At 71.7% G+C, this 115,343-nt stretch carries 102 protein-coding genes and 1 tRNA gene (1 of these 103 running past the window's edge); 67 read left to right on the top strand and 36 right to left on the bottom strand.

Going from position 1 to position 115,343, the window contains the following annotated elements; all coding sequences use genetic code 11:
- Positions 1-1,274 carry the 5' portion of a phytoene desaturase family protein gene (locus ABH931_RS22245; RefSeq protein WP_370115927.1) on the bottom strand. Its footprint begins 187 nt before the window's first position, so only the first 1,274 of its 1,461 coding nucleotides appear in the window; its start codon is at positions 1,272-1,274; its stop codon lies off the left edge, out of view.
- Positions 1,275-1,318: 44 nt separating this feature from the next.
- On the opposite strand from ABH931_RS22245, the gene ABH931_RS22240 reads away from it, so the two are divergent.
- On the top strand, positions 1,319-1,528 hold the full coding sequence (locus ABH931_RS22240; RefSeq protein ID WP_370115924.1) for a hypothetical protein: 210 nt from the start codon (positions 1,319-1,321) through the stop codon (positions 1,526-1,528).
- Here the strand turns inward: ABH931_RS22240 and ABH931_RS22235 are convergent.
- Positions 1,515-2,114 (bottom strand): TetR/AcrR family transcriptional regulator, encoded by a 600-nt coding sequence (locus ABH931_RS22235; protein WP_370115920.1) that lies wholly within the window; start codon positions 2,112-2,114, stop codon positions 1,515-1,517. The two genes, ABH931_RS22240 and ABH931_RS22235, sit on opposite strands and share 14 nt — an antisense overlap.
- A 123-nt stretch (positions 2,115-2,237) precedes the next feature.
- Here ABH931_RS22235 and ABH931_RS22230 point away from each other — a divergent pair, with 123 nt between their 5' ends.
- Positions 2,238-3,707, top strand: a complete 1,470-nt coding sequence (locus ABH931_RS22230; RefSeq protein WP_370115918.1) for an MFS transporter — start codon at positions 2,238-2,240, stop codon at positions 3,705-3,707.
- 18 nt (positions 3,708-3,725) lie between these two features.
- On the opposite strand, the gene ABH931_RS22225 is transcribed toward ABH931_RS22230, so the two are convergent.
- A complete protein-coding gene (locus tag ABH931_RS22225; RefSeq protein WP_370115916.1) occupies positions 3,726-4,331 on the bottom strand; it encodes a DUF4126 domain-containing protein in 606 nt (201 codons plus the stop codon).
- 458 nt (positions 4,332-4,789) lie between these two features.
- Positions 4,790-6,313: a PLP-dependent aminotransferase family protein gene (locus ABH931_RS22220; RefSeq protein ID WP_370115912.1), complete on the bottom strand. Its 1,524-nt coding sequence runs from the start codon at positions 6,311-6,313 to the stop codon at positions 4,790-4,792.
- A gap of 172 nt (positions 6,314-6,485) precedes the next feature.
- Here ABH931_RS22220 and ABH931_RS22215 point away from each other — a divergent pair, with 172 nt between their 5' ends.
- The 9 genes from ABH931_RS22215 to ABH931_RS22175 all read left to right on the top strand — a co-directional run bounded on the left by ABH931_RS22215 (position 6,486) and on the right by ABH931_RS22175 (position 16,947).
- Positions 6,486-7,100 (top strand): YitT family protein, encoded by a 615-nt coding sequence (locus tag ABH931_RS22215; RefSeq protein WP_370116047.1) that lies wholly within the window; start codon positions 6,486-6,488, stop codon positions 7,098-7,100.
- On the top strand, positions 7,012-7,698 hold the full coding sequence (locus tag ABH931_RS22210; protein WP_370116045.1) for a trans-aconitate 2-methyltransferase: 687 nt from the start codon (positions 7,012-7,014) through the stop codon (positions 7,696-7,698). Before ABH931_RS22215 ends, ABH931_RS22210 begins: the two co-directional genes overlap by 89 nt.
- A gap of 158 nt (positions 7,699-7,856) precedes the next feature.
- Positions 7,857-8,162, top strand: coding sequence for a DUF6504 family protein (locus ABH931_RS22205; protein WP_370115909.1), 306 nt, complete (start codon positions 7,857-7,859; stop codon positions 8,160-8,162).
- 126 nt (positions 8,163-8,288) lie between these two features.
- Positions 8,289-8,780: an SAV_6107 family HEPN domain-containing protein gene (locus tag ABH931_RS22200; RefSeq protein ID WP_370116043.1), complete on the top strand. Its 492-nt coding sequence runs from the start codon at positions 8,289-8,291 to the stop codon at positions 8,778-8,780.
- 66 nt (positions 8,781-8,846) lie between these two features.
- Complete coding sequence (locus tag ABH931_RS22195) at positions 8,847-12,272, top strand: DNA polymerase III subunit alpha (protein ID WP_370115906.1); 3,426 nt, start codon at positions 8,847-8,849, stop codon at positions 12,270-12,272.
- Between the two features lie 70 nt (positions 12,273-12,342).
- Positions 12,343-13,080 carry a methyltransferase domain-containing protein gene (locus ABH931_RS22190; RefSeq protein ID WP_370115902.1) on the top strand — a complete coding sequence of 246 codons (738 nt, stop codon included), beginning with the start codon at positions 12,343-12,345 and terminating at the stop codon, positions 13,078-13,080.
- 228 nt (positions 13,081-13,308) lie between these two features.
- Entirely contained in the window at positions 13,309-14,571 is a 1,263-nt protein-coding gene (gene dinB, locus ABH931_RS22185; protein WP_370115900.1) for a DNA polymerase IV, read from the top strand.
- 137 nt (positions 14,572-14,708) lie between these two features.
- Positions 14,709-15,119, top strand: coding sequence for a DUF3040 domain-containing protein (locus tag ABH931_RS22180; RefSeq protein ID WP_370115896.1), 411 nt, complete (start codon positions 14,709-14,711; stop codon positions 15,117-15,119).
- A 178-nt stretch (positions 15,120-15,297) separates the two neighbouring features.
- Positions 15,298-16,947: an RICIN domain-containing protein gene (locus ABH931_RS22175; protein ID WP_370115893.1), complete on the top strand. Its 1,650-nt coding sequence runs from the start codon at positions 15,298-15,300 to the stop codon at positions 16,945-16,947.
- A 23-nt stretch (positions 16,948-16,970) separates the two neighbouring features.
- On the opposite strand, the gene ABH931_RS22170 is transcribed toward ABH931_RS22175, so the two are convergent.
- The 4 genes from ABH931_RS22170 to ABH931_RS22155 form a co-directional block, all read right to left on the bottom strand.
- On the bottom strand, positions 16,971-19,340 hold the full coding sequence (locus tag ABH931_RS22170) for a DUF3488 and transglutaminase-like domain-containing protein (protein ID WP_370115889.1): 2,370 nt from the start codon (positions 19,338-19,340) through the stop codon (positions 16,971-16,973).
- Between the two features lie 63 nt (positions 19,341-19,403).
- The gene (locus ABH931_RS22165) at positions 19,404-20,882 is read right to left on the bottom strand and encodes a DUF58 domain-containing protein (protein ID WP_370115886.1); all 1,479 of its coding nucleotides are present in this window, start codon (positions 20,880-20,882) and stop codon (positions 19,404-19,406) included.
- A 3-nt stretch (positions 20,883-20,885) separates the two neighbouring features.
- On the bottom strand, positions 20,886-21,836 hold the full coding sequence (locus tag ABH931_RS22160; RefSeq protein WP_370116041.1) for an AAA family ATPase: 951 nt from the start codon (positions 21,834-21,836) through the stop codon (positions 20,886-20,888).
- A 297-nt stretch (positions 21,837-22,133) separates the two neighbouring features.
- Entirely contained in the window at positions 22,134-22,655 is a 522-nt protein-coding gene (locus tag ABH931_RS22155; protein WP_370115882.1) for a beta-class carbonic anhydrase, read from the bottom strand.
- Between the two features lie 426 nt (positions 22,656-23,081).
- Between ABH931_RS22155 and rsmH the strand changes: the two genes are divergently transcribed.
- The 16 genes from rsmH to ABH931_RS22075 all read left to right on the top strand — a co-directional run bounded on the left by rsmH (position 23,082) and on the right by ABH931_RS22075 (position 42,071).
- The gene (gene rsmH, locus ABH931_RS22150) at positions 23,082-24,053 is read left to right on the top strand and encodes a 16S rRNA (cytosine(1402)-N(4))-methyltransferase RsmH (protein WP_370115878.1); all 972 of its coding nucleotides are present in this window, start codon (positions 23,082-23,084) and stop codon (positions 24,051-24,053) included.
- Between the two features lie 31 nt (positions 24,054-24,084).
- Complete coding sequence (locus ABH931_RS22145; protein WP_370115874.1) at positions 24,085-24,654, top strand: hypothetical protein; 570 nt, start codon at positions 24,085-24,087, stop codon at positions 24,652-24,654.
- 801 nt (positions 24,655-25,455) lie between these two features.
- Positions 25,456-27,333: a peptidoglycan D,D-transpeptidase FtsI family protein gene (locus ABH931_RS22140; protein ID WP_370115870.1), complete on the top strand. Its 1,878-nt coding sequence runs from the start codon at positions 25,456-25,458 to the stop codon at positions 27,331-27,333.
- Positions 27,334-27,416: 83 nt separating this feature from the next.
- Entirely contained in the window at positions 27,417-29,072 is a 1,656-nt protein-coding gene (locus ABH931_RS22135) for a UDP-N-acetylmuramoyl-L-alanyl-D-glutamate--2,6-diaminopimelate ligase (protein WP_370116039.1), read from the top strand.
- Between the two features lie 6 nt (positions 29,073-29,078).
- Positions 29,079-30,527 (top strand): UDP-N-acetylmuramoyl-tripeptide--D-alanyl-D-alanine ligase, encoded by a 1,449-nt coding sequence (gene murF / locus ABH931_RS22130; protein WP_370115867.1) that lies wholly within the window; start codon positions 29,079-29,081, stop codon positions 30,525-30,527.
- Complete coding sequence (gene mraY, locus ABH931_RS22125) at positions 30,527-31,588, top strand: phospho-N-acetylmuramoyl-pentapeptide-transferase (protein ID WP_370115864.1); 1,062 nt, start codon at positions 30,527-30,529, stop codon at positions 31,586-31,588. Before murF ends, mraY begins: the two co-directional genes overlap by 1 nt.
- Positions 31,589-33,031 (top strand): UDP-N-acetylmuramoyl-L-alanine--D-glutamate ligase, encoded by a 1,443-nt coding sequence (gene murD, locus ABH931_RS22120; protein ID WP_370115860.1) that lies wholly within the window; start codon positions 31,589-31,591, stop codon positions 33,029-33,031. It begins immediately after the preceding gene.
- 449 nt (positions 33,032-33,480) lie between these two features.
- Positions 33,481-34,764 (top strand): putative lipid II flippase FtsW, encoded by a 1,284-nt coding sequence (ftsW, locus tag ABH931_RS22115; RefSeq protein ID WP_370115857.1) that lies wholly within the window; start codon positions 33,481-33,483, stop codon positions 34,762-34,764.
- A gap of 6 nt (positions 34,765-34,770) precedes the next feature.
- Positions 34,771-35,877, top strand: coding sequence for an undecaprenyldiphospho-muramoylpentapeptide beta-N-acetylglucosaminyltransferase (murG, locus tag ABH931_RS22110; RefSeq protein ID WP_370115854.1), 1,107 nt, complete (start codon positions 34,771-34,773; stop codon positions 35,875-35,877).
- A complete protein-coding gene (locus tag ABH931_RS22105) occupies positions 35,870-36,652 on the top strand; it encodes a cell division protein FtsQ/DivIB (RefSeq protein WP_370115851.1) in 783 nt (260 codons plus the stop codon). The genes murG and ABH931_RS22105 overlap by 8 nt, the downstream gene beginning before the upstream one ends.
- Before the next feature lie 227 nt (positions 36,653-36,879).
- On the top strand, positions 36,880-38,100 hold the full coding sequence (ftsZ, locus tag ABH931_RS22100; RefSeq protein ID WP_370115848.1) for a cell division protein FtsZ: 1,221 nt from the start codon (positions 36,880-36,882) through the stop codon (positions 38,098-38,100).
- A 141-nt stretch (positions 38,101-38,241) separates the two neighbouring features.
- The gene (locus tag ABH931_RS22095; RefSeq protein WP_370115844.1) at positions 38,242-38,973 is read left to right on the top strand and encodes a polyphenol oxidase family protein; all 732 of its coding nucleotides are present in this window, start codon (positions 38,242-38,244) and stop codon (positions 38,971-38,973) included.
- Positions 38,970-39,707 carry a YggS family pyridoxal phosphate-dependent enzyme gene (locus ABH931_RS22090; RefSeq protein ID WP_370115840.1) on the top strand — a complete coding sequence of 246 codons (738 nt, stop codon included), beginning with the start codon at positions 38,970-38,972 and terminating at the stop codon, positions 39,705-39,707. Before ABH931_RS22095 ends, ABH931_RS22090 begins: the two co-directional genes overlap by 4 nt.
- Positions 39,708-39,835: 128 nt before the next feature.
- Positions 39,836-40,432, top strand: coding sequence for a cell division protein SepF (locus tag ABH931_RS22085; protein WP_042453445.1), 597 nt, complete (start codon positions 39,836-39,838; stop codon positions 40,430-40,432).
- 27 nt (positions 40,433-40,459) lie between these two features.
- Positions 40,460-40,744, top strand: coding sequence for a YggT family protein (locus ABH931_RS22080; RefSeq protein ID WP_370115834.1), 285 nt, complete (start codon positions 40,460-40,462; stop codon positions 40,742-40,744).
- Between the two features lie 46 nt (positions 40,745-40,790).
- Entirely contained in the window at positions 40,791-42,071 is a 1,281-nt protein-coding gene (locus ABH931_RS22075) for a DivIVA domain-containing protein (RefSeq protein ID WP_370115830.1), read from the top strand.
- Positions 42,072-42,176: 105 nt separating this feature from the next.
- On the opposite strand, the gene ABH931_RS22070 is transcribed toward ABH931_RS22075, so the two are convergent.
- Positions 42,177-42,716 carry a HutD family protein gene (locus tag ABH931_RS22070; RefSeq protein WP_370115826.1) on the bottom strand — a complete coding sequence of 180 codons (540 nt, stop codon included), beginning with the start codon at positions 42,714-42,716 and terminating at the stop codon, positions 42,177-42,179.
- A 3-nt stretch (positions 42,717-42,719) separates the two neighbouring features.
- Positions 42,720-45,857: an isoleucine--tRNA ligase gene (gene ileS, locus ABH931_RS22065; RefSeq protein WP_370115824.1), complete on the bottom strand. Its 3,138-nt coding sequence runs from the start codon at positions 45,855-45,857 to the stop codon at positions 42,720-42,722.
- 648 nt (positions 45,858-46,505) lie between these two features.
- Between ileS and ABH931_RS22060 the strand changes: the two genes are divergently transcribed.
- Both ABH931_RS22060 and lspA read left to right on the top strand, forming a co-directional pair.
- Complete coding sequence (locus tag ABH931_RS22060) at positions 46,506-46,970, top strand: TraR/DksA family transcriptional regulator (RefSeq protein WP_370115822.1); 465 nt, start codon at positions 46,506-46,508, stop codon at positions 46,968-46,970.
- 46 nt (positions 46,971-47,016) lie between these two features.
- Positions 47,017-47,685 carry a signal peptidase II gene (gene lspA, locus ABH931_RS22055; protein WP_370115820.1) on the top strand — a complete coding sequence of 223 codons (669 nt, stop codon included), beginning with the start codon at positions 47,017-47,019 and terminating at the stop codon, positions 47,683-47,685.
- A 57-nt stretch (positions 47,686-47,742) separates the two neighbouring features.
- Here lspA and ABH931_RS22050 read toward each other — a convergent pair whose 3' ends face one another.
- From ABH931_RS22050 to ABH931_RS22040, 3 genes are read right to left on the bottom strand one after another with little or no spacing between them, the layout of a single operon-like run.
- On the bottom strand, positions 47,743-48,510 hold the full coding sequence (locus tag ABH931_RS22050) for an amino acid ABC transporter ATP-binding protein (RefSeq protein ID WP_370115819.1): 768 nt from the start codon (positions 48,508-48,510) through the stop codon (positions 47,743-47,745).
- Entirely contained in the window at positions 48,507-49,451 is a 945-nt protein-coding gene (locus tag ABH931_RS22045; RefSeq protein ID WP_370115818.1) for an amino acid ABC transporter permease, read from the bottom strand. Before ABH931_RS22045 ends, ABH931_RS22050 begins: the two co-directional genes overlap by 4 nt.
- Before the next feature lie 37 nt (positions 49,452-49,488).
- Positions 49,489-50,433: an ABC transporter substrate-binding protein gene (locus ABH931_RS22040; RefSeq protein WP_370115817.1), complete on the bottom strand. Its 945-nt coding sequence runs from the start codon at positions 50,431-50,433 to the stop codon at positions 49,489-49,491.
- Positions 50,434-50,655: 222 nt separating this feature from the next.
- Between ABH931_RS22040 and ABH931_RS22035 the strand changes: the two genes are divergently transcribed.
- From ABH931_RS22035 to ABH931_RS22020, 4 genes are read left to right on the top strand one after another with little or no spacing between them, the layout of a single operon-like run.
- Entirely contained in the window at positions 50,656-51,594 is a 939-nt protein-coding gene (locus ABH931_RS22035; protein ID WP_370115816.1) for an RluA family pseudouridine synthase, read from the top strand.
- A gap of 34 nt (positions 51,595-51,628) precedes the next feature.
- Positions 51,629-52,051, top strand: a complete 423-nt coding sequence (locus ABH931_RS22030) for a GNAT family N-acetyltransferase (protein WP_370116037.1) — start codon at positions 51,629-51,631, stop codon at positions 52,049-52,051.
- 7 nt (positions 52,052-52,058) lie between these two features.
- Positions 52,059-53,648, top strand: coding sequence for a Na+/H+ antiporter (locus ABH931_RS22025; RefSeq protein ID WP_370115815.1), 1,590 nt, complete (start codon positions 52,059-52,061; stop codon positions 53,646-53,648).
- A 36-nt stretch (positions 53,649-53,684) separates the two neighbouring features.
- Positions 53,685-55,112: an amino acid permease gene (locus ABH931_RS22020; protein WP_370115814.1), complete on the top strand. Its 1,428-nt coding sequence runs from the start codon at positions 53,685-53,687 to the stop codon at positions 55,110-55,112.
- Here the strand turns inward: ABH931_RS22020 and ABH931_RS22015 are convergent.
- Entirely contained in the window at positions 55,096-55,581 is a 486-nt protein-coding gene (locus tag ABH931_RS22015; protein ID WP_370115812.1) for an Lrp/AsnC family transcriptional regulator, read from the bottom strand. The genes ABH931_RS22020 and ABH931_RS22015 overlap by 17 nt on opposite strands.
- Before the next feature lie 151 nt (positions 55,582-55,732).
- Between ABH931_RS22015 and ABH931_RS22010 the strand changes: the two genes are divergently transcribed.
- The gene (locus ABH931_RS22010) at positions 55,733-56,731 is read left to right on the top strand and encodes a DMT family transporter (RefSeq protein ID WP_370115811.1); all 999 of its coding nucleotides are present in this window, start codon (positions 55,733-55,735) and stop codon (positions 56,729-56,731) included.
- Here ABH931_RS22010 and ABH931_RS22005 read toward each other — a convergent pair.
- Positions 56,703-56,936 carry a Uma2 family endonuclease gene (locus tag ABH931_RS22005; RefSeq protein WP_370115809.1) on the bottom strand — a complete coding sequence of 78 codons (234 nt, stop codon included), beginning with the start codon at positions 56,934-56,936 and terminating at the stop codon, positions 56,703-56,705. The two genes, ABH931_RS22010 and ABH931_RS22005, sit on opposite strands and share 29 nt — an antisense overlap.
- Before the next feature lie 226 nt (positions 56,937-57,162).
- Positions 57,163-58,188 (bottom strand): mechanosensitive ion channel family protein, encoded by a 1,026-nt coding sequence (locus ABH931_RS22000; RefSeq protein ID WP_370115808.1) that lies wholly within the window; start codon positions 58,186-58,188, stop codon positions 57,163-57,165.
- A 141-nt stretch (positions 58,189-58,329) separates the two neighbouring features.
- Here ABH931_RS22000 and dnaE point away from each other — a divergent pair, with 141 nt between their 5' ends.
- A complete protein-coding gene (gene dnaE, locus ABH931_RS21995; protein ID WP_370115806.1) occupies positions 58,330-61,887 on the top strand; it encodes a DNA polymerase III subunit alpha in 3,558 nt (1,185 codons plus the stop codon).
- Between the two features lie 156 nt (positions 61,888-62,043).
- On the opposite strand, the gene ABH931_RS21990 is transcribed toward dnaE, so the two are convergent.
- The 4 genes from ABH931_RS21990 to ABH931_RS21975 form a co-directional block, all read right to left on the bottom strand.
- Positions 62,044-62,877, bottom strand: coding sequence for an MBL fold metallo-hydrolase (locus ABH931_RS21990; protein WP_370115805.1), 834 nt, complete (start codon positions 62,875-62,877; stop codon positions 62,044-62,046).
- 29 nt (positions 62,878-62,906) lie between these two features.
- A complete protein-coding gene (locus ABH931_RS21985) occupies positions 62,907-63,554 on the bottom strand; it encodes a hypothetical protein (RefSeq protein WP_370115803.1) in 648 nt (215 codons plus the stop codon).
- A gap of 106 nt (positions 63,555-63,660) precedes the next feature.
- Positions 63,661-64,449 (bottom strand): ABC transporter permease, encoded by a 789-nt coding sequence (locus ABH931_RS21980; RefSeq protein ID WP_370115801.1) that lies wholly within the window; start codon positions 64,447-64,449, stop codon positions 63,661-63,663.
- A complete protein-coding gene (locus tag ABH931_RS21975; protein ID WP_370115799.1) occupies positions 64,446-65,450 on the bottom strand; it encodes an ABC transporter ATP-binding protein in 1,005 nt (334 codons plus the stop codon). Before ABH931_RS21975 ends, ABH931_RS21980 begins: the two co-directional genes overlap by 4 nt.
- A 168-nt stretch (positions 65,451-65,618) precedes the next feature.
- Between ABH931_RS21975 and ABH931_RS21970 the strand changes: the two genes are divergently transcribed.
- Positions 65,619-66,377 carry a hypothetical protein gene (locus ABH931_RS21970; RefSeq protein ID WP_370115798.1) on the top strand — a complete coding sequence of 253 codons (759 nt, stop codon included), beginning with the start codon at positions 65,619-65,621 and terminating at the stop codon, positions 66,375-66,377.
- Here ABH931_RS21970 and ybaK read toward each other — a convergent pair.
- Entirely contained in the window at positions 66,364-66,858 is a 495-nt protein-coding gene (gene ybaK / locus ABH931_RS21965; protein ID WP_370115796.1) for a Cys-tRNA(Pro) deacylase, read from the bottom strand. The genes ABH931_RS21970 and ybaK overlap by 14 nt on opposite strands.
- A 137-nt stretch (positions 66,859-66,995) precedes the next feature.
- Positions 66,996-67,706 carry an LON peptidase substrate-binding domain-containing protein gene (locus ABH931_RS21960; RefSeq protein WP_370115794.1) on the bottom strand — a complete coding sequence of 237 codons (711 nt, stop codon included), beginning with the start codon at positions 67,704-67,706 and terminating at the stop codon, positions 66,996-66,998.
- A 290-nt stretch (positions 67,707-67,996) separates the two neighbouring features.
- Here ABH931_RS21960 and hisD point away from each other — a divergent pair, with 290 nt between their 5' ends.
- From hisD to ABH931_RS21915, 9 genes are all read left to right on the top strand, one after another.
- The gene (gene hisD / locus ABH931_RS21955) at positions 67,997-69,304 is read left to right on the top strand and encodes a histidinol dehydrogenase (protein ID WP_370115792.1); all 1,308 of its coding nucleotides are present in this window, start codon (positions 67,997-67,999) and stop codon (positions 69,302-69,304) included.
- Positions 69,305-69,309: 5 nt separating this feature from the next.
- On the top strand, positions 69,310-70,461 hold the full coding sequence (locus ABH931_RS21950; RefSeq protein WP_370116035.1) for a histidinol-phosphate transaminase: 1,152 nt from the start codon (positions 69,310-69,312) through the stop codon (positions 70,459-70,461).
- 4 nt (positions 70,462-70,465) lie between these two features.
- Positions 70,466-71,062: an imidazoleglycerol-phosphate dehydratase HisB gene (gene hisB / locus ABH931_RS21945; protein ID WP_370115790.1), complete on the top strand. Its 597-nt coding sequence runs from the start codon at positions 70,466-70,468 to the stop codon at positions 71,060-71,062.
- Positions 71,059-71,211 carry a hypothetical protein gene (locus ABH931_RS21940; protein ID WP_370115788.1) on the top strand — a complete coding sequence of 51 codons (153 nt, stop codon included), beginning with the start codon at positions 71,059-71,061 and terminating at the stop codon, positions 71,209-71,211. The genes hisB and ABH931_RS21940 overlap by 4 nt, the downstream gene beginning before the upstream one ends.
- Before the next feature lie 28 nt (positions 71,212-71,239).
- A complete protein-coding gene (hisH, locus tag ABH931_RS21935) occupies positions 71,240-71,875 on the top strand; it encodes an imidazole glycerol phosphate synthase subunit HisH (RefSeq protein WP_370115786.1) in 636 nt (211 codons plus the stop codon).
- Positions 71,872-72,603, top strand: a complete 732-nt coding sequence (gene priA / locus ABH931_RS21930) for a bifunctional 1-(5-phosphoribosyl)-5-((5-phosphoribosylamino)methylideneamino)imidazole-4-carboxamide isomerase/phosphoribosylanthranilate isomerase PriA (protein WP_370115785.1) — start codon at positions 71,872-71,874, stop codon at positions 72,601-72,603. The genes hisH and priA overlap by 4 nt, the downstream gene beginning before the upstream one ends.
- A gap of 19 nt (positions 72,604-72,622) precedes the next feature.
- Positions 72,623-73,030, top strand: coding sequence for a RidA family protein (locus ABH931_RS21925; protein ID WP_370115783.1), 408 nt, complete (start codon positions 72,623-72,625; stop codon positions 73,028-73,030).
- Positions 73,027-73,800, top strand: coding sequence for an imidazole glycerol phosphate synthase subunit HisF (gene hisF / locus ABH931_RS21920; protein ID WP_370115781.1), 774 nt, complete (start codon positions 73,027-73,029; stop codon positions 73,798-73,800). Before ABH931_RS21925 ends, hisF begins: the two co-directional genes overlap by 4 nt.
- Before the next feature lie 65 nt (positions 73,801-73,865).
- Positions 73,866-76,109, top strand: a complete 2,244-nt coding sequence (locus ABH931_RS21915) for an MMPL family transporter (protein ID WP_370115780.1) — start codon at positions 73,866-73,868, stop codon at positions 76,107-76,109.
- A gap of 37 nt (positions 76,110-76,146) precedes the next feature.
- On the opposite strand, the gene ABH931_RS21910 is transcribed toward ABH931_RS21915, so the two are convergent.
- On the bottom strand, positions 76,147-77,079 hold the full coding sequence (locus ABH931_RS21910; RefSeq protein ID WP_370115778.1) for an esterase/lipase family protein: 933 nt from the start codon (positions 77,077-77,079) through the stop codon (positions 76,147-76,149).
- A gap of 251 nt (positions 77,080-77,330) precedes the next feature.
- On the opposite strand from ABH931_RS21910, the gene ABH931_RS21905 reads away from it, so the two are divergent.
- Positions 77,331-78,500 carry a helix-turn-helix domain-containing protein gene (locus ABH931_RS21905; protein WP_370115776.1) on the top strand — a complete coding sequence of 390 codons (1,170 nt, stop codon included), beginning with the start codon at positions 77,331-77,333 and terminating at the stop codon, positions 78,498-78,500.
- Here the strand turns inward: ABH931_RS21905 and ABH931_RS21900 are convergent.
- Positions 78,475-79,107, bottom strand: a complete 633-nt coding sequence (locus ABH931_RS21900) for a TIGR03085 family metal-binding protein (RefSeq protein ID WP_370115774.1) — start codon at positions 79,105-79,107, stop codon at positions 78,475-78,477. The genes ABH931_RS21905 and ABH931_RS21900 overlap by 26 nt on opposite strands.
- A 137-nt stretch (positions 79,108-79,244) precedes the next feature.
- Between ABH931_RS21900 and ABH931_RS21895 the strand changes: the two genes are divergently transcribed.
- Positions 79,245-80,090: a CAP domain-containing protein gene (locus tag ABH931_RS21895; protein WP_370115772.1), complete on the top strand. Its 846-nt coding sequence runs from the start codon at positions 79,245-79,247 to the stop codon at positions 80,088-80,090.
- Positions 80,091-80,185: 95 nt separating this feature from the next.
- Here ABH931_RS21895 and ABH931_RS21890 read toward each other — a convergent pair whose 3' ends face one another.
- Both ABH931_RS21890 and ABH931_RS21885 read right to left on the bottom strand, forming a co-directional pair.
- Positions 80,186-81,901 (bottom strand): carbohydrate binding domain-containing protein, encoded by a 1,716-nt coding sequence (locus ABH931_RS21890; protein ID WP_370115770.1) that lies wholly within the window; start codon positions 81,899-81,901, stop codon positions 80,186-80,188.
- 142 nt (positions 81,902-82,043) lie between these two features.
- A complete protein-coding gene (locus ABH931_RS21885) occupies positions 82,044-82,607 on the bottom strand; it encodes a hypothetical protein (RefSeq protein ID WP_370115768.1) in 564 nt (187 codons plus the stop codon).
- 81 nt (positions 82,608-82,688) lie between these two features.
- On the opposite strand from ABH931_RS21885, the gene hisI reads away from it, so the two are divergent.
- The 12 genes from hisI to ABH931_RS21825 all read left to right on the top strand — a co-directional run bounded on the left by hisI (position 82,689) and on the right by ABH931_RS21825 (position 92,154).
- On the top strand, positions 82,689-83,066 hold the full coding sequence (gene hisI / locus ABH931_RS21880; RefSeq protein WP_370115767.1) for a phosphoribosyl-AMP cyclohydrolase: 378 nt from the start codon (positions 82,689-82,691) through the stop codon (positions 83,064-83,066).
- Positions 83,067-83,109: 43 nt separating this feature from the next.
- The gene (locus ABH931_RS21875; protein WP_370115765.1) at positions 83,110-84,678 is read left to right on the top strand and encodes an anthranilate synthase component I; all 1,569 of its coding nucleotides are present in this window, start codon (positions 83,110-83,112) and stop codon (positions 84,676-84,678) included.
- Entirely contained in the window at positions 84,675-85,427 is a 753-nt protein-coding gene (locus ABH931_RS21870; RefSeq protein ID WP_370115762.1) for a TIGR02234 family membrane protein, read from the top strand. The genes ABH931_RS21875 and ABH931_RS21870 overlap by 4 nt, the downstream gene beginning before the upstream one ends.
- Positions 85,428-85,498: 71 nt before the next feature.
- The gene (locus ABH931_RS21865) at positions 85,499-85,750 is read left to right on the top strand and encodes an HGxxPAAW family protein (protein ID WP_370115760.1); all 252 of its coding nucleotides are present in this window, start codon (positions 85,499-85,501) and stop codon (positions 85,748-85,750) included.
- 88 nt (positions 85,751-85,838) lie between these two features.
- Positions 85,839-86,333 carry a DUF2752 domain-containing protein gene (locus tag ABH931_RS21860; RefSeq protein ID WP_370115758.1) on the top strand — a complete coding sequence of 165 codons (495 nt, stop codon included), beginning with the start codon at positions 85,839-85,841 and terminating at the stop codon, positions 86,331-86,333.
- Between the two features lie 159 nt (positions 86,334-86,492).
- Complete coding sequence (trpC, locus tag ABH931_RS21855) at positions 86,493-87,299, top strand: indole-3-glycerol phosphate synthase TrpC (protein ID WP_370115756.1); 807 nt, start codon at positions 86,493-86,495, stop codon at positions 87,297-87,299.
- 60 nt (positions 87,300-87,359) lie between these two features.
- A complete protein-coding gene (gene trpM, locus ABH931_RS21850; protein WP_370116032.1) occupies positions 87,360-87,551 on the top strand; it encodes a tryptophan biosynthesis modulator TrpM in 192 nt (63 codons plus the stop codon).
- Positions 87,552-87,626: 75 nt separating this feature from the next.
- On the top strand, positions 87,627-88,880 hold the full coding sequence (trpB, locus tag ABH931_RS21845) for a tryptophan synthase subunit beta (RefSeq protein WP_370115754.1): 1,254 nt from the start codon (positions 87,627-87,629) through the stop codon (positions 88,878-88,880).
- The gene (trpA, locus tag ABH931_RS21840; protein ID WP_370115752.1) at positions 88,877-89,686 is read left to right on the top strand and encodes a tryptophan synthase subunit alpha; all 810 of its coding nucleotides are present in this window, start codon (positions 88,877-88,879) and stop codon (positions 89,684-89,686) included. The genes trpB and trpA overlap by 4 nt, the downstream gene beginning before the upstream one ends.
- A gap of 168 nt (positions 89,687-89,854) precedes the next feature.
- Positions 89,855-90,700 (top strand): DsbA family protein, encoded by an 846-nt coding sequence (locus tag ABH931_RS21835; protein WP_370115750.1) that lies wholly within the window; start codon positions 89,855-89,857, stop codon positions 90,698-90,700.
- 96 nt (positions 90,701-90,796) lie between these two features.
- A complete protein-coding gene (locus ABH931_RS21830; protein ID WP_370115748.1) occupies positions 90,797-91,246 on the top strand; it encodes a MauE/DoxX family redox-associated membrane protein in 450 nt (149 codons plus the stop codon).
- 29 nt (positions 91,247-91,275) lie between these two features.
- The gene (locus ABH931_RS21825; protein WP_370115746.1) at positions 91,276-92,154 is read left to right on the top strand and encodes a DsbA family protein; all 879 of its coding nucleotides are present in this window, start codon (positions 91,276-91,278) and stop codon (positions 92,152-92,154) included.
- A gap of 60 nt (positions 92,155-92,214) precedes the next feature.
- Here ABH931_RS21825 and ABH931_RS21820 read toward each other — a convergent pair whose 3' ends face one another.
- Both ABH931_RS21820 and ABH931_RS21815 read right to left on the bottom strand, forming a co-directional pair.
- Positions 92,215-92,859 carry a response regulator gene (locus tag ABH931_RS21820; protein ID WP_370115744.1) on the bottom strand — a complete coding sequence of 215 codons (645 nt, stop codon included), beginning with the start codon at positions 92,857-92,859 and terminating at the stop codon, positions 92,215-92,217.
- On the bottom strand, positions 92,856-94,169 hold the full coding sequence (locus ABH931_RS21815) for a sensor histidine kinase (RefSeq protein ID WP_370115742.1): 1,314 nt from the start codon (positions 94,167-94,169) through the stop codon (positions 92,856-92,858). Before ABH931_RS21815 ends, ABH931_RS21820 begins: the two co-directional genes overlap by 4 nt.
- A 157-nt stretch (positions 94,170-94,326) precedes the next feature.
- Between ABH931_RS21815 and ABH931_RS21810 the strand changes: the two genes are divergently transcribed.
- Positions 94,327-95,400: an FtsX-like permease family protein gene (locus ABH931_RS21810; RefSeq protein ID WP_370115739.1), complete on the top strand. Its 1,074-nt coding sequence runs from the start codon at positions 94,327-94,329 to the stop codon at positions 95,398-95,400.
- Positions 95,397-96,071: an ABC transporter ATP-binding protein gene (locus tag ABH931_RS21805; RefSeq protein ID WP_370115737.1), complete on the top strand. Its 675-nt coding sequence runs from the start codon at positions 95,397-95,399 to the stop codon at positions 96,069-96,071. Before ABH931_RS21810 ends, ABH931_RS21805 begins: the two co-directional genes overlap by 4 nt.
- Before the next feature lie 44 nt (positions 96,072-96,115).
- Here the strand turns inward: ABH931_RS21805 and ABH931_RS21800 are convergent, their stop codons facing one another.
- Positions 96,116-96,451 carry a hypothetical protein gene (locus tag ABH931_RS21800; RefSeq protein WP_370115735.1) on the bottom strand — a complete coding sequence of 112 codons (336 nt, stop codon included), beginning with the start codon at positions 96,449-96,451 and terminating at the stop codon, positions 96,116-96,118.
- A gap of 159 nt (positions 96,452-96,610) precedes the next feature.
- Here ABH931_RS21800 and ABH931_RS21795 point away from each other — a divergent pair, with 159 nt between their 5' ends.
- The 3 genes from ABH931_RS21795 (at position 96,611) to ABH931_RS21785 (ending at position 103,739) form a co-directional block, all read left to right on the top strand.
- Complete coding sequence (locus ABH931_RS21795; protein ID WP_370116028.1) at positions 96,611-97,333, top strand: VIT1/CCC1 transporter family protein; 723 nt, start codon at positions 96,611-96,613, stop codon at positions 97,331-97,333.
- Positions 97,334-97,768: 435 nt separating this feature from the next.
- Positions 97,769-102,283, top strand: coding sequence for a glutamate synthase large subunit (gene gltB / locus ABH931_RS21790; RefSeq protein WP_370116025.1), 4,515 nt, complete (start codon positions 97,769-97,771; stop codon positions 102,281-102,283).
- Positions 102,276-103,739: a glutamate synthase subunit beta gene (locus tag ABH931_RS21785; RefSeq protein ID WP_370115732.1), complete on the top strand. Its 1,464-nt coding sequence runs from the start codon at positions 102,276-102,278 to the stop codon at positions 103,737-103,739. The genes gltB and ABH931_RS21785 overlap by 8 nt, the downstream gene beginning before the upstream one ends.
- A gap of 199 nt (positions 103,740-103,938) precedes the next feature.
- Here the strand turns inward: ABH931_RS21785 and ABH931_RS21780 are convergent, their stop codons facing one another.
- Positions 103,939-104,517, bottom strand: coding sequence for a TetR/AcrR family transcriptional regulator (locus tag ABH931_RS21780; protein ID WP_370115730.1), 579 nt, complete (start codon positions 104,515-104,517; stop codon positions 103,939-103,941).
- Positions 104,518-104,607: 90 nt separating this feature from the next.
- Between ABH931_RS21780 and ABH931_RS21775 the strand changes: the two genes are divergently transcribed.
- Positions 104,608-105,054 (top strand): anthrone oxygenase family protein, encoded by a 447-nt coding sequence (locus ABH931_RS21775; RefSeq protein WP_370115727.1) that lies wholly within the window; start codon positions 104,608-104,610, stop codon positions 105,052-105,054.
- A gap of 34 nt (positions 105,055-105,088) precedes the next feature.
- Here the strand turns inward: ABH931_RS21775 and ABH931_RS21770 are convergent, their stop codons facing one another.
- The 4 genes from ABH931_RS21770 to ABH931_RS21755 form a co-directional block, all read right to left on the bottom strand.
- Positions 105,089-105,979 (bottom strand): hypothetical protein, encoded by an 891-nt coding sequence (locus ABH931_RS21770; protein WP_370115725.1) that lies wholly within the window; start codon positions 105,977-105,979, stop codon positions 105,089-105,091.
- A 197-nt stretch (positions 105,980-106,176) separates the two neighbouring features.
- Positions 106,177-108,033 (bottom strand): phospholipase C, encoded by a 1,857-nt coding sequence (locus tag ABH931_RS21765; RefSeq protein ID WP_370115723.1) that lies wholly within the window; start codon positions 108,031-108,033, stop codon positions 106,177-106,179.
- Positions 108,034-108,165: 132 nt separating this feature from the next.
- Positions 108,166-109,368, bottom strand: a complete 1,203-nt coding sequence (efeB, locus tag ABH931_RS21760) for an iron uptake transporter deferrochelatase/peroxidase subunit (protein WP_370115722.1) — start codon at positions 109,366-109,368, stop codon at positions 108,166-108,168.
- Positions 109,365-110,594: an imelysin family protein gene (locus tag ABH931_RS21755; RefSeq protein WP_370115720.1), complete on the bottom strand. Its 1,230-nt coding sequence runs from the start codon at positions 110,592-110,594 to the stop codon at positions 109,365-109,367. The genes efeB and ABH931_RS21755 overlap by 4 nt, the downstream gene beginning before the upstream one ends.
- A gap of 194 nt (positions 110,595-110,788) precedes the next feature.
- Here ABH931_RS21755 and pyk point away from each other — a divergent pair, with 194 nt between their 5' ends.
- Positions 110,789-112,234: a pyruvate kinase gene (pyk, locus tag ABH931_RS21750; RefSeq protein WP_370115718.1), complete on the top strand. Its 1,446-nt coding sequence runs from the start codon at positions 110,789-110,791 to the stop codon at positions 112,232-112,234.
- Positions 112,235-112,360: 126 nt separating this feature from the next.
- On the opposite strand, the gene ABH931_RS21745 is transcribed toward pyk, so the two are convergent.
- Both ABH931_RS21745 and ABH931_RS21740 read right to left on the bottom strand, forming a co-directional pair.
- A complete protein-coding gene (locus ABH931_RS21745) occupies positions 112,361-114,004 on the bottom strand; it encodes an APC family permease (protein ID WP_370115715.1) in 1,644 nt (547 codons plus the stop codon).
- Positions 114,005-114,398: 394 nt separating this feature from the next.
- Positions 114,399-114,479 (bottom strand) — tRNA-Leu (locus ABH931_RS21740).
- Positions 114,480-114,571: 92 nt separating this feature from the next.
- Here ABH931_RS21740 and ABH931_RS21735 point away from each other — a divergent pair.
- Positions 114,572-115,189, top strand: coding sequence for an ANTAR domain-containing response regulator (locus tag ABH931_RS21735; protein WP_370115714.1), 618 nt, complete (start codon positions 114,572-114,574; stop codon positions 115,187-115,189).
- Positions 115,190-115,343 lie beyond the last annotated feature (154 nt).

Genomic DNA, 115,343 nt, shown 5'->3' with positions numbered 1-115,343 from the left:
GTCTCGGCCGCGGTGTCGGCCGGGGTGCGGGCGTGCGTCCACAGCACCCGCTCACGCAGCCCGGGCGCCGCTTGTGCGGCCCGGGCCAGGACCGCGTCGGCGAAGGCGGCGACGCGGGCGGTGTCGGTCCAGTCGACGGGCCCCTGCGGCGGCACCGTGACGGTGACGACCGCGGCCTCGTGGCCGGCCGGGGCGAGGGTGGCGTCGTCCGGGCGCAGCAGTTGCAGCGTGGGCCGCTCGGGCAAGCGTGGGGTCGGGCCGAAGAGCGCGTCGAGCTCCTCGGCGCGGTCGGCGGCGTGCACGACGGTGCGGTGCCCGGTGTCGCGCGGGCGGTCGCCGCGCAGCGCCAGCAGCAGCGTGAACCGGCCGGGAGCGCCGGTGCCGGCCGAGGTCGTGGGGGCGCGGTCGTCGATCACGACGTCGGCATCCAGGACGGTGCCGTCCGCCAGCCTGACGCCGGTCACCCGGTCCTCGCCGGCACCGTGCTCTGTGACACTGGGCTCCGTGACGACGTGTTCCACCCGCGTCCCGAAGCGCAGGTCGACGCGGCGGGCCTCGCAGCGCCGCAGCACCGCGTCGGCCAGCGCCCGCAGGCCGCCGGTGACGTACCAGACGCCGAAGCTCTGCTCCATGTAGGGCAGCCAGGTCAGCGAGGCGGGCGCCTGCTCGGGGTCGAGGCCGAAGCGGAGCGCGTACTCGTCCAGCAGGGCGGTGAGGCGCGCGTCGCGCAGTTCGCGGCGGGCGACGTCGGCGAGGGTGCGCGGGGCGCGCGTCAGCAGGCCGCGCCGGGCGGGGACGTAGGGGTCGCGGTGCAGTGGCGCCGGGTCGGCGGGGAGCGGCTCCTCCAGCAGCGGACGGCGGGTGGCCTCCCAGACGCCGCGACCGCGTTCCAGCATGGCTCCCCAGCGGGTGCCCGCGTCGCCGCCGAGGGCGGCGTTCAGGGCGCTCTCCACGCGGGCGAGTGAGGCGTTGGCGAGGAGGACGCGGCTGCCGTCCGGCAGCAGGTGCTCACTGCCCGGGTCGACGGGCCGCAACTCGACCTCGTCCTCCAGCCGGGTGCGGCCGGTCTTGAGCATCAGGTCGCGGTAGACGGCGGGGAGGGTGAGCAGGGTCGGGCCGGTGTCGAAGCGGAAGCCGTCGCGCTCGTAGCGCCCGAGCATTCCGCCGTGGGTCGGCGCGGCCTCGCACAGGGTGACCTTGTGGCCGACCGTCGCCAGCCGTGCCGCGGCGGCGAGCCCGCCCATTCCTGCGCCGATGACCACGATCCTTGCCATGGGCACCCATCGTAGGTGCTGATGGGGGCCCTTATGATCGCTGCATGGCGGACTTCGAGTACCACGAGCAGCTGGCGTTCCGGGCCCTAGCGGAGTCCCGTACGACGAGTGGTGACCGCCATTACCACGTGCAGGTGGCGCAGGTGGAGGCGACGCTCGCGCTGGCGGCCGCCGTGGCGGCGCTGTCCCGCAGGCCCGCGGAGCCCGCGTCGGCCCCGGCCCCCGTCCCGGAGGACCGCGTCAGCGGGTCGTGACGCCGTCCATGATCAGCCCGATCAGCCGCTCCGGTGAGCTGACGGTCTTTCCGGCCTGCTTGGAGTAGCCGCAGGCGTAGGTGACGCCGCTGGTGAGCGTCATCAGCTCGCTGGTGGTGACGTCCTGACGGATGCCGCCCGCCGCCTTGGCGCGCGCGACCAGCTCCTCGGAGGCGTGGTGCAGGATCCACGCGGTGTCGTGCTTGCGGTCGGCGTTGAGCAGCAGCGCGGAGGCCAGGCCCTTGAACGCGCCGACGTGGTCCACGAGGCGGACCAGCCAGTCGGCCAGCGCGCGTGTCGGGTCCTCGGCGGTGAGCAGCGGCGCCGCGTCGGCGGCCACGGCGTCCGCCCAGCGGGTGCAGACCGCGTCCAACAGGTCGTCACGCGTGGGGAAGTGACGGTAGAGGGTGCCGGGGCCGACGCCGGCCCGCTTGGCGATCTCGTCGAGTGAGGCGTCCGGGCCGTTGGCGAGAAAGGACTCGGTGGCGACGGCGACGAGCTTCTCGTAGTTGCGTCGCGCGTCGGCCCGCATGGGGCGGCGGGGCGGCCGCTCCTGGGCGTCCTTCGCCTCGGTTTCGGCCGTCATGACCCCGATCCCTTGCTAAGCGGAGACAGTCTCCGTATTGTTGTCCCTGGAACCGGAGGATACCTCCGTTTGCGTTCCCTGCCTATCTTCGCATCCATTCTCCATGCACTCCAGGGCGGAGCCATGTCCGAGAACACCCTTGTGTCCCCTTCCAGCAGAACCCGTGCCGAATCCCCGGTCGACTCACCGCCGCAGCGCCAGCGGCTCGCGCTCGCGGTGATCCTCGCCTGCCAGTTGATGGTGATCCTCGACGCCACCGTCGTCACCATCGCCCTGCCGGGCATCCAGCACGCCCTCGGCTTCTCCTCGGCGGGGCTGAGCTGGGTCATGAACATCTACTCGCTGACCTTCGGCGGCCTGCTGCTGCTCGGCGGCCGGGCCGGCGACATCTTCGGGCGGCGCCGCCTGCTGGCCTGGGGCATCGCGCTGTTCACGCTCGCCTCGCTGGTCGGCGGCCTGGCCACCAACCCGACCGAACTGCTGCTCTCGCGCATGGCGCAGGGCGTCGGCGCGGCCGTCGCGGCGCCCAGCACACTGGCGCTGATCGTCAGCACCTTCCGCGACCCGATCGAGCGGGCCCGGGCCATCGGTCTCTTCTCCGCGATGTCCGCCGGCGGCGCGACCGTCGGCCTGATCCTCGGCGGGCTGCTGACCTCCTGGCTCTCCTGGCGCTGGGTCATGTTCATCAACGTGCCCTTCGGCGTCCTGGTGACGGTGCTGGCGCCGCGCGTGATCCAGGAGCCCGAACGGCACGCCGGACGGCTCGACCTGGCCGGGGCCGCCACGGCGACCGGCGGCATGGTCGGCCTCGTCTACGGCTTCATCCGCGCCGCCACGGTCGGCTGGGGCGACACCCTGACGCTGGTCTGCTTTGCCGCGGCCGCCGTGCTGCTGACCGTCTTCGTGCTGGTCGAGCGGCGCGTCGCGCAGCCGCTGCTGCCGCTCTCGCTGCTGACGGACAAGGTCCGGGCGGGCGGCTATGCCGCCATGGCGCTGCTCGCGGCCGGGATGTTCGGCATGTTCTTCTTCGTCACCCAGTACCTGCAGACCGGGCTCGGCATGTCACCGATGCGGGCGGGCTTCGGCTTCCTGCCGCTGGCGGTGCCGATCTTCGCCGGGGCGCGTCTCGCTCCGCGACTGGTGCCCAGGTTCGGCGCGCGGCCCTTCCTGCTCGGCGCTCCGCTGCTGCTGATCGCGGGCATGGCGCTGCTCACCCAGGTCGACGCGCACACCTCCTACGCCACCGGGGTGCTGCCCTCGCTGCTGCTGTTCGGCCTCGGCGCCGGGTTCACCATGGTGCCGCTGAGCCTGACCATCCTTAGCAGCGTCAAGCCGCAGGAGGCCGGGGCGGCGTCCGGCACGCTGCAGACGATGCAGCAGGCGGGCGGTTCGCTCGGTACGGCCGTCGGCATCACCGCCTTCAGCCACGCCACCAGCCACCCCTCCGCCCTTCCCGGTGCGGCGGGCCTGCACGCGACGCTCGCCCACGGGGTCTCGCTCGCGATGACCTGCTCGCTGGGGCTGGCGGTCGGCTCGTTCCTGATCCTGGCGCTCTTCGTCCGGCCGCCGCGCCCGCAGCGTCAGGCCGTCTGAGCGCCGGACCACGCGCGCTCAGGCCTGGGCGGTCCGCAGGGCGCGGGCGGCGCGGCGCTCCTTGCGGCGCTGCCAGAAGCGCCGGATGCGGGAGAGGGTGAACAGCACCAGCGCGACGCCGCCCACCAGCAGGCAGCCCGCGATGATCGCGGCGGGCACCGGGTGGAACAGCGCCAGTGCCACCAGACCCGCGACGCCGAGGTCCTCAGCGAGGCTGAGGGCGATGTTGCTGAACGGTTCGGGGGAGGTGTTCACGCCCATCCGCACGCCTGCCTTGATCAGGTGGCTGACCAGCGCGGTGCCGCCGCCGATCGCGGCGGCGCCCAGCGTGGTCAGCGAGTCGTGGGCGTGGCCCGCGAGCAGTGCGGCGACCACGGCGCCGGCGATCGGGCGGATCACGGTGTGGACGAGGTCCCACAGCGAGTCGACGTAGGGGATCTTGTCGGCGATCGCCTCGATCAGGAAGAGCACCCCGGCGATGATCAGCACGTCGGTCCGCTCCAGGGCCGGCGGCACGGAGGTCACGCCGTCGTAGCGGCCGAGCAGGCCCATCAGCAGGACCACGGCGTAGGCGTTGATGCCGCTGGCCCAGCCGCTGGTGAAGACGAGCGGAAGCAGGCTCACGTTGGTTTCCCCCGGGTGTGTTGCGTCGACGTGCGGATCGGAAGGGGCACCAGCGTACGCGGGAGCGCGCAGTGGGCCGCGGGGCATTGTCCCAAGATCCCTAGGTACTCGTACTCAGTTGATCGTCCGAACGGGTTGAGTACCCCGGCGGATGGTTCCCGACCTGCGACGACGGCAAAGTAGTGGGCACCGGGAGGGGCTGGGGCGGCAAGGCGCCGGCCCACCCGGGGCCCGGCACTGCACCGCCGACACGGGGCGGCGGAGCAGGTGCCGGACCGGTGGGGGAGCACGTACGGGGTGGGAGTACGGGGCCCGGGGGAGCACGGGGGAAGCAGGGGGGAGGAGCGGCGTCCGCCGCGGGTGAGTGGGGGCTCGCCTGCGGTGGACGCCGCTTCGCTGTTCCGGCCGGAGTGGCCGGGCCGGTTGGGGCCGGAACGGCCGGCGCAGTGACCGGGGCGTCAGAGCAGGGTGACCTCGGCGGGCGGGGTCGTGGCCGGTTCCGCGCCGGAGAGCGACGCGGCGGCCGCCGCGAGCCGGCGGACCGCCTCGCGGGAGACCTCCGGCGGGAGCGAGAACGGCAGCCGGACGAAGCGCTCCAGCACGCCGTCCACGCCGAACCGCGGGCCGGAGCCGACCCAGACGCCGTGTCGCTCCGCCGTCGTCGCCAGCGCGCTGCCGGACAGGCCCGGCGCGGTGCGGACCCAGAGCGAGAGGCCGCCCTGCGGGAGCCGGAAGGTCCAGCCGGGCAGGAGCTCACGGACCGCCTCCGCCAGCGCGTCGCGCTGGGCGCGGACCCGGTCGCGCTGGTGGGTGAGGATCTGCGGCAGGGTCTGCGGGGCGAGCAGGTGCCGGACGGCCAGCTGCTCGACCACCGGCGAGGAGACGTCGAGGCTGGCCCGGTCCCCGGCGAGGCGCCGGATCAGCTCCGGGGTGGCCCGGATCCAGCCGATCCGCAGGCCGCCCCAGAAGGTCTTTCCGGCCGAGCCCAGCGTCACCACCGTGCCGCCGTGGTCGAACGCGGCGAGCGGGCGCGGCATGCGCGCGGCCAGCTCCTGGTCCAGACAGAGGTCCACCATGGTCTCGTCGCTGACCAGCAGGGTGCCGGTGGCGCGGGCCGCGTCGACCAGGGAGCGGCGCTCGGCCTCGGGCATCAGCAGGCCGGTGGGGTTGTGGAAGTCGGGGATCAGGTACGCCATGCGCGGCGCGGCGTCGCGCAGGGTGCGGGCCCAGGCCTCCAGGTCCCAGCCGTCGTGGAGCAGCGGTACCGGTACCGCGCGTCCGCCCGCGTAGCGCAGCGCCTGGAGCACGTTGGCGAAGCTGGGCGACTCGACGGCGACGCGCTCGCCGGGGGCGAGGACGTGACGCAGCAGCAGCGAGAAGGCTCCCGCCGCGCCCGTGGTGATCATGATCTGCTCGGGGCCGGTCGGCAGCCCACGCGCGGTGTAGCGGTCGGCCACGGCCTGCCGGGTGGCGGTGAGCCCGGCGGGGAAGTCGCCGTGGGTGGCGGTCCAGGCGGGCAGTTCGGCGACGGCGGCGGCCATCGCCCGGCTCAGCCACGGCTCGGGCGCCGACATGGCCGCGATGCCGAGGTCGATCACGTCGCCCCTACCCGGCAGACCGCCGCCCGGCACGCCGCCGCCCGGGCCGCCGCTCGCGGCGTGCGGGGAGATGCCGATCACGGGCATCGCCCGCCCGGCCGGCAGGCTCGTCCAACTGCCCGCGCCACGGCGGCTGGTGAGGAAGCCCTCGTCCCGCAGCAGTTCGTAGGCGGCGGCCACGGTGGTCCGGCTCACCCCGAGGGCGGTGGACAGTTCGCGCTCGGCGGGCAGCCGCGTCTCGACCGGCACCCGGCCGTCCAGCACCAGGGTGCGCAGGCCGCCCGCGAGCGCACGGTAGGCGGGGCCTGCGTCGGGGCGCTGCCAGTCGCCGAGGGCGCGGTCGAGTTGGGCGGCGCGGACGGCCGCACGGGCGGAGGGTGGCATCGTCGGTCAGTCCACTTCTCGCGGATTGGCTATGGAAGAGCAGTCCAATTCCCTTCAGAGTGATGCCAACAACCGCGGAAAGGCAAGCGGTGCTGAGGAGGGAGGGGCCACTGTGGTCCTCGCACGGCGTCTCGTCCAGCTCTATCTGGGGCTCTGGCTCTACGGCTTCAGCATGGCCATGATGCTGCGCGCCTCGCTCGGGCTGGCGCCCTGGGACGTGCTCAACCAGGGCGTCGACCACCACGTCCCGCTCTCCTACGGCACCGTCTCGATGATCATCGGTGCCGCGGTGCTGCTGCTCTGGATCCCGCTGCGGCAGAGGCCAGAACTCGGCACGATCAGCAACGTCTTCGTCATCGGCCTCTCGGTCGACGCGGGCCTGTCGATGCTGCCCACGCTGCACGGCCTGCCCGTGCGGGCGGCGATGCTGGCCGGCGGCATCGTCGCCAACGGTCTCGCGGGCGGCCTGTACATCGGCGCCCGCTTCGGCCCCGGCCCGCGTGACGGCCTGATGACCGGCTTCGCCCGCCGCACCGGCGGCTCGCTGCGGCTGATCCGCACGCTGATCGAGCTCACCGTGCTCGTGGTCGGCTGGCTGATGGGCGGCCAGCTCGGCATCGGGACCGTCGCCTACGCGCTGGCGATCGGCCCCCTGGTGCAGTTCTTCCTGCCGATGTTGACTGTTCCTCATGCGGACGATTCGAGTGGGGCACGGCGGGACGGGGCCGGGCGCGATCACTCCGGACGGGTGCGCGGTGGAGCTGTACACGAGACTGCTCGTGGGTGACGAGCCGGACCAGGTCGCCGGACAGGCGCCGCGTCCGGGCGCGAGCATCCTCGAACTGGGCTGCGGCACCGGCCGGGTGACCCACCCGCTGGTCGAGCGGGGTTTCGCGGTGACCGCCGTGGACGAGTCGGCGGAGATGCTGGCGCACGTGCGCGGCGCGACGACGGTGCTCTCCTCCATCGAGGAGCTGGACCTCGGGACCCGCTTCGACGTGGTGCTGCTCGGCTCCTTCCTGGTCAACACCGGCGACCTGGCGGTCCGCGCCGGCCTGCTGGCCACCTGCCTGCGGCACGTCGCCGAGGGCGGGGTGGTCCTGATCCAGCGCGAGGGGGAGGGCTTCTACGGCGAGATCCCGCGTGAGGCCGTCATGCGCGACGGCGTCGGCCGGATGCGGATCACCTCCTCCGAGGAGATCGAGCCGGGTCTGCGCGCGAACCAGGTCGACTACCTGTTTCCCGACGCGCGGTGGACGCAGTACTTCCGCACCCGCCACCTCCCCGACGCCGCGTTCGAACAGGCCCTCGCCGAGGCCGGTCTGGCCCTGGACGCCTACCTCACCCCGGACCACGTCTGGGCGCGGGCGCTGCCCGCCGCGTAGCCGCGCGAAACCTCCCCAGCCGGGCGGACGACCACGTCAGTGGCCGTCCGCCCGGCTTTGTCAGTGGTGCGGTGGAGCATGGCGAACGAGGGCCCGGTCGGGTTACCCTGGAGTCGTTCGAACGAAAGTTCGAACGTGGTCGCAAGGAGGAGGACGCGATGAGCAGGAGGCGTGCGGACCTGATCGAGGTGCGTGGCGGCACGGGCTTGCCCACCCACTTCCTCTGGCACGACAAGGTGTACGCGGTGCGCGAGGTACTCGGGCACTGGAAGGAGAGCGGCGCCTGGTGGGAGGAGGTCCGCTCGGCCCACGGGACGCGGATCGCCGGTCAGGCGCTGGACCGGACGGAGCGGGAGGTGTGGCGGGTCGAGGCCAGCCCCGGCCGCTGCTTCGCCCCCGGCGTCTACGACCTCACCTTCGACCGCGGCACCGACCGCTGGACCCTCACGAGCACGGCTGACTGACACGGCTACGGACTGACCGGGAGGGCGTACGTCATGAGGGAGAACGCCGAGAACACCGCGAACGCCGAGAACGCCAAGGCGCAGGTGCTGCAACTGCCGCTGCCGAGCGCCGTGGGCGGGTCGGGCATGCCCTACCGCCCGGCGTCGGACATCCATCCGGTGCTGCGGCGCGCCGGTGCCCCGCCCGCCGCGGTGGACCTGCTGGCGCAGGCGCAGCGCGGGCTCGCGGAGGCGCGGGAGCTGGAGGGCCCGCTGGAGCGGTACGCCGCCGCGCATCTCGCGGCGCTGCGCGCCTCCGCCGCCGTGCTCGCGCTGCGCGGACGCCCGGAGGAGAGCCCCCGCAAGCGCAAGCGGATCCGCAGTGCCTGGGAGGTGCTGCCGGAGGTCGCCCCGGAGCTCGCGGAGTGGGCGGTCTACTACGCGGCCGGGGCCCCCAAGCGGGCCGCGGCCGAGGCCGGGATCGCGTCGGCCGCCAGCGCCCGCGACGCGGACGACCTGATCCGCAACACCGCGCTGTTCCTGCGGATCGTGCAGCGGCTGATCGCCCGCGGCGCGGCCACCGGGGCCGCGGTGCCACGGGCGCGCAGCGGGGAGGAGGGGATGCCCCGCACGGGGTGAGCAGGACGGGTACGACACAGCCGGCGGGATCGGGAGGGCCCACAACGCCTTGAGGAGTCAGACGAGATGAGCCCCACGGACTCCTTCGTGCAGCTGCACACCGCCTCCGGCTACTCGCTGCGCTACGGCACCGCGACGCCCGCGGCGCTGGCCGAACACGCCGCCTCGCTCGGCATGCGGGCGCTCGCCCTGACCGACCGGGACGGCCTCTACGGCGCGGTCCGCTTCGTGCAGGCCTGCGTCAAGGCGGGCATCGCGCCCGTCCTCGGCGCCGATCTCGCCTGCGAGCGCGGGGCGGAGGGCCTGGACCGCGCCGCCGCCGACGCCGCACGGCCGCCGCGCGCGGTCGTGCTGGCCCGGGGCGGCCGGGCCGGCTATGCCGCGCTGTGCCGCCTGGTCAGCGGGGCCCACGGGGACGAGGTGGAACGCCGGGCCCGTCCGGTACTGGCCGCGCAGCAGGTCGCGGCCGCCGCCGACCGGCTCTACGTGCTGCTCGGGCCGGACTCCGCCGTCGGCCGCGCTGCCGCGGCCGGGCGGATGGCCGAGGCGCAGGCGGAGCTGCTGCGCTGGCGCACCCTGTGCGGGGAGGCCGTGGTGATCGAGGTGGTGCACCACCTCGCTCCGCCCGGCCACCCCGCCTCGCGCGGGGTCGCCCAGCGGCTGCTGCGGCTGGCGCGCGAGACGGGCGTCCCGGCCGTGCTGACCAACGCCGTGCGCTACCTCGCGCCCGAGGACGCGCCGGTCGCCGACGTGCTGGACGCCTCCCGCCGCCTGGTCCCGCTGGAGCTGCGCTCCCGCGACCGGGTCAACGCCGAGGGGTACCTGAAATCCGGCCCGGAGATGGCCGCACTCGCCCACGACCTGTGCGACACCGCCGCCGAGGCACGCGAGCTGCTCGCGTCGACCCGCCGGATCGCTGAGCGCTGCCTGCTCGACGAGCTCGGCCACGACATCGGCCTCGGCTCCATGCACATGCCCGAGCCCAGCGTGCTCGGCACCACCCGCGAGGGCGCCGTCCGCGAGCTGCGCGCCCGCTGCGAGGCGGGCGTCACCCGCCGTTACGGGGGGCCCAGCGCCGAGCTCACCGACCGGCTGGAGCAGGAGCTCGCGCTGATCAACACGCTCGGCTACGAGCCGTACTTCCTCACCGTCGCCGAGGTCGTCGACCTCACCCGCGCCGCCGGCATCCGCTGCGCGGCCCGCGGCTCCGGCGCCGGCAGCCTGGTCAACCACCTGCTCGGCATCTCCGGCGTCGAACCGCTCGAACACGGCCTGCTGATGGAGCGTTTCCTCTCCGCCAAGCGCCTCTCGCTGCCCGACATCGACGTCGACGTCGAGTCCGCCCGCCGCACCGAGGTCTACGACCTGATCCTGGACCGCTTCGGCTCCGACCGGACCCTGTGCGTGGCGATGCTGGAGACCTACCGGGTCCGCCACGCCGTCCGCGACGCGGGCGCCGCGCTCGGCCTGCCGCCGGCCGAGATCGACGCCGTGGCCAAGGCCTTCCCGCACATCCGCGCCCGCGACGCGCGGGCGGCGATGCGCGACCTGCCCGAACTGCGCCACTCCCGGCTGGAGGAGGGCGTCTTCACGGCCCTGTTCGACATCGTCGAGAAGCTCGACGGCCTGCCCCGCCACATCGCCCTGCACCCCAGCGGCGTGCTGCTCTCCGACCGCCGGCTGCGCGACCGCACCCCGGTCGAAACGAGCGCGCAGGGCTACCCGATGAGCCAGTACGACAAGGACGACGTCGAGGCCGTCGGCCTGCTCAAGCTCGACGTGCTGGGCGTGCGGATGCAGTCCGCGATGGCCCACGCCCTCGTCGAGACGGAGCGGGTGCGCGGCGAGCGGATCGACCTGGACGCGGTGCCGCTGGACGACGAGGAGACCTTCGAGCTGATCCGTTCCACCCGCACGCTGGGCTGCTTCCAGATCGAGTCGCCCGGCCAGCGCGAGCTGATCGGCAAGTTCGCGCCGCAGACCTTCGGCGACCTGATCATCGACATCTCGCTGTTCCGGCCCGGCCCGGTCAAGAGCGACATGGTCACCCCCTTTCTCAACGCCCGCCACGGCTGGGCCGACCCGGTCTTCGTCCACGAGGACCTGCGGAAGATCCTCGCCGAGACCGAGGGCGTCGTCGTCTTCCACGAACAGGTGATCCGGATCATCGCGGCGATGACCGGCTGCGGCTTCGACCAGGCCGACCAGGCGCGGCGCGTGCTGGGCACCATCAAGGGCCAGCAGGCGATCGGCGACTGGTTCTGCCTCGCAGCGGACAAGCGCGGCTATCCGCGGCCCGTGGTCGAGCGGGTCTGGGAGATCCTCAAGGCCTTCGCCTCCTTCGGCTTCTGCAAGGCCCACGCGGGCGCCTTCGCGCTGCCCACCTACCAGTCCGCCTGGCTGAAGACCCACCACCCGGCCGCCTTCTACGCCGGGCTGCTCACCCACGACCCCGGCATGTACCCCAAGCGGCTGATCCTCGACGACGCCCGTCAGTTCGGCGTCCCCGTGCTGCCGCCCAGCGTCAACGACTCCGTCGCCGACTACACCCTGGAGCGCACGCCGGACGGGCGTGACGCGCTGCGGATCGGGCTCGCGGACGTCAAGGGCATCAGCGACGCCGAGATCGCCCGGATCGTGCGCGAGCGCGAGGGCGCACCCTACGCGAGCCTGCCCGACTTCCGGCGCCGCGCCGAGCCGGACCAGCCGACGCTGGAGAACCTGGTCCTGGCCGGCGCGCTGGACGCGCTGCACCCGGGCCTCACCCGGCGGGACCTGCTGCTGCACGCGGCGACCGACCCGAAGCCCAGGGGGCCGAGGAGGCCGCTGCCGTCCCAGCTGGAACTGGCCGACGCGGCACGGGAGGAGGCCGGTCCCACCTCGCTGCCGGCTCCTTCCGCGACGGACCTGATCCGGGGGGAGATCGAGGCGCTGGGTCTGGACCACAGCGCCCACCTGCTCAGCCCTTACCTGCCGTTCCTCGCCGGGCTGGGGGTCGTCCGTTCCAACGAGCTGCTGCGGCAGCGCAACCGCAGCGAGATCCTGATCGCCGGGGTCAAGGTCGCCACGCAGACCCCGCCGGTGCGCACCGGCGTCCGCGTCGTCTTCGCGACCCTGGACGACGCGACCGGCCCGCTGGACTTCGCCATGTTCGAGGACGCGCAGGCGCACTACGCCGCCACCGTCTTCCACTCCTGGCTGCTGCTGGTGCGCGGCGTCGTCCGCCGCACCGGCCCGCGCGGCGTCTCGCTGACCGCGACGGCGGCGTGGGAGCTGACGGCGCTGCACGGGCTGTGGCGCGCGGAGGGGATCGACGCGGTGCGGGCCGTGCTGGCCGTCGTGCCGGAGGCGGAGGAGGCGCCGGCCCGTCGCGTCATGGTGCATCCCAGCGGGTTCCGGATGTCCCCGTACGCCGACCTCAAGCCGCCCGGCGTCCCGGCGGCGGACGCCCCGCGCAAGCTGTGGCACACCAGCCCGGGGAGCCCCGGATGAGGCCCGGGTACGGGTGTGAAGCAATAGGGTGGGCCTGTCGGCCAGGCCATACGACCCGAGGAGCTGCTCCGTGCACCCGACCCGTCCCCGTAGCGCGTTGCGGACCGCAGTCGTGTGGGAGGTCCTGCGCGCGGCGCTGGACCGGCAGGCCGAGGCCCTCGGGCGCCCCGTCCTCGACGTGCTCGACACGGGTGGCGGCACGGGCAACTTCGCCGTCCCCGTCGCGAGCCTCGGCCACCGGGTCACCGTCGTCGACCCCAGCCCCGACGCGCTGTTCGCCTTGGAGCGGCGGGCGGCGGAGGCCGGTGTCACCGGCCAGGTCCGCGCCATACAGGGTGACACCGACACCCTCGCCCAGCAGGTGCCTGCCGGCAGCATGGACGCGGTGCTGTGCCACGGCGTCCTGGAGTTCGTCGACGACCCGGCGCAGTCGCTGCGCGAGCTCACTGCGGTGCTGCGGCCCGGCGGCCTGGTCAGCCTGCTTGCTGCCAACCGCAACGGCGCGGTCCTCGCGCGCGCCCTCTCGGGCCACTTCGCGGAGGCCCGCGCGGCGCTCTCCGGCATCCAGAAGGCCGACGCGCCGCGCCGTTTCACCGGCGTCGAACTGCAGGACCTCGCCGACGGCGCGGGCCTTTCGGTCCTGTCCGTGCACGGCGTCCGCATCTTCGCGGACCTGGTCCCCGGTGTCCTCGTCGACACCGAGCCGGGCGCGTTCGAATCCCTCCTCGCCCTGGAGCAGGCCGCGTCCGCGGACCCGTCCTTCCACGCGGTGGCCACCCAGCTCCACGTCCTCGCCGAGCTCGCATGAGGCACACGAGGTAGTCGCACCCTCCAGGGGCGCGGGGCTCTGCCGGCATGCGGCTCCGCCGCAGGGCGCGGGCAACCACTGTGTGCGGATGGCCCTGCTCGTTCGGCGCGCTACCTGGGTGGGTGGCTTGTCGCGCGGTTCCTCGCGCCCCTGGGCGGTGCGACCGGCTCCTCGCGCAGAAGTCCCCGCGCCCCCGGGTCGTGCAAGCACGCGCGGGAGCGATCGCTCGTGATCGTGCACGCGGATCTGGATGCGTTCTACGCCGCCGTCGAGCAGCGCCGCAGGCCGGAGCTGAAAGGCAGGCCCGTTGCCGTCGGTGGGGCCGGGCCGCGGGGCGTGGTGATGTCGGCGTCGTACGAGGCGCGGCAGCAGGGCGTGGGTGGGGGCATGCCCACCGTCAGGGCCAGGCGGCTCTGTCCGGAACTCGTGATGGTGCCGCCGGACATGGACGAGTACGCCGTCGTCTCGGCCAACGTCATGGCCGTGCTGCACGCCTTCGCCCGGCGCGTCGAGCCGGTGTCGATGGACGAGGCGTACCTCGACTGCTCCGGTGTCGGCCTGCGCCCCCGTGCCCTCGCGGAGCTGCTGCGCAAGCGCGTCCGCGACGAGCAGGACCTCGCGCTGTCCGTCGGCGTCGGGCCGAACAAGCTCGTGGCCAAGCTCGCCTCCGTCGCGGCCAAGCCGGATGGCCTCCTGGTCGTCCCTCCCGCCGAGGTGGACGCGTTCCTGCGCCCGCTCCCGGTGGACCGCCTCCCCGGTGTCGGCCCGAAGACCGGGGAGGCGTTGACGCGCTTCGGGCTGCTCACCGTCGGCGACCTCGCCGGCACACCCCGCGACACCCTGCGCCGGATCGTCGGCGCGGCCGCGGGCGACCTGCTGACGCACTACGCGCGCGGCGAGGACGCGCGGCCGGTGGTGCCGCAGCGCGCGGAGCGCAGCCTCGGTGGGGAGCGGACGTTCCCGGCGGACGTCTCGGGTGACCACGAGGTGATCCGGACGACGCTGCTGGGCCTGGCCCAGCAGAACGCGGCCCGGCTGCGGGCCGGAGGGCTGGCCGCGCGGACCGTCACGGTCAAGGTGCGCTTCGCGGACCTGCGGACCGTCACCCGTTCGCGCACCCTGCCGGAGCCGGTGGACCTGGCCCACGACATCTTCGCGGCGGCGGTCCCGCTCTTCGGGGGGCTGGTGCCGGCGAGGGCGCGGATCCGGCTGGTGGGTCTGCGGGTCGAGGGGCTGGACGGGGGTGCCCGGCCGACCCAGCTGGCGCTGGGGGAGCGGGAGGTCGGGTGGTCGGAACTGGAGCGGACCATGGACCGGGTGCACGCGAAGTTCGGTGCCGCGGCGGTCCGCCCGGCCAGCTTGATCACCAAATCGCCGCAGGCGGGAAACTTCTCCGGGGCCGAGGTCGTTGACCGGTCGGAACGTCGGGATCACGGCCGCTCGGAGAGAGCTACCGCACATGCTCCTCGGCAGTCCAAAAACCCTGGGTAAACCGTATGATTCGGGTAAAGCCAGCAAGCATGACGGCCGGGCGCCCGGGGCATACCAGCAACATCAAATCAGCAGTGCGGCGGGGTGGGCGCCCCGAGGGCGGCTACGCCCCCAGGCGGCCAGAGGAGGAGGACGAGGTGCCGCTCTCGGACCACGAGCAGCGTCTGCTTGAGCAGATGGAGCGAGCGCTGTACGCCGAGGACCCGAAGTTCGCTTCGGCTCTCGAGGGCACGGGTCTGCGCACACGCACCCGCCGGGCCGTCTACGGGTCCGCGGCGGGTTTCGTGGTGGGCGTCGGTCTGCTGATGGGAGGCCTCTTCCTGCATCAGCAGTGGGTGAGCGTCGGCGGCTTCGTACTGATGCTGGCGGGCGCGGTCTTCGGTGTCACGGCCTGGCGGCGGATCCCGCGGCTGGCCCTGGTCGACCCGCGGACGGGCGCGCCGGTGGCGCGCAAGCGCAAGCGCGGTCGTGGCGGCAGCCTGGTGGACCGCATGGAGCAGCGCTGGCAGCACCGCCAGGAGCAGCAGGGCCGCGGCGGCGGTTACTAGCCGGTCAGGCCGGCCAACAGAAACGTATCCCCGAGCAGCGGGCCCCGGACGGAATCCGGGCCCGCTGCTTTGTTGTGCTCGCTGCAGAAAACATGAGCACGACTCTTGTTTACTTACTGGTCAGTACCTACCCTGAGGGGCGATCCGGGCACTCCCCGTCCACCCTCAGGAGCATTGTGTGACCAGATCAGCAAAAGCCAGGGCCACCTTCGCGGCCCTCGCCGTCTCCGCGCTCGTCGGCGCGCTCGGAACGGCGGCGGTCCAGCCGGCCGCCGCCGCGACGGCGAGCTCGCCCGACAGCCGGCCGGCGGCGATCGTCTCGCTCGGTGACAGCGCCATCTCCGGCGAAGGAGCGGGCACCGACACGAACGACGCCTACATGGCGGGCACCGACGGGCCCAAGAACTTCTGTCACCGCCACAACGAGTCGGTCATCTTCGACACCGGAGTCAGCGGGGTCACCCCCGTCGACCTCGCCTGTTCCGGTGCGCAGACCGGGGACCTGACCTCCGACCCGACCCTCGCCAAGATCACCGGTGGAGGCAGCGGCGACTACGGCGAGCCCAAGCAGGACGTCCAGCTGGCGCAGACCGCCGCCAACTACGACGTCAAGATGGTCGTGGTGACCATCGGCGCCAACGACGACTTCGACTTCACCGGGATCGTGGTCAGCTGCCTGACCGCCTACTTCCCGATCCCGCAGTCGAAGGGCTGCCGTGACACCATCGGCAGCGCGACCGTCTCGGCCCGCGCCAAGGCGGTGCTGCCCAAGGTCGAGGCGGCGCTCACCGACATCCGGCAGACCATGCGCAACGCCGGCTACGCCGACAGCGACTACCAGCTGGTGCTGAACTCGTACTTCACCCCGATCACCCCGGACATCCGCAGCAACCTCTACGCGGACAAGGTCGCCCAGGGCTGTCCCGGCTTCCCCGAGGACGCCGCCTGGGCGCACAACTGGGTGGTGCCGACCCTGGACGACACCGAGCGGGCGGCCGCCGAGGCCGTGCCGGGAGTGCGCTTCCTGGACCAGCGCCGGGTCTCCTACGGCCACGAGGTCTGCGCCGAGTGGACCAGCTCGCCGTACGAGTACATCAACGGCGACGTGATCGACCTCAGTGAGAACACCCGCAACGGCTGCGACCAGTCGATCGGCGTGCTCGGACTGTGCACGGACGAGGTGCGGCAGTCGTACCACCCGCGCGTGGCCGGCTACAAGGCGGAGGGCAACTGCCTCGGGGAGTTCTACGACAACCCGAACCAGCAGGAGGCCTACTGCACCCTGGACCAGCAGGACGGCACCACGATCATGCCGCTGACACCCGGGGTCGCCTCCTTCGGTGACGTGCCCGAGGACGGCGCCTGGTACCAGATCGCCAACAAGGCGAGCGGCCAGATGCTCGACTTCTCCGGCGGCGGCAGCTACGGCGACAGCACCAACGGCCGCCCGGCGATCACCTATCCCGTCACCGGAGGGCTGAACCAGTCCTTCGTCTTCGAGATCAAGTCCGGCGGCAGCTACGAGCTGGACTTCAGCGGCAACCGCAACATGTGCCTGGACGCCAACGGCGCCTCCACCGCCGCGGGCACACACCTGCAGCAGTGGGGCTGCAACGGCGGCGCCAACCAGCACTGGGTGCTGGAGGCGGCCGGCGGCGGCTACTACAAGATCGCCGATTCGGCGAACACCAACATGGTGATCACCCTCGGCACGAGTGCCGCCACCGACTCGTCCGGCAACCCGATCACCACCCTGCAGCCCGACACCGGCGCCGACGGCCAGCTGTGGCAGATCACCAAGCTCGGCATCGTCTACCTGCACGGATAAGCACGGCCGAACCGCAGGGCACTTCAGGACCGGGGCCGCAGTCCGCGTCGCAGCGCTGCGGCCCCGGCGCGTGCCCGGGCCGCCACGGTCGCCCGGATCCGGCGCGGCAGTGTGCGGAAGCGACGGGCCGCCGACGGCGGCAGCAGGACCGCGCGGATCCGGGTGCCCCGGTCCGCGGAGGCCGCCAGGCCCACCCGGACCTCCCGCACGTCCTGACGCAGCGACAGCGGCGTGGAGACGGCGGGCGCGTACAGGACCTGCTCGGTCGCCAGCGCCAGCCGGCCGGCCGCCGCGCTCGGCCCCGGGCCCAGCTCGCCCAGCTCGCTGATCCGGGCCGCGGTCCGGCGCGGGGTCTCCGCGTCGTCCGGCGGGATGCCGTGGTCCCAGGCGGTGTCGATCAGCTCCCGCCAGGCGGCCAGCACCTGCTGGTCGGTCAGACCCGAGGGCCCGCGCCGCAGCCGCGACCTCCGGGTGCGGCGCCGCCACAGCATCGGGGTGACCAGCAGGGCCAGCAGCAGCCCGGCAAGTGACCAGACGGCCAGCAGCAGCGGCGCGGTGGGGGAGAGCACCGACTGCGCCGGCGCGCCGCCCACGTCGGCCTGCTGACCGCAGTCACCGATCCGCTGGAACTGGGGCGGGCAGGTGGCGTGGCTGCGCGCGCCGCCCGTGGGCTGTGCGCCCGCGGTGGCGCCGTCGCTCGGGGCCGCCGAACTGCCGGGCGCGGTGTCCGCGGTGATGTACGTCGGGGTGACCGTGCCGGAGCGTGGGGTCGGCTCGAACCGCAGCCAGCCCACCCCGGAGAAGTACAGCTCCGGCCAGGCGTGGGCGTCGTGGGTGGTGACCGTCCAGGAGCCGTCGGGGTTCTGCTGGCCGGGGGTGAAGCCGACCACGACGCGGGCGGGGATGCCGAGCGAGCGGGCCATGGCCGCCATCGCCGAGGCGTAGTGGACGCAGAAGCCGGACTTGCGGGTGAGGAACTTGGCCAGCGCGTCCTGGCTGCTGTCGACGGGGACGTTGGTGTTGTAGGTGAACCCGCCGGACTGGGAGAACCAGTTCTGGAGCAGCACGGCCTTGTCGAAGGCGTCCGTGGCGCCCGCGGTCACCTTCCGGGCGTCGGTGGCGACGAGGGCGGGCAGGTCCTTGGGCAGGTAGGTGTAGGTGGTCTGGATGTCCTTGGGGGCCGGGGGCGCGCCGCGCAGCTGGTCCGGCGTCGGGCGCAGCGAGAGGCTGCGCACCTGGTAGTCCAGGCCGTGGGCGGTCTGCTCGTTGGCGCCGATGACGGTGCGGCCCTCGGGCTCCCAGCGCCAGTCGCCGGACACGGCCACGTCGGTGGCCGGGTAGGGCATCGGCAGCCACTGCTGGACATAGGAGTTCTGGGTGACGATGTGGGTGATCACGGCGGTCGACGGGACGTCGGGCTTCAGCTCGGGCGGCGCGCCGAGGGAGCTCGGCAGTCCGACCGCGCGGTGCGTGGTGGTGGTCCAGGAGACGCCGTTGAACTGGTCCAGGTCGACGATGCGCAGGTACTGGTCGCTGGGGTCGGTGGCGCTGGTGGTGTAGTCGAGGATGTCCACCGGGGTGGTCTGCTGCAGGCTCTGGGCCAGCGAGGCCAGCGGGTTGACCGCGGTGATCACCCCGCCGCCGTCGCCCGAGCCCCCGCCGTGGCCGAGACCGGTGATGATGCCCGCGCCGACGCCGGGCAGCACCAGGGGCAGCAGCAGCCCTCCGGCCACCGCGACACTCGCGATCCGCAGACCGGAGGAGGTGAGCGGGCTGGTGCCGTCGTCCGCACCGCTGCTGCCGTAGAAGATCCGGCCCCAGCGGGCGACCCGGTCCCGGCCCTCGGTCATCAGCAGGGTCAGGTAGCCCATCGTGGCGACGAGGAAGTAGAACCAGACCGCACCGGCGGGGTGGATGCCGGTGCCCACCGCGTACAGGGCCAGCAGCGGCAGGCCCGCGAGGGCGACCCGCTGGTAGGTGACCGCCACCGCGTCCACGATCAGGCCGACGCCGAGCAGGGCCAGCGTCAGCAGCAGCCGCAGGCCGACCGTCGCCGGCGCCGGTGTGGCGAAGTGGGACATGTCGTCCACGCCGGAGGCGAGGTCGTCGCCTAGCTGCCGGACCGCCTCGGGCCCCGGCAGGAACCGTCCCACGGCCTCGCCTGAGGCGAAGGCGAAGGTGACCAGCAGCACGCCGACCAGCAGCTGGAGCAGCACCACGACCGGTCGCGGCAGCGCGAGCCGGCGGGCGCCCACGCCTGCGGCCACGATCAGCGCCAGCAGGAAGGCCGCCTCGACGATCCAGCTGCTCGGCTCGACCAGCGGCCACAGGCACAGCGCGGTGAGCACGGTGGCCGTCGCGGCGGCCACGGCGATCCGGGTGCGCCCGTTCATCGCTCGATCCCCATGTCTCTCACGTCGTGAATGTCACGAGCCCGCCTGTCACGCGCACGCATGTCACACGCCCCCGTCGGTGGCGGCGGCCGGCGCGCCGGACGGCATGACCGGGCGCGCCGAGGCGGCGCCGCCGGCCCGGGCCAGCAACCGCCACAGCTCCGGCAGCGAGTCGCCGCTGCTCGCGGGCAGGACCCGCCAACCGGCCTGGCGCAGCAGCCGTTCGTGGCGCTCGCGGCGGGTGTCCAGGTCCTCCGCCGGGGCCGTCTCGGCCTCGGCGTCGCCGCCGGTGGCGGCGCCGTTCCCCTGCCCGTTGCCGTTGCCGTTGCCGTTGCCGTTGCCGTTTGCGCCGGAGCCGAGGCCGCGCAGCAGGGTCCAGCTGTCGGCGTCCAGCAGCAGCGCCACGGCGGACCCGGTGCGGCGGCGCAGCCGGGACAGTTCCGCGAGCTGCTCGTCCTCCAGGGTGCCGAGGATCGCGATGAGCAGGCCCTCGCCGCCCAGCCGCAGCACCTCCTCGGCCCGGGACAGGCCCTGGCCGTCGGAGAGCTCGACGACCGCGAGCCGGTCCAGCATCGCGCCGGCCGCCTCGGTCGTGCCGCCGCCCGCGAGCGCGGTGTTCGCGGACGCCGGGGAGCCGGACGCGGTGGACTGCTCGCCGGTGTCGGTCAGCAACCGCACCTCGTAGCCGCGCTCCAGAAGGTGCAGCGCGACGGACGCGGCGGCACTGACGGCCCACTCGAAGGAGGAGGCCGGGCCCGAGCCGCGGTGGCCGCGGTATCGGGTGTCCAGCAGCACGGTGGCGTGGTGGCGCAGCGGCTGCTCCTCGCGGCGCACCATCAGCTCGCCGTACTTGGCGGTGGAGCGCCAGTGCACCCGTCGCAGGTCGTCGCCGTGCCGGTACTCGCGCGGCACCACGTCGTCCTCGCCGGCCAGCGCGACCGCGCGGGCCTGACTGTCGCCGAAGCCGGACCACTCGCCGACCAGCTTGAGCGTCGGCAGTGTCTGCACCTGCGGCACCACCGTCAGCAGGTCCGCGGCGGTGAACGAGCGGGTCAGCTCGCACAGCCCGAACGGGTCGCCCAGGCGCAGCTGGAGCGGGCCCAGCGGGTAGCGTCCACGCAGGTCGGAGCGGACCCGGTAGGACACCTCGCGGTAGCCGCGCGGCTCGACCCGGTCCAGCACGAAGCGCGGACGCGGCCCGAGCACGTACGGCACCCGGTCCTCCAGCATCAGCAGTCCGGTGCGGACCCTGGAGACGTTGTCGACCCGCAGGCTGACCCGGGCCTCCTGCCCGGCCGGGGTGCGCGAGGGCGTCAGCGACCGTCCGCTGGCGACCCGGTAGCGGGTGCGCACCAGCATCGCGACGCTGCCCAGCGGCAGGGCCGACAGCAGCAGCCCCACCTGGAGCAGCGCGAACTGCCCGAGCAGGTAGGCGCAGAACACCGCCGTCAGTCCCGCCGCGAGGAAGCAGCGGCCCCGGGTGGTCAGTCCGTGCAGGGCCAGCCGGACGGCGCCCGGCTCACGAACAGCCCTCGGCGGCACGGCTCAGCGCCCCCCGGTCAGCTGGGGGATGGGGACGCTGCGGACGAGGTCGCGGACCACGTCCTCGGCGCTGCGCCGGCCCAGCTGGGTCTCGGCGGTGGGCAGCACCCGGTGCGCGAGCACCGGGACGGCGAGCCGCTGCAGGTCGTCCGGGATGACGTACTCCCGTCCGTCCAGCGCGGCGGTGGCGCGGGCGGCGCGCAGCAGGTGCAGCGTCGCGCGCGGCGAGGCGCCGAGGCGCAGCTCCGAGCTGGCGCGGGTGGCCGCGACCAGGGCGACGGCGTAGCGCCGCAGGTCCTCGGCGACGTGGACCCTGCGGACCACCTCGACCAGCTTCAGCACGTCGTCGGTGTGCGCGACCGGCTGCAGGTTGGCCAGCGGGTTGGCGCCGCCGTGCACGTCCAGCATCTGCACCTCGGCGTCGGCGCTCGGGTAGCCGATGGAGATCCGCGCCATGAAGCGGTCGCGCTGGGCCTCGGGGAGGGGGTAGGTGCCCTCCATCTCGATCGGGTTCTGCGTGGCCACCACCATGAACGGCGAGGGCAGCTGGTAGCTGACGCCGTCGACGGTGACCTGCTTCTCCTCCATCGACTCCAGCAGCGCGGACTGGGTCTTCGGAGAGGCGCGGTTGATCTCGTCGCCGACGACGATCTGCGCGAAGATCGCGCCCGGCTTGAACTCGAACTCGCGCCGGTTCTGGTCGAAGACGTTGGTGCCGGTGATGTCGGACGGCAGCAGGTCAGGGGTGAACTGGATGCGCCGCACGGTGCAGTCGATGGACCGGGCCAGCGCCTTGGCCAGCATGGTCTTGCCGACGCCGGGCACGTCCTCGATCAGCAGGTGCCCCTCGGCCAGCAGCACCGTCAGGGCCAGGTGGACCGCCTCGGGCTTGCCCTCCAGCACGCTCTCGACGGAGGCGCGGATGCGCCCGACGACTGCGTCGAGCTCGGCCAGGCCGGCCCCCGGCGCGACAGGCTGCGGCGGGTTGTGCCCGTCCGGCCCGTGGCGGTCGGCTCCGCGCAGATCGTCGAAGCGGTTGTCGAAGGTCGTCACCCGGCAGCTCCTCGGCCCGTCCCGTCCACCCGCGGGCCTGCGGCCCGGGGATCCCCGTCGAGCGACCCCGGCCCCAGGCCCGTCTCCAGCCTCTGGCGGGGGTGCTCGAAGGCATTGTTCCCTGTGGGCCGGGTTTGCGTCACTCGACTGACTGACAAGGGGCGATTTGCGGTAAAGATCATGACTCCGCCAGAGCCGTTACGGGAGGACCTCCCGCAGCAGGCCGGTGCCCACGTCGAAGACGAATCCGCGGATGTCGTCCTGGTGCGGCAGGAACGGGGAGGTGCGGACACGGGCCATGGACTGGCGGACGTCCTGGTCGAGGTCGGTGAACGACTCCAGTGCCCAGGAGGGGCGGATGCCCACCTCCTCCTCCAGTTCGACGCGGAAGTCCTCGGTGAGGTTCAGCAGGCCGCAGCCGGTGTGGTGGATCAGGGCGATCGAGCGGGTGCCGAGCGCGCGCTGGGAGACGGTCAGCGAGCGGATGGTGTCGTCGGTGACGACGCCGCCCGCGTTGCGGATGATGTGGCAGTCGCCGAGCTCCAGCCCGAGGGCCGCGTGCACGTCGAGCCGGGCGTCCATGCAGGCCACCACCGCGACACGCTGGACCGGGCGGGCGTCCATCCCGCCGTCCCGGTAGCGCTCGGCGTAGCTGCGGTTGCGGGCGACGAAGCTGTCGATGATCGACTCGCCGGGACCGGGCGTGGGCGTCGTGGTCATACATATGACCGTACGGGGATTCCCTGTGGCCGGAAGGGCGAGAATACCGGGGAGCCGCGCGCGGGGCCGCCGCGCCGGGGGCGCGCCCGGGTGGCTCGTGCGCCCCCAGGTGGGCCGGAATCCTCGCTGACCAGCGGTTTCCCGGTTCACCCGGGCGGAGCGAGGGCCGTGCCATTCGATTGACCGGGGGGTGCCGTGGAGTAGAGTGGCGCGACGTCGAGGGAGTGTCAGATGCGACTCTCCGTGCCGACGTGAACATCCGGACATGAACGAAAGAGCATGAGGGCCCGTACCTTCCGGCCTCCACCCGCTCGGCCCCGCGCGAGGCCACCCGCTGACGCCCCTTCCCCGGCGCCAGAGGGCCCACGGCCGCGCGGCGAGCGGGCGGGGACCAGTGGGTGCGGGCCCCGGTAGAGAGGCCCCCCGATGAGCTCCGCCGCGGACAACGCGAAGCACGTCCCGGTACTGCTCCGGCGCACCCTGGAGGTGCTGGCCCCGGCGCTTTCCGCCCCGGGCGCCGTCGTCGTCGACACCACGCTCGGCCTCGGCGGCCACAGTGAGGCGCTGTTGCGCGAGTTCCCCGAGGCCCGGCTGGTCGCCATCGACCGCGACCCCGAGGCGCTGCGGCTGGCCGGCGAGCGGCTCGCGCCCTTCGGCCACCGCGCCACGCTCGTGCACGCCGTCTACGACGAGCTGCCCGAGGTGCTGGAGCGGCTCGGCATCGACGAGATCCAGGGCATCCTCTTCGACCTCGGCGTCTCCAGCATGCAGCTGGACGAGGCCGACCGCGGCTTCGCCTACGCGCAGGACGCGCCGCTGGACATGCGGATGGACCAGACGGTCGGCATCAGCGCGGCCGAGGTGCTGAACACCTACTCGCACGGCGAGCTCGCCCGGATCCTCAAGGTCTACGGCGAGGAACGCTTCGCCGGGAAGATCGCCTCCGTCATCCTGCGCGAGCGCGAGAAGGAACCGTTCACCAACAGCGCGCGTCTGGTGGAGTTGGTGCGCAACGCGATCCCCGCGGCGACGCGCAGGACCGGGGGCAACCCCGCGAAGCGCACCTTCCAGGCGTTGCGGATCGAGGTCAACGGCGAGCTGTCGGTGCTGGAACGGGCGATTCCGGCGGCGCTTTCCGCGCTCGCGGTCGGCGGCCGGATCGTGGTGCTCTCCTACCACTCGCTGGAGGACAAGCTCGTCAAGGGCTTCCTGGCGGAGGGGGCCGCGACCACGGCGCCGCCCGGTCTTCCGGTCGTGCCGGAGGAGCACCAGCCGCGGTTCAAGCTGCTGACCCGCGGCGCGGAGCTGCCGACGGAGGAGGAGGTCGCGGAGAACCGCCGCGCCAAGCCCGTCCGGATGCGGGCGGCGGAGCGGATTCGCGGCCGCGCCGGCCGCTGAGGCGGGATCGGGCATCGAGGGGAGCGCGCAGGTGGCTGTCGGGAGGGGTGCGGGAACGCGACGACCGGGCAGGCGGGCCGGACGCGGACCGTTCGCGGCACTGGTCATGGTGCTGCTGGCCGGTGGGCTGGTGGCGCTGCTGATGCTGAACACGGCGCTGAGCCAGGACTCATTCACGGTGCAGAAGCTGCAACGGCAGACGACACAGCTGACCAACGAGCAGCAGGGTCTGCAGCAGCAGATCGACGGCTGGTCCGCGCCGGACGCGCTCGCGGCGCGGGCGCGCCAGATGGGCATGGTCCCGGCGGGCAACCCCGCGTTCGTCACCGACAGCGGCAAGGTCCTCGGCGACCCGAGCCAACTCCCGGCCGCGCCCTCGCCCCTGCCGACACCCCCGGCCTCGCCGTCGCCTTCACCCTCCGGGTCCGGTTCACCCTCGCCCTCCGCCTCCGGCCACGCGCCGACCCCGCACACGGCGGGCACGCCGACCTCCCACACGGCGGGGACGCCGACTTCCCACACGGCGGGGACGCCGGCCTCCCACACGGCGGGCACGCCCGCCGCCGCCCATGCGGCCCACCCGACCCCGTCCGGCCACTGACGGAGCGACCTCACCATGCCCCAACCTCCCCGCGACCCCGACCGCGACGGCGCCTCCCCGCGCCGCCCCCGCCCCGACGCCCGCGCTCCGCGCGGGAGCGAGGGCCCCCGCCCGCGCAACGCGGCCCCCGGCGGCGCTCCGCGCGAATCGGACCGCCAGCCCCGCGCCCCGCGCGGCGGCGAGGGCGGCGCCGCCTCGGGCGCTCCGCGTGAATCGGACCGCCAGCCCCGCGCTCCGCGCGGCGGCGAGGGCGGCGCCTCGCGCGGCTCCGCCTCGGGCGCTCCGCGCGCCGGAGCCGGTCGCGAGCCGGACCGCCGCCCCCGCGCCCCGCGCGACACCCCGGACCGACCCGCCTCCCCCCGCGCTCCGCGCGACGAGGCGCGCGGCTCCTCCTCCGCCCGCGCTCCGCGCCGTGAGAGCGGGCGCGAGGCCGACGGGGTCGGCTGGTCCGAGGTGGCCGGATTCACCCAGCGCTCGGCCTCCAGGGACTCGCGCGACGAGGCCCGCGCTCCGCGCGACGGCTCTCGCGGATCGGCCGCGTCCCGCGCTCCCCGCGCTTCGCGCGACGAGGGGCGTGGTTCCGCCTCCTCCCGCGCTTCGCGCGACGAGGGGCGTGGTTCCGCCTCCTCCCGCGCTTCGCGCGACAGCGCGCGTGGTTCCGCCTCCTCCCGCGCTTCGCGCGGGCAGTCGGGGCGTTCGGGTTCGGGTGGGGGGCGGGTGGCTGTCGCGTCGCGGTCCGAGGCGCCGGCGCGCGGTGGGGTGCGGCCGAGGCCGCCCGGTCCGCGCAGGCCGCTCGCGGGTGTGCCCGCGCTGAAGCTCGGGGAGCCGCGCAAGCGGCTGCGGGTGATGTGGGTGGCGCTCGGGACGGTCTTCGCGCTGTTCGCCGGGCGGCTCGTGCAGCTCCAGTTCCTGGACTCCACCGCGCTCGCCGAGGAGGCCAGCGCCAACCGGTACGTGTCGACGCCGCTCGCGGCGCAGCGCGGCACCATCACCGACGCAGCCGGCGACGTGCTGGCGACGACGGTGACCGCCTACGACATCACCGCCGACCCGACCATGCTCACCCCCGAGCAGCTCCACGTCCCCGACGGCCCGGCCCAGGCCGCCGCGCTGCTCGCGCCGATCCTCGGGCAGGACCAGCAGAAGCTCCAGCAGGCGCTGACCGCGAAGAACCCGAAGACGGACATGTACCGTCTGGTCGCCAAGCAGCAGACCCCGCAGACCTGGAACCAGATCAACGCCCTGAGCAACACCCTGGCGAACAAGGCGAGCTCGGGCCACTGCCTGACGGAGAACACCCTCGCGCTCAAGGCGGGCGCGGACGGCCGCGTCGACGACGCCTGCGCCAACCCGATCGCCGCGATCTTCCACGCCCGCCACGACAAGCGCGTCTACCCGGACGGCGGCCTCGCCGCCAACGTCCTCGGCTTCGTCAACGCCGACGGCATCGGCTCCGGCGGGCTCGAGCAGCAGTACGAGAAGCTGCTCAGGGGCGTCGACGGCAAGCAGGTGTACGCGCAGGCCAACGGCCGCGAGGTGCCGACCGCCGGAGGCCAGCACGAGACCGCGCCGGTGCCGGGGTCGAGCCTGCGGCTGACGCTGAACCGGGACATCCAGTGGGAGGCGCAGAAGGCGATCTCCGACCAGGTGACCAAGAGCCAGGCCGAGGGCGGCTACGTCATCGTCCAGGACGTACAGACCGGCCGGGTCCTGGCCATGGCCACCGCGCCCGGCTTCGACCCCAACGACCTGGCCCACGCCAACCCGGACGCGATCGGCAACACCGCCCTCAGCGACGCCTACGAGCCGGGCTCGGTCAGCAAGCTGATGACGATGGCGGCGGTGCTCCAGCAGAACGTGGCGACGCCCGAGACGCACGTGACCGTGCCGGGCGCGCTGCCGCGCGCGGACCGGGTCTTCCACGACGACGTCGCCCACGGCACCGAGCAGCTGACGCTCAACGGCGTGCTGGCCCAGTCCTCGAACATCGGCACGATCCTGGCCGCCGAGCACCTGGGCAGCACCCAGAGCCAGGCCAACCAGGTGCTCTACGACTACCTGACCAAGTTCGGCATCGGCCAGCCCTCGGGGCTGGGCTTCCCGGGCGAGACACAGGGCATCCTGCCGCCGCCGCAGAAGTGGAACGGCTCGCAGCAGTACACCATCCCCTTCGGCCAGGGCCTGGCCGTGAACGCGTTGCAGACCACCTCCGTCTACTCGACCATCGCCAACGGCGGCGTGCGGGTCGCGCCGACGCTGGTGGAGGGGATCACCGGCCCCGACGGCCGCTACACGCCGACCCCGACGCCGCAGAGCACCCGGGTGGTCAGCGTGGGCGTGGCCGAGCAACTGGCCGACATGCTGCAGTCGGTCGTCGGCAGCGAGCAGGGCACCGGCACGATGGCGCAGATCCCCGGCTATCTGGTGGCCGGCAAGACGGGCACCGCCAACAGGGCCACGGGCAACGGCTACAGCGGCTACACGGCCTCCTTCATCGGCTTCGCGCCGGCGGACAAGCCGCGGCTGACGGTCTCCTGCGTGATCCAGAAGCCGGTCGGCGCCCACTTCGGCGGCCAGCTGTGCGGGCCGGTCTTCAAGCAGGTGATGGAGTTCGCGCTGAAGACCCTCGACGTCCCGCCGACCGGCGCCGCGGCCGCCAACCTGCCGGTCAACTGGTGACGCGGCGTCCCGGGGGGTGACCGGCGGCTCAGAGACGACTCCAAGGATGGCGATACCCTCACATGACCAGCACGGACGGCGGCATGAACATGGCAATGAACTCCCCACTTGGCTCCGAGCGCACCGGTACGGGTAACCTCACCGCCGTGCCCCATCGTGATCAGCCCTCGCTCCGTCCCCGCGCCACCGACGGCCTCGCCCTCGCGCAGGTCGCCGCGCTGCTCGGAGTGGACGTGACCGAGGCCGCGGACGCGCGGGTCACCGGCATCACCCACGACTCGCGTGCCGTCCGTCCGGGGGACCTCTACGCCGCGCTGCCCGGCGCCAACGCCCACGGCGCGGACTTCGCCCCGCAGGCCGTCGCCGCCGGCGCCGTCGCGCTGCTGACCGACCCCGCGGGCGCCGAGCGCGCCGCCGACGCCGGAGTCCCGCTGCTCGTCGTCGAGCAGCCCCGGGCCCGTGTCGGCGAGCTGGCCGCCGCGGTCTACGGGCGCGCCGCCGAGCAGCTGCTGTCCATCGGCGTCACCGGGACCAGCGGCAAGACCACCACCGCCTACCTGATCGAGGGCGCACTGCGTGGCGCCGGCCGCACCCCCGGCCTGCTCGGCACCGTCGAGATGCGCGTCGGCGAGACGCGGATCAAGAGCGAGCGGACCACCCCCGAGGCCACCGACCTGCACGCGGTCCTCGCGATGATGCGCGAGGCGGGCGCGGACGCGGTCGCCATGGAGGTCTCCAGCCACGCCCTGGTCTTCGGCCGGGTCGACGGCGTGGTCTACGACGTCGCGGTCTTCAACAACCTGACGCCGGAGCATCTCGACTTCCACCCCGACATGGACGACTACTTCCGGGCCAAGGCGCAGCTGTTCACCCCGCGCCGGGCCCGCGTCGGCGTCGTCAACCTCGACGACCGCTACGGCCGCCGCCTGGTCACCGAGGCGACGATCCCCGTCGTCACCTACTCCGCCACCGGCGACCCGGACGCCGACTGGCGTGCCGAGCAGGTGCACCTGGGTCAGGCCGACTCGCACTTCCGCGTGGTGGGCCCGGACGGCCTCGTCGCCGACGCCTCCTCGCCGCTGCCGGGCCCCTTCAACGTCGCCAACGCGCTGGCCGCCATCGCCGCCGCCGTCACCGCCGGGCTGCCGCTGGAGGCGGCCGTCGCCGGGGTCGCCGCGGTGCCGGGCGTGCCGGGCCGGATGGAGCAGGTCGACGCCGGCCAGCCCTACCTCGCCGTGGTCGACTACGCGCACAAGCCCGACGCGCTGGAGGGCGCGCTGCGCTCGCTGCGCGAGGTGACCAAGGGCCAGGTCCTGGTCGTCATCGGCTGCGGTGGCGACCGCGACCCGTTCAAGCGCGGCCCGATGGGCGCCATCGCCGCCCGCTACGCCGACACCGCCATCCTGACCAGTGACAACCCCCGCAGCGAGGACCCGCTGGCGATCCTCGCCGCGATGCTCTCCGGCGCCGTCGAGGTGCCGGAGGCCGAGCGCGGCGCGGTGCTGGTCGAGCCCGACCGGGCCCGCGCCATCGCCGAGGCCGTCGCCCGCGCCCACGCCGGGGACTCGATCCTGGTGGCCGGCAAGGGCCACGAGGTCGGCCAGTACGCCAGGGGCGAGGTCCGCCCGTTCGACGACCGTGTCGTCCTGCACGACGCCATCACGCAGCTGAGCACGAGCAGCACGAGCAGCACGAGCAGTAACAGCGCACAGTCCACCCCCAGGGACGTCGAGGAGTAGAGCCACGTGATCCCCCTGACCCTCGCGGAGGTGGCCGAGGCCACCGGAGGGACGCTCGTTGACGTACCGGACGCGCAGGCGCGCGTCACCGGACCGGTGGTCCACGACTCGCGCCAGGTCACGCCCGGCGCGCTGTTCGTCGCCGTGGCCGGCGAGCGGGTCGACGGCCACGACTTCGCCGAGCGCGCCGTCACCGGTTCCGGTGCCGTCGCGGTGCTGGCGACCCGTCCGGTCGGCGTGCCCGCCGTCGTCGTCGACGACGTGCTGGCGGCCATGGCCTCACTGGCCCACGCCGTCACCGCGCGGCTGACCGACACCACCGTCGTCGCGTTGACCGGCTCCACCGGCAAGACCAGCACCAAGGACCTGATCGCCCAGGTGCTGATGTCCAGGAGCGGGCCGGCCAAGGGCAGCACCGTCTACACCGAGGGCTCGTTCAACAACGAGATCGGCTTCCCGCTGACCGCGCTCAAGGCGGAGCAGCACACCGAGTTCCTGGTGCTGGAGATGGGCGCCCGCGGCAAGGGCCACATCGCCGAGCTGTGCTCGATCACCCGGCCCAAGGTCGGCCTGGTCATCAACGTCGGCACCGCCCACCTGGGCGAGTTCGGCAGCCGCGAGGGCATCGCCGAGGCCAAGGGCGAGCTGGTCGAGTCGCTCCCCGCCGACGGGGTCGCCGTGCTGAACGGCGACGACCCGATGGTCCGCGCCATGGCCGCGCGCACCGCCGCCCGCGTCGTCTTCTACGGCCAGGCCTCGGACGCCACCGTGCGGGCCGAGGATGTCCGTTTCGACGGGCTCCAGCGGGCCTCGTTCACCTTGAGCACACCCTCCGGTTCCGCACCGGTGGCCCTGAAGCTCTACGGTGAGCACCACGTGACGAACGCCCTGGCCGCCGCCGCGGTCGCGACCGTGTGCGGGCTGGGCGTCGAGACGATCGCCGCCGCCCTGAGCGAGGCCGGGAGCCTGTCCAAGTGGCGGATGGAGCTCACGGAGCGCCCGGACGGCGTCACCGTGATCAACGACGCGTACAACGCCAACCCCGACTCGATGCGGGCCGCCCTGCGCGCGCTCGCCGCGATCGGTGGGAGGGGACCCGACGCCCGCCGCACCTGGGCGGTCCTCGGGGAGATGCGGGAACTCGGTGAGGACTCACTCACCGAACACGATGCCGTGGGCCGGCTCGCGGTCCGGCTGAACATCGCGACCCTGGTCGCGGTGGGCGGCCGGGAAGCGGCCTGCATGGAGCTGGGCGCGAGGAACGAAGGTTCGTGGGGTGAGGAATCGGTGCTGGTGCCCGACGCGGATAGCGCGATCGAGCTGCTCCGGGAGCAGGTCCGGCCGGGGGACGTGGTCCTGGTGAAGGCGTCCCGTTCGGTGGGGCTGGAGAAGGTCGCTGCCGCTCTGCTGGCGCACGACGCGCCGTCCGGCGCGGCGGGGGAGGCTGGTCGTTGATGAAGGCGATCCTCATCGCCTCGGCGATCGGACTGTTCCTGTCGCTGGTCGGCACCCCGATCCTGATCCGGATCCTGGCCCGCCACGGCTACGGGCAGATGATCCGCGACGACGGCCCCCAGGCGCACCACAGCAAGCGCGGCACGCCCACCATGGGTGGTATCGCCTTCATCCTGGCGACCCTGATCGCGTACCTGCTCACGCACGTGATCATGGGGAGCGAGTTCACGGCCTCCGGCCTGCTGGTGCTCTTCCTCTTCGCGGGAATGGGCCTGGTCGGCTTCCTCGACGACTACATCAAGATCGTCAAGCAGCGCTCGCTCGGCCTGCGGGCCAAGGCCAAGATGGCCGGCCAGCTGATCGTCGGCATCATCTTCGCGGTCGGCGCGCTGCGCTTCCCCGACCACGCCGGGACGACGCCCGCGTCGACCAAGCTCTCCTTCGTGACCGACTTCGGCTGGTCGCTCGGCCCCGTGCTGTTCGCCATCTGGGCGATCTTCATGATCCTGGCCATGTCCAACGGCGTGAACCTCACCGACGGTCTGGACGGCCTGGCCACCGGCGCCTCGGTGATGGTCTTCGGCGCCTACGTCTTCATCGGCATCTGGGAGTACGGCCAGAACTGCGCCTCCATGGCCACGGCCGGCGCGCAGTGCTACCAGGTCCGTGACCCGCTCGACCTCGCGGTGGTCGCCGCCGCGCTGATGGGCGCCTGCTTCGGCTTCCTGTGGTGGAACACCTCGCCCGCCAAGATCTTCATGGGTGACACCGGGTCGCTCGCCCTCGGTGGCGCGCTGGCCGGTCTGGCGATCTTCTCCCACACCGAGATGCTGCTCGCCATCCTCGGCGGCCTCTTCGTGCTGATCACCCTGTCCGTGATCATCCAGGTGGGCTCGTTCCGGATGACCGGCAAGCGCGTCTTCAAGATGGCACCACTCCAGCACCACTTCGAGTTGAAGGGCTGGTCGGAGGTGCTCATCGTGGTCCGCTTCTGGATCATTCAGGGACTGTGCGTCGCCGTCGGCCTCGGTCTCTTCTACGCTGGCTGGGTTACGTCGTAGATGAGCAGCGGTGAGGGCATGGACGGGATGAACTGGGAGAACCTGCACGTCACGGTGGCCGGGCTGGGCGTCTCCGGCGTCCCCGCGGCCAGGGTGCTGCACGGCCTCGGCGCGGTGGTCACCGTCGTCGACGGCGGCGACGGCCCGCGGCAGCAGGCCCAGGCCGAGGAACTGCGCGAGCTCGGCGTCACCGTCCGCCTCGGTGACGGCGACTCCCTGCCCGACGACACCGAGCTGATCGTCACCGCTCCCGGCTGGCCGCCGTACTCGCCGCTCTTCCAGGCGGCGGAGAAGCTGGACATCCCGATCTGGGGCGACGTCGAGCTCGCCTGGCGCCTGCGCCGCCCGCACCCGGCCACGGGCGAGCCGGCCCCCTGGCTCGCGATCACCGGCACGAACGGCAAGACCACGACGGTCCGGATGCTCGCCTCGATCCTGACGGCCGCCGGCAAGCGCACGGCCGCCGTCGGCAACGTCGGCGTCTCGGTGCTCGACGCGGTACTGGCGGAGGAGCCGTACGACGTCCTGGCGGTCGAGCTCTCCAGCTACCAGCTGCACTGGGCGCCGAGCGTGCACCCCTACTCGGCGGTCGTGCTCAACATCGCTCCCGACCACCTGGACTGGCACGGCTCCATGGAGGCCTACGCGGCCGACAAGGGCCGGATCTACGAGGGCAACGTCGTCGCCTGCGTGTACAACGTCGCCGACCCGGCGACCGAGCAGCTGGTGCGCGAGGCCGAGGTCGAGGAGGGCTGCCGCGCCGTCGGCTTCACCCTCGGCGCGCCGGCGCTCGCCCAGCTGGGCGTGGTCGACGGCCTGCTGGTCGACCGCGCGTTCATCCCGGACCGCCGCCACGCGGCGGCCGAGCTGGCCTCCGTCGAGGACGTCCAGCCCAGCGCCCCGCACAACATCGCCGACGCGCTGGCCGCGGCCGCCCTGGCGCGGGCGTACGGCGTCGAGCCGCGGGCGGTGCGGGACGGCCTGCGCGCGTTCCGTCCGGACGCCCACCGCATCGCCTTCGTGGCGGAGGTGGACGGCGTCGCCTACGTCGACGACTCCAAGGCGACGAACCCGCACGCGGCGGCGGCCTCGCTCGCGGCGTACGAGTCCGTGGTCTGGATCGCGGGCGGCCTCGCCAAGGGCGCGGAGATGGACGACCTCGTCGCCACCGCGGCCCCGCGCCTGCGCGCGGCCGTCCTCATGGGCGCGGACCGCGCGGTCATCCGCGCGGCGCTCGACACCCACGCGCCGCACGTCCCGGTCTTCGAGCTCCCCGACGGCGTCGTCGGCGCCGCGGCGATGGACGCGGTCGTCAACGCGGCGGCGGGCTTCGCCGAGTCGGGCGACACGGTCCTCCTCGCGCCCGCCTGCGCGTCGATGGACATGTTCACGAATTACGGCGAACGCGGCGACCTCTTCGCCGCCGCGGTGCACGCACTGTAGTTGCACCACCCAGGGGCGCGGGGAACTGCGCGAGACACCACTGATGAGCGGATGGCCCTGAACGTTCGGGGCCCTACCTGCGCGGGTGGCTTGTCACGCAGTTCCTCGCGCCCCTGGAGGTTGCAGCCGGCTGCGGTGGCTTCGCTGACCCGGTCGCGCTCACGCGGCGGAGCCGCGAATCGGTGGAGCCTCGCGCCCCTGGAGGTTGCAGCCGGCTGCGGTGGCTTCGCTGACCCGGTCGCGCCCACGCGGCGGAGCCGCGAATCGGTGGAGCCTCGCGCCCCTGGAGGTTGCAGCCGGCTGCAGTAGCTTCGCTGACCCGTCGCGTCCACGCGGCGCAGCCGCAGATCGACAGAGCCTCGCGCCCCTGGGTGTGGCAACTGGCTCCTGGTGCAGAACCCGATAGGGTCGGACGCCGGTAGGCGTTGTGCAGGGGAGAGGACCACCAAGTGCCGGAAGCGAACGTCGCGACCTTCCGGTCGTACAGCCGGTTCTCCGCCGTACGGGCCGCCTGGGGACGGTTCCGACAAGGCCTGGAGCGGCCGCTGACGCCGTATTACCTGATCCTCGGCTCCTCGGCCCTCATCCTGATCCTCGGTCTGATGATGGTGTTCTCCGCCTCCCAGATCCAGGCGCGCCTCGACGGACTCCCGTTCGACTACTACTTCAAGAAGCAGCTCATCTCGATCGTCCTCGGCGCGGGACTGATGTACCTCGCCGTGCGACTCCCCGTCAGGACCCACCGCGCGCTCGCGTACCCGTTGCTGCTGGGCGTCATCGTGCTGCTGCTCGCCGTCATGGTGCCCGGCATCGGCGTCGCCGTGAACGGCAACCGGAACTGGATCCGGCTCGGCGGCTTCTTCCAGATCCAGCCCTCCGAGTTCGCCAAGCTCGCGCTGGTCCTGTGGGCGGCCGACCTGCTCACCCGTAAACAACAGATGAAAACTCTCGGCGAGTGGAAGCACCTGCTCATCCCACTCGTCCCGATGGGACTCCTGCTGCTCGCCCTCGTCCTCGCCGGCGGCGACATGGGCACCGCCATGATCATCTGCGCGCTGCTCTTCGGGCTGCTGTGGATGGCCGGCGCGCCCGCGCGCCTGTTCAGCGTGACCGCGCTGCTCGCGGTGCTCGCCAGCGCGGTGCTCATCATCACGGTGCCGCACCGGCTTTCGCGTCTGGGCTGCATCGGGGCGACCCACGTCGGCGCGGACGGCTCCTGCTTCCAGGCCGTGCACGGCATCTGGGCGCTCGCCTCGGGCGGGATCTTCGGGACCGGCATCGGTGCGAGCGTGCAGAAATGGGGTCAGCTGCCCGAGCCGCACACCGACTTCATCTTCGCTGTGACCGGTGAAGAACTGGGTCTCGCGGGGACGGTGTCGGTCCTCGTTCTCTTCGCGGCACTAGGGTATGCGGGTATCCGCGTGGCCGTACGCACGAAGGAGCCGTTCATCAGGTACGCAGCGGGAGGCGCCACCACCTGGATCATGGCCCAGGCCATGATCAACATTGGTGCGGTGCTGGGACTCCTGCCCATCGCGGGCGTCCCGCTCCCGATGTTCTCCTATGGCGGTTCCGCCCTGCTGCCGACCATGTTCGCCGTCGGCCTGCTGCTCTGCTTCGCACGCAGCGAGCCGGGCGCGAAGGCGGCGCTCGCCGCGCGGAGCAAGCGCAAGGGCAAGGGAAGCAAGCAGGATCGGCGCCGGGTCCTCCGGTGGCCCCACAAGGAGCGGTGAATTTCGGTGCATGTGGTCCTCGCCGGCGGTGGCACCGCCGGTCATATCGAGCCCGCACTCGCGTTGGCGGACGCTCTGCGGCGCAACGACCCCACGGTCGGCATCACCGCACTCGGCACCGAGTCGGGGCTGGAGACGCGGCTGGTGCCCGAGCGCGGCTACGAGCTCGCGCTGATCCCCAAGGTCGCCCTGCCGCGCAAGCCCTCCGGCGACCTGATCACCCTCCCGGGCCGGCTGCGCAACACCGTCAAGGCCGTCCAGGACATCCTGGAGCGCACCAAGGCCGACGCCGTCGTCGGCTTCGGCGGCTACGTCTCCATGTCGGCGTACTTCGCGGCCAAGCGCAGCGGCGTGCCGATCGTCATCCACGAGGCCAACGCCCGCCCCGGCGTCGCCAACAAGATCGGCTCCCGCTACACCGACTACGTCGCCGTGGCCACCCCGGACAGCAAGTTCCAGAAGGCCCGCTACATCGGCATCCCGCTGCGCCAGACCATCGCCAACCTGGACCGCGGCATGGCCCGCCCGCAGGCGCGCCAGTACTTCGGGCTGGAGCAGAACCTGCCCACCCTGCTGGTCTCCGGCGGCTCCCAGGGCGCCCGGCGCCTCAACGAGACGATCCAGGCCGTCGCGCCGCGCCTGCAGCAGTACGGCGTGCAGATCCTGCACGCGGTCGGCCCGAAGAACGAGCTGCCGCCGTCCGGTGACCTCCCCGGCATGCCGCCCTACCGCGCGCTGCCCTACCTGGACCGGATGGATCTCGCCTACGCCGCCGCCGACCTGATGCTCTGCCGGGCCGGCGCGATGACCGTGGCCGAGCTGGCCGCCGTCGGCCTGCCGGGCGTCTTCGTGCCGCTGCCGATCGGCAACGGCGAGCAGCGCCTGAACGCCCAGCCGGTCGTCCGCGCCGGCGGCGGCCTGCTGATCGACGACGCCGAGCTCACCCCGGAGTGGGTGCTGCAGAACGTCCTGCCGGTGCTGACCGACCCGCAGCGGCTGTGGCAGATGTCCCACGCCGCCGCCGAGTTCGGCCGCCGCGACGCGGACCAGTTGCTGGCGCAGATGGTGTACGAGGCGATCGACGCGCATCGGGGCGGCCGTCGTCGTGGCTGAGTACGTCGGGGTCGAGGAGGAGCTGGAGGCGGGCGCCGAACAGGACCGCCCGCCCCGGCCCCGGCTCAAGCTGTCCCGCCGGGGGATCGTCGTGGTGTCGGCGTTCCTCGCCGCGCTGCTCGGCACCGGCGTGTGGCTGGTCTGGTTCTCCTCGGTCTTCGACGTGCGCACCGTCGGCGTGGTCGGCGTGAAGGCGCTGACCAGGACTCAGGTGCTCCAGGCCGCCCAGGTCCCGCTGGGCGGCCCGCTCGAGCGGCTGGACACGGGAGCGGTCGCGGCGCGCGTCGAGAAGGCGCTTCCGCGAGTCGACCACGCCGACGTCTCCACCTCCTGGCCGCACGCGGTCACCATCACCGTCACCGAGCGCACGCCCGTCGCGGCGGTGCGCGGTGCCAACGGGCAGTACACGCTGGAGGACACCGCGGGCGTGCGTTTCGCCACGTTGTCCGCGCCGCCGGCGGGGGTGCCGGTGGTGCAGTTGGCTCTCTCCCCGGCGGGCAGGGGCGCGCTCGCGCAGTTCCCCGAGCCGGTGCTGGTGGCGGGTGCGGTGGAGGTGGCCAAGTCCCTTCCGCCGGCCCTGGCCCGGCGCACCGCGGTCGTCGTCGTCCACTCCTACGACGACATCGAGCTGACACTGACGGGTCCTTCGGGCACGGTCTACTGGGGCAGCCCCGACCAGAGCGCCCGCAAGGCGGTCGTGCTGGCGGCCCTGCTGAGGCAGGACGCCAAGGGGTACGACGTGAGCGCACCGACAGATCCGGCACTTCGGTCTTGACGGACCGTCCACTGAGCCGTGACGCTGGTTGACCCCCGCGCACGCGGACAGCCCTTAGATCACATAGGCTCAACAATAAATAGTTGCTTGCTCGGCGTGTCCGTTGAACCGGCAAGGCCCGATGCCTACTGTCCTAGTGACAGTGGATAATGCAGCAGTGACATAGCATTAACTCTAAACCTCATGTTTAGGGTGAGTAGACAGATCCGAGGCGAGAGGCCTTCGACGTGGCAGCACCGCAGAACTACCTCGCAGTCATCAAGGTCGTCGGTATCGGCGGCGGCGGCGTCAACGCCATCAACCGGATGATCGAGGTCGGGCTCAAGGGCGTCGAGTTCATCGCGATCAACACCGATGCCCAGGCGCTGCTGATGAGCGACGCCGACGTGAAGCTGGACGTGGGCCGTGAGCTCACCCGTGGCCTCGGCGCCGGCGCCAACCCCGAGGTCGGCCGCAAGGCGGCCGAGGACCACCGCGAGGAGATCGAGGAAGTCCTCAAGGGGGCCGACATGGTCTTCGTGACGGCCGGCGAGGGCGGCGGCACGGGCACCGGCGGTGCGCCGGTGGTCGCCAACATCGCGCGCTCGCTCGGCGCGCTGACGATCGGCGTGGTCACCCGCCCGTTCACCTTCGAGGGCCGCCGCCGTGCCAACCAGGCGGAGGACGGCATCGCGCAGCTGCGCGAGGAGGTCGACACCCTCATCGTCATCCCGAACGACCGCCTGCTCTCCATCTCCGACCGCCAGGTCAGCGTGCTGGACGCGTTCCGCAGCGCCGACCAGGTCCTGCTCTCCGGCGTCCAGGGCATCACCGACCTGATCACCACCCCGGGTCTGATCAACCTCGACTTCGCGGACGTGAAGTCCGTGATGAGTGGCGCGGGTTCCGCGCTCATGGGCATCGGCTCGGCACGCGGCGAGGACCGGGCGAAGGCGGCGGCGGTCATGGCGATCTCCTCGCCGCTGCTGGAGGCGTCCATCGACGGCGCCCGCGGCGTGCTGCTCTCCATCTCCGGCGGCTCGGACCTCGGCCTGTTCGAGATCAACGAGTCCGCGCAGCTCGTCAGCGAGGCCGCGCACCCCGAGGCGAACATCATCTTCGGTGCGGTCATCGACGACGCCCTCGGCGACGAGGTCCGCGTCACCGTCATCGCCGCCGGCTTCGACGGCGGCCAGCCGACCCCGATCGTCCGCGAGCCCGTCGTGCGCAGTGCGACGACCGAGCGCTCCGCGACGCCGGACTTCCCGCGCGCGGCCTCCGGCTCCACGGCCGCGGGCTCGACGGCCGCGGGCCGCAGCATGCACACCATCGGCAGCGTTCCCCGCGCGGAGGACGCCCCCCGTCCGGCCGCCGAGCCGAGCATCCCCCCGGTCCCGCAGCAGGCCCCGCCCCGTCCGTACGTCGACGCGACGGCGGAGGAGCTCGACGTTCCGGACTTCCTCAAGTAGCACCCCGCACGACCCAGGGGCGCGAGGAACTGCGCGAGCTGCCACCCGGTGCGGATGGCCCTGCTCGTTCGGCGATTCACCGGTCACGGTGGCTTGTCGCGCAGTTCCTCGCGCCCCTGGTGGTTGCCATAGGCTGATCCCATGATCGGCCAGCGGATTGACCTGGGACGTGGAGTCCACGTCGCCTTCACCGACCGGTGGGGCGGGGTGAGCGCGGAGCCCTACGGCGAGCTGAACCTCGGTGGGGCCGTGGGGGACGAGCCGACCGCCGTCCGGGAGAACCGGAGGCTCGCGGCGGGCGCCCTCGGGATCGACCCGGCGGACGTGGTCTGGATGAACCAGGTCCACGGAGCCGAGGGCTTCATCGCCGGCGGGCGACAGGCGGACGGGGAGGCCCCGGCCGTCGACGCCGTGGCCACCCGCGAGCCCGGTCTCGCCCTCGCGGTCCTCACCGCGGACTGCACGCCGATCCTCCTCGCCGACCCCGAGGCCGGCGTCATCGGCGCCGCGCACGTGGGAAGGCCCGGGCTGTACAAAGGGGTCGCCGACACCGTCGTCGCGCTCATGCGCGAGCTCGGCGCCGAGAACATCGAGGCGACGATCGGCCCGAGCATCTGCGGTCGCTGCTACGAGGTGCCGGACGCGCTGCGCGCGGAGGTCGCCGCCGGGACGCCCGAGGCGTTCGCGGAGACCGGTTGGGGCACCCCCGCGCTCGACATCCCGGCGGGGGCCGCCGCGCAGCTGGCCCGGAACGGGGTCGGGGTCAGGGTCGCCGAGCACGTCTGCACGCTCGAGTCCGAGAATCACTTCTCTTACCGTCGGGCCGCTCTTACCGGCCGTCTCGCGAGCTACATCTGGCAGGATCCCAAGTGACAAATCTGACATCAGCGGAGCGTCTGGCTGAACTCCGGACAAACCTCGCGGCCGTCGAGGCGCGCATCGACGCCGCGTGCGCCGCGGCCGGGCGTCCGCGCGACGAGGTCACCCTGGTGGTCGTCACCAAGACCTACCCGGCCGCCGACACCCGCCTGCTCGCGGAGCTCGGTGTGCGCGACGTCGCCGAGAACCGCGACCAGGATGCCGCGCCAAAAGCGGAGGAATGCCGGGATCTGCCGCTCTCGTGGCATTTCGTCGGCCAATTGCAGACCAACAAAGTCCGTTCGGTTCTGCGATACGCCGACCGTGTGCATTCCGTGGACCGGCTCCGGCTCGTCGACGCACTCTCCGCGGAAGTGGTCAAAACCGGACGAGCCGAACTCGGCTGCCTGATCCAGGTCGGGTTGGAGTCGGAGACGCCCGAGACAGCGCACCGCGGCGGGGTCGCCCCGAGCGAGGTCGCGGCGCTGGCCGATGCCGTAGCAGCCGCTCCTGGCTTGCGACTTGACGGTGTGATGGCGGTGGCCCCGCTGGTGGGACCGTTCGCAGGCGACGCACGTGGCGCCTTCGGGCGTCTCGCGGAAATCGCATCCCGCGTACGGGAGACCCGTGCTGCTGCCACGATGGTCTCTGCCGGGATGTCAGGAGACCTGGAAGAGGCCATTGCTGCCGGTGCGACACACGTGCGCATCGGGACGGCGGTACTGGGTGCGCGGCCGACGCTCCGGTAACGTCACCGGTTAGAAGATCAGACCGGAGAACAAATCCGGACATTCCAGAATCTCCCCGGTGGGCCGGGGAGGAACCGTGGATCGTGGAACCTCCCGGGCCGATCCACCACAGAGCGGAGGACAGGAGTATGGCCGGCGCAATGCGCAAGATGGCGGTCTACCTCGGTCTCGTGGAGGACGATGGTTACGACGCCCAGGGTTACGACCCTGACGACGACTACGACCACGAGCCCGAGCCGCTGCGAACCGGACGGACCGAGGAGGTCCCGCGCCCGGCCGCGCCGGTGAGCGTCCCGGCCGCCGCGCCGGTGGCCGCCTCGGCGGTCGTCGCCCCGATGCGGGCGCCCGAGCCGCGCATCGCGCCAGTGGCGTCCATCACACCCGAACGTCGCCCCGTCGAGAAGAGCGCCCCGGTGATCACGTCCAAGACCGCGTCCGAGCGGGAGCCTTACCGCATCACCACGCTCCACCCCCGAACCTACAACGAGGCCCGTACCATCGGGGAACACTTCCGTGACAACACTCCTGTGATCATGAATCTCACGGAGATGGACGACACGGACGCCAAGCGCCTCGTAGACTTCGCGGCTGGACTCGTCTTCGGGCTTCACGGCAGCATCGAGCGCGTGACGCAGAAGGTGTTCCTGCTGTCTCCTGCTAACGTCGATGTAACGGCGGAGGACAAGGCAAGGATCGCCGAGGGCGGGTTCTTCAACCAGAGCTGACAGGCATGAAGGGCGAGGGGAGACACGGTGGGCGTTGTATGGCAGGTGCTGTACATCGTGCTGATGTGTTTCTTCGTCCTGCTCCTGGCGCGCATGGTGATGGACTGGGTCCAGTTCTTCGCCCGCGACTGGCGGCCAGGGCGGGCCATGGTCGTCCTGCTCGAGAGCATCTACACCGTCACGGATCCGCCGCTCAAGCTCTTGCGGCGGTGGATCCCACCGGTGCGGATCGGGGGAGCAGCCCTCGATCTTGCCTTCATGCTGCTGATCATCATTGTGTTGATCTTGATCCAGGTCGTGGGGGCACTGTGACCGACGCAGAAGCCCGGCTGTCCGACGATCACGTTGAGGTGAAGAAATGGCATTGACCCCCGAGGACGTTCGGAACAAGCAGTTCACGACCGTCCGCCTCCGCGAAGGCTATGACGAGGACGAGGTCGACGCCTTCCTCGACGAGGTCGAAGGCGAGCTGACTCGCCTGCTGCGCGAGAACGAGGACCTGCGCGCCAAGTTGGCCGCCGCGACTCGTGCCGCCGCGCAGAACCAGCAGGCGGCGCAGCAGAACCAGCAGCGCCGCGAGCTGGCCGGCCCCGGCCCGCAGGACGGCCAGCAGCACCCGCAGCAGCAGCGTCCGGGCGCGCCCGTTCCCGCTGCCATATCCGGCCCGCCGGTCCCGCAGCAGGGCATGCCGCAGCAGGGGATGCCCCAGGGCATGCCTCAGCAGGGGATGCCCCAGGGCATGCCCCAGCAGGGGATGCCGCAGCAGGGCATGCCCCAGCACATGCAGCAGCAGATGGGCCACCCCGGCCAGCCGCAGCTGCCCGGCGGTCAGCCCGCCCTCCCGGGCCCGGGCGTTCCGCAGCTCCAGCCGGCGCCGCAGATGGCCGGTCCGATGGGTGGCCACACCATGGGTGGCGGTCTCGCCCCCATGCAGCAGCCGCAGCCGATGATGCAGCAGCCGCAGCCGAACAACGACTCCGCTGCCCGCGTCCTCGCGCTCGCCCAGCAGACCGCCGACCAGGCGATCGCCGAGGCCCGTTCCGAGGCCAACAAGATCGTCGGCGAGGCCCGCAGCCGCGCCGAGGGTCTGGAGCGCGACGCCCGCGCCAAGGCGGACGCGCTGGAGCGGGACGCGCAGGAGAAGCACCGCGTCGCGATGGGCTCCCTGGAGTCCGCGCGCGCCACGCTGGAGCGCAAGGTCGAGGACCTGCGTGCGTTCGAGCGTGAGTACCGCACGCGTCTGAAGTCCTACCTGGAGACGCAGCTGCGTCAGCTGGAGTCCCAGGCGGACGACAGCCTCGCGCCGCCGCGGACCCCGGCCACGGCCTCGCTCCCGCCGGCTGCACCCCTGTCCCAGCCTGCGATGAGCCCGGTCGGTGCCTCCCCGATGAGCGCCGGTGGCCCCTCCTTCGGCGGCGGCCAGAGCATGGGTGGCCAGACGTTCGGCGGTCAGCAGTCCTTCGGCGGCGGCCAGAACGGCCCGTCCTTCGGCGGTAACGCGTTCCAGCCGGCCGGCGCGCAGCCGGCTCCGCCGGCCGCGATGACGCAGCCGATGGCCGCGGTCCGCCCGCAGCCCCCGCTGCAGCAGGCGCCCCAGCCGATGCGCGGGTTCCTGATCGACCAGGACGACGAGAACTGAAGTCTCTCGCCGACAAGCGGAAGGCCCCTGCACCGGGAAACCGGTGCAGGGGCCTTTGCCCTTTCAGAGCCGCGTATCGGCAGAGCCTCGCGCCTCTGGTGGGGGTCAGCGCAGGATGACCACGGCGGTCACGCCCTTCGCATCAACCAGCACGGTGCCCTCCTCGACGCGTGCGGCGTCGAGCTCGGCGAGTGGGAGCTCGTCGATCCAGCCCTTGCCGGAGAGGACGACCACCAGCGCGGGGCCGGTCACCTCCGTGCTGTCCGTGCACATGGTGACCTGGGCCGAGACCGCGCCGCGACGCGTCATCACGTTGAAGTCGACCAGCGGGCCGCCCAGCAGGCGGCACCTTGTCGTCGCGTCTCCGCTGAACCGGAAGGGTTCGAACCGCTCCGCGACGACCGTCTCGACCCCGTCGACCGTGAGGGCCATGCCCTCGCCCCGGACGACGGTGATGATCCGGTCGATGCCCTCGAAGGTGGAGAACGGGCCGCCGTCCACGACGTCGGCGAGTGAGACCCGCCAGTCGAAGTCGGTGGTGCCCGCCCCCGACGGCGACGACGCTACCTCGCGGGTCACGCCGCCGCCGTTCTTCCAGGGACTGGCCACGCGGTCGGCCGCGCGCAGAACCTGAATGTCCGTCATGGATCAGGCCTTGCGCAGCCAGAAGGTGAGGCCGAGCGTCTCGTCCGCGAACGGGGAGGCGTCCGCCCAGTCCGGCTCGCCGGCGGCGAAGTCGGTCGCGAGGACCTCGTCCGCCAGCAGCGCGCCGTGGGTGGTCAGGGCCTCGACCGTCTCGTCCGCCGATGCGACGTAGCGGAGCACGATGCGGTCGGAAACCTCCAGGCCGGAGTTCTTGCGGGCCTCCTGCACCTGGCGGATGGCGTCGCGGGCGACGCCCGCGAGGCGCAGCTCCGGCGTGATGTGCAGGTCCAGCGCGACGGTGGCACCCGCCTCGTTGGCGACGGCCCAGCCCTCGCGCGGGGTCTCGGTGATGACGACCTCGTCCGGGGTGAGCTCGATCGTCTCGCCGTCGAGCTCCACCGACGCCGTGCCGGTCGCGCGCAGCGCGGCGGAGAGCGCGGCCGCGTCGGCCGCGGCGACGACCTTGGCCACGTCCTGGACGCCCTTGCCGAAGCGCTTGCCCAGGGCACGGAAGTTGGCCTTGGCGGTGGTGTCGACGAGCGAACCGCCGACCTTGGCCAGCGACTCGATCGCGGCGACGTTGAGCTCCTCCGCGATCTGCGCGAGCAGCTCCGCCGGGAGCTCCTCGTATCCCTGCGCCGAGACCAGCGCGCGCGACAGCGGCTGCCGGGTCTTGACGCCGGAGTCGGCGCGCGTGGCGCGGCCGAGCTCGACCAGGCGGCGCACCAGCGCCATCTGCCGGGACAGGGCCGGGTCGATCAGCGACTCGTCCGCGACCGGCCAGGTCGCCAGGTGGACGGACTCGGGGGCGTCGGCGACGACCGGGACGACCAGGTCCTGCCAGACCCGCTCGGTGATGAACGGGGTCAGCGGGGCCATCAGCCGGGTGACCGTCTCCAGCGCCTCGTGCAGGGTCGCCAGCGCGGCCGGCTCGCCCTGCCAGAAGCGGCGGCGGCCGCGGCGCACGTACCAGTTGCTGAGGTCGTCGACGAAGGCGGACAGCAGCTTGCCGGCCCGCTGGGTGTCGTACGCCTCCAGCGCCGCGTCGACGTCCCGGACCAGGGCGTTGAGCTCGCTCAGCACCCACTGGTCCAGCATCGGGCGGTCGGCGGGCGCGGGGTCGGACGCGGAGGGCGCCCAGCCCGCGGTGCGGGCGTAGAGGGCCTGGAAGGCGACGGTGTTCCAGTAGGTCAGCAGCGTCTTGCGGACGACCTCCTGGATCGTGCCGTGGCCGACGCGTCGCGCGGACCAGGGCGAGCCGCCGGCGGCCATGAACCAGCGCACGGCGTCGGCGCCGTTGGTGTCCATCAGCTCGATGGGCTCCAGGATGTTGCCCAGGTGCTTGGACATCTTGCGGCCGTCCTCGGCCAGGATGTGACCGAGGCAGACGACGTTCTCGTACGAGTTGCGGTCGAAGACCAGCGTGCCGACGGCCATGAGGGTGTAGAACCACCCGCGCGTCTGGTCGATGGCCTCGGAGATGAACTGCGCCGGGTAGCGCTTCTCGAACAGCTCCTGGTTCTTCAGCGGGTAGCCGTACTGCGCGAACGGCATGGAGCCCGAGTCGTACCAGGCGTCGATGACCTCCGGCACGCGCACGGCCGTCTTCTGGCAGCTCGGGCAGGCGAGGGTGACGTCGTCGATGAACGGGCGGTGCGGGTCGAGGGCGCTCTGGTCGGTGCCGGTGAGCTCGGAGAGCTCGGCCAGCGAGCCGACGCAGGTCAGGTGGTCGTCCTCGCAGCGCCAGATCGGCAGCGGGGTGCCCCAGTAGCGGTTGCGGCTGAGCGCCCAGTCGATGTTGTTGTTGAGCCAGTCGCCGAAGCGGCCGTACTTGACGGTCTCCGGGTGCCAGTTGGTGCGCTCGTTCTCGCGCAGCAGGGCGTCTTTGACGGCGGTGGTGCGCACGTACCAGGACGGCTGCGCGTAGTAGAGCAGCGCGGTGTGGCAGCGCCAGCAGTGCGGGTAGCTGTGCTCGTAGGCGACGTGGCGGAGAAGCAGGCCACGCTCCTTGAGGTCGGCGGTCAGCGCCTCGTCGGCCTTCTTGAAGAAGACGCCGCCGACCAGCGGTACCGACTCCTCGAAGGTGCCGTCGGAGCGGACCGGGTTGACCATCGGCAGGCCGTAGTTCTTGCAGGTCGCGAGGTCGTCGGCGCCGAAGGCCGGGGCCTGGTGCACCAGACCGGTGCCGTCCTCGGTCGTGACGTACTCGGCGTTGACGACGTAGTGCGCCTCGCCCTCGACGTCGACCAGCTGGAACGGGCGCTGGTACGTCCAGCGCTCCATCTCCTTGCCGGTGAAGCGCTCGCCGGTGGTGGTCCAGCCCTCGCCCAGCGACTTCTCGACCAGCGGCTCGGCGACGACGACGTGCTCGGTGCCGTCGGTGGCGACGACGTAGGTCACCTCGGGGTGGGCGGCCACCGCGACGTTGGAGACCAGCGTCCACGGGGTCGTCGTCCAGACCAGCAGGGAGGCCCGGCCGGCCAGCGGGCCGCCGGTCAGCGGGAAGCGCACGTAGACGGAGGGGTCGACGACCGTCTCGTAGCCCTGGGCCAGCTCGTGGTCCGACAGGCCCGTGCCGCAGCGCGGGCACCACGGGGCCACGCGGAAGTCCTGGACCAGCAGGCCCTTGTCGAAGATCTGCTTGAGCGACCACCACACGGACTGGATGTACTCCGGGTCCATGGTGCGGTAGGCGTCGTCGAGGTCCACCCAGTAGCCCATCCGGGTGGTGAGCTCGGCGAACATGTCGGTGTGGCGGGTGACGGACTCGCGGCACTTGGCGTTGAACTCGGCGATGCCGTAGGCCTCGATGTCCTGCTTGCCGGAGAAGCCGAGCTCCTTCTCGACGGCCAGCTCGACGGGCAGTCCGTGGCAGTCCCAGCCGGCCTTGCGGGCGACGTGGTAGCCCTTCATGGTCCGGTAGCGCGGGAAGAGGTCCTTGAAGACGCGGGCCTCGATGTGGTGGGCGCCAGGCTTGCCGTTGCCGGTGGGCGGACCCTCGTAGAACACCCACTCCGGGCGGCCCTCGGACTGCTGCAGGCTCCGCTCGAAGATCTTGTGGTCCTGCCAGAAGGAGAGGATCTGGTGATCGAGCGCGGGCAGGTCGACTTGGGCGGGTACGGCGCGATACTGCGCGGTCATGCTTCCTCCGGCGGAACGGCTCCACTGCTGTCTCCGACGGAGGGACGAGGCCGAACGGCCCCGCGGTACCACCCTCCTTGGCTGCACCGATCTGCATGCAGCCCCCTCATTGGGGTCAGCGGCCGGGTCTACTGGGCACCGTGTGCCGTTCCTCCGGCGGCTCCGGGGTGATCTTCCCGCTGCGCACACCCCCGGGCTTCCACCGTCCCCGGGTCGCTATCGGCTGCGTGCGGCGGTACTCGTCCCCATCCACGCCTTGCTGGGAAGCAAGTCTATAGGGCTCGCGGGTGCGATTTCGCGCGCATTTGCGCGCGGCAACGCGCGCCCCCTATGAGGTGACGCGCCGGTAACGGACACACCGGGCGATTATCGCGTCACGTTCTGGGCACAACTCCTTTCGTCCAGTCGTCCTACATGCTGCAGGACCACGCGGCCCGGGCAACCGCGCTGGTGCAGCCAGGCGAGTGGAAGGACCTACTCCGGTATGTCCCGTTGTGGTGGCATTCGCCACGGCTTATCGTTCCGGCACCGACAGAGTGCCGGTCAGTCATGCACGAAGGGGTCGAGGGAATGGCGGACAAGGCAAGGAGCCGAGCTGGCGGGACACGCCGTGCCGGAGTGTCCTTGGGCGACCCGGGGGAGAGCATCGTGACGCGAAACAAGACCACCGCGGCCACCCGGACGTCCCACCAGGCCACCGGCGCGCGGTTGGACCCGGCTTCGCTCCCGGTCCGCCCCGGCGAGGACCCGTGGACGGCCGAGGAGGTCAGGGAGCTCCAGGCCGAGCTCACCGCGGAGGCGGCGGACCTGCGGGCCGAGATCCAGACGGCCGAGGAGGCCGTGAGCGGCCTGATGCGCGACTCCGGCGACGGCGCGGGCGATGACCAGGTCGATGCCGGCACCAAGAACATCTCGCGCGAGCACGAGCTCTCGCTGGCGGCCAACGCCCGCGACATGCTCGCCCAGACCGAGCGCGCGCTGCTGAGGATCGCGGGCACCCAGTTCGGGCTCTGCGAGTCCTGCGGCAAGGCCATCGGCAAGGCGCGCGTACAGGCATTCCCGCGGGCCACGCTGTGCGTGGAGTGCAAGCAGAAGCAGGAACGCCGTTACTGATTCGGCACCGCCTCCGGCGCGGCCCTGGCCGCGCCGGAGGGATGGCGTGCCGTACCCTCGACGGCGACAGCCCACCCGATACGGTCACGCGGAGCGCATCATCAGTACCCAGGGTCACCAGAACGCCGAGGCCGACGCTCCCGCCTCGACGGAGCCGGAAGCCACCGCCGCGCCGGAAGAAGACGTGCAGGACGAGCTCGCGCCCGAGACGGCCGACGACACGACGAAGAAGCGTCGGATCGGCGTGCTGCTCAGCGTCGCCCTGCTGGCCTATCTGCTCGACCTCGGCAGCAAGCTGCTGGTCGTCGCGCAGCTGGAGCACAAGGACCCGATCCGCCTGGTGGGCGACTGGGTGCAGTTCGCGGTCATCCGCAATCCCGGCGCGGCCTTCGGCATGGGCCAGGCGATGACCATCGTCTTCACGCTCATCGCGGCCACGGTCATCGTGGTGATCATCCGGCTCTCGCGCCGCCTCTACAGCCTGCCGTGGGCGGTCGCGCTCGGCCTGCTGCTGGGTGGCGCCTTCGGCAACCTCACCGACCGCATCATGCGCTCGCCGGGGCTGTTCCGCGGTGAGGTCGTCGACTTCATCTCGGTCAAGCACTTCGCCGTCTTCAACCTGGCCGACTCGGCCATCGTCTGTGGCGGCATCCTGGTTGTCCTGCTCTCCTTCCTGGGCACCAATCCGGACGGCAGCGTGCAGCGCGACAAGTAGGCGTCGACGCGGAAGGGCGCCCGGCCACAGGCCGGGCGCCCTTCCGCGTTCAACGGGTTACAGGACCTTGGAGAGGAAGGCCTGCGTCCGCTCGTGCTGCGGGTTGGTGAGCACCTCGCGCGGGTGGCCGGACTCGACCACGACGCCGCCGTCCATGAAGACCAGCGAGTCGCCGACCTCGCGGGCGAAGCCCATCTCGTGGGTGACCACGATCATGGTCATGCCGTCCTGGGCGAGGCCCCGCATGACGTCGAGGACGTCACCGACCAGCTCGGGGTCGAGCGCGGAGGTGGGCTCGTCGAAGAGCATCAGCTTCGGCTCCATCGCCAGCGCGCGGGCGATGGCGACGCGCTGCTGCTGGCCGCCGGAGAGCTGGGAGGGGTAGTTGCCGGCCTTGTCGGCCAGGCCGACCTTGGTCAGCAGCTCCATGCCCTGCTCGCGGGCCTGCGCCCTGGGCACCTTCTTGACACGCGTGGGCGCCTCGACGACGTTCTCCAGCGCGGTCATGTGCGGGAACAGGTTGAACCGCTGGAACACCATGCCGATGTCCCGGCGCTTCTGCGCGACCACTCGGTCCGGCAGCTCGTGGAGCTTGCCGTTCTTCTCCTGGTAGCCGACGAGCTCGCCGTCGACGTAGAGCCGTCCGGCGTTGATCTTCTCCAGGTGGTTGATGCACCGCAGGAAGGTCGACTTGCCCGAGCCCGACGGGCCGACCAGGCAGAACACCTGGCCCTGCTGGACCTCCAGGTCGATGCCCTTGAGCACCTCGACCTGCCCGTAGGACTTGTGCACCTGCTCGGCGCGGACCATGGGTTCGACGCTCATCGGACGGCTCCCTCGTGGCGCTGGAAGCTCACCAGGTTCTTGCGGACCTTCTGCCAGGGGGTCTCCGGCAGGACGCGGTTGCTGCCGCGCGAGTAGTACCGCTCGACGTAGTACTGGCCGATCGACAGGATCGAGGTCATCAGCAGGTACCAGAAGCTGACCGCGACCAGCGCCGGGATCTCGTACAGGGTGCGCGAGGCGATGTCCTGCCCGGCGCGGGTCAGCTCCTCCAGCGCGATCGCCGAGACCAGCGAGGTGGTCTTCAGCATCGAGATGGTCTCGTTGCCCGCCGGCGGGATGATCACGCGCATGGCCTGCGGCAGCACGACGCGCCACAGGGTCTGCGCGTGGGTGAGGCCCAGCGAGGACGCCGCCTCGGCCTGGCCCTCGTCCACCGAGAGGATGCCCGCACGGACGATCTCGGCGAAGTAGGCGGCCTCGTTCAGGCCCAGGGCCAGCACGGCCGCGGTGAACAGCCCGATCAGGTCGTTGTAGTTCCACGACGCGAAGGTGGGCCCGAAGGGGATGCCGATGCCGACCGTGGGGACCAGCGCGCCCAGGAAGTTCCAGAAGAACAGCTGGACCAGCACCGGCGTGCCGCGGAAGACCCAGACGTAGATCCAGGAGGCCCCGGACAGCACCGGGTTCTTCGACAGGCGCATCACGGCGAGCAGGATGCCGCCGACGATGCCGATCACCATCGCCAGCACGGTCAGCTCCAGCGTCTTCACGACGCCGGACAGCACGGTGGAGTAGGTGAAGATCTGGCCGACCACGTCCCAGTGCAGGACGGTGCTGGTGACCATGAGGTGGCCGAGCATCGCCGCCAGCACCGCGATGACGGCGACGGCGACCCAGCGGCCGGGGTGACGGACGGCGACGGCCCGGATCTCCTCCGGGCGCCCCCGGTCCGGGGGCGCCGTGTCCTGAGGAATCGTCACGATTCTCTCTGCCTTACGTACGAGGGGTGGACGGAGATCAGCTGGTGGCGCCGTTGATGACGACCTTGTCGGCGGTCAGCGCGCCGGAGTCGACGCCCCACTTCTTCAGGATCTGGAGGTAGGTGCCGTCGTTGATGATGTCCTTGACGGCGCCCTGGATGGCCTGGGCCATCTGGCCGTCGCCCTTGGGCACGACGATGCCGTAGGGGGCGGTGTTGTAGTCCTGGCCGATCTTCATCAGCTGGCCGTTGCTCTGCTGCACGGCGTAGGCGATGACGGGGGAGTCGGCCATCATCGCCTGGTCGCGCTTGGCGACCAGCGCGGAGGTGGCGTCGGTCTGCGCGTTGAACTGGTCGCCGTTGTTCGGGATCTCCGGCTTGCCGGCCTTCTTGCAGGCCGGGTTGATCGTCTGCTGGATCTCCTGCGACTCGGTGGTGTTGCTCTGCACCGACACCTTGATCCCGCACAGGTCGGCCGCGACACCGCTGAGCTTGGACGGGTTGCCCGTCAGCGTGGCGATGGCCTCGCCCGCGTTGAAGTACTCGACCAGGTCGACCTGCTGCTCGCGGGCCTTGGTGTCGGTGAAGGAGGAGAAGCTCAGGTCGTACTTCTTGGCGCTGATGCCGCCGAGGATGGAGCTGAAGTCCGCGCTCTGCCACTGGGCCTTCAGGCCGAGCTTCTTCAGGATCGCGTTGCCGAGGTCCACGTCCATGCCGACGACGTTGCCGTTCGCGTCCTTGAACTCGGACGGGGCGTAGGTCGAGTCGGTGGCGATGAGGACGGTGCCCTTGGTCTTCAGGGCGGCCGGGACCATGGCGACCAGCGCGGCGTCGGTGCCCTCCGTGTTCACCGACTGCGAGGCGTTGGGGGCGGCACCGGAGTTTCCGTCGATCTTGGAGCTACCACAGCCGGTGAGGATCAGCGAGCCGGCCACGGCCACGGTGCCGGCGAGGAGGAGACGCTGCGAGACGGAACGAGCCATGAGGGTGGGTCCTCCTGCGATGTATGAGCACGCCGAAGGAGGGTCTGCACACCGTTATGCGTCCCGCCCCTGCGTGAATTGAGACCGCATCCTCTCACTCCCGATAGGCCGTTCGGCTGCACAGTTGGGTCAAAATCAGATAACAAGCCGCAGCTCGCGGCGGTCCCGGCTGGCCGGGGCGGAGGTCGGGGAGCGAAGGCGCGATACGGCATACTCGTTACGGTGAGCACCGTTCCCCAGATCCGCGCCCTGCCCGTGCCCGACGGCCTCGAGGGTGAGCGTGTCGACGCCGCCATCGCCCGGATGTTCGGCTTCTCCCGGACCAAGGCCGCCGAGCTGGCCGCCGAGGGCAAGGTGACGGTGGACGGCGCCGAGGTCGGCAAGTCCGAGCGGGTCACCGCGGGTGCCTGGCTGGAGGTCGAGATCCCGGCCCCGCCGGCGCCGGTGCAGATCGTGGCCGAGAAGATCGACAACATGAAGATCGTCTACGACGACGACCACTTCGTCCTCGTCGACAAGCCGGTCGGCGTCGCCGCGCACCCGAGCCCGGGCTGGACCGGCCCGACCGTGATCGGCGGTCTCGCCGGAGCTGGCTACCGGATCTCCACCTCCGGCGCGGCCGAGCGCCAGGGCGTGGTGCACCGCCTGGACGTGGGCACCTCGGGCCTGATGGTCGTCGCCAAGTCCGAGCAGGCCTACACCTCGCTCAAGCAGCAGTTCCGCGACCGGGTGCCGGAGAAGAAGTACAACGCCCTGGTCCAGGGCCACCCGGACCCGCTGTCCGGCACCGTCGACGCGCCGATCGACCGCCACCCCAGCAGCGACTGGAAGTGGGCCGTCGTCGCCGGCGGCAAGCCGTCGGTCACCCACTACGACCTGATCGAGGCCTACCGGGCCGCCTCGCTGCTGGACATCAAGCTGGAGACGGGCCGCACCCACCAGATCCGCGTCCACATGTCCGCGCTGCGCCACCCCTGCGTCGGCGACCTCACCTACGGCGCCGACCCGACGCTGTCCAAGCGCCTGGGTCTGACCCGGCAGTGGCTGCACGCCGTCTCGCTCGGCTTCCAGCACCCGGCGACGGGGGACTGGGTCGAGTTCACCAGCGAGTACCCCGAGGACCTGGCCCGCGCCCTGGAGATCATCAGTGCGGAGAGCTGAGCACGTCTCGATCACGGTCGCGACCGAGGCGGACATGCCCGACGTCCGCGCGGTGCGGCACGAGGTCTTCGTCGTGGAGCAGAACGTCCCGGTCGAGCTGGAGTACGACGAGCTCGACGCGACCAGCGTGCACGTGCTGGCACGGGACGCCGAGGGGACCCCGCTCGGCACCGGCCGCCTGATCCACGGACCGCAGGCGCTGGCAACGACCGGCCGCGAGGGCGTCGTGCTGCTCGGCCGCCTCGCTGTCCGGCAGCGGGCGCGCGGCACCGGCCTGGGTGCGGAGCTGGTCCGCGCGATCGAGGCGGCGGGCCGCGACCACGGCGGCACGGAACTGGAGCTGCACGCCCAGGTGCAGGCGCTGGGCTTCTACGAACGGCTGGGTTATGTCGCTTTTGGCGACGAATACCCCGACGCGGGCATTCCGCACCGGAGTATGACGAAACGTCTGGCATGATGCCTGTGTGGCGCAGCTGATCCTTCTCTTCACGGTCTTTCTCTGCGCCATCGTCACCACCCCGCTCGCGGAGCGGATCCGGGTGCCGCAGCCCGTGCTGATGACCCTGATCGGCATCGTCCTCGCGCTGCTGCCGTTCGTGCCGAACATCCACATCGAGCCGGACCTGATCCTCCCGCTCGTGCTGCCACCGCTGATCTACGCGTCCTCGCAGCGCTCCACCGCGCGCTACTTCCTGCAGAACGCCCGGGTCATCCTGCTGCTCGCGGTCGCCCTGGTGCTGGTCACCGCCGCGGCCGTGGCGGGCGCCATGCACTGGATCACCCCGGCGATGCCGGTCGCGGCGGCCGTCGCGCTCGGCGCGCTGATCTCCCCGCCCGACCCGATCGCCGCGGGGGCGGTGGCGCAGAGCGTCGGCCTCCCGCGCCGGCTCCTCGGCGTGCTGGAGACCGAGGGCCTCTTCAACGACGTCACCGCGCTGGTCGTCTACGCCCTGGCCATCGACGCCGTGGTCACCGGCCGGTTCTCCACGCTCGACGCGGCGCTGCGGCTGCTGCTCTCGGCCGTGCTGGCCGTCGTCTTCGGCGTCGGCATCGGCTGGCTGAGCGGCAAGGTCATAGCCATGCTCAGCGACGCGACCCTCCAGGTGGGGCTCAGCCTGCTGGTCCCCTTCGCCGCCTACGTGCTCGCCGACCAGTTGCACGGCTCGGGCGTGCTGGCGGTCCTGGTCTGCGCACTGTGGATCAACGACCGGGCGGTCGGGGCGGACGACGTCTCCTTCCGGCTGGTCGGCTCCGCGTTCTGGGACGTCGTGGAGCTGCTGATCTCCGGCATGGCCTTCGGGCTGATCGGCCTGGAGTGGTCCAGCGTGCTCCACGAGGTCGGCAGCAGCTGGCCCTCGATGATCGGCGACGCCCTGCTGGTGATCCTCGTCGTGGTCGGCGTGCGCTTCATCTGGCTGCTGCCGGGGTCCTGGCTCGCCGCGTGGCTGGACCGCCGTACCGGCCGCCGCGAGGACGCCACCCCGCTCGGCTGGCGCGAGGCCGTGGTGCTGTGGTGGGCGGGGATGCGCGGGGTGGCCTCGGTCGCGCTGGCGTTGGCCGTGCCGTTCACCGTGAACGGCGGCGCCGCTTTCCCGCTGCGCTACGAGATCGTCTTCATCGCCTTCTCCGTCGTCCTGTTCACCCTGGTCGTGCAGGGCCTGACGCTGCCGCTGGTGGTGCGCTGGCTCGGGCTGAGCCGGGACCAGGACGCCGAGGACCACGAGGAGCGGCGCCTTTGGTACCGGGCCTCCCGGGCCGGGCTGGTGCGGCTCAAGGAGATGGCCGCCAACGAGGAGCTGCCCGAGGAGGTGGTCGACCGCCTCAAGCAGCGCCAGGTCGACCGCCTGGCCCGCAGCCGCCCCGACCTCTACGACGAGCAGCAGCGCGAGGAGTGGAAGCAGCGCGTCAAGGTGGTCAAGACGCTGCGCAAGGTCGAGGCCGAGATGCTCGCCGCCTCCCGCGAGGAGATGCAGGTGGCCCGGATGGAGCCGGGCGCCGACCCCGAACTCGTCGACCGGGTGATCCGCCAGCTCGACCTGCGCAGCGAACGCTGAGCCCCTGAGCCCCTCCGCACGTCACGAAAGGTCCATGTGAGCACCGACCCACAGACCACCCCGGGCGCGGCGGCCCATCCCGCCGACATCGACCTGCACGACGAGGGCGACGCCGGCTACGCCAAGACCCTCGCACCACGCCACATCAGCATGATCGCCATCGGTGGCGCGATCGGCACCGGCCTCTTTCTCGGGGCAGGCGGCAATCTGGCCAAGGCGGGGCCCTCGCTGGCGATCTCCTACGCGGTCGCGGGCGTCTTCGCCTTCTTCGTGGTGCGGGCACTGGGCGAGCTGGTGCTGCACCGGCCCTCCTCCGGCTCCTTCGTCAGCTACGCGCGCGAGTTCCTGGGCGAGAAGGGCGCGTACATCGCGGGCTGGATGTACGTGCTGAACTGGTCGACGACCGGCATGGCGGACATCACCGCTGTCGCCCTGTACGTGCACTACTGGGGGACCTTCGCGGCGGTCCCGCAGTGGGTGCTGGCGCTGATCGCGTTGGCCGTGGTGCTGTCGGTCAACCTGATCTCGGTGCGGCTCTTCGGTGAGATGGAGTTCTGGTTCGCGATCGTCAAGGTCGCGGCGATCGTGCTGTTCCTGGTCGTCGGCATCGTGCTGCTGGCCACCCAGCACCAGATCGCCGGGCAGACGCCCGGCCTGCACATGATCGGGGACAACGGCGGGTGGTTCCCGCGCGGCGTGCTCCAGATGATCGTGGTGTTGCAGAGCGTGGTCTTCGCGTACGCGGCGATCGAGATGGTCGGCGTCACGGCGGGGGAGACGGCAGACCCGGCCAAGATCGTCCCGAAGGCGATCAACTCGATCACCTGGCGCATCGTCGTCTTCTACGTCGGCTCGATCGTGATGCTGGTACTGCTGCTCCCGTGGACCTCGTACTCCGCGAACGAGAGCCCCTTCGTCACCGTCTTCGCCAAGCTGGGCGTCCCGGGCATCGGTGGCATCATGAACGCCGTCGTGCTGACGGCCGCCATGTCCAGCCTCAACTCCGGCCTCTACACCACCGGCCGCATCCTGCGCTCCCTCTCGGCCTCCGGCTCCGCGCCGGCCTTCACCGGCCGGATGAGCCGCAACCAGGTGCCCTACGGCGGCATCTTCCTGACGGCGGGCGCGGCGCTGATCGGCGTCGGCCTGAACGCCTGGCTGCCGGGCGAGGCCTTCGAGATCGTGGTCAACATCGCCTCGCTGGGCGTCATCTCCACCTGGATCATGATCATGGTCACCCACGCGCTCTTCGTCCGCCGCGCGAAGGCCGGCCACGCGGAGCGCCCCGCCTACCGGCTCGGCTTCTCGCCCTGGATCGAGCTCGCCACGATCGCGTTCCTGGTCTTCGTCGTGGTCGAGATGGGTGTCTCCGGCGGCTCCGTGGGTCGCTGGACCGTCCTCCTCATCCTCCCGATCGCGGCGGCCCTGACGGCGGGCTGGTACGCCATCAGGAGCCGGGACTGACCTGCCGCGAGGGCGCCGGCTGGGGGAAGACCCGGGTGTGCTTGACGCTGCCGAAGGCGAACTCGGACTCGATGGAGGCGATGCCGGGGATCGCGTGGAGGCGGGTACGGACCAGACGTTCGTAGGCCTGGAGGTCCTCGACCACGATGCGGAGCAGGTAGTCGGTGCTGCCCGCCATCAGGTAGCAGTCCTGGATGTGGTCGATCCGCTGGACGTGCTCCTCGAACGCCTCCACGCTCGCCGCGTTGTGCCGCTCCAGCCCGATCCGCACGAAGGCGGTCACCGGAAGGCCGAAGACGGACTGGTCCACGAGGGCCGTGTAGCCCTCGATCACCCCCGCCTCCTCGAGCCGGCGCACCCGGCGCAGGCACGGCGAGGGGGAGAGCCGGACGCGGTCGGCCAGCTCCTGGTTGGTCAGTCGGCCGTCCTGTTGCAGCTCGCGGATGATCGACCGGTCGACAGCGTCCATGGTTCTCCCGCCTTCTGTTCAGATGGTGCAGTTTGGCAGATTCTGCCTCTTGGCTGGTCTCTGGAGACATTTTTAGCAATCGTATGCCGCGCCTGTCGCCATAGCATTGCCGCGTCCCCGCCATTTCGGCCGCTAGTGGAGTCCCACCGCCATGCCCCCGATGTCCGCCGCGCCCCTGGCGGCCGTGCCCGTCGTCGAGCAGGCGGCGACCGCCGAACTCTCGGCCCGTCCGGCCGGACGGCGGGTGGCCGATCCCCTCGGTGTCGCCGCACTGCTGGCGACGGTCTGCCTGTGGAGTGCGTTCGCGCTCAGTGACCGGGCGCTCGCCGTCTCCTCGCTGCGCCCGGCGGACGCGGCGCTGATCCGCTTCGGGCTCCCGGCGCTGGTGCTGGCCCCGGCGCTCTGGCGGCGGCGCGGGCAGTTCACCCGTGCGGCCGGCCTGCGCTGGGCCCCTGCACTGAAGATCGTCCTCGGGGGCGGCATCCCCTTCTACCTGGCGGCGACCTACGGCGGCGCGCTCACCTCGGCGGCCTTCGTCGGCGCGCTGGTGCCGGGGATGGTCCCGCTCTTCGTCGCCGCGCTGGCGGTCCGCGGCGGCCGGGTGCCGCGCGGGCTGCAGGGCGCGGGCCTCGGCCTCATCGGTCTGGGCGCGCTCGCCCTGGTCGGGCCCGACCTCGCGGGGGTCGACGGGCGCACCCTGGCCGGAGTCGGCCTGCTGCTGCTCGCCAGCGGACTCTGGGCGATCTACACCGTCGGCCTGCGCGAGATCTCGCTCGACCCTGTCGCGTCCATGGGACTGCTCTGTGTCCCGACCTTCTCGGTCATCGCCCTGCTGGCCCTGTTCGGCGTGCTGCCCAGCACGCTGCTCACCCATGCCGAGCCGCGCGACGTGCTCGTCTTCCTTCTCGTCCAGGGCGTCGGCACCGGCGTCTGCTCCGGGCTCTTCTACGCCACCGCGATCCGCCGCCTCGGCCCCGAGCGCTGCACCACCGTCGGCAGCCTCAGCCCCGTGCTGACAGCCGCAGCTGCCGTCCCCCTGCTCGGGGAGCGGCTGACCCTCCCCGTCCTGGCCGGCACCGCGCTCGTCGCGGCGGGCGTGATGCTGGCCAACCGACGCGTCGTCAGCTCAAGGGCGTCGTGTCGAGCGTGAAGCCGAAGGGGGCGGGCAGGTCGAGCGGTTTGCCGAAGCTCGCGCGAGTGGCGGTCTGGTGGTCGCCCCGCTCCGGATCGGTGAACAGGGTGACCTTGCCCTCGCTGCGGTCGATCAGCAGGTAGCAGGGGATGCCTGCTTTGGCATAGCCGAGGCCTTTGGCCTCGCGGTCCTTGCTGGGGCGCGTCGAGGTGACCTCGAACACCAGTAGGACGTCGGTCGGCGGGGCCCAGGAGTCCGCGCCCGGAAGTGGCCGATTTCGGTGGGACAGGAGGCCGTTCTGCGGCAGTCATCAGCGCCATGCCTTCCCCCCGATCGGTTCGGTCCGCGCGCTGCTTCTTACTGGAAGCTGTCGCTGCCCACCGACAAATCAGGGTGATCGATGGAGGTCCCACCCGAAAGTGTGCCCCGTCCGCAGGGCTCTGTCCCGGCTACCCGCCCGTGCGCACGCGCGGCAGCGCGCCGGGGTGGTGGTCGCGGAGCCAGGCGATGAGGGTTTCGCGGGTCTGGGCCTTGAGGGTGAAGGCGTCGTCCGGGTTGCGGGTGGTCATCGTCGCGCGGACGACGATCGTGGACGGGGTGGTGTCGAAGACCACCAGCCCCCAGTCGCGGCCGTCCCACTCCTTGCTGTCCAGCAGCAGCCGGTGGAACTGCTCGCGCAGCTCGGGGACCGGTGTGGTGTGGTCGAGATGGAGCAGCACCGAACCGGTGGTGTGCGGGTCCTCGCGGGTCCAGTTCTCGAACGGGCGGCTGACGAAGTAGGAGACCGGCACGACCAGCCGCCGCTGGTCCCACAGGCGGACCACCAGGTAGGCGAGGGTGATCTCCTCGATCGTCCCCTGCTGGCCCTCCACCACCACCGTGTCGCCGATCCGGACCAGGTCGCCGAAGGCGATCACCAGGCCGGAGAAGAAGTTGCCCAGCGTGTTCTGCGCCGCGATACCGGCGACGATGCCGATGAGCCCGGCCGAGGCCAGCAGCGAGGTGCCGATGGTGCGCATCGCCGGGAAGGTCAGCAGCATCGCGCCGACCGTGACCAGCCCCACGATCGCGCCCGTGGCCCGCCGCAGCAGGTTGACCTGGGTGCGTACGCGCTGGACCCGGGAGGGGTCCTCGGCGACCTCGCGGTAGCGGGCGAAGACCGCCGACAGGATCGCGGCCAGTACCCGGTTGGTGAGCCAGCCGATCGAGGCGATCAGCGCCAGCAGCAGGCCGTGACGGACGTCGTCGGAGTAGGACTTGAACAGCTGCGCCAGCGGCGCGTTCACGAGCAGCAGCGAGAGGCAGACGACGAGCTGAAGCGGGATCCGGCAGCGCCGCAGCAGCGGCCAGACGGTCGTCTCCGGATGCCGCGCGGCGACCCGCTGCAGGGCCTTGTCCACGAGCCAGCCGACGAGCAGAGTGAGGCCGATGGTCAGTGCCACGGCGATCAACTGGCCGATCACGTTCCACGACATGCCTGTCCGTTTCGTCCACTTCTCGTGCAGCACACAGTAACGTGCGCGGTTGTTGCGCGTGCGATGCCCGAAGGCGCGAGTGACCCGGGTAGGCTGAGTTCTTCACCCCGCCGCCCACTGCCCGAGGGAGCCTTGTCCGCCGTGGCCGACAGCTTCGTTCACCTGCACGTTCACACAGAGTTCTCGATGCTGGACGGCGCCGCGAAGAACGGCAAGATGTTCGCCGAGGTCGAGCGCCAGGGCATGCCCGCGATCGCGATGTCCGACCACGGCAACATGTTCGGGGCGTACGAGTTCTTCCAGATCGCGCAGAAGCACCCGGTCAAGCCGATCATCGGCATCGAGGCCTACGTCGCGCCCGGCAGTCGCACCCACAAGAAGCAGACCTTCTGGGGCCAGCAGGGCGGCCGGATGGCCGGCGGGGACGCCAGCGGTGAGGGCGGCAAGGACGTCTCCGGCGGTGGCCGGTACACCCACATGACCATGTGGGCCAAGAACGCGGGCGGTCTGCGGAACCTGTTCCGGCTCTCCTCCCTCGCCTCGATCGAGGGCTACTACATGAAGCCCCGGATGGACCGCGAGATCATCTCGCAGCACTCCGAGGGCATCATCGCGACCACCGGCTGCCCCTCGGGCGAGGTGCAGACGCGGCTCCGGCTCGGGCAGTACGAGGAGGCCGTCGCGGCCGCCTCCGCGTACCAGGACATCTTCGGCAAGGAGAACTACTTCCTGGAGCTGATGGACCACGGGCTCGACATCGAGCGCGACGTCCGGATGGACCTGCTGCGCCTGGCCAAGGAGCTGGACATCCCGCTCCTGGCCACCAACGACTCGCACTACGTCACCGCCGACCAGGCGGACGCGCACGACAACCTGCTCTGCATCGGCGTCGGCAAGAACAAGGACGACCCGAACCGCTTCAAGTTCAACGGCTCCGGCTACTACCTCAAGACCGCCGAGGAGATGCGCGAGCTCTTCCGCGAGCTGCCGGAGGCGTGCGACAACACGCTCCTGGTCGAGTCGATGATCGAGCCGTACGACGAGGTCTTCAACTTCGTCGACCGGATGCCGCAGTTCGACGTGCCCGAGGGCGAGAACCAGGTCAGCTACCTGCGGCAGAAGATCGGCGAGGGCCTCAAGAAGCGCTTCGGCGACGACCCCGGCCAGGACGTGCTCGACCGGATCGAGCTGGAGATGTCCGTCATCGACCCGATGGGCTTCTCCTCCTACTTCCTCGTGGTCGCGGACATCTGCCAGTACGCCCGCGACAACGGCATCTCGGTCGGCCCCGGCCGTGGTTCCGCGGCCGGTTCGATGATCGCCTACCTCACCGGCATCACCCAGCTCGACCCGATCGAGCACGACCTGCTGTTCGAGCGGTTCCTCAACCCCGAGCGCATCAACCCCCCGGACGTCGACATCGACTTCGACGACCGCCAGCGTGACCAGATGGTCCGCTACGTCAGTGAGAAGTACGGCGCCGCGTACACCGCGCAGGTCAACACCTTCGGCACGATCAAGGCCAAGGCCGCCGTCAAGGACTCCAGCCGCATCCTCGGCTACCCCTTCGCCATGGGTGACAAGATCACCAAGGCGATGCCGCCGGACGTGATGGGCAAGGGCGTCCCGCTCAAGGACCTCTTCGACCGCGAGCACTCGCGTTACAGCGAGGGCGGCGAGATCCGGGCTCTCTACGAGAACGAACCCGACGTCAAGAAGATCATCGACACGGGCCTGGGCATCGAGGGCCTGATCCGCGGCACCGGCGTGCACGCCGCGGCCGTGATCCTCTCCTCGGTGCCGCTGCTGGACCTGATCCCGCTGCACATGCGGGACAAGGACGGCACGATCATCACCGGCTTCGACTACCCGTCGTGCGAAGCCATGGGCCTGATCAAGATGGACTTCCTGGGTCTGCGGAACCTGGGCATCATCGACCACTGCATCAAGGTCATCAAGGCCAACCGTGGCGTCGACGTCGACTGCGACGCGATCCCGCTGGACGACCCGGTCACCTTCCAGTTGCTCCAGCGCGGCGACACCCTGGGCGTGTTCCAGCTCGATGGTGGTCCCATGCGCGCGCTGCTGCGCCTGATGAAGCCCACCGAGTTCGCCGACATCTCCGCCGTCTCGGCGCTGTACCGGCCCGGCCCGATGGGCATGAACTCGCACACCAACTACGCGCTGCGCAAGAACGCCCAGCAGGAGATCACCCCGATCCACCCGGAGCTCGAGGAGCCCCTCAAGGACGTCCTCGGCCCCACCTACGGTCTGATCGTCTACCAGGAGCAGGTGCAGCGAGCCGCCCAGGTGCTGGCCGGCTACAGCCTCGGACAGGCCGACCTGCTCCGCCGCGCGATGGGCAAGAAGAAGAAGGAGGTCCTGGAGAAGGAGTTCGTCCCCTTCCACGCGGGCTGCAAGGAGCGCGGCTACTCGGACGAGGCGATCCAGGCGGTGTGGGACGTGCTTGTCCCGTTCGCCGGCTACGCCTTCAACAAGTCGCACTCCGCCGCGTACGGGCTGGTCTCCTACTGGACCGCGTACCTCAAGGCCAACTTCCCGGCCGAGTACATGGCCGCGCTGCTCACCTCCGTCGGCGACGACAAGGACAAGATGGCCATCTACCTGGCCGACGCGCGCGCCCAGGGCATCAAGATCCTCTCTCCGGACATCAACGAGTCCGTCACCGACTTCACCGCCGTCGGCGAGGACGTCCGCTTCGGCCTGAAGGCCATCCGCAACGTCGGTGAGAACGTCATCGACTCGCTGGTGGAGACCCGCAAGTCGAAGGGCAAGTACTCGACCTTCGCGGACTTCCTCGACAAGGTCGAGCTGCCCGTCTGCAACAAGCGCGCGGTCGACTCGCTGATCAAGGCCGGCGCGTTCGACTCGCTGAACCACACCCGGCGCGGGCTCGTCGCGGTCGCGGAGAACGCGATCGACGCCGTCATCGGCGTCAAGAAGCAGGCCGCGATCGGCCAGGACGACCTCTTCGGCGCGATCGACGACGGCAGCGACTCCCCGACGATCGGGCTGGACTTCCAGCTCGACGACAAGGAGTGGCCGCGCAAGCACCTGCTCTCCACCGAGCGCGAGATGCTCGGCCTCTACGTCTCCAGCCACCCGCTGGACGGTGCCGAGCACATCCTCGCGCGCAACCGTGACACCTCGATCGCGGAGCTGCTCGGCTCCGGCCGGACGGAGGGCGAGGTCAAGCTCTCCGGCCTGATCACCTCGGTGGACCGCCGGATCAACAAGGCGGGCAACGCGTGGGCGCTGGTCACGCTCGCCGACCGTGACGGCTCGGTGGAGGTGCTGTTCTTCCCGAAGACGTACCTGCTGCTCAGCGAGATGCTGGTGGAGGACAACGTCGTCGCGGTCAAGGGCCGCCTCAACGAGCGGGACGGTGCGCTCAGCATCTTCGGCTCGGAGATGCAGATGCTCGACATCTCCGCCGCGGAGCACGGCGGCAAGCCGCCGATCCAGCTGAACATCCACGAGCGGAAGATCAACGCCCAGCTGGTCTCCGAACTCAAGCGCGCGATGAAGGCCCACCCGGGCGACGTCCCGGTCCGCCTCCTGATGGAGGGCCACGCGCGGACGGTGCTCTTCGAACTGGGCTTCCTGGTGGACCCGGACAACGGCTTCGCCAGCGACATCAAGGGCATGCTGGGCGCGGGGGCTTGGGCAACCGTCTGAGCGAACAGGGGCGCGGGGCTCTGCCGATATGCGGCTCACCTCCCGGCCTTCGGCCGGGAGGTGGCCCCTCCGGCGTGCGGATGGTTCTGCGCGCCCCGGACCATCCGCATATCAGTGGCTTGTCGCGCAGTTCCTCGCGCCCCTGGGGGAGTGCGGCTAGCTGACTCGGAATCCAGTGCCGCTCCGCTGGACTTCGACCATGCCGCTGCCGCCGAAGTGCGCCGGGATCACCAGTTCGCGCTGGTCCGCCGCGCGTTCCAGGATCCGGCGGCGGGTGGTGGCCGCCTCGACCGGGTCGAGGCAGAAGCAGCTGCTGTGCGAGGGGTCGAGGATCTGGACCGGGCTGTGCAGCAGGTCGCCCACGAAGACCGCCCGGTCGGTGCCGGAGGCGAGCCGCAGGACGGAGGAGCCGGGGGTGTGGCCCGGGGCGGGCTCCAGGCTCAGGTGTTCGTCGATGCGCAGGCCGTCCTCCCACAGCTCCAGCTGCCCTGCCCGGGCGATCGGGGCGATGCTGTCCTCGTAGAGGAGCTTGTCGTCCACGCGTCGGCCCCCGCCGTAGCCATGCGCAGGGCCGAAGTAGGCGTCGTCCGCCGCCGGCAGCAGGTAGCGGGCGTTCGGGAAGGTCGGGATCCATGCACCGTCCACGTCGCGCGTGTTCCAGCCGACGTGGTCGCCGTGGAGGTGGGTGTTGACCACCACGTCCACGTCCTCCGGGCGGACGCCCGCGAAGGCCAGTCGGGCCAGGAAGTCGCCCTCGCGGCGATGGAACATCGGTGAGCTCGGCCGCTCGCGGCCGTTGCCCACGCCGGTGTCCACCAGGACCGTCCGGCCCGCACTGCGCAGCACCCAGCTCTTCAGAGTGACCACGGCCTGGTCGGTCTCCGGCCGCCAGTGGTCGGGGGCCAGCCAGTCGGCGTTCTCCTGCCATTCCCCCTCCCGGGAGTCCGGGACCAGCTGACGGGCGGGGACGTAGGCGTCCTGCCACTCCACGAACCGGACGCCGGGCCGATACCGCGCGCTCAGTGCTCCTGCGGGTGGGGCGGCCACTGCGGCTGCTGCGGGTGCGGCTCGTCCCTCGGAGTGAACAGCGCCGTCGCGCCGAGGAAGGTCAGCAGGGCCGCCATCGGCCAGGCGACGAGCGCCGTCTTCGCGCCGAGCTGGAGCGGGCGGGAGAAGTCCTGGTTCTTCGGGACCGGCGCGGCCAGCTTCAGGATGTCCGTCTGCCCGATGTGCGTGCCCAGCTGCCAGGCGATCCAGCCCGCGGCCAGCCCGCCGAGCGTGAGGCCGATGGGGACCGCGAGGCCCGCGCCGCGGCGGCGGGTGAGGTAGTACGAGAGGGCGGCCGCCAGGACGCCGAAGCAGCCGCCGACGAGGGCGAAGTACCCGTCCGCGGCGATCTGCTGCTCCCCCTCCGGGTCGCGCAGGTAGACCGCCGTGCCGTCCGAGTAGAGGGGGACCCGGGGGGCCACCGCGTGCCACAGCAGGCCGAAGAGGAGACCGGCGACGGCCGAACCGAGCACCAGGGCAAGGCCGATGAGGATCTCACGCCGGTAGTCGGGACGCGGCCGCGGGGCGGTGGGCGCGAGCCACACCTGGTCGGCACCGGGAGGAGCCGGAGGTGCGGACGGCTGCTGGCTGGGGCCCTCGGGGGCGTTGGGTGCGGTCACCGGGACATGGTCGCACGTCCGTCCGGCCGCCGCGCGGACGGACCCGCGCCCGAACCCGGGACCGCACCGACCAACGAACCGGGGACCGCGTCCGCGACGGGGACGATCACGCCCGGGTGGCGGCCTTGCGATACGCCCAGGTGGCGAGCGCGAGTGAGAGCACGCTCACGACCGCGCAGACCGCGAGGTCCGCGGTGACCAGTGCCCAGTCGGGCCGGGCCGTGAACGTCCGGGCGAAGGCCTCGACGCCGTAGGTCGACGGCAGCAGGTCGCGCAGCCAGCGGATCGCCTCGGGCATGTGGCTCGCGGGCAGGACGCCCAGCAGCAGCGCGGCGGACATGCCGAGCTGGCCCAGCAGCGTCGCGATCTCCTGTCGCGGCGCCAGCAGGCCCAGCGCCGCGCCCACACCGGCCAGCGCCGCGCCCGCGAGCGGGATGACGGCCAGCAGGATCCACACGTGCACCCACGGGAGCTGGAACATCGCGCAGCCGACCGCCGCCGTCACCAGTGTGCCGGGCACGGTGAAGGACGCGTACGCCCCGGCCGTGCCGAGCACCACCGAGGCCGGCGGGACGGGCAGCGTCGCGTAGTGGTCGAGCCCGCCCGTGGCCCGGAGCCTGCCGAAGTACTGGGCGAACAGGTTCAGCGCCACGAACGCGACGACCAGCACCGCCGACCCGGCGACCACGTCGCGCGCGGCCTCGGTGTCGTGGGCGCCGACGACCCCGCGCATCATGACCAGGATGCCGATGGACTGGAACGTCGCCACGAAGAGCAGCGGGATGCGGGCCACCCTGGCCCGGGACAGCTGGGCCCGGTAGACGGCGCCGAGGGAGGGCAGCAGCGCGGCGCGCGGCGCCAGCGGCTGTGCCTGGTCGAAGACGGTGGTGCTCACTTCTCCAGTCCCTCGTGTCGGCCGCCGAGCAGCAGGTAGACGTCCTCCAGGCTGGGCGTGGAGAGCGAGAAGTCGTCCAGCGCCGCGAACGCGGGACCGCGCGTCACCTCGGCGACCAGCTCGCGGGCCTCGTCCGGGTCGGTCCGCACGGTCCAGCGGCGGCCGCTGACGCTGGCACGTCCGGCCAGGGCGGCCACCAGCGGGAGGTTGGTGGGGGCCTCGTCGCGCCAGACCAGGTCGAGCCGGACGGAGCCGTCGACCATGGCCTTCAGCCCGCCGGGGGTGTCGCAGGCGATGATCCGGCCCTCGTCGACGACCGCGACGCGGTCCAGCACGGTCTCGGCCTCGATGACGTTGTGGGTGACCAGCAGCACCGTCGCGCCGTCCGCGCGGCGGCGGCGGTCGACGGCGGACCACACGGCGCGGCGGGCGACCGGGTCCATGCCCGTCGTCGGCTCGTCCAGGACCAGCAGCGGGCGAGGACCCGCGAGCGCGGCGCCGAAGCAGGCCAGGCGGCGCTGGCCGCCGGAGAGCCTGGCCAGCGGGCGGCCCGCGATCGGGCCGAGCGCCAGCTCGTCGACGACGTCGGCGGTGGCGGTGCGGGCGGCGGCGGCCGAAAGGCCACGCAGCCTGGCCGTGGTCTCGATCGCGAGGTGGACGGTCAGCTCGTCCAGCGCCGTCGACTCCTGACCGAGGTAGGCGAGCAGCCGGGCGGCCCGGTCCGGGTGGCGGACGATGTCGTGGCCGAGGATCTCGATGCTGCCGGAGTCCGGCCGCAGCAGGCCGGTCAGCTGGCGGACCAGGGTGGACTTGCCCGCGCCGTTCGGGCCGAGCAGGCCGAAGACCTCGCCGCGGCGGATCTCCAGCGAGATGCCGTCGTTGGCCCGCACCTCGGTGGCCTTGGCCCCGCGGCCCACCCGGTAGCTCTTCACGACGTCGCGCACCGTGCAGCAGACGGCGGTCGTGGCGGCGGCCGTCGCCGCCCGCGGTTCTGCTGCCACCGTCTCCACCGTGCTCACATGCTCCCTCGACGTCCGGGCACACTGGGGGAGACCCGGACCGCGTAGAGCCTACGCCGCCCGAGGGCACGGATGTCGCCGGGGGCGGACCGCGCGCTCGCCCGTTCGGGGACAATGGTCTCCGGCCGAGGTCGATCGAGGATGAGGAAGATGCGCAGACGGTCCGTGCTCCTGTTGGCCTCCGGCGTGCTCGCGGTGGGCGGCATCGTGCTGCCCTCCTTCGGTGAGCAGCAGTCCAGCGGCTCCACCCGGATCACGCATGTCGTGGTGAACGAGGGCAGGCCCGTCGTGCTCAAGGGGACGGACAGCCAGACCGTGACGTTCGCCATCACCGCCGAGGACAAGTCGGGCATCAGGGCGGTCGACAAGATCGGGGTCTGGGGCAGCAACTACGGCGTGCTGCGCCCGACGGCGGCACCCTGCGTGGCGAAGAGCAAGACCGTCTCGGTCTGCACCGGCACGTTCACCGTGGACCTGTCCAAGCACGACCTCTACGACAACATGGCCGGGCAGTGGTACGTCCAGGCCACCGCGACGGCCAACGACGGCGACCGCTTCGAGTCCGACACGGCGGGCAGGTTCTTCATCAAGAAGGACGGCTACGCGACGCTGACCGGCACCGAGTCCGCGGTCACGGCGGGCACCCTGCTCGACATCGAGGGCCAGCTGATGCAGCCGGACTGGAAGACCGGGCTGTGGGCGTGGAACCACAACCAGCCGGTGCAGTTGCGGTTCAAGGCGGCGGGCGGTTCCACCTGGGTCACGGTCGCGCGCACCACGACGGACTCGCACGGCTACATGCACGTGGAGACCCGGGCCACCACGACGGGCACCTACGCCTGGTACTACGCGGGCAAGGACTGGGCCGTGCCGGTGACCAGCACGCCGGCCCAGGTCACCGTCGGCTGATCGGGCCTAGTACGGCCTTCGTCAGCGTCGCCAGGTCCTGCGGGGCGAGCTCGACCTCCAGGCCGCGGCGGCCCGCCGAGACGAAAACGGTCGGGTGCTCCAGGGCGGACAGGTCCAGCACCGTCGGCAGCGCCCTGCGCTGCCCGAGCGGGGAGATGCCGCCGCGCACGTAGCCGCTGCTGCGCTCGGCGGCGGCCGGATCGGCCATCGCGGCCCGCTTGCCGCCCAGGGCGGCGGCCAGCGCCTTGAGGTCCAACTGCCCGGCCACCGGCACGACGCCCACCACGAGCGCGCCGTCGACCTCGGCGACCAGCGTCTTGAACACCCGCTCCGGCGTGATGCCGAGTGCCTGCGCGGCCTCGCCGCCGTAGGACTCGGCGGCGGGGTCGTGCACGTAGTCGTGCACCGTGAAGGCGACCCCGGCCCGCTCCAGCGCGACGGTAGCGGGCGTGCCCTGGCCGCCCTTGGACTTCCTGGCCATGGCGTCGGTACTCCTCCGGGTGCGGGATCGGTCCGGGGCTGGTTCTGGGGCTGGTGCTGGTTTTGGAGCTGGAGCCGGGGCTCACGCCCGCCGTCGGTGGCGGGACAGCCGACTCGTGGTCGCGGCCCGGGCAGGCCCTAGTTGGGGCTGAAGGCCTGGCGGGTGAGCTCGACCGCCGGGAGTGAGGGGAGCTTGGCGAGGACCGCGGCCTCGCGGCGCAGCAGGCGCATCTCCGCGCGCAGCCGGTCGCTGGCGGAGGCGGCGGCCAGGAGGCGCTGCTTCTCGTGGGTGTCCAGCACGGACGCGGCGGCGACCAGGTAGGACAGGATGTTCGGGTCGTCCGGCAGTTCCTGCTCACCGGCCACGGTGCTGTCCTGCGCGCCGGCCAGGCGTTTGCGGTAGCTGCGGAAGACCCGCGTCACGCCCGCGGCCAGTACCTGGGCCTCGGGCCCGGTCTCCTCCGGCACGTCCTCGACCTCGGCGGTCAGGTACGGGCCGGTGGTGTCGAAGGAGAGCACCCGGAAACGGGTGGTGCCGGTGGCGATCAGCTCGTAGCGGCCGTCGCGGTGCGGCTGGAGCTGGGCGATCTCGGCCACGCAGCCGATCTCGAACAGCGCCCGGCCCGGGTCAGGGCCGAGCCCGGCCAGCGCGGGGGAGACGGTCTCCACACCCGTCGGCGCGACCTCGCGTCCGTCCCGGATCGCGACCACGCCGAAGCGGTGCGGCTCCGGCTGGGCGGTCAGGTCGGCCATGAGGCGGCGGTAGCGCTCCTCGAAGACGTGCAGGGGGAGCACCAGCCCCGGGTAGAGCACCGTGCCCAGGGGGAAGAGGGGGAGCCGTTCCGTCACAGTGCGCAAGAGTACGGGTAATCCCGGGCACCAGGTGCCCGTACCGGGTCGCGCTCGGGGCAGCTCGCCGGTACGGGCGCTCGGGTGGCTCCGTTCCCGCGAGGGTTCGGGGACCGGAGACCCTCACCACGCTGCCTTGGACCGGCCGCCCCGGCGAGCCCGGCGCGGCCGAACGAGTGCGCGGCTGTTCGCCCGCAGCGGTCCGATCATGTCACCGCGCGTCTCAGGGGCCGTATCAGAGAGTGATATGCCACGGCAGTCTTTTCCCAGGGCTCACTAGACTTGACAACGTGATTTCTCGAATCGACCTCCGCAGCTCCACCGAGGACCCGCGCGCCGTGCTGCCGCGCGCCGAGCTCGACGTCGAGGCCGCCCTGGAGAAGGTGCGGCCCATCTGCGAGGACGTGCACCATCGTGGCGTCGCGGCGCTGATCGAGATCACGGAGCGCTTCGACGGGGTTCGGCTGACCGACATCCGCGTGCCCAAGGCGACGATCACCGCCGCGCTGGAGACGCTGGACCCCGCCGTCCGGGCCGCGCTGGAGGAGTCGATCCGCCGCGCCCGCCTGGTGCACCGCGCGCAGCGCCGCACGGACCACACCACCCAGGTGGTGCCGGGCGGCACCGTCACCGAGCGCTGGGTGCCGGTCGAGCGGGTGGGCCTGTACGTGCCGGGCGGTCTGGCCGTCTACCCGTCCTCGGTCGTGATGAACGTCGTCCCGGCGCAGGAGGCGGGCGTCCGCTCGCTCGCCGTGACCTCGCCGCCCCAGAAGGAGTTCGGGGGCCTGCCGCACCCGACGATCCTGGCGGCGTGCGCGCTGCTGGGTGTCGACGAGGTCTACTCCGTCGGCGGTGCTCAGGCCGTCGCGATGTTCGCCTACGGCGCCGGCGAGTGCCGTCCGGTCAACCTGGTCACCGGCCCCGGCAACATCTGGGTGGCCGCCGCCAAGCGCCTGCTCAAGGGCCGGATCGGCATCGACGCCGAGGCCGGGCCGACGGAGATCGCGATCCTCGCGGACGCCACCGCCGACCCGCGCCACGTGGCCGCCGACATGATCAGCCAGGCCGAGCACGACCCGATGGCCGCCGCCGTCCTGGTCACCGACTCGGTCGAGCTGGCCGAGGCTGTCGAGGCGGAGCTGCCCAAGCAGGTCGAGGCGACCAAGCACAGCGAGCGGATCGCCACCGCGCTGGCCGGTCCGCAGTCCGGCATCGTGCTGGTCCGCGACCTGGAGCAGGGCCTGGAGCTGGTCAACGCCTACGCGGCCGAGCACCTGGAGATCCAGACCGCCGACGCCGAGGCGGTGGCCGCACGGGTGATCAACGCGGGCGCGGTCTTCGTCGGCCCGTTCGCGCCCGTCTCGCTGGGTGACTACGCGGCCGGCTCCAACCACGTCCTGCCCACCGGCGGCTGCGCCTGTCACTCCTCCGGGCTCTCCGTCCAGTCCTTCCTGCGCGGCATCCACGTGGTCAGCTACGACCGCGACGCCCTGGCCGAGGTGGCCGGGCACGTGGTCACGCTGGCCAACGCAGAGGACCTTCCGGGCCACGGTGACGCCATCCGTGCCCGCTTCGACTGGACGGTGCCCAACCAGTGACGGACATCACGAACATCGACGACCTGCCCATCCGCGACGAGCTCAAGGGCAAGTCGCCCTACGGCGCGCCGCAGCTGCACGTGCCGGTCCTGCTCAACACGAACGAGAACCCGTACTCGCTGCCCGACGACCTCGTCGCCCGGATCGCCGAGCGCGTCGCCGAGGCCGCCCGGAACCTCAACCGCTACCCCGACCGCGACGCGGTCGAGCTGCGGACCCGGCTGGCGGCCTACCTGACCACCTCCACCGGTCACGCGGTGACCCGGGACCAGGTCTGGGCGGCCAACGGCTCCAACGAGATCATCCAGCAGCTGATGCAGACCTTCGGCGGCTCCGGGCGCACCGCGCTCGGCTTCTCGCCGACGTACCAGATGCACGACCTGATCTCGCGCGGCACCGGCACCCGCTGGATCGAGGGCCCGCGCAACGAGGACTTCACCATCGACGAGGACGCCGCCGTCGCGGCGCTCGCCGCCGAGCGTCCCGACGTGCTCTTCCTCTGCTCGCCGAACAACCCGACCGGCACCGCGCTGGCGCGCGCGGCGGTCGAGCGGCTCTACGACGCGGCGCAGGCGGTCAAGCCGACGCTGGTCATCGTCGACGAGGCCTACGTCGAGTTCTCGCACCAGCCCTCGCTGCTGTCCCTGCTGGACGGGCGTCCGCTGATGGTGGTCACCCGGACCATGTCCAAGGCGTTCGGGGCGGCGGGTCTGCGCCTCGGCTACTTCGCCGCGACCCCGGCCGTCGTGGACGCGGTGCAGCTGGTCCGGCTGCCGTACCACCTGTCCGCCGTCACCCAGGCGACCGCGCTCGCCGCGCTGGACTTCACCGACGTGCTGCTCGGCTACGTCGACAAGCTGAAGTCGGAGCGCGACCGCATCGTCACCGAGCTGCGGGCGATGGGCCTGGAGGTCACCGACTCCGACGCCAACTTCGTGCAGTTCGGCCGGTTCGCGGACACCCGGGCCGTCTGGCAGGCGATCCTCGACCAGGGCGTCCTGGTCCGCGACAACGGCGTGCCCGGGCGCCTGCGCGTCACCGCCGGAACCCCTGCCGAGAACGACGCGTTCCTCGACGCCGTCCGCACCGCCCTCCCGTCGCCCACCACCACCCTTGTTTCGACGCGCTCCGCGCGCGCCTCCGTTGAGGAGCTTTGAGCACATGTCCCACCGCATCGGCAGTGTCGAGCGCACCACCAAGGAGACCTCCGTCAAGGTCGAGATAGACCTCGACGGCACCGGTAAGACGGACATCTCCACCGGCGTCGGCTTCTACGACCACATGCTCGACCAGCTGGGCCGCCACGGGTTCTTCGACCTCACCATCAAGACCGACGGCGACCTGCACATCGACACCCACCACACCATCGAGGACACCTCGCTGGCCCTGGGTGCCGCCTTCCGGCAGGCGCTGGGCGACAAGGTGGGCATCCGCCGCTTCGCCGACGCCTCCGTGCCGCTGGACGAGTCGCTCGCCCAGGTGACCGTGGACCTGTCCGGCCGCCCCTACCTGGTGCACACCGAGCCCGAGGGCATGGCCCCGATGATCGGCTCCTACGACACCACCATGACCCGGCACATCCTGGAGTCCTTCGTGGCCCAGGCGCAGGTCGCGCTCCACGTCCACGTACCGTATGGGCGTAACGCCCACCACATCGTCGAGGCCCAGTTCAAGGCTCTCGCCCGCGCCCTGCGCTACGCGAGCGAGCTGGACCCGCGCGCGGCGGGCATCATCCCGTCGACCAAGGGCGCACTGTGAGCGGCACCACCTATGTTCTGATCTTCCTCGGCCTGTTCCTCTTCGGTGGCGCGTACTCCTTCTGGAAGCAGAAGCTGCCCAAGGGCGTCATCGTGCTGCTCGCCCTGTGCGGCGCGTTGAGCCTGGCCGCGGGCATCCTGCGTATCTGACCCGCTCGACCCGGAAGGGACGTAACCCATGACCGCCAAGAGCGTGGTCGTCCTCGACTACGGCTCCGGCAACGTCCGCTCCGCGCAGCGCGCCCTGGAGCGCGTCGGCGCGGAGGCCGTCATCACCTCCGACTTCACCGAGGCGCTCAACGCCGACGGGCTGCTGGTGCCGGGCGTCGGCGCCTTCGCCGCCTGCATGGAGGGCCTGAAGGCCGTCAGGGGCGACCGGCTGATCGGCCGCCGCCTCTCCGGCGGCCGCCCGGTACTGGGCATCTGCGTCGGCATGCAGATCCTCTTCGCCCACGGCGTCGAGCACGGCGTCGAGACGGAGGGCTGCGACGAGTGGCCCGGCACCGTCGAGCCGCTGCGCGCGCCCGTGGTGCCGCACATGGGCTGGAACACCGTGACCCCGGCCGAGGGCACGGTGCTCTTCGCCGGGCTGCCCGAGGACGCCCGGTACTACTTCGTGCACTCCTACGGCGTGCGCCGCTGGGAGATGAACCCGATCGAGCAGCTGCGGCCGCCCAAGGTCACCTGGGCCGAGCACGGTGAGCCGTTCGTCGCCGCGGTGGAGAACGGCCCGCTGTCCGCCACGCAGTTCCACCCCGAGAAGTCCGGCGACGCCGGCGCCGCCCTCCTGAAGAACTGGATCGACACGCTGTGAGCACCTCAGACAAGCTGGTTCTGCTGCCCGCCGTCGACGTCCGCGACGGCCAGGCCGTGCGCCTGGTCAAGGGCGCCTCCGGCTCCGAGACCTCCTACGGCGAGCCGCTGGCCGCCGCGCTGGCCTGGCAGAACGCCGGCGCCGAGTGGATCCACCTGGTCGACCTCGACGCCGCCTTCGGCACCGGCGACAACCGCGAGCTGCTCGCGGAGGTCACCGGCCGACTGGACGTCAAGGTCGAGCTGTCGGGCGGCATCCGCGACGACGCCTCGCTGCGAGCCGCGCTGGCCACCGGCTGCGCCCGGGTCAACCTCGGCACCGCGGCCCTGGAGTCCCCGGAGTGGGTCGCCAAGGTCATCGCCGAGTACGGCGACAGGATCGCGGTGGGCCTCGACGTGGTCGGCACCACGCTGCGCGGTCGCGGCTGGACCAGCGAGGGCGGCGACCTCTACGAGGCGCTGGCCCGCCTGGACGCCGAGGGCTGCACCCGCTACGTCGTCACCGACGTCGACAAGGACGGCACGCTGGCCGGCCCCAACCTGGAGCTGCTGCGCAACGTCTGCGCGGCCACCGACCGGGCCGTTGTCGCATCCGGCGGCGTGTCCTCGCTGCAGGATCTGCGTGACATCGCGACGCTGGTGCCGGAAGGTGTGGAGGGGGCCATCGTGGGCAAGGCCCTCTACGCGCAGGCGTTCACGCTCGAAGAGGCTCTCGCAGCAGTGTCCTGACACCGATGGAGGTCGCGGGATGACGCAGGATCGGCGGCATGTGGGCGGGTACTCCCCGTGGGAGGAGCAGTACGGCTTCACACGTGCCGTCGCGATAGGCGACTTCGTGTTCGTCTCGGGCTGCACCGCCTGGGACGACGGGACGGTCCGGTTCGAGGGTTCGCCCTACGACCAGACCGTGGCCGCGTTCGGCGTCGCCCTGGACGCGCTGTCCCGCTTCGGCCTCGGCAAGGAGGACGTGGTCCGCACCCGTCTGTACGTCACCCACGCACGCGACACCGACGAAGTCGGCCGGGCCCACCGGGACATCCTGGGGGAGGTCCGGCCGGCCTGCACGATGGTCGTCATCAACGCCCTCGTCGACTCCCGGATGAGCGTCGAGGTCGAGGTCGACGCGTACAAGAAGAACTTGGAGCTTTCCCCATGACCCTCGCGGTCCGCGTGATCCCCTGCCTGGACGTCGACGCCGGTCGGGTGGTCAAGGGCGTCAACTTCCAGAACCTGCGCGACGCGGGTGACCCGGTCGAGCTGGCCAAGCTCTACGACGCCCAGGGCGCCGACGAACTGACGTTCCTCGACATCACCGCGTCGAGCGGTGACCGGGAGACGACGTACGACATCGTGCGGCGCACGGCGGAGCAGGTCTTCATCCCGCTGACGGTCGGTGGCGGCGTGCGCAGCGTCGACGACGTCGACAAGCTGCTGCGCGCGGGCGCGGACAAGGTCGGCGTGAACACGGCGGCCATCGCGCGGCCGGAGCTGATCCGGGAGATCGCGCAGCGCTTCGGGCGTCAGGTGCTGGTGCTTTCCGTCGATGCCCGACGGGTGCAGAACGGCACCGAGACGGCGTCCGGTTTCGAGGTCACCACCCACGGCGGCCGGAAGGGCACCGGCATCGACGCGGTGGAGTGGGCGACGCGCGCGGCGGGGCTGGGCGCGGGCGAGATCCTGCTGAACTCCATGGACGCGGACGGCACCAAGGACGGCTACGACCTCGACATGATCGCGGCGGTTCGCAAGGCGGTCTCCGTCCCGGTCATCGCCTCCGGCGGCGCGGGCAAGCTCGCCGACTTCGCCCCTGCGGTCACCGCCGGCGCGGACGCGGTCCTGGCGGCCTCGGTCTTCCACTTCGGCGATCTGACGATCGCCGACGTCAAGCACTCCCTCCGCGACGCGGGGCAGCCCGTCCGGATCTGACGGGGCGACATCCGAACGGCCCCGTCCGGATTGCGGGGCTTCGGGTGCGGCTCTGAACTGGACGGGTGCGCAAAGGAATCCTGCAGCGTCTCGGCGAATGGTGTGCCCGTCACGCGATCATCGTGATCGTGGTCTGGCTGGCCGGGCTGGGTGTGCTCCACGGCCTGCAGAACAGTTTCGGCGGCACCTACTCGGACGACTTCAGCCTCCCCGACAGTCAGTCGCAGAAGGGGTCCGACGTCCTCCACGCGAACGCACCCACCATCGGCGGCACCAGCGCCCAGGTGGTGCTGCACGACGCGAAGCCGCTGACGGACTTCACCACCCAGGTGAACCAGGCGGTCGCCTCGCTGCAGAAGCTGGACCACGTGCTGTCGGTGCAGAATCCGCTGCCGCAGACGAACTCCTCGGGCACCACGACCCAGACCGGCGCGCTGTCCAAGGACGGAACGATCGGGTACATCACCGTCCGCTTCGACGAGAACCCCAGCGCGCTGGGAACGGACTACCTGAACGGGGTCGACGCCGCGGTGGCGCCGTTGCGTTCGGCGGGGGTGCAGGTCGAGTACGGCGGACCGCTCGGTGAGGCGGCCCGGCCGCATGCCAAGGACCTGACCAGCGAGGCCATCGGCTTCGCGGTGGCGATCGTGGTCCTGATCGTCGGCTTCGGCAGCCTGATCGCTGCCGGTCTGCCGCTGGTGACGGCGCTGATCAGCGTCATCGTCGGGCTCAGCTGCCTCAGCCTGCTGGCGGCCGCCATCGACTTCGCCAGCGTGTCGCCGACCCTGGCCACCATGATCGGGCTCGGCGTGGGCATCGACTACGCGCTGTTCCTGATCACCCGCTACCGACAGCTGATCATGGACCGGGTGGAATCCCACGTCGCGGCGGGCATCGCGGTCACCACCAGCGGACGCGCCGTCCTGGTCTCCGGCTGCACCGTCATCGTGGCGCTGGCCGGACTGTACGTGTCGGGCCTGAGCTTCATCGGCCGGCTCGGCATCGCCGCGGCGGTCACCGTGGTCACCGCGGTGGCGGGCGCGCTCACCCTGGTGCCTGCGCTGGCGGGCCTGATCGGACGCCGGATCGACCGGTTCTGCCTGAAGACCCCGGTGGCCGAGGGCGGCGCGGTGGCCGGCGAGGACGCCGCGAAGAAGTCCGGCGAGGAGCAGCACGGGTTCTGGCACCGCTACGCCGAGCGCGTCGAACACCGCCCGTGGTGGTTCCTGGCGGCCGGGGTGCTGGTGCTGGGGATCCTGGCGATCCCGCTGTTCTCGATGCGGCTCGACCACATCGACGACGGCGCCGACCCGTCCTCCTTCACCGACCGCCGCGCGTTCGACCTGATCAGCCAGGGCTTCGGGCCAGGGGCCAACGGACCGCTGACGCTCGTCGTGGACCAGACGAACGTGCCGTCGAGTGAGCGCTCCACGCTGGCCGCCAACCTGCAGAAAGCGCTGACCGGTGTGCCCAACGCGGCCAGCGTCAGCCCGCTCCAGGCCACCAGCAACGGCAACGTGCTGACCGGCACGGCGATCTCGACACAGCGACCGCAGGCCGCGGACACCACGCACCTGTTCAACCACCTCAAGGACGTCTCGCTGCCGCAGGGCGCCAAGGGGACGGCGGCCACGACCTACGTGACCGGGGTGACCGCGGCCCAGCAGGACTTCACCGAGATCATCAGCTCCCGGTTGGCACTGATCATCGTGGTCGTGGTCTGTCTCGCCTTCCTGATCATCCTCGCCGTCTTCCGGGGCCTGCTGGTCGCGGTGAAGGCCGCCGTGCTGAACCTGTTCTCGATCGGCGCCTCCTACGGCGTGGTGGTCGCGGTCTTCCAGTGGGGGTGGGGCGGTTCGGCGCTGGGTGTCGCCGGCAAGGTGCCGATCGAGAGCTACGTGCCGATGATGATGTTCGCGATCATCTTCGGGCTGAGCATGGACTACGAGATCTTCCTGCTCTCCCGGGTGCACGAGGCGTGGATCCGGACCCAGCGGGCCGAGGACAGCGTCGCCTATGGTCTGGTGATCACCGCTCGGGTGATCACCTGTGCGGCACTGATCATGTTCAGCGTCTTCGCGGCCTTCATCCTGAGCGACAACATCGTGGTGAAGATGCTGGGGCTGGGCCTCGCCGTCAGCGTCCTGGTCGACGCCACCGTCGTCCGGCTGTTGCTGGTCCCGGCCGTGATGACGCTGCTCGGACGGCACGCCTGGTGGGCGCCCCGGTGGCTGGACCGGATCCTGCCGCACCTGGACACCGAGGGCGAGTCGGCACTCCACCAGGCGATGTCCGAGCCGAAGCCGTAGGCCTGGGCCCGGACAGGGTCCGGTGCCGCGGCGGGGCTCAGCCGACGAGCGGACCGGTCACCGGCAGCACGACCTCGCACGGGACCGGCTGCGGGTGGGCCGGGTCGAGGGCGTTGAGCACGTCGGTGAGCGCCACCGGGTCGTAGGCGATCTCCAGGTGGTCGGACTGGTCGAGCGCGCACTGGTCCTGGACGGTGAGGTTGACGACGTTGGGCGCGGTCGGCAGGAAGGCGTTGGTGTAGGGGGTGACCACCTCGTCGTCCTTGGTGGCGACGACGGTGTAGGCGATGCCCGGCACGGTCTCGCCGCCGGCGTTCAGTGCGGTGAGGAACGACGAGCCGATCTCCTGCTCGACGCAGGCCTCGCAGGGCCCGGAGAGGAAGGCGTTGGCCGGCTCCAGCACCCCGAGCTTGCGGCCGAGTTCCGTGATCCCGTCGAGGGTGGTGCCCTGGTTGGTGGGGGACAGGGCGACCAGCTTGGCGACCTTGGCGGCGCCGCCGAGGTTCTTGATGTAGTAGCGCGGCAGCATGCCGCCCTGGGAGTGGCCGACGAGGTCCACCCTGGCCGCGCCGGTCGAGGCGAGCACCTGGTCGACGAAGGTGGAGAGCGTGGCCGCGCCGCTCTCGATCGAGTTCACGCCCTGGATCGGGGACCAGGAGGCGGGGCCGCCGTAGCTGAAGGTGTAGACGCAGTAGCCGTTGTCGGCCAGCAGCGGCGCCGCGCCGCCCCAGTTGTCGTTCCCGTTCTCCAGCGTGCCGTGCACCAGCACCACCGGTTCGGGGTGGGCGGCCGAGGGCCGGCAGCCCCAGTCGTTCGCTCCCGCGGGCGCGCTGCCGGGGGAGAAGAAGCCACCGGTGAAGCCGGTGGCGAAGTGGAAGTTCACGGGATACCAGGCCGCGGCGGCGGGCTGGGCCGCGAAAGCGGCGATCCCGAACGCCGCCACCGTGACAGCCGTGGTTCTTCTACGCATCGTGGACTCCGTCCTGGTCCGGTAATGCACAGGTGATTTCGGCGGTGATGGTAGGAGCGCGGACCGGTGGCCGGTCAAGGTGCCGTACGGTGCGGGAGCGAATTGTGCGCGCGGGTCCGCGCATTTCGTGCGGCGCGCTCCGGAAACGCTCACGAAACCTAGCGGAACCCGCCCGTGCAGGGCCCTTGACCCGCCGGTAACATCGCTCCATACTGACCGGTAACGTCCGGAGGGGGCAGTAAGGAGCAGCCTTGAGCGGGCCGTGGAGCGCCTTGCCGAGAGGGTTGGCGGCGGAACTGCGCAAGGAGCAGCAGACCATCGCCGCGGAAATCATCCGGGAGATCAGGCAGCAGGTCCCTGAATTCTCCCGGCCGCTCGCCGGGCAATTCGGTGCGGGAATCCAGCACGGTGTCGAGACGGCGCTGGCCGAATTCACCGACCTGATCGAGGGTGCACGCACCGAGAATCCGGAACGCATGCGCGTCTACCGCGCGCTCGGCCGGGGCGAGCTCGCCGAGGGCCGCAGTCTGGACGCGCTGCAGGCCGCCTACCGGCTCGGCGCCCGGGTCGCCTGGCGCCGCTACGCGCGCGTCGCGCGCCGCGTCGGGCTCGGCACCGAGCAGCTGGTCGTGCTCGCCGAGGCGATCTTCGCGCACATCGACGAACTGGCTGCCGCCTCCGTCCGCGGTTACGCCCGGGCCCAGGCCGACGAGGCGGGCGCGCTCGGCCGCTCACGCTCGCAACTGCTGACCCTGCTGTCCCGCAACGCCCCGGTCGCCGAGCTGGAGCGGGCGGCCGAGCTCGCGGACTGGCCGCTGCCCTGGGAGCTGTGCGCGGTCGCGCTGGCGCCGGAGGGCGTCGCCCGGCGCGAGGGCGGCCGCCGGCGCGGCCTGCCGGATCTGGTCCTGGCCGAACTCGACGGCCCCGAGCCGTGGGTCCTGGTGCCCGAACCCGACCTCTACCTGCGCGACGGCCAGGTGCGCGCCCTGCTGGAGGAGTACGGCGGCGTCGTCGGCCCGGCCGTCCCGCCCGGGCAGGCCGGCGACTCGCTGCGCTGGGCCCGCGCGCTGCGCGCCGCGCTGCCGCCGACCGTCAAGGGGCCCGTCGAGGGTGAGGCGCACCTGGTGGCCCTGCTGCTGCTCGCCGATCCGGCGCTGGTCCGCCTCATCGCCGCGCGTCGGCTCCGGGCCCTGGACGACCTGACGCCCAAGCAGCGCGTGCGCCTCGGCGACACCCTGCTCGCCTGGCTGCAGACCAACCGCGGCAGCGCCCCCGACGTCGCCGCGCGCCTGGGGATCCACCCGCAGACCGCGCGGCAGCGCCTGCACCAGGTCCAGCGCGTCTTCGGCCCGGCCCTCGGGGACGCCGACACCCGCTTCGAGCTGGAGATCGCGCTCAGAGCCCGAGCTTCGCGTCCTTGACCTGCGCCACCGCGTCCTCGTCTCCGTCCAGCTCGACGTGCGCGTCGGACTGGCGGCCCATCATGAACAGCAGCAGCTCGCCCGGTTCGCCGGTCACGGTGACGACCGGCGCTCCCTTGCGTGCCACCGCGGTCTGACCGTCGGGCCGGCGCAGCACCAGGCCGACCGGCAGCTTGCGGCCGTTGAGACGGGCCGTGCCGCCCAGCCGCTTCCACAGGAACTCGCTCAGCTCCGCGTCCAGGACCCGCGGCGACCAGTCCGCCTGCGCGCGCCGCACGTCCTCGCCGTGGACGAAGAACTCCACGGTGTTGCCCGCGTCCTCGGCGCCCGGCAGCCGGAACGGCGAGTAGGCGGGCGGGCCGACCCGGATCGCCTCGACCAGCTCCTCGTACGGCTTGGCGGTGAACTCCGCCTGTACCCGCGCGAGCCGAGCGGCCAGCGGCTTGATCAGGATCCCGCCCGCGGCGTCCGGCCGCCGCTCCCTGACCACGACGTGGGCGGCGAGATCCGCGGTCCGCCACCCCTCGCACAGCGTCGGCGCGTCGGGGCCGACCCCCTCCAGCAGATCGGCCAGCAGCAGTCGCTCGCGGCGTCCCAGATTCGGCATGGGGCAAGCCTAGGCGGATTCGCCGGGCTCGGTTCGAGATTCGTTCGTCATTTTGTGTGACCTGATGACGATGCGCGGATCTCCGAAGTGACGGGACGAAACCGGACCGGCGACCGAACCGACGACGGAGGCACGACGTGAACTGGCAGACCGACGAGCGAGAGACGCTGCGGCCCACGGGCAACCGGCATCGCAGGAGCAGGCGCGGACCGCTCGCCCCCCTGATAGCCGTCGCCGCCGTGGTCTGTGCCGGGTCGGTCGGGGCCTTCGTCCTCCACGCGGCCTCCTCCGGCACGGAGGTGAGCAGCGCGCCGGTCGCCCCGACGCTCGGCTCGACCGCCTCCGGCACACCGTCCGGCGCCGCGTCGGCTTCGGCCCCCGCTTCGGCCTCTGCCTCTGCCTCTGCCTCTGCCTCGCCGTCGGCCCGGCCGACCCCCAAGCGGACCGTGGCGCCGAGCACCCGGCCGGGCCACGCCGTCGTGACGCCGAGCCGGCCGTCCTCGGGCGGAGGGACCGGCGGCTCGGGAGGCTCGGTCGCGGTGCCGTCGGGAGCGGGCAACTCCTATGCCGTCCAGCAGGTGCTCGCGGTGATCAACCAGGCCCGCACGCAGGCCGGTCTGCCCGCCTACACCCTCACCTCCGGCCTCACCCGCAGCGCCGGAGCCCACAACGCGGTGATGATGGGCGGCTGCGGCCTCTCCCACCAGTGCCCGGGCGAGGCCGATCTCGGCACCCGCATCACCGACGCAGGCGTCCAGTGGGGCGCCTGCGGCGAGAACATCGGCGAGGGCGGGCCCCAGGCGGACACCGACGCGGCCATCTCGCAGATGGCGGTGAACCTCACCCGGAGCATGCTCGCCGAGCAGCCCCCGGACGACGGCCACCGCCGCAACATCCTGAGCAGCTCCTTCCGCCACATCGGCATCGTGGTGCAGCGCACCGCCGACGGGACGGTCTACATGACGCAGGACTTCTCCGACTGAGGCGAAGCCGCCGGGCGGACCGGGCCGGCGCAGAGAAGAGCTGCCCGGCCGACGAATCGGCCGGGCAGCTCGGTGGGCTGTGGTGCGGGTGCGGGCTAGCTCAGGGTGAAGTCGTCCGCGTAGACGTTCGCCTGGCCGTACCAGCCGTGGACGTAGACGGTGACCGCGCCGCTGCTGCCGGTCGTGAAGGAGACCGTCAGCTGGTTCCAGCTGGAGCTGTTGGACCAGGTGCTCGCGCTCGCGCCGCCGCTGACGCCGATGTAGGCGTACGGGCCCTGCACCCAACCGGTGAGCGTGTAGCTGTGGTTGGGCTGGAGGGTGACGGCCTGGTCGCACTCGCCGGTGGTGCTGGACGACGGGGTGACCTGGAGCGCGTGGCTGCCGGAGTGGACCGGGCTGCTGACCACCGCGCTGCCGGACTGGCAGGTCCAGGGGCTCAGGCTGCCCGACTCGAAACCGGCGTTGCTCAGCGAGCCGCCGCCCGTGCCGCCGCCACCGCCCGAGCTGGTGACGGTGAGCGAGTAGGTGGCCGTGTGGCTGCCGGAGGAGGCCGAGCCGGTCACGGTGATCGGGTAGGTGCCCGCGGCCACCGAGGAGCCGACGGTCGCGGTCAGCGTCGAGCTGCCGCCGGAGGTGACGGAGGCGGGGCTGAAGGAGACGCTGACGCCGGAGGGCGCGCCGGACGCGGCGAGGCTGACGCTCTCCGCGCTGCCCGAGGTGACGGACGTCGCCACGCTCGCCGTCGCGCTGCCGCCCTGGGCGACCGAGGCTGCGCCGGGGGAGAGGGTCAGGGAGAAGTCACTGGAGCTGCCGCCCCCGCCACCGCCGCCGGAGCTGCCCTCGTACGGCACGAAGGCGTCGGTGAAGGCGAGGCTGTTCTGGCTGATCTCGCTGCAGGTGGACAGTGCGTTGGCGCTGCCGCCGCAGGCCTGGTCGCGGGTGACCGCCCAGAAGGCCAGGCGCCCCACGCCGTTGCTCGCGGCGAAGTTCTCCACCGACTGCGCGTCGGCGAGGGTGAAGGTCGAGCCGTCGTCGTTCTTGCCGATCATCGGCGTGATGCCGAGGTTGGCGTAGGTGTAGGACGGGTCGACGGACTGCATCTGCGCCAGGGTGGCCTGGGCGGCCGAGATCGAGCCCTGGCCCATCTCGGTGCCGCTGCCCGCGTAGTAGTCCATGGTCATGATGTTGACCACGTCGATCTTGATGCCCGCGTTCTTCGCGGCCTTCAGGATGTTGACGCCGTCGTTCGTCAGACCGCTGGCCAGCACCGGCAGCGTCATGGAGAACTGGAGGCTCGGGTTGCTCGCCTTCAGGTCCTTCATGGCCTGCATCTGGCGGGCCGCCGAGGCGGTGTCGGCCACGGCCGCGCCCTCGACGTCGAAGTCGAGCTGGGTGACGCCGTAGTCGTTGATGATCGCCTGGTAGCCGGCGTCGATGCTGCTCTGCGTGGAGCAGGTCCAGGCCAGCGGCTCGCCGCTGGCGCCGCCGGAGGAGATGATCACCGAGGCGCCCTCGGACTTCGCCTTGGCGATCTCCGGGTCGGTGTAGGAGTCGGCGCCGATCGGGAGGGTGTCGCCCCAGATCTGGTTGCAGCCCTCGCCCAGGACGAAGGCGGCGGTGTAGGCCTTCAGGTGGTGCCCGGTGATCGCGGTGTCGAGGAGCGGCTCCTGGCCGTTCGACATGTCGACATAGGGGGCCACGGAGTAGACGCTGGTCGCGGCGGCGCTGCTGGTGGGGGCCAGCGCGCCGACGGCTCCGGCGGTCGCGAGCGCGAGAGCGCACGCGGAACCGGTGAATCTCGCCAAGCGCATGACAGAGATCCCTTCGGACTGCCCCAAGGGTGTGGGCCCAAGGGTGTGGGGGTGTGTGGGGGACCGTGCGTCCAGGCCTGGCGGGACTACGAAACAGCGTCCGTGAGTCCGCGTCAATAGGACTAGACCAACTCGGTCGCCGTCAACGTGCCAGTGGTGCTGTCAACTTCGGTGCACCCTGGTAACTCCCACCGGAAAGCGCGCAGGTGACGGTGTGTCGGCCGCCCTGGTACTCGGCGAAGCTCGGGTAGAGCTCGTAGTACTGGAGTTGCTTGATGCTCTGCTTCTTGTACGCCGCGGCGTCCAGCGGCGAGCACAGCTCGACGGCCTTCTGGAGGATCGCCGGATAGTCCGCCAGGCCACCCGGCAGCGCGACCAGTTGGGTCACCTCGGCGTCGTGCGGGGCGGTGCAGGAGCGCTTGGCCAGCCGGTCGAGCGTCCGGGTGAAGGCCGGTGAGTCGAAGCAGTCGCCCGGTTGCAGCGAGATGTAGGAGAAGGTGTTCGGCAACGCCGGCAGCGGCGACGGGGACGGCGAGGGGACGGACCTCGACGGGGACGGCGACGGCTCGGCCCGCGCCACCGGGGCCGGTTTCGACCGCAGCGCGAGCACCAGGACCAATGCGACGGCCGCGAGCACCGCCACCAGCGTCAACGCCAGGCCGACGCGAGAACGGCGCAGCCTTCCGAACCCCCCTGAGAGCCCCATGCGCCCCAGCATGCCGCCTGGCGTCCCTCGGCAACAGGGTGCGTCGCCGCCGTGACCCGGCCGATTGCCTACCATGAGGGCATGTCCGCCACGCCTGCCGCCCCGAACACCACCGACCTCGACCCGGCGATCGCCGCCCGCCTCAAGCGCGACGCCCACGGCCTGGTCCCCGCCATCGCCCAGCAGTACGACACCGGCGAGGTGCTGATGATGGGCTGGATGGACGACGAGGCGCTGCACCGCACGCTCACCACCGGCCGCTGCACCTACTGGAGCCGCAGCCGCAGCGAGTACTGGGTCAAGGGCGACACCTCCGGCCACGTCCAGCTGGTCAAGTCTGTGGCGCTGGACTGCGACGGGGACACCGTCCTGGTCAAGGTCGACCAGCTCGGCGCCGCCTGCCACACCGGCGACCGGACCTGCTTCGACGCCGGGACACTCCCGGTCGCCGGCGACTGAGACAACGGGCTCGGGGCCGGAGCGAGCCGGTACGCTCCGGGGCATGACCAGCGGCAGCGTCACTCCCGACCTCGACACCTTCCGCAAGCTCGCCGTGGACCGCCGGGTGATCCCGGTGACCCGGCGCCTGCTGGCCGACGGGGACACACCCGTCGGCGTCTACCGCAAGCTCGCGGGGGAGCGCCCCAACACGTTCCTGCTGGAGAGCGCGGAGCAGGGCCGCCACTGGTCCCGGTACTCCTTCGTCGGCGTGCGCAGCAGCGCCCAGCTGACCGTCGACGCCGAGGGCAACGCCCGCTGGCTCGGCACCCCGCCGGTGGGCGTGCCGACCACGGGCGACCCGCTCCAGGTGCTCCGAGCCACCATCGAGGCCCTGCGCGGCCCGCGCGACCTGCACGCCGGGGGCGAGCTGCCGCCGTTCACCGGCGGCATGGTCGGCTACCTCGGCTACGACATCGTCAGGCGCCTGGAGCGACTGCCCGAGATCGCCCCGGACGACCTGCGGCTGCCCGAGCTCACCATGCTCTTCGCCGACGACATCGCCGTCCTGGACCACACCGACGGCTCGGTGCTGCTGATCGCCAACGCCGTCAACCGCGACGACCGGCCCACCGGCGTCGACGGAGCCTTCTCCGACGCCGTGGCCCGCCTGGACCGGATGACCGCCGACCTGGCCCGGCCGACCGAGGCGGGCGCGGCCGTGCTCAGTCCGGTGACGTCCGCCGACGCCGTCTCGCCGTTCGGCGGCGCGCCGTACCGGGCCGCCGTCGAGGCGGTCAAGGAGAAGATCCGCGCCGGCGAGGCCTTCCAGGTCGTGCCCTCGCAGCGGTTCGAGGTCGACTGCCCCGCCAGCGCCCTGGACGTCTACCGGGTGCTGCGCACCACCAACCCCAGCCCGTACATGTACCTGTTCCGCTTCGGCGCCCCCGGCCCGGACGCGGAGCCCTTCGACGTGGTCGGCTCCAGCCCCGAGGCGCTGGTCAAGGTCACGGACGGCGAGGCGATGGTGCACCCCATCGCCGGGACCCGCCCGCGCGGCGCCACGCCCGAGCGCGACGCGGAGCTGGCCGCCGAGCTGCTGGCCGACCCGAAGGAGCGCGCCGAGCACCTGATGCTCGTCGACCTCGGCCGCAACGACCTGGGCCGGGTCTGCTCGCCCGGCAGCGTCGAGGTGGTCGACTTCATGACCATCGAGCGCTACAGCCACGTCATGCACATCGTCTCGACGGTGACCGGCCGCGTCGCCGCCGACCGCACCGCTTTCGACGTGCTGACGGCCTGCTTTCCGGCCGGAACGCTCTCGGGCGCTCCCAAGCCGCGCGCGATGCAGATCATCGAGGAGCTGGAGCCCACCCGTCGCGGCCTGTACGGGGGGTGCGTCGGCTACTTCGACTTCGCCGGGGACTCCGACACGGCGATCGCGATCCGCACCGCGCTGATCCGCGACGGCAAGGCCTTCGTGCAGGCCGGCGCGGGCGTCGTCGCCGACTCCGACCCCGCGAGCGAGGACGCCGAGTGCCGCAACAAGGCCGCCGCCGTGCTGCGCGCGGTCGCCGCCGCGGCCACCCTGCGTCCGGCCGGGCCGACGGCCCAGGGCACACTGGAACGGTGAGCCCCGAGCAGAGCACCGCGACCACCCCGCCCGTCGAAGCCGCCCCGACGGTCCAGAGCGTCGAGGCCGACGGTGGCGACCCGACCGACCCGACCGACCCGACCGGCGCCGAGCGGCAGCCGTCCGTTCCGGCGCGAGCCGGGCGGCGCAGTCTCGCCCTCACCCTGCTGTTCGCTGTGGCGGGCGCCACGCTGCTGCTCGTCGCGGCCGGACAGACCTGGGTCACCGGTCACGCGCAGGCCCAGGGCGTCACCAGGACCGTCGTCGCCCAGGGCGGCGAGGTCACCGGCGTCCCCGGGGCGATGGCGCTGGTCGGCCTGGCGTCGGTGGTGGCCGTCTTCGCGGTGCGCGGCCGCGGCCGCAAGCTGCTCGGCGTACTGGTCGCGCTCGCCGGCGTGGGCGCCGTGGCCACCGCCGTCAGCGGGGCGCTCGGCTCGGAGAGCCACGCACTGGACGAGAAGGCATCGCGTTCGGTGGGCCTCAGCGACATCGCGGTCAGCTCGCTGACCCACACCGGCTGGCCGTGGGCCGCCGTCGTCGGTGGCCTGCTGGTCGTCGCGGCCGGAGCGTCGACGGTGCTGCGCGGCCGCGACTGGCCCGGCATGTCGGCCCGTTACGACGCACCGGCGGGCAAGCGCGGCGTCGCCGCGTCGGCCCGCAAGGGCACCGCCGCGAGCGCGCCGGCCCAGCAGACACCCGCGGACCTCTGGAAGGCGCTGGACCGTGGCGAGGACCCCACTGCGAGTTGAGCCCGGCGATACGGGACAATGGAGCGGAAGACCTCTCCCGGGTGGGAGAGTCCCGATACGAGGAGCAGTAAATGTCGGCAAACGCCCACGGTCACACCACCGCCGCCTGGACCGGCGTCGTCGTCTCCTTCGTCGGCTTCTGCCTGGCCGCGTGGGGGATGGTCCAGCCGATCCCGATGGTCGTCGTCATCGGCCTGGTCGTGGCCGCTGCCGGTGCCGTCGTCGGCAAGCTGATGTCCGCCGCCGGCTTCGGCAAGAAGCCCAGCACCCACGCCGTCGCGGCCACCGCCAAGGAGACCGCGGGCAGCAGCGTCTCCGTCTGAGTCCCTACCGGGCTCCGCGAGGAGAGTTCTTCCGACACGGCGGCGGGTCCTTCCGGGACCGCCGCCTGTTCGGCACCAGAATCGGGGCGTGACCGCCACCACCCCGAAGGCCGCCGGCCCCGACCGGGCCGCTGGCCCCGCCTGGGCCGCCGACCCCGCCCGGGCCGCCGGCCCCGACCGGGCCGCCGACCGCACCTGCGCGCGAGTGCCGTTGGGGTTGCTTGGCCTCGGGGCCGCCGCGACGGCCTACGTCGGCGTCGTCGACCCGAACCGGCCCGGTCACTACCCCGTCTGCCCGTTCCTGGCCCTGACCGGGTGGTGGTGTCCCGGCTGTGGCGGCCTGCGTGCCGTCCACGCGCTCACCCGCGGCGACCTCGGCACCGCTCTGCACGACAACGTGCTTGCCGTCGCGCTGTGTGCCTTCACCGCCGTCCTGTGGACCCTCTGGGCGCTGCGCGCCGTGCGCGGCCGGCCCCGTCCGAGCCTGCGCATCGGCCGTCCGTGGCTGCTGGCGGCGACGGTTCTCGTCCTCGCTTTCACCCTGCTGCGCAACCTCCCCACCGGCGCTTTTCTCGCTCCGTGAGGCCCCGGCCGGCGTCCGGGGAGCGAGACGGCCAGTGGCTCGATTCAGGTTCTGTAGAGATGGACGGATACCATCGATCCAGGTCATCGACAGAGCAGGCATCCGACGGACGCCGGATTGTGCGAGACCACCAACCGACCCGATGAATGGGGGCCCCGAGTGAGCGTGCTCGACGAGATCATCGCCGGAGTCCGTGAGGACCTCGCCGAGCGTCAGGCCCAGGTCTCGCTGGACGAGCTCAAGGAGCTCGCCGCCAAGGCGCCCGAGGCCAAGGACGGCGTGGCCGCTCTCGGCGGCGAGGGAGTCTCGGTCATCTGCGAGGTCAAGCGCTCCAGCCCCTCCAAGGGCGCGCTGGCCGCGATCGCCGATCCCGCGGCGCTGGCCCGCGACTACGCCGCCGGCGGCGCGGCGGCGATCTCGGTCCTCACCGAGCAGCGCCGGTTCGGCGGCTCGCTGGCCGACCTGAAGGCCGTGCGCGCGGCGGTGGACACCCCGGTCCTGCGCAAGGACTTCATCGTCACCTCCTACCAGCTGTGGGAGGCGCGCGCCTACGGCGCGGACCTGGCGCTGCTGATCGTCGCCGCGCTGGACCAGGAGGCCCTGGTCTCCCTGATCGAGCGGGCCGAGTCGATCGGCCTGACGCCCCTGGTCGAGGTCCACGACGAGGAGGAGATCGCCCGTGCGGTCGACGCCGGCGCGCGGATCATCGGCGTGAACGCGCGGAACCTCAAGACGCTCGAGGTGGACCGCAACACCTTCGCCAACGTGGCGCACGCGATCCCGTCGCACGTCATCACGGTCGCCGAGTCCGGCGTCCGGGGCCCGCACGATCTGATCGCCTACGCGAACGAGGGCGCCAACGCGGTGCTCGTCGGCGAGTCCCTGGTCACAGGCAAGGACCCGAAGGCCGCCGTCGCCGACCTCGTCGCCGCCGGCGCCCACCCGGCCCTGCGCCACGGGCGGTAGTCTCCCGCAATCTCCCGCGTCCCTCGACAGTGCGACGGACCCTCGGAACCTACGGATAGGATCGGTCACGTGATCGGCGACACCACCCACCAGCCCCGCTACGCGGGTCTGCAGCGCGGCTGCAAGCCGCGCGGGTGTCGCGCGCCCGCTCGGCGCGTCCTCGGACGTCGCGTGCGGTACGTGATCGGTGCCGAGCCGGGCCAGGTTCCCGGGCGGCGATGGCAGCGCATGCGGAGCACCGCGCACCACTGAGACGATGGTCTCGATGTGGTGGCGCAGCTTCGCGCACGCCTGCCCACGTCCGTTCACATCCCAGAGGGAATTCCCATGTCCGACGTGACATCCGTCCCCGACGCGCGCGGCTACTTCGGCGCGTACGGTGGTCGTTTCATTCCGGAGGCGCTTGTCGCCGCCGTCGAACAGGTCGCCGACGAGTACGAGAAGGCCAAGGCCGACCCGGCGTTCGCCGCCGAGCTGAACCGTCTGCTCAAGGACTACACCGGCCGCCCGAGCCCGCTGACCGACGTCAGCCGCTTTTCGGCGGAGGCCGGCGGCGCGCGGATCCTGCTCAAGCGCGAGGACCTGAACCACACCGGCTCGCACAAGATCAACAATGTGCTCGGCCAGGCGCTGCTGACCCAGCGGATGGGCAAGACCCGCCTGATCGCCGAGACCGGCGCCGGTCAGCACGGCGTCGCGACCGCCACCGCCGCCGCGCTCTTCGGCATGGAGTGCACCATCTACATGGGCGAGGTCGACACCCAGCGCCAGGCGCTGAACGTCGCCCGGATGCGGATGCTGGGCGCCGAGGTGGTGCCGGTCAAGTCCGGCAGCCGCACGCTCAAGGACGCCATCAACGAGGCGTTCCGCGACTGGGTCGCCAACGTCGACTCGACGCACTACCTGTTCGGCACCGTCGCCGGGCCGCACCCGTTCCCGATGATGGTGCGCGACTTCCATCGCGTCATCGGGCAGGAGGCCCGCGCGCAGGTGCTGGACCGCACCGGCAGGCTGCCGGACGCCGTGGTCGCGTGCGTCGGCGGCGGGTCCAACGCCATCGGCGCGTTCTACGACTTCATCCCCGACGCGGGCGTGCGCCTGATCGGCATCGAGGCGGCCGGTGAGGGCGTCGAGACGCCCAAGCACGCGGCGACGCTGACCAAGGGCGACCCGGGCGTGCTGCACGGCTCGCGCACCTACGTGCTGCAGGACGAGGACGGGCAGACCATCGAGTCGCACTCGATCTCGGCGGGCCTGGACTACCCGGGCGTCGGTCCCGAGCACTCCTACCTGAAGGACGTCGGTCGCGCCGAGTACCGGCCGTGCACGGACGCCGACGCGATGAACGCGCTGCGGCTGCTGTCGCGCACCGAGGGCATCATCCCGGCCATCGAGTCCTCCCACGCGCTGGCCGGCGCGCTGGTGCTCGGCCGTGAGCTGGGCCCCGACGCGGTCATCCTGGTGAACCTCTCCGGCCGCGGGGACAAGGACATGCACACCGCCGCCCAGTACTTCGGGCTGCTCGACGACGCCTCTTCCGACGACGCCTCTTCCGACGACGCTGCTGGCGGTGCCAAGTGACGAACGCCCTGCTGGACCAGACCCTCGCCGCGGCCAAGGCGGAGAACCGCGCCGCGCTGATCGGCTACCTGCCGGCCGGGTTCCCGAGCGTCGCGGGCGCGGTGCCCACCGTGCAGGCGCTGATCGACGGCGGCGCGGACGTCGTCGAGATCGGACTGCCGCACAGCGACCCGGTGCTGGACGGCCCGACCATCCAGACCGCGGACGACATCGCGCTGCGCGGCGGGGTCCGCACCAAGGACGTGCTGGAGACGATCCGCACGATCACCGCGGCCAACCCGACCGTGCCGGTGCTCTGCATGACGTACTGGAACCCGGTCGACCGCTACGGCCAGACCCGGTTCGCGGCCGACCTGGGGGCGGCGGGCGGCGCCGGCTGCATCCTGCCGGACCTGCCGGTGGAGGAGGCCGACGAGTGGCTGGCCGCCGCGGCCGAGTACGGCCTGGCCACGGTCTTCGTGGTGGCGCCGTCCAGCCAGGACGAGCGGCTGGGCGTCATCACCGCCAAGGGCACCGGCTTCGTGTACGCGGCTGCCGTCATGGGCGTGACGGGCACCCGGGCCCAGGTCGGCACGATGGCCGAGGACCTGGTCGCGCGGACCCGGGCCACCACCGAGCTGCCGGTGTGCGTCGGCCTCGGGGTCTCCAACGGGGCGCAGGCCGCCGAGGTCGCCGCCTTCGCGGACGGCGTCATCGTCGGCTCGGCGTTCGTCCAGCGGATGCTGGACGCCGCCTCGGAGGAGTCGGGCCACGCGGCCGTGCGTGAGCTGACCGCCGAGCTGGCCGAGGGCGTGCGCAAGCGCTGACACCTCTGTCGCGAGGGGGCGCGGACTTCGGTCCGCGCCCCCTTTGTGCTGCCATACGCGCTCCCTCGTTCCGGTGAATGCGCGCGTGGCGCGGGCGCGCCGGGGGGTCGACGGGCGTCGCGCATGATCGCGTCGGGGGTGTGTGAGGTCAGCCGAGGAGGACCAGCCGTGCCCGATCCCCAGCGCAGCAAGGCGGCCCGGGCCGCCCTCGCCGCCGTCGCGCTCACCGTCGCGGTGGCCGCCGAGTCCAGCGTCAACCAGGCCCTGGCGGACGCCCATCGGACCCACCACGCGGGCCGGCACCACCATGTGGCCGCCGCCAAGCCCGTGGCCGCCAAACCCGTGGCCGCCACACCCGTCGCGGCGAAGCCGAAGCCCGCGACGGGGCCGGTGTTCGCGAGCGTGCCGGACCGTTCCGTGGCACTCGCGCTGCCGGCCAGGCTCGATCCGGACGGCGTCACGATCGACGTCGGATATCCGGACGCGCCGGTGCAGTTGACCCTCTTCGAGGACTACCGCTGCTCGTCGACGGCCGCGTTCGAGAAGATCCAGGGGCCGATGCTGCGCAGCCTGATCGCCCGTCATCGCGTGCTCGTCCACTACGTCATCGAGTCGTCACTCGACGAACGTCTGCCCGGTCCCGGCGCGGTGGCCGCCGCCGACGCGGCGCGGGCCGCGCTCGCCCACGGCAGGTTCGCGCTGCTCCATGCGCTGCTCCTGGCCAACCAGGGCCCCGAGGAGGCGGACGGGTTCACCACCGGCCGGCTGCTGGCGCTGGCCGCCACCGTCCCGGGACTGCGCTCGGTGGCCTTCGACGCCGAGGTCCGCACGCTCTACTGGAAGCCGTGGATCGACGCGGCGCAGCACCTCTACGACACCGCGGGGGTGCACCACGGCACCCCGTCGATGCTGCTGTTCGGCCAAGAGGTCGACCTGTGGGCGCATCCGGAGCTGCTCGACGATCCGGCCGCGCTCCAGCGCTTTGTGGAGAATGCTGCGAATCGCGGAGAATGACGCATGCCCCTTAAGGAACATAAGGCAGGATTGGCCCCAATTGACCGGACCGGGCCGAAGCCGCCCGGAACGGCCGGCACAGGGAGGGGGACCGCCGTGGGCGCCTGGATCGGCACGGCCGTGCGCATCGGCCTGGCCGTCGTCTGGGCCTGGGCGGGGCTCGCGAAGATCTCCGACCCGCAGGCCGCGGCCCAGGCCGTGCGCGTCTACCGGATCCTGCCCGAGGCGCTGGTGAAGCCCTTCGGCTACGGGCTGCCGTTCCTGGAGATCGCCCTCGCGTTGCTGCTCCTGGTCGGCCTCGGCACCCGCATCGCGGCCGTGCTCTCGGCCGTTCTGCTGCTCGTCTACATCGCCTCGATCGCGTCGGTGTGGGCGCGGGGGATCTCCATCGACTGCGGCTGCTTCGGCGGCGGCGGTGCGGTCGCGGCCTCGCAGACCTCGTACTGGCAGGAGATCCTGCGCGACTGCGGCTTCCTGCTGCTGGCCGGCTGGCTGGTCTGGCGCCCGAAGACCCGGCTGTCGCTCGACGGGTGGCTGGCAGCGTGAGTCAACAGTCCAACAGAACAGAAGATCTGATGAGCAACAAGAACGACGGCGGGAAGCGCAGCGCACGTGAGCGCATGCAGGAGGAGCGCGCCAAGCAGGAGACCGCGGCCCGAAAGAAGCGCCAGCTCACCGTGATCCTCGCGGCCCTGGTCGTCATCGCGGCCGCGGTGGTCATCGGCATCGTGGTCCAGAACGGCCGCAGCAGCAGCTACGACGCGGCCAAGGACGCGCCGGCCGGGACGGTCGGGAACACCAGGCTGCTGATCCCCGTCGGGGCGACCAACGCGCCGAGCACGGTCACGATCTACGAGGACCCGCGCTGCCCCGCCTGTGAGCAGTTCGAGACGGGCATGAAGAGCACGATCAACCAGCTGCTCGCCCAGGGCAAGATCCAGATCCAGTACCACATCGCCTCGTTCATCGACCGGCACGACGGCGGCAAGGGATCCAAGAACGCGGCCAACGCGCTGGCCTGCGCGCAGAACGTCGGGCGGTTCCACGACTACCACGACGTCCTGTACGCCAACCAGCCGGACGAGACGAACGACGCCTGGGCCGACAAGTCGATCCTGATCACGCTGGCCAAGCAGGTGCCCGGACTGGACTCGCCCTCCTTCGAGTCCTGCGTCAACGGCAACACCTACGGGAGCTGGGTGACGGCGGTGCAGTCGGACTTCGACAAGTCCGGCTACAACTCGACGCCGACGGTGCTGCTCAACGGCACCTCCGCCTACCCGACGTACAACAACGAGGACATCTCGCCGGCCAACTTCACCAAGTGGGTCGACGCGGCGAACAAGGGCAAGCCGCTCGCGAGCGTCCCCTCCGCCAGCGCCGAGGCCCTGGCCTCGCCGACCGCGCACAACAACCCGCCCGCGTCGGCGGGCGCGAGCGCCGGCCACTCCTGACCAGCCACTCCTGACCAGCCACTCCCGACCCGGGCGGTCGCGCGGGGCTGATCCGGACCCTCACCGGGTCCGGATCAGCCCCGTCTGCATGCCCGCGGCGATCGCGGAGGTGCGGCTGTCGACGCCCAACTTCTCGTAGACGTGCACCAGGTGGGTCTTCACCGTGGCCTCGCTGATGAAGAGCCGCTTGGAGATCTGCCGGTTGGGCAGCCCCTCGGCCAGCAACTCCAGGATCTCCAGCTCACGCGGCGAGAGCACCGGACGGCCGGGCCGGGACCGGCCCAGCAGGCGCGCCGCGACCGGTGGCGCCAGCACCGTCTCGCCCTTGGCGGCGGCGCGGATCGCCGAGGCGAGCTCCTCCGGCGGAGCGTCCTTGAGCAGGTAGCCGGTGGCCCCGGCCTCGACGGCGGAGAGGATGTCCGCATCGGTGCTGTACGTCGTCAGGATCAGCACCGCCGGGGGATCGGGCAGCGCCGTGATCTGCCGGGTGGCCGTCACGCCGTTCATGCCCGCGCCCATCTGCAGGTCCATCAGCACCACATCGGGGCGCGGCAGACCGTCGGCCGCGAGGCGTTCCAGCAGTCGCAGCGCCTCGGCGCCGTCCGCCGCCTCGCCGACCGGCTCCAGCTCGGGCAGCTCCTCCAGCAGGGCCCGCAGGCCGCGCCGGACGACGGGGTGGTCGTCGACCAGGACGACGGTGATCACGAGGCGTGCTCCACGGGGTGTGCGGTGGGGTGCTCGGCGGGCCGGCCGGCCGGCTGCTCGGCCTGCACGTCGGCGGGGTGCCCCGCGGAGTCGGGTGGGGCGGGGACCGGCTGAGGCCGGACCGGGCCGCCCAGTGGGATCGCCACCGCGACGGCGGTCCCCTCGCCCGGAGCCGACTCGATGGTCAGGGTGCCGCCCAGCTCCGCGATCCGCTCGCGCATCCCGTGCAGGCCGAACCGCGGACGACCGCCTGCTCCCGCGTCGGACGCGCGCGCGGGGGCCTCGGGCGTGAAGCCGATGCCGTCGTCGAAGACGTCGAGCGTCACCTGGTCGTCCAGGTAGGCCAGGGTGACCGCGGCCCGCTCGGCGCGGGCGTGGCGCTGCACGTTCGCCAGCGCCTCCTGGGTGAGGCGCAGCAGTGCGACCTCGGCCTCCACCGGCAGTGGGTAGGGCTCTCCGTCCAGGTGGAAGCTGACCTCCGGCACCGGGCCGCAGCCGGCCGTGACCCGGCGCAGCGCCTCCGTCAGGGTCGAGTCCTGCAGCGAGGGCGGTGTCAGCCCGGCGACGAAGCGGCGCGCCTCGGCCAGGTTCTCCGAGGCGGTGGCCCCGATCTCGCGGACCCGCCCGGCCGCCGCCTCGGCCCCCGGCGGCAGTGCCGACTCGGCGGAGCGCGCCAGCAGCACGATGGAGGAGAGCCCCTGGGCCAGCGTGTCGTGGATCTCCCGGGCCAGCCGGGCCCGTTCGGCCAGGCGCCCGGCCTCGCGCTGGGTCTCGGCCAGCTCGTCGCGGGTACGGACCAGGTCGTCGATCAGGGCCTGGCGGCGGCGGCTCTCCCGGTACAGGCCCACGTAGCAGTAGGCCGTCAGCACCGCGACGGCGGCGCCCGCGCAGGGCCCTATCACCTTGGCGGCGGTCAGCCCGCCGGCGGTGGTGGACTGGGCCGCGATGACGACACCCGTCAGCAGCGCGACCGAGGGCAGCGACCAACGCGGCGGCAGCAGGTGCAGATAGAGGAAGTAGAGCGGGAAGGCGACGTACCCGGCGCCGGGGGAGGTGGCCGCCAGGGCCACCCACAGCACGGTGATTCCGGCCAGCCAGACGAGGCCGTCCCGCCGCGCCTGCGAACGGGCGAAGTAACCGCCCGCGGCGTAGGCGGCACCGAGGCCGGCGCCGAGCACCCAGGTGGTGGCCCCGCTGCCGACGCAGCCGAGGACCAGCAGCACGTAGAACATCGCGTGCAGGGCGACCCGCATCGCCCGCAGCGCGGGGGTCCGCGACGGGTCGTGCTGGGTGGGGGGAGCGCTGGTCACGGCATCGACCCTACGTCCCGGCGCTGACGTCCGAGCCCTCGCCGGCATCAACCATTCGATTGATTCGGAACCCATCGTCTCCACGATGGCGCGGCTCTTCCTGGCAGGGAGTGTGGATGACGTCAGCTCGTCCCGTCCGCTCCGAGGAGTACACACCGTGTTCGTCGCCCTGCGTGACATCCGCTTCGCCAAGGGGCGTTTCGCCCTGATGGGCGCGGTCGTCACGCTCATCACCACCCTGGTGGTCTTCCTGTACGGCCTCACCGGTGGTCTCGCCTCCGCGGCCTCGTCCTCGATCGCCCAGCTGCCGACGCAGGACATCGTCTTCGGCGCCCCGCAGGGCGCGACGCCGGAGGTGTCCTTCAGCAACAGCGCGATAGGCCCGCAGCAGGAGCAGGCCTTCGCGTCCGCTCCCGGCATCGGCAGGGTCGAGCCGCTCGGCGTGGCCATGTCCCGGCTGAGCGGGCCCGGCAGCGCCACCTCGGTCAGCGTCTTCGGCGCGCCCACGGACCTGCTGCCGTCGGTGGTCTCGGGCACGGCGCCGCAGAACGGCCAGGTCGCGGTGAGCCGGAAGGTGGCGGACGACAGCAAGGTCAAGGTCGGCGACCAGGTCGCGGTCGGCGGGCAGACGCTCACGGTCTCGGGCATCACCGCGGACCGCTCGTACGCCCACGCGCCCAGCGTGTGGACCACCCCGGACACCTGGTCGCTGGCCACCGGCGCCAAGCAGCCGAACGCCCTCGCGGTCGACCCCGGCTCGGCGGACGTCGCGGCGCTGGACAAGGCGCAGAACACCCACACGGTCTCCCGCTCCGCCGCGCTCGCGGGCATCGACGGCTACTCGGCCGAGCAGGGCAGCCTCCAGATGATCCAGGGCTTCCTCTTCGCGGTCAGCGCGCTCGTGGTCGGCGCCTTCTTCACCGTGTGGACGGTGCAGCGCAAGCCCGACATCGCGGTTCTCAAGGCGGTCGGCGCGTCCAGCGGCTACCTGGTCCGCGACGCCCTCGCCCAGGCGCTGGCCATGCTGGTGACCGGAGCGCTGGCCGGCGCCGCGATCGGCTTCGCCGGTGGTGCGCTGCTCGGCGGCAGCGGTATGCCGTTCACCCTCGGCGCGGCCACGGTGGCCGTCCCGGTCGTCGTCATGGTCCTGCTGGGCCTGGCCGGCGCGGCCCTCGCCGTCCGCCGCATCACCTCCGTCGACCCGCTGACCGCGCTGGGAGCCACCCGATGAGTCTTGCCCTGTCCGACATCGTCCTGACCTACCCCGACGGGGACCGTCGGCTGACCGCCTTGGACCGGGTCTCGCTGGAGGTCGCGCCGGGCGAGTTCACCGCCATCGTCGGTCCGTCCGGCTCCGGCAAGTCCAGCCTGCTGGCGGTCGCGGCGACCCTCCAGACGCCCGACTCCGGTCGCGTCATGGTCGGCGGCGAGGACGCCGCGGCCCTCAACGACAAGCAGCGCACCACGCTGCGCCGTGACCGGATCGGCATCGTGTTCCAGCAGTCCAACCTGCTGGCCTCGCTCACCGCCACGGAGCAGCTCCAGGTGGTCGCCCACCTGCGCGGGGAGAGCCCCCGCGTCGCGGCCCCCCGCGCCGAGGCACTCCTCGCCTCCGTCGGCCTCGCCGACGGCAAGCAGCACCGCCGCCCCCACCAGCTCTCCGGCGGCGAGCGCCAGCGCGTCAACATAGCCCGCGCCCTGTTCGCGGAGCCCTCCGTACTGCTGGTGGACGAGCCCACCTCCGCCCTCGACCACGAGCGCGGCGAGCAGATCGTGGGCCTGCTGGCCCGGATCACCCGCGACCACGGCACCGCGACGGTCATGGTCACCCACGACAAGGCCCAGCTGAGCGCGGCGGACCGGGTGCTGGAGATGGTCGACGGTCGCCTGAGCGCCGCCTAGCCGGCGATGGCCGGGAGCCGTTCGAGGCGATGGGCCGTGCGCGCTCAGGCCATGGGCGCGGCGCCCGGCTGCCGGCCGCCCCACGCGAGGTTCCGGCGGTCCGCAGTCCTGCGGCGGTGCGCCGTCCAGGCCATGCCGGCCGCGCCCGACGCCGCGGTGCTCGCCACCACGAGGACGACGGCCACGGGGAGCAGGTAGGAGCCGTGCAGCAGGACGACCCATGCTCCCGACAGGCCCGCCGCGGCCAACAGCAGCAGGGAAATGCGTTCCGACCGTCGCAGCGAGGTGCTGGTCAGGGCGATGACCAGTCCCACGGCCAGGGCCGGTCCGACGGTCGCGGCGATGCCGAAGGCCAGGAAGAACAGCAGGAAGAAGATCACGGCGTCATCATGCCAGGATTTTTGAACATGTTCAATAACTTCGTCGCCCTTAGGCAAGCATGGCCTAACTTCGCAGGTCAGGGCGCGGGTAAGGCAGCCCTGCCTTGCTGGAAATGAAACGATGAGAGCGTTAGTTTCCTAGGCGTGACGACGATGACGATGAGCGCCCAGGACATAGCCGAGACCGCCGAGGCGTACAAGCACGACCACCGCGACGTGACCGGCGGCTGGCTGCGTCCGGCGGTGTTCGGGGCGATGGACGGGCTGGTGTCCAACTTCGCGCTCATGTCGGGTGTCGTCGGCGGCAGTGCGAGCCACAACGTCATCGTGCTGACCGGCCTGGCCGGTCTCGCGGCGGGCGCGTTCTCGATGGCGGCGGGGGAGTACACCTCGGTGGCCTCGCAGGGCGAGATGGTCCAGGCGGAGCTCGCGCTCGAGCGCCGGGAGCTGGAGCGCAACCCGCAGGAGGAGCTGGCCGAGCTGGCGCAGCTCTACATCGAGCGGGGTGTCGAGCCGGCGCTCGCCTTCGAGGTGGCTCGTCAGCTCTGCGCGGACCCGGAGCGGGCGCTGGAGGTCCACGCCCGCGAGGAGATGGGCATCGACCCGCACGACCTGCCGTCGCCCGTCGTCGCGGCGGTCTCCTCCTTCACCGCCTTCGCGCTCGGCGCGCTGCTGCCGCTCCTGCCGTTCCTGCTCGGCGCCACCTCGTTGCTGCCCGCGCTGCTGATCTCGGTGGTCGGCCTGTTCGCGGCCGGCGCGGTCGTCAGCAAGGTGACGGCGCGCAGCTGGTGGTTCTCCGGCCTGCGCCAGCTGGTCCTCGGGGCTGCAGCGGCCGGAGTCACCTACTTCCTGGGCGGCCTGATCGGTGGACACATCGGGTAGCCGGTAGGGGCGCCTCGCGCCCCCTACGCGTTGCCACGGGCCCGTTCCAGGTGGTGTTACTCACACAGGGCAATCGCATGAATGCTCTGTTTCGCGGGCGGAGCGATCGGGCAGACTTGCGAGGACGTCCGAATACCCCTGACCCTGGGATGAGGCGGACGCACCCCACGGGATGTCCCCCATCACGGCCTTCACCCAAGGCCGCACGCAGCTGGCTCGTCCACATGATGGACTGAAAAATCCACTGAGTGGAATCTCGGGCATCATGTAACCTGCACGACACGCAATCGCAAAGGGCCAGCGTCGTCCCGGATGCGCATGTGATTTGACTCCATGCCGATCACGACGACGGGAGAGCCAATGCTGCCTGCGTCTGCGTCCCACGCCCCGCGGCCTTACGCCGCCCTGGCCGACGCACGCCCCGCCAAGCAGGGCCTGTACGACCCGAGCAACGAGCACGACGCCTGTGGCGTCGGGTTCGTCGCCTCGCTCAGCGGACTCGCTGAGCACCGCATCATCGAGCAGGCCCTCACCGTTCTGCGCAACCTTGAGCACCGCGGCGCCACCGGCGCTGAACCGGACTCGGGTGACGGTGCCGGCATTCTGACTCAGATCCCGCACGCCTTTCTGGCGGAGAAGGCCACCGAGGCCGGCTTCGAGCTGCCCGCCCAGGGCAGCTACGCCGTCGGTATCGCCTTCCTGCCGGACGACGACGCCGCAGACGCGGCCGCCGTCGCCTCGATCGAGGCGATCGCCGCCGAGGAGAGCCTCACGGTCCTCGGCTGGCGTGACGTCCCGGTCACCCCGGACCTGCTGGGTGCGACCGCGCGCTCGGTCATGCCGCGCTTCCGCCAGCTCTTCGTCACCGACGCCGAGGGCCGCAAGACGGGCCTCGAGCTCGACCGGATCGCCTTCGTCGTGCGCAAGCGCGCCGAGCGGGAGGCAGGGGTCTACTTCCCCTCGCTCTCCGCGCGCACCATCGTCTACAAGGGCATGCTCACCACCGGGCAGCTGGAGCCGTTCTTCCCGGACCTGTCCGACCGGTCCTTCGCGTCCGCGCTCTGCCTTGTCCACAGCCGCTTCAGCACCAACACCTTCCCGAGCTGGCCGCTGGCGCACCCGTACCGCTTCGTCGCGCACAACGGTGAGATCAACACCGTCAAGGGCAACCGCAACTGGATGACGGCCCGCGAGTCGCAGCTGGCCACGGACCTGATCCCCGGCGACCTGAAGCGGATCTTCCCGATCTGCACGCCGGACCACTCCGACACCGCCTCCTTCGACGAGGTGCTGGAGCTGCTCCACCTGGGCGGCCGTTCGCTGCCCCACTCGGTGCTGATGATGATCCCGGAGGCGTGGGAGAACCACGCCACCATGGAGCCGGCCCGCCGCGCCTTCTACCAGTTCCACTCGAACCTGATCGAGCCCTGGGACGGTCCGGCCTGCGTCACCTTCTCCGACGGCACCCAGATCGGCGCCGTGCTCGACCGCAACGGCCTGCGCCCGGCCCGCTACTGGGTCACCGCCGACGGCCTGGTCGTGCTCGCCTCCGAGGTCGGCGTCCTGGACATCCCGCAGGACCAGATCGTCCGCAAGGGCCGTCTGCAGCCGGGCAAGATGTTCCTGGTGGACACCGCCGAGGGCCGCATCGTCGACGACGAGGAGATCAAGTCCGCGCTCGCGGCCGAGAACCCCTACGCGGAGTGGCTGCACGCGGGCTCGATCAAGCTGGACGCGCTGCCGGAGCGCGAGCACATCGCGCACACCCACGCCTCGGTCACCCGCCGTCAGCAGACCTTCGGGTACACCGAGGAGGAGCTGCGCGTCATCCTGGCGCCGATGGCCAAGACCGGCGGTGAGGCCCTCGGCTCGATGGGCACCGACTCGCCGATCGCCGCGCTCAGCTCCAAGCCGCGCCTGCTCTTCGACTACTTCACGCAGCTGTTCGCGCAGGTCACCAACCCGCCGCTGGACGCCATCCGCGAGGAGCTGGTCACCTCGCTCGGCTCCAACCTGGGCCCCGAGGGCAACCTGCTGGACGCCGAGGCCGCCTCCTGCCGTTCCGTCGTGGTGCCGTTCCCGGTCATCGACAACGACGAGCTGGCCAAGCTGATCCACATCAACGCGGACGGCGACCTGCCGGGCCTGAAGGCGGTCACGCTCTCCGGCCTGTACAAGGTCTCCGGCGGCGGCGCGGCGCTCGCCTCCCGCCTGGCGGAGATAGCGGCCGAGGCCGACGCGGCGATCGCCGACGGCGCCCGCCTGATCGTGCTCTCCGACCGCCACTCGGACGCCGAGCACGCGCCGATCCCCTCGCTGCTGCTCACCTCCGCGGTGCACCACCACCTGATCCGCACCAAGCAGCGCACCCACGTCGGCCTGATCGTCGAGGCCGGTGACGTGCGCGAGGTGCACCACGTCGCGCTGCTCATCGGCTACGGCGCGGGCGCGGTCAACCCCTACCTGGCCATGGAGTCCGTCGAGGACCTGGTCGCGCAGGGCACCTTCATCACCGGCATCGAGCCGGAGAAGGCGATCCGCAACCTGATCAAGGCGCTGGGCAAGGGCGTGCTCAAGGTGATGTCCAAGATGGGCATCTCCACCGTCGCCTCCTACCGCGGCGCCCAGGTCTTCGAGGCCATCGGCCTCTCCCAGGAGCTGGTGGACGGCTACTTCGCCGGCACCACCACCAAGCTCGGCGGCATCTCCCTGGAGGAGATCGCCAAGGAGACCGCCGCCCGCCACGCCCAGGCCTATCCGGCCTCCGGCATCTCCCCGGCGCACCGCCGCCTGGAGATCGGCGGCGAGTACCAGTGGCGCCGCGAGGGCGAGCCGCACCTGTTCGACCCGGAGACCGTCTTCCGGCTCCAGCACGCGACCCGCACCAAGCGGTACGACATCTTCAAGCAGTACACCTCGCGCGTGAACGAGCAGTCCGAGCGCCTGATGACGCTGCGCGGGCTCTTCAAGTTCAAGCCGGGCGCCGAGCGCGGGCCGATCCCGATCGAGGAGGTCGAGTCGGTCGCCGAGATCGTCAAGCGCTTCTCGACCGGTGCGATGTCCTACGGCTCGATCTCCCTCGAAGCCCACGAGACGCTCGCCATCGCCATGAACCAGATCGGTGGCAAGTCCAACACCGGTGAGGGCGGCGAGGACCCGGAGCGCCTGTACGACCCGTCGCGCCGTTCCGCGATCAAGCAGGTCGCCTCCGGCCGCTTCGGCGTCACCAGCGAGTACCTGGTCAACGCGGACGACATCCAGATCAAGATGGCCCAGGGCGCCAAGCCCGGTGAGGGCGGTCAGCTGCCCGGCCACAAGGTCTACCCGTGGGTGGCGAAGACCCGGCACAGTACCCCCGGCGTGGGCCTGATCTCCCCGCCGCCGCACCACGACATCTACTCCATCGAGGACCTCGCCCAGCTCATCCACGACCTGAAGAACGCCAACCCGGTCGCCCGCATCCACGTGAAGCTGGTCTCCGAGGTCGGCGTCGGCACGGTCGCGGCGGGCGTCAGCAAGGCCCACGCGGACGTCGTGCTGGTCTCCGGCCACGACGGCGGAACGGGCGCCAGCCCGCTCACGTCCCTCAAGCACGCCGGTGGCCCCTGGGAGCTCGGCCTGGCCGAGACCCAGCAGACGCTGCTGCTCAACGGCCTGCGCGACCGCATCGTCGTGCAGACCGACGGTCAGCTCAAGACCGGCCGTGACGTGGTCATCGCCGCGCTGCTCGGCGCCGAGGAGTTCGGTTTCGCGACCGCGCCGCTCGTCGTCTCCGGCTGCATCATGATGCGCGTCTGCCACCTGGACACCTGCCCGGTCGGCGTCGCCACGCAGAACCCGGTGCTGCGCGAGCGCTTCTCCGGCAAGCCGGAGTTCGTGGTGAACTTCTTCGAGTTCATCGCCGAGGAGGTTCGCGAGATCCTCGCCGAGCTGGGCTTCCGCTCCATCGAGGAGGCCGTCGGCCACGCCGAGTTCATCGACGCGACCGACGCGATCGACCACTGGAAGGCCAGCGGCCTGGACATTGCTCCGCTGCTGCACGTCCCGGACGTCGAGTCCTCGCTGTACCAGACCACGGTCCAGGACCACGGCCTGGACAAGGCGCTGGACAACCAGCTGATCGCGCTGGCCGAGGACGCGCTGGAGCGCGGCGACGCCGTCAAGATCCAGCTGCCGGTCCGCAACGTCAACCGCACCGTCGGCACCATGCTCGGCTACGAGGTGACCAAGCGTTACCGCGGCGAGGGCCTGCCCGAGGGCACCATCGACATCACCCTGACCGGCTCCGCCGGCCAGTCGCTGGGCGCCTTCGTGCCGCGCGGCATCACCATCCGCCTCGAGGGCGACACGAACGACTACGTCGGCAAGGGTCTGTCCGGCGGTGTCGTGATCGTCCGTCCGTCCCGCGACGCCTCCGCGATCGGCGCCGACGCGCAGAACCACGTGATCGCCGGCAACACCGTCGGCTACGGCGCCACCTCGGGCCGGATCCACCTGCGCGGCAAGGCCGGTGAGCGCTTCGCCGTCCGCAACTCCGGGGCCACCCTGGTCGTCGAGGGCGTGGGTGACCACGGCCTGGAGTACATGACCGGTGGTCGCGTGGTGATCCTCGGCGAGACCGGCCGCAACCTCGCGGCGGGTATGTCCGGCGGTATCGGCTTCGTGCTGGACCTGCGTCCGGCCAACGTCAACGGCGGCCTGGTCGGTATCGAGGCGCCCGACGCCAAGGACCGCGAGTGGCTGCGCGAGACCGTGCAGCAGCACTACGAGGAGACCGGCTCCACGGTGGCCGCCGAGCTCCTGGCCGACTGGGGCGGCGGCGTCTCCCGCTTCTCCAAGATCATGCCCACCGACTACAAGGCCGTGCTCGCCGCCAAGGACGCCGCCGAGCGAGACGGACTCTCCGAGTCCGAGACCACCCGGAAGATGATGGAGGCGGCACATGGCTGACCCGAAGGGCTTCCTCACCACGCCCAAGCAGCTGGCCGAGCGCCGTCCGGTCGTCGAGCGCGTCCGTGACTGGAACGAGGTCTACGTCGAGCGCTCGCTGCTGCCCATCATCAGCAAGCAGGCCGGTCGCTGCATGGACTGCGGCATCCCGTTCTGCCACAACGGCTGCCCGCTCGGGAACCTCATCCCCGAGTGGAACGACCTGGCCTTCCGCGACGACTGGAAGGGCGCGACCGAGCGCCTGCACGCGACCAACAACTTCCCGGAGTTCACCGGTCGCCTCTGCCCGGCCCCGTGCGAGTCGGCCTGTGTCCTGGGCATCAACCAGGACGCGGTGACCATCAAGAACGTCGAGGTCACCATCATCGACAAGGCCTGGGACAACGGCAGTGTGACGCCGCAGGTCCCGGACCGCCTCTCCGGCAAGACCGTCGCCGTGGTCGGCTCCGGGCCGGCCGGTCTGGCCGCCGCCCAGCAGCTCACCCGCGCCGGGCACACAGTGGTGGTGTACGAGCGGGCCGACCGCGTCGGCGGCCTGCTGCGCTACGGCATCCCCGAGTTCAAGATGGAGAAGCGCCACGTCAACCGTCGCGTCGAGCAGATGCGCGCGGAGGGCACCCGGTTCCGCACCGGCGTCGAGGTGGGCGTCGACATCACCGGCCGTCAGCTGCGCGAGCGCTTCGACGCGGTCGTCGTCGCGGCCGGTGCGACCACGGCCCGCGACCTGAACGTGCCGGGCCGCGAGCTCACCGGTGTCTACCAGGCCATGGAGTTCCTGCCGCTGGCCAACAAGGTGCAGGAGGGCGACTACGTCGACTCCCCGATCAGCGCCGCCGGCAAGCACGTGGTCGTCATCGGCGGTGGCGACACCGGCGCCGACTGCGTCGGCACCGCGCACCGCCAGGGCGCGGCCTCGGTCACCCAGCTGGAGATCATGCCCCAGCCGAGCGAGGACCGGCCGACCGGGCAGCCCTGGCCGACCATGCCCATGGTCTACAAGGTCACCTCGGCCCACGAGGAGGGCGGTGAGCGGATGTACTCCGTCAACACCACCCACTTCACCGGGGACGAGGACGGCAACGTCCAGCAGCTCCACCTGGTTGAGGTAGTGTTCAGCGAGGGCCGCTTCGAGCCGGTCCCCGGCACCGAGCGGGCCATCCCGGCCCAGCTGGTCACCCTGGCCATGGGCTTCACGGGCACCGACGTGAAGAACGGCTTGGTCGAGCAGCTCGGTGTGGACCTGGACGCGCGAGGCAACGTCGCCCGCGACGGCCGCTTCGCCACCAACGTCGATGGCGTCTTCGTGGCCGGTGACGCCGGCCGTGGCCAGTCGCTGATCGTCTGGGCCATCGCCGAAGGCCGCAGCGCGGCCAAGGCGGTCGACTCCTACCTTTCGGGCCGCGCCTCCACGCTGCCCGCCCCGATCCGCCCGACGGACCGTCCGCTCACGGTGTGAGGCTGACGCTCTGACGAGCTGACACGTCCGCGTGGCCTGCAACGGCGCCGGATCGCACGCGGCGAACCATGGACGGCACCTGCCCCCTGTCCCCGACCAAGTACGGGGGGCTGGTGCCGTTGTTCGTGTTTTCGGAGCGCGTGGCCTTGGAGCGCGTGGCCTGTGAACGCGTGGCCTCGGGCCCTGGGGGCGCGGGGCCTCAGAGCACGGCGAGCCGGTCCACCAGCAGGTTCACCCGCCACTCGACATCCCCCGGGGGCAGACGTCCCGCCCGGGTCAGGGTGGCCACCCCGTGCAGGGCCGCCCAGAACACCTCGGTGAACAGTCCCGGGTGGACGCCCTCCCCGGCCACCTCGCCGAGGCTCTCCAGCAGGGCGGCGAAGGCGTCCTTCAGCGGCGCCGGGGTGTCCTCGTGGGCGAAGGCCAAGCCCCCGTCGAGCTGGAAGATGGCGTCGTAGACCGCCGGGTTGCGTTCGGCGAAGTCGAGGTAGGCGTGGGCGAGGGCGCTGACCCTGGCGCGCGGACCTTCCACGGCCGAAGCCGCCGCCCGCACCGCCGTGGCCAGCTCGGTCGCACCCTCCAGGGCGACGGCGCCGATGATCTCGCGCTTGCCCTGGAAGTGGCTGTAGAGCACCGGCTGGCTGTACTCGATGCGCTCGGCGAGCCGGCGGGTGGTGACCGCGTCCCAGCCCTGCTGCTCGGCGAGTTCCCTGGCCGTCGCCACGATGAGGCGTTCGCGCTCCGCCCGCTCGCGCTGCTTGCGTTCCTGTACCGACATGACTTGATGCTAGCACCGCTAGACAACCGAGCGGCAGTAGTACTAGCGTTGCCTCATCAGCTAGCAATGCTAGATCCCGGGAGGGTCATCATGCTCAGCGCACTTCAGGTGTTCACCACCGTGGTCGTCGGTCTGATGGTGGGGGTGGAGTTCGCCGTCCTCTTCGTCGTCAACCCGATTCTCGACGCGCTCCCCGAGGACAGTGGCCAGCTGGGCCACGCCCATGGGGGCCGGATGCTCGGGGCCGTGATGCCGTTCTGGTACATCGGCTCGCTGCTGCTCAGCGCGGTCTGGGCCGTCGCCGCGTGGCACCACCACGGCACCGGCCTCGTCGTCGCGGCCGGCGCCCTGCTCGTCCTCAGTGTGGTCATGTCGGTGCTGCTGCTCGTGCCGATCAACAACCGGAACAAGACGTGGACGCCCGAGAACCGGCCCGAGGACTGGAAGGAGCAGCTGAACCGCTGGCTGCGCTTCCACTACGTCCGCGTGGCCGTCATCATCGCCGCTTTCACGCTGCTGGTGACCGCCCTCGTCTGAGCGGTCGGCAGCGGTTCGGACGTGTCGGACGGGGCTACCCCTGCGGGAACTCGGGGACCCCGTCCAGGACGTTGAGGACGCTACGGCCGCTGAGGGTGTCGCTCAGGTGGACCTGGGTCCGCACCGGGACAGCGGCCTCGCCGCACGAGGTGACCGGCTTGCCCGTCGCGATGTCCGTCGCCCCGACAACGACCACGTCCTTCGTCTCGTAGAGCAGCCCGGTGGGCTTCTCGTGGCCGCAGGTGTCGACGACCTGGAGGGTCAGTGTGCGGCCGTCCGGGGAGACGGAGACCAGGCGCGCGCCCTGGTAGCCCGAGCCCTCCAGGTTGGCGACCGGCTGCTGCGGCAGCTTCTCGGCGTGGACCGCGGGGAAGACGAACTCACCCTGGTAGCCCGCGATCGTGAAGGCCCAGGCGGGGACGGTGGCCATGCCCTGGCTGGTCCGCTCCCGTTCGGTCGTGGCCGTCGCCGAGGTGACCGTGAGCTCCGTGGTCGGGCAACCCGACTTCGGGCAGCGGCTCTGCGCCTCCGTCCGCAGCGCGTCGCCGGGGCTCAGACCCGGCAGCGTGCGCTGGGTCCCGGAGTCGAAGTGGATGGTCTGCTGTGCCGGGCCCATCGGGAGGTGGGTGGCGTAGTGGAACTTGCCGCCCAGGTATGCGGCCTTGTCCGCCGGCGAGTGCCAGGCGCCCGGCGCGAGGCGCACACCGTCGTCGGCCGGGACGTAGCCGGCCTCCCAGGTCTGCTGCACCGGTGAGCCGTTCCAGCCCGAGGCGAGCTGTCCGGCCCGCGTCGTGAACGAGGCGGTCGCCTGCGCGGTGCCGGGCGCCGGACTGACGGGCGTCGTCGCGGGCGGGGTGGAACTGGCACAGCCGGAGACGGCGGCGAGCAGGAGCGCGGTGAGGGCGAGGGAACGGACGGGTCGCATATCTCTGCGACGTACGGACACGCCCAGCGGTTCCACCACCGCCCACACGAACCCCCACCCGCACCCTCGCGCGCCCCCGGCGACCCGCGCACGCCCGCCCGCCTCCGCACGCGCCGGAGGGCCGGACCCGGGCAGCGGGTCCGGCCCTCCGACGGGCTCAGCCGTCAGGTGTCGGGCGGGGAGTCAGGCGCCTGACGTCAGGACGCCATCGCCCTGCGGCGCGAGCGGCGGGAGACCGCCCAGCCGGTGCCGAGGGCGGCGACGGCCGCCGCGCCCAGGCTGATGGAGAGCATCGTCGCGCTGTCGTCGGACGCGGAGGCGGCCGCCGGGGAGGCCTGGATCGCCTCCGGGGTGTCGCCGTTGTCGCCGTGGCGGATCGGGGTGACCGAGGCGACGGAGCCGTTCGTGTTCAGCAGCACCCGCACGTTGTTCGGGTGGCGGAAGTCGAAGCCGTAGCTGAGGTAGCCGGCGGTGGCGTCGAAGGAGCCGTCACCGACCCGGCCGAGCTTCCAGTTGTCCTCGATGAAGCGGGTGATGGAGGACTGCGTGGTGTAGCTGTGCGAGATGTGGTTGGTGCGCGCGTAGGGCGAGATCAGCAGCATCGGCTGACGCGGGCCGGAGCCGCAGCGGTCGGCGTAGCCCTTCTTCGCGGCCGGACCGGCCTGGCAGGCCGGGGAGTCGGTGGCCACGCCGCCCGAGACGGTGGCGTCCGTCGAGCCGTTGGTCGGAGCGTGGTAGACGTGGTCGTACCAGCCGTCGGAGTCGTCGTAGGCGATGACGACCGCGGTGGAGGACCAGTCCGGGGAGGACTCCAGCGCGTTGATCTCCTTGACCAGGAACTGCTGCTCGTCCAGCGGGTCCGAGTAGGCCGCGTGGCCGTCCTGGTACTCGCCGGCCTTGAGGAAGCTGACGGCCGGCAGGTGGCCCGCGGCCAGCGCCGAGTCGAAGTCGGTCAGGTCGTACTCGTGGTTCGCCTGGCCCGCGTTGCCGATCTCCGACACGCTCGCCGGGGGCAGGTGGTGCGGGTTCGAGGTCGACTTGTAGTACTCGAACGGGTTGTGGTGCGCGCTGTAGTCCGCGACCGTGGCCCCGCCGATGTTGGTGTGCGTGGCGCCGCAGACCGCGTAGCCGCTGGTGCCGTTGTACGCGGTGGTCGGACGGAAGCCGCCCTGGAACCAGCCCCAGGTGACGTGCTTGGCGTTGAGCAGGTCGCCCACGTTCTTGCCCTGCATCTCCGCCAGCGCGTTGGTGGAGGTGTGGTTGCTGTCGGCGCAGTCGTCGTAGGCCGGGTCCGGGTCGCCGACGACGGTGCCGACACCCTGCGCGTTCGGCGAGTGCACCGTGTAGGCGTCCGGGGTGGCGGTCTGGGTCGGGTTCTCGGTACTGCCGGTGCCGGTGACCGAGACCACGCCGTGGGTCTGGCCGGAGACCAGGCTCAGCGCGCCGGGGGTGGAGGGGCCGTAGACGTCCGAGAAGGAGTTGTCGCTCAGCGTGTAGTGCTGGGCGTAGTTCCACAACGCGGTGACGGTGTTGCCGTCGTAGTAGTCCATGGCCAGGCCCGGGGCGCCGAACAGGCCGCCGGAGCAGGTGTCCTTGGAGGTGTACTGGACGAACTTGTCCATCTTGCCGCCGTCGGCGGCGTACTGCTCCGGCGTGTAGTTGTGGTTCTGGTCGCAGGTCAGCGCCTGCGCGGAGGAGAGGCGCTGCGGCGCGTACAGGTTCGGGTTGGTGGTCAGCAGACCCGAGGTGACCAGGTTGTTCGCCGTCTTCGGGGTGTTCCTCGCGGCCGTGAACGGCGTGCCGTCGGTGTTGGCGGCCTTCGGGTAGGTGCCGAAGTAGTGGTCGAAGGAGACGTTCTCCTGGAAGATCACCACCAGGTGCTTGATCGGCGTGGTGGTGTGCACGTGGCCGTGGCCGCTGCTGCCGCCGTGGTCCGCAGAGTCCGCCCAGGCCGGCGCGGTGCCCGCGGCGACCGTCAGTGCGGCCGCGCCCGCCAGCGCGGCCCAGCGGCGACCGCGCCGCGTGCCCGTCGTCCTGTCCGTGTTGCCACTCATCCCGAGATCCCCTCCGATGACTCTTCACTTCAACGTCGCGTCCGCATCCTTGGCGGAGCGGCCGACGCGCCGGAGCCCAGCGGATGACGTGTCAGTAAACGGCCGGCGAAGCCTGGTCTCTGCGCGCGTAGATCACGTCAGGAGTCCGCGCGCGAAGCGGTCGTTCGCGTCCTGAACACCCGGCAGGGCGAAGAAGTAGCCGCCGCCGAAGGGGCGGACGTAGTCGACCAGCGGCTCCCCGGCCAGGCGCTTCTGCACGGTGGCGAACTGGCGCTCCAGGTCCTGCTGGAACGCGCAGAAGACCAGCCCCATGTCGAGGTTGCCGTTGGCGTCGGTGCCGCGGTCGTAGTTGAAGCCCCGGCGCAGCAGCCGCTGTTCGGCCGTCTGCGCCGTGCGCGGGTTGGCCATGCGGATGTGGGAGTCCATCGGGATGACGTCGCCGGTCGGGTCGGCGCCGAAGTCGGGCGTGTCCGTCTCGGCCTGTCCGTCGAGCGGCGCGCCGGAGTCCTTGCGGCGGCCGAACATCCGCTCCTGCTCGGTGATGTTGACCCGGTCCCAGAACTCCACCAGCATCCGGATCAGCCGGACGGCGAGGTAGGAGCCGTCCGTCGCCCAGGCCGGCTCGCCCTGGCCCGCGTCGACCCAGAGCAGGCGGTCCATCAGGCGGGTGTCGGTGGTGTCCGGGTTGGCGGTGCCGTCGCGGAAGCCCATCAGGTTGCGCGGGGTGCCGACCGGACGCGGCGGCGAGGCGAACCCGTCGATCCGCCAGCGCACCTGCATCCCGCCCCGGGTGTGCCGGGCGAGGTCACGCAGCGCGTAGGCGAGCACGTCGGTGTCGTCGGCCTCCAGTTGCAGCAGCAGGTCGCCGTGGCACTGGGCGGGGTCGAGGTCGTCGTCGGGGAAGGCCGGCATGGTGCTCAGCCGCACGGGCTTGCGGGCGGCGAGCCCGAAGCGGTCGTCGAAGAGCGAACCGCCCACGGCGAGCAGCGCGGTGAGCGCGCCGCCGGGCGGTACGGGGCCCAGCACCCCGGAGTCGGAGGGCGGCGCGCTGATCCCGAGCGGCTCCGGCACGCCCCCGGCGGTCAGTGCCCGCACGCGGTCGGTCAGCGTCGCGAACAGCTCGCCGAGCCCGGCGCGGTCGGCGACGGTCACGTCGAAGGAGACGAAGGCCGCCACGCGGCGTTTGGGGGTGAGGACGCCGGCCTGGTGCACGCCGTGGAAGCCACGGGCCTCCTCGGACGGCGAGGGGGAGCCGGTGGCGGCACCTGTCAGCGTCACGGCCGCGCCGGTTGCCAGGGCGCCGGCCAGCACCGACCGTCGTGCGATGTCCCTCACTGCGTCCTCCGCACGTCCAGCACCGCCGCCACCGGCGCGAGCTGTTCCACCAGGTCCCCGAACACCGCGTTCAGCTTCTCCCGCTGCGGCTGCGTGAGAACGCCGAGCGGCACGTCGCCGTCGGCGGTCAGCTGAGCGCGGGCCGCAGCCATCGCCGCGTCGATGCCCGGCATCGGGACGCGCGAGGTCAGCAGCGGGCGCAGCAGCGTGAGCACCTCCGTGGTGCCGTCCAGGTTCGCGCCGACCGTCGCCAGGTTGGAGCCGCTGCCGTAGTCGGTGCGGCCGCTCAGTTCGAACTCGATCGCGTTCTCGACGATTTCGTGCGCCCGCACGCCCAGGACCGCCGGGTCCAACTGCACCTTCGGCCACGCGGCTGCCAGCCCCTGGACGTCGCTGAGCAGCTTGGCCGCGACCGGCTCCAGGCCGGTGGTCGTGCCCTGGTGCCACAGGCCGTACTCGACGCCGTGGAAGCCGGTGTCGTGGTGGCGCGGGCCGTTGATCTCGTCGTCCACGTCACCGAAGGCGCCGTAGGCCGCGCCGAGGCGCTCGTAGGCGAGGTGGGCGGTGAGCCAGCGCTGCCGCGCCCCCGCGAGGTCGCCGGAGGCGACCGAGGCGTGCAGCGCCGTCACGTCGGCGACCAGCCCGGGGAGTTGGCCGGCGACCCACTTCTGGTAGGCGAGCGCGGCGGGGATCAGGTCCTGCTGTGTGACGGGTACGACCGCGGCCGTCCCCGTCGCGGAACCGGCGGCGGAGTCGGCGGCGGAGTCGGATCCTGAGCCGGCTGTGGAGCCGGCCGCGGAGCCGGTGACGCGGACGGTGGGGCCGGTGACGGCGTCGGTGTCCGACACCAGGCAGCGCAGCGCGTACGAGCCGGCCGCCAGCCGGACCACGATCGGCCGGGAGCGGGTCGGCGCCAGCCCCTCGACCTCGCCGAGGACCACGCCCGTCGCCGGGACGACCAGGTCCACGTCGGCGGGGGCGATACCGGTGTTGGTGACCTCCAGGGCCTGGAGTCCGGCGTGCCCCGAGGACCAGCCCGTGCCGCAGCCGCCGGGGGAGACCTGCACGGAGGTGTGCGGCAGGGCCGCGTAGCCGTCGCCCTGTCCCGGCGACGCGTCAGCGCCCGGTGCTCCTTGCGCGCCCCCCGCGAGCTGCCATACGGCCACGCCGGTCAGCGCGAGTGCCGCGGCCGCTGCCAGTGCCGTCGTGCGTCGTACCCGTTCCACGCCCGGCAGCCTAGGCGGCACCGACGCGCGTTCGACAGGGGGAGGGGCGTACGGCAAGGAAGTGTTCCCTCGCAGTTCATGTGCGCGTATCGGGGATGTACGTTTCGGAATCTTCAACGCCTCGTCGGACAAAAGACATCTGACGGACCGCCAGCGCCGTGAAGCTACCGCCGGGTAGGATCTAGGCTCGTTCCATGCGCCGAGCAAAAATCGTCTGTACGCTAGGCCCCGCCTCCGACAGCTTCGAGCAGATCAAAGCGCTCGTCGACGCCGGTATGGACGTGGCCCGCTTCAACCTCAGCCACGGCAGCTACGCCGAGCACGAGGACCGTTACCGCCGAGTCCGCAAGGCCGCGGACGAGACCGGCCGCAGCGTCGGCATCCTGGTCGACCTGCAGGGCCCCAAGATCCGTCTGGACACCTTCGCCGAAGGGCCCGTGCTGCTGGAGCGCGGGGACTCCTTCACCATCACCACCGCCGACGTCGAGGGCGACCGCAACCGTTGCGGCACCACCTACAAGGGCCTGTGCCAGGACGTCACCCCCGGTGAGCGCATCCTGGTCGACGACGGCCGGGTCTCGCTCGAAGTCACCGCCGTCGAGGGCCAGGACGTGCACTGCACCGTGGTCGAGGGCGGCATGGTCTCCGACCACAAGGGCCTCAACCTTCCCGGTGTGGCCGTCTCCGTTCCCGCGCTGAGCGACAAGGACGTCGCCGACCTGCGCTGGGGGCTCCGTATCGGCGCCGACCTGGTCGCCCTCTCCTTCGTCCGCAGCGCGGACGACATCAAGGACGTCCACCGCATCATGAGCGAGGAGGGGCGCTTCGTCCCGGTCATCGCCAAGGTGGAGAAGCCGCAGGCGGTCGACAACCTCGAGGAGATCGTCGACGCCTTCGACGCCGTCATGGTCGCCCGCGGCGACCTCGGCGTCGAGATGCCGCTGGAGCAGGTGCCACTCGTCCAGAAGCGCGCCATCAAGCTGTGCCGCCGCAACGCCAAGCCGGTCATCGTGGCGACGCAGATGCTGGACTCGATGATCAGCGCCTCCCGGCCGACCCGTGCCGAGGCCTCCGACGTCGCCAACGCCATCCTCGACGGCGCGGACGCGGTGATGCTCTCCGGCGAGACCAGCGTCGGCAAGTTCCCGGTGGAGACGGTCGCGACGATGTCCCGCATCGTCTGCGCCGCCGAGGAGGACGTCCTCGCGGCCGGCCTGCCGCCGCTCACCACGTCGAACAAGCCGCGCACCCAGGGCGGCGCGGTCGCCCGCGCGGCCGCCGAGATCGGCGACTTCCTGCACGCCAAGTACCTGGTGGCGTTCACCCAGTCCGGCGACACCGCGCGCCGCCTGTCGCGCTACCGCTCGCCGATCCCGGTGCTGGCCTTCACCTACGAGCCGGCCGTCCGCAGCCAGCTCGCGCTGACCTGGGGCACGGAGACCTTCCTCGGCCCGTTCGTCGGCACCACCGACGAGATGATCGACCAGGTCGACGCGGCGCTGCTGGCCATCGGCCGCTGCGAGGTCGGCGACATCGTCGTCATCACCGCCGGCTCCCCGCCCGGCCTGGCGGGCTCCACCAACCTGGTCCGCGTCCACCACGTGGGCCAGGACGACCTGCCGCTGCCGACCAAGCGGTAACGCGGGCACGAGAAGCACGAGAAGCACGAGAAGCGCGAGAAGCGCGAGAAGCGCGAGAACAGAGAAGAGCCCGGCCGGAGCGGCACTGCTCCGACCGGGCTCGGTCATGTCACCGTGAGGTGGGGGTCAGTGGCCGCCCTGCTCGACGACGACCGTCTCCTCGATCATGCTCTCGATGCGCTCGGTGGGCAGGGCCACCGCCATCGCCCAGAAGTAGATCGCCAGGCTGAAGACCGCGACAGCGCCCATGTCCCAGCCGAAGGGCAGCACCGGGTTCTTCATCGGGCCGAAGCTGCTCAGGTACTCCAGCAGCCCGATGCCGCCGAGGTAGGGGAGCAGCCACTGGGCGGCCTTGTAGTCCAACTGCGGCTTGATCGGGTTCAGCTTGAAGATCTGGGTGATGGCCAGGAGCAGGTAGCCGATCAGGATCGCGACGCCGAGCTTCCACACCGTCGTCCAGCCGGACCAGACGATGATGAAGTTCGCCAGGATGAACGCGATCGGAGCCATCGTCAGGCCGGCGGGCAGCGTGTAGGCACGTGGGTAGCCGGGGAGGCGGCTGCGGAACGCGCCGAGCGCCAGCGGGGCGCCCGCGTACATCAGCACGCTCGCCGAGGTGATCAGGTTGACCAACTGCTGCCAGTTCGGGAAGGGCAGGAAGAAGACGCAGCCGGCCACGAACGCCATCACCATGCCGAACCACGGCACACCGCGGCGGTCGGTGCGCTCGAAGAGGGCGGGGAAGTAGCCGTTGCGGCTCAGCCCGTAGGAGATGCGCGAGGTGGAGGTGGAGTAGATGAGGGCCGTGCCTCCGGGCGAGACGACGGCGTCCGCGAAGAGGACGAAGGCCAGCCAGCCCATGCCGACCACCATGGCGAGGCCCGCGAGCGGGGCGGCATCGCCCGCGTAGCTGAGGTTGGCCCAGCCCTTGACGAAGCTCTCGGCCGGCAGCGCGGCGATGTAGACGACCTGCACCAGGATGTAGATCGCGGCGCCGATCAGGATCGAGAGGATCGTGGCGCGCGGGATGTCGCGCTTGGGGTTGCTGGACTCGCCCGCGAGCTGGATGGCCTGCTCGAAGCCCAGCAGCGAGAAGACGATGCCGCTGCCGGGGATGGCGAGCAGCACGGCCTTGAGGCCGAACGGCATGAAGCCGCCACCGCCGGTGAAGTTGCTCGCGTGGAAGTTGGTCATCGCCAGCGCGAGGATGGCGAGCATCGGGACGCCGACCTTCCACCAGGTGGCGGCGTTGTTGACCCGGGCCAGCATGCGGATGCCGAGGAAGTTGATCGCCACGCAGATCGCCAGCAGTACCACCGCGATGAAGATGCCGAGCGGTGTGAGCACGTGGGTCTGGTCCTTGACCGTCATCCAGCTGTCGGCCCACTTCCAGTGCTGGGCGTACTGGATCATGGCCTCGACCTCGACCGGGGCCACGGATGCGGCCTGCAGCCAGGAGAACCAGCCGAACGAGGCGCCGGCGGCCCCACCGAAGGCGTAGTGGGGGAAGCGAGCGGTGCCGCCGGTGATCGCGAACATGCCGCCCAGCTCCGCATGGACCAGGGCGAGCACGATGATGATCAGGGCGGCGATGCCCCAGGAGATCAGAGCGGCCGGGCCGGCCATCTTCAGGGCGCCGTTGGCGCCGAAGAGCCAGCCGGATCCGATAATCGAACCTTCGGATGCCCAGAGGAGGCCGATCAGGCCAACCTCCCGGCGGAGTGTGCGACTTGCGACCGGCGTCTCGGACGGTTGCGTGCTGGTGCTCATGCAAGGCCTCTCGAGGGTGGGGAGCTGTTGCTTGAGAGTTGCCCCACCGTAGGGCCGCTATTTATCCCATGCATAGACGCCGTTACTGAATAGATGCCTTCGCTGGCTGTGAATCCGCAGCTCAGAGAATCCTCAAGTCGCTGGGACAAATTTGAGCATTGCTCAGGTCGGTGCGGATTATTCACTGATCTACGCGAGTTGACCTAAGAATCCCAAGAAGGCGCCGTCGGCTGCATAGGATTCTTCGGGGCAGTGAATGTCGGCATGCAGAGGGTCTCGGCGGGGGACGTAAGGGGCGAACCGGCAGCCCGTCGCTTTCAGGGGGTGTCCGCTGAGCGGTGTGTCTCAGATAATGAGAAGGGCCCGCCGTGGCGGGCCCTGAGGTCGAGAGAGGTGCCGGGTGCGGGATTCGAACCCGCAAGCCTTTCGGCAGATGTGTTTGAGACATCCGTGTATGCCATTCCACCAACCCGGCCGGTGGTGCGCAGCAGAACCATACCGTGTGAGCCGCCGTCGACGCAGCTAGGTAGGCTTCTTCCCGTACGCCCCGGAGCTACGAGGAGCATCGTGACCGCCGCCGACGAGCAGCAGGACCCGCACGTCCCGCCGACGACCACCCGCGTCGTCATCGCGGAGGACGAGGCACTGATCCGCCTCGACCTCAAGGAGATGCTTGAAGAGGAGGGGTACACCGTCGTCGGCGAGGCCGGGGACGGAGAGACCGCGGTGCGGCTCGCCCAGGAGCTCAAGCCCGACCTGGTCATCCTCGACGTCAAGATGCCCGTCCTGGACGGGCTCTCCGCCGCCGAGCAGATCCACGAGGCGCACATCGCGCCGACGCTGATGCTGACCGCCTTCTCCCAGCGCGAGCTGGTCGAGCGGGCCCGCGACGCGGGCGCGATGGCCTACATCGTCAAGCCGTTCAACAAGGGCGACCTGGTCCCGGCCATCGAGATGGCCGTCTCCCGCTACAGCGAGATGCGCGCGCTGGAGCTGGAGGTCGAGGACCTCAACCTGCGCCTGGAGACGCGCAAGCTGGTCGACCGTGCCAAGAGCGTGCTGCAGACCAAGTTCGGGCTCTCCGAGCCGGCCGCGTTCCGGTGGATCCAGAAGACCTCGATGGACCGCCGGATGACCATGAAGGCCGTCGCCGAGGCCGTCATCGAAGAGGGCGCCAGCAAGTAGGCGAGGCAGAGCAACGCGAGAGGGGTGGGGGGGGGGGGGGGGCCCCCCCCCCCCCCCCGGGGGGGGGGGGCCCCGGCCCCCCCCCCCGGGGGGGGCCCCCCCCCCGGCGCCCCCCCGCCCCCCCCGCCCGCCCCCCCCCGCGGAGGGAAGTCAA

The organism is Streptacidiphilus sp. MAP12-33 (assembly GCF_041261265.1).
GTDB lineage: Bacteria > Actinomycetota > Actinomycetes > Streptomycetales > Streptomycetaceae > Streptacidiphilus.
This window is presented reverse-complemented; position numbering and strand designations above follow the sequence as displayed.

What these genes read in the sequence shown, in the direction of transcription:
- ABH931_RS22240 (WP_370115924.1), top strand. Translation starts at nt 1,319, where the DNA reads ATGGCGGACTTCGAGTACCACGAGCAGCTGGCGTTCCGGGCCCTAGCG.
- ABH931_RS22235 (WP_370115920.1), bottom strand. Translation starts at nt 2,114, where the DNA reads ATGACGGCCGAAACCGAGGCGAAGGACGCCCAGGAGCGGCCGCCCCGC.
- ABH931_RS22230 (WP_370115918.1), top strand. Translation starts at nt 2,238, where the DNA reads ATGTCCGAGAACACCCTTGTGTCCCCTTCCAGCAGAACCCGTGCCGAA.
- ABH931_RS22220 (WP_370115912.1), bottom strand. Translation starts at nt 6,313, where the DNA reads ATGCCACCCTCCGCCCGTGCGGCCGTCCGCGCCGCCCAACTCGACCGC.
- ABH931_RS22215 (WP_370116047.1), top strand. Translation starts at nt 6,486, where the DNA reads ATGGCCATGATGCTGCGCGCCTCGCTCGGGCTGGCGCCCTGGGACGTG.
- ABH931_RS22205 (WP_370115909.1), top strand. Translation starts at nt 7,857, where the DNA reads ATGAGCAGGAGGCGTGCGGACCTGATCGAGGTGCGTGGCGGCACGGGC.
- ABH931_RS22200 (WP_370116043.1), top strand. Translation starts at nt 8,289, where the DNA reads ATGCCCTACCGCCCGGCGTCGGACATCCATCCGGTGCTGCGGCGCGCC.
- ABH931_RS22195 (WP_370115906.1), top strand. Translation starts at nt 8,847, where the DNA reads ATGAGCCCCACGGACTCCTTCGTGCAGCTGCACACCGCCTCCGGCTAC.
- ABH931_RS22170 (WP_370115889.1), bottom strand. Translation starts at nt 19,340, where the DNA reads ATGAACGGGCGCACCCGGATCGCCGTGGCCGCCGCGACGGCCACCGTG.
- ABH931_RS22155 (WP_370115882.1), bottom strand. Translation starts at nt 22,655, where the DNA reads ATGACCACGACGCCCACGCCCGGTCCCGGCGAGTCGATCATCGACAGC.
- rsmH (WP_370115878.1), top strand. Translation starts at nt 23,082, where the DNA reads ATGAGCTCCGCCGCGGACAACGCGAAGCACGTCCCGGTACTGCTCCGG.
- ABH931_RS22135 (WP_370116039.1), top strand. Translation starts at nt 27,417, where the DNA reads ATGAACATGGCAATGAACTCCCCACTTGGCTCCGAGCGCACCGGTACG.
- mraY (WP_370115864.1), top strand. Translation starts at nt 30,527, where the DNA reads ATGAAGGCGATCCTCATCGCCTCGGCGATCGGACTGTTCCTGTCGCTG.
- murD (WP_370115860.1), top strand. Translation starts at nt 31,589, where the DNA reads ATGAGCAGCGGTGAGGGCATGGACGGGATGAACTGGGAGAACCTGCAC.
- ABH931_RS22095 (WP_370115844.1), top strand. Translation starts at nt 38,242, where the DNA reads ATGATCGGCCAGCGGATTGACCTGGGACGTGGAGTCCACGTCGCCTTC.
- ABH931_RS22085 (WP_042453445.1), top strand. Translation starts at nt 39,836, where the DNA reads ATGGCCGGCGCAATGCGCAAGATGGCGGTCTACCTCGGTCTCGTGGAG.
- ABH931_RS22075 (WP_370115830.1), top strand. Translation starts at nt 40,791, where the DNA reads ATGGCATTGACCCCCGAGGACGTTCGGAACAAGCAGTTCACGACCGTC.
- ABH931_RS22070 (WP_370115826.1), bottom strand. Translation starts at nt 42,716, where the DNA reads ATGACGGACATTCAGGTTCTGCGCGCGGCCGACCGCGTGGCCAGTCCC.
- ileS (WP_370115824.1), bottom strand. Translation starts at nt 45,857, where the DNA reads ATGACCGCGCAGTATCGCGCCGTACCCGCCCAAGTCGACCTGCCCGCG.
- ABH931_RS22050 (WP_370115819.1), bottom strand. Translation starts at nt 48,510, where the DNA reads ATGAGCGTCGAACCCATGGTCCGCGCCGAGCAGGTGCACAAGTCCTAC.
- ABH931_RS22040 (WP_370115817.1), bottom strand. Translation starts at nt 50,433, where the DNA reads ATGGCTCGTTCCGTCTCGCAGCGTCTCCTCCTCGCCGGCACCGTGGCC.
- ABH931_RS22030 (WP_370116037.1), top strand. Translation starts at nt 51,629, where the DNA reads ATGCCCGACGTCCGCGCGGTGCGGCACGAGGTCTTCGTCGTGGAGCAG.
- ABH931_RS22015 (WP_370115812.1), bottom strand. Translation starts at nt 55,581, where the DNA reads ATGGACGCTGTCGACCGGTCGATCATCCGCGAGCTGCAACAGGACGGC.
- ABH931_RS22010 (WP_370115811.1), top strand. Translation starts at nt 55,733, where the DNA reads ATGCCCCCGATGTCCGCCGCGCCCCTGGCGGCCGTGCCCGTCGTCGAG.
- ABH931_RS22000 (WP_370115808.1), bottom strand. Translation starts at nt 58,188, where the DNA reads ATGTCGTGGAACGTGATCGGCCAGTTGATCGCCGTGGCACTGACCATC.
- ABH931_RS21970 (WP_370115798.1), top strand. Translation starts at nt 65,619, where the DNA reads ATGCGCAGACGGTCCGTGCTCCTGTTGGCCTCCGGCGTGCTCGCGGTG.
- ybaK (WP_370115796.1), bottom strand. Translation starts at nt 66,858, where the DNA reads ATGGCCAGGAAGTCCAAGGGCGGCCAGGGCACGCCCGCTACCGTCGCG.
- hisB (WP_370115790.1), top strand. Translation starts at nt 70,466, where the DNA reads ATGTCCCACCGCATCGGCAGTGTCGAGCGCACCACCAAGGAGACCTCC.
- hisH (WP_370115786.1), top strand. Translation starts at nt 71,240, where the DNA reads ATGACCGCCAAGAGCGTGGTCGTCCTCGACTACGGCTCCGGCAACGTC.
- ABH931_RS21925 (WP_370115783.1), top strand. Translation starts at nt 72,623, where the DNA reads ATGACGCAGGATCGGCGGCATGTGGGCGGGTACTCCCCGTGGGAGGAG.
- hisF (WP_370115781.1), top strand. Translation starts at nt 73,027, where the DNA reads ATGACCCTCGCGGTCCGCGTGATCCCCTGCCTGGACGTCGACGCCGGT.
- ABH931_RS21910 (WP_370115778.1), bottom strand. Translation starts at nt 77,079, where the DNA reads ATGCGTAGAAGAACCACGGCTGTCACGGTGGCGGCGTTCGGGATCGCC.
- ABH931_RS21900 (WP_370115774.1), bottom strand. Translation starts at nt 79,107, where the DNA reads ATGCCGAATCTGGGACGCCGCGAGCGACTGCTGCTGGCCGATCTGCTG.
- ABH931_RS21890 (WP_370115770.1), bottom strand. Translation starts at nt 81,901, where the DNA reads ATGCGCTTGGCGAGATTCACCGGTTCCGCGTGCGCTCTCGCGCTCGCG.
- ABH931_RS21885 (WP_370115768.1), bottom strand. Translation starts at nt 82,607, where the DNA reads ATGGGGCTCTCAGGGGGGTTCGGAAGGCTGCGCCGTTCTCGCGTCGGC.
- hisI (WP_370115767.1), top strand. Translation starts at nt 82,689, where the DNA reads ATGTCCGCCACGCCTGCCGCCCCGAACACCACCGACCTCGACCCGGCG.
- ABH931_RS21875 (WP_370115765.1), top strand. Translation starts at nt 83,110, where the DNA reads ATGACCAGCGGCAGCGTCACTCCCGACCTCGACACCTTCCGCAAGCTC.
- ABH931_RS21865 (WP_370115760.1), top strand. Translation starts at nt 85,499, where the DNA reads ATGTCGGCAAACGCCCACGGTCACACCACCGCCGCCTGGACCGGCGTC.
- trpB (WP_370115754.1), top strand. Translation starts at nt 87,627, where the DNA reads ATGTCCGACGTGACATCCGTCCCCGACGCGCGCGGCTACTTCGGCGCG.
- ABH931_RS21825 (WP_370115746.1), top strand. Translation starts at nt 91,276, where the DNA reads ATGAGCAACAAGAACGACGGCGGGAAGCGCAGCGCACGTGAGCGCATG.
- ABH931_RS21805 (WP_370115737.1), top strand. Translation starts at nt 95,397, where the DNA reads ATGAGTCTTGCCCTGTCCGACATCGTCCTGACCTACCCCGACGGGGAC.
- ABH931_RS21795 (WP_370116028.1), top strand. Translation starts at nt 96,611, where the DNA reads ATGAGCGCCCAGGACATAGCCGAGACCGCCGAGGCGTACAAGCACGAC.
- ABH931_RS21785 (WP_370115732.1), top strand. Translation starts at nt 102,276, where the DNA reads ATGGCTGACCCGAAGGGCTTCCTCACCACGCCCAAGCAGCTGGCCGAG.
- ABH931_RS21780 (WP_370115730.1), bottom strand. Translation starts at nt 104,517, where the DNA reads ATGTCGGTACAGGAACGCAAGCAGCGCGAGCGGGCGGAGCGCGAACGC.
- ABH931_RS21775 (WP_370115727.1), top strand. Translation starts at nt 104,608, where the DNA reads ATGCTCAGCGCACTTCAGGTGTTCACCACCGTGGTCGTCGGTCTGATG.
- ABH931_RS21770 (WP_370115725.1), bottom strand. Translation starts at nt 105,979, where the DNA reads ATGCGACCCGTCCGTTCCCTCGCCCTCACCGCGCTCCTGCTCGCCGCC.
- ABH931_RS21765 (WP_370115723.1), bottom strand. Translation starts at nt 108,033, where the DNA reads ATGAGTGGCAACACGGACAGGACGACGGGCACGCGGCGCGGTCGCCGC.
- pyk (WP_370115718.1), top strand. Translation starts at nt 110,789, where the DNA reads ATGCGCCGAGCAAAAATCGTCTGTACGCTAGGCCCCGCCTCCGACAGC.
- ABH931_RS21745 (WP_370115715.1), bottom strand. Translation starts at nt 114,004, where the DNA reads ATGAGCACCAGCACGCAACCGTCCGAGACGCCGGTCGCAAGTCGCACA.